Annotated in this window: 86 protein-coding genes (1 of these 86 running past the window's edge); 46 read left to right on the top strand and 40 right to left on the bottom strand. The window is 60.9% G+C overall.

Translation table 11 applies throughout. From position 1 onward, the window contains the following. From betT to QD208_RS08345, 3 genes are all read left to right on the top strand, one after another. Positions 1-1728, top strand: partial view of a choline BCCT transporter BetT gene (betT, locus tag QD208_RS08355; RefSeq protein ID WP_153635745.1) — the 3' portion only. Its footprint begins 300 nt before the window's first position; the window shows 1728 of its 2028 coding nt (coding positions 301-2028); its start codon lies off the left edge, out of view; the stop codon is at positions 1726-1728. A 480-nt stretch (positions 1729-2208) separates the two neighbouring features. Next, positions 2209-3942 (top strand): BCCT family transporter, encoded by a 1734-nt coding sequence (locus QD208_RS08350; RefSeq protein ID WP_215824398.1) that lies wholly within the window; start codon positions 2209-2211, stop codon positions 3940-3942. Between the two features lie 486 nt (positions 3943-4428). Continuing rightward, the gene (locus QD208_RS08345) at positions 4429-6231 is read left to right on the top strand and encodes an AMP-binding protein (protein WP_276315235.1); all 1803 of its coding nucleotides are present in this window, start codon (positions 4429-4431) and stop codon (positions 6229-6231) included. A gap of 141 nt (positions 6232-6372) precedes the next feature. Here QD208_RS08345 and QD208_RS08340 read toward each other — a convergent pair whose 3' ends face one another. Next, positions 6373-7629, bottom strand: coding sequence for a dicarboxylate/amino acid:cation symporter (locus QD208_RS08340; protein ID WP_054556697.1), 1257 nt, complete (start codon positions 7627-7629; stop codon positions 6373-6375). Between the two features lie 633 nt (positions 7630-8262). On the opposite strand from QD208_RS08340, the gene QD208_RS08335 reads away from it, so the two are divergent. From QD208_RS08335 to QD208_RS08315, 5 genes are all read left to right on the top strand, one after another. Then, positions 8263-9573, top strand: a complete 1311-nt coding sequence (locus tag QD208_RS08335; protein ID WP_153636860.1) for a thiamine pyrophosphate-dependent dehydrogenase E1 component subunit alpha — start codon at positions 8263-8265, stop codon at positions 9571-9573. Between the two features lie 149 nt (positions 9574-9722). Next, positions 9723-10691 (top strand): alpha-ketoacid dehydrogenase subunit beta, encoded by a 969-nt coding sequence (locus tag QD208_RS08330; RefSeq protein WP_043333588.1) that lies wholly within the window; start codon positions 9723-9725, stop codon positions 10689-10691. Positions 10692-10712: 21 nt separating this feature from the next. Beyond that, a complete protein-coding gene (locus QD208_RS08325; protein WP_279836498.1) occupies positions 10713-12539 on the top strand; it encodes a 2-oxo acid dehydrogenase subunit E2 in 1827 nt (608 codons plus the stop codon). Positions 12540-12581: 42 nt separating this feature from the next. Next, on the top strand, positions 12582-14471 hold the full coding sequence (locus QD208_RS08320) for a protein kinase (protein ID WP_279836497.1): 1890 nt from the start codon (positions 12582-12584) through the stop codon (positions 14469-14471). Between the two features lie 157 nt (positions 14472-14628). After that, positions 14629-15117: a hypothetical protein gene (locus tag QD208_RS08315; RefSeq protein WP_153635749.1), complete on the top strand. Its 489-nt coding sequence runs from the start codon at positions 14629-14631 to the stop codon at positions 15115-15117. Between the two features lie 153 nt (positions 15118-15270). On the opposite strand, the gene QD208_RS08310 is transcribed toward QD208_RS08315, so the two are convergent. Next, positions 15271-16680: an aspartate ammonia-lyase gene (locus QD208_RS08310; protein WP_242007809.1), complete on the bottom strand. Its 1410-nt coding sequence runs from the start codon at positions 16678-16680 to the stop codon at positions 15271-15273. A gap of 321 nt (positions 16681-17001) precedes the next feature. Here QD208_RS08310 and QD208_RS08305 point away from each other — a divergent pair, with 321 nt between their 5' ends. Beyond that, positions 17002-17934 (top strand): LysR substrate-binding domain-containing protein, encoded by a 933-nt coding sequence (locus QD208_RS08305; protein ID WP_054556694.1) that lies wholly within the window; start codon positions 17002-17004, stop codon positions 17932-17934. A gap of 148 nt (positions 17935-18082) precedes the next feature. Here QD208_RS08305 and QD208_RS08300 read toward each other — a convergent pair whose 3' ends face one another. The 3 genes from QD208_RS08300 to QD208_RS08290 form a co-directional block, all read right to left on the bottom strand. Further along, positions 18083-19237 carry a bifunctional nicotinamide-nucleotide adenylyltransferase/Nudix hydroxylase gene (locus tag QD208_RS08300; RefSeq protein WP_107334817.1) on the bottom strand — a complete coding sequence of 385 codons (1155 nt, stop codon included), beginning with the start codon at positions 19235-19237 and terminating at the stop codon, positions 18083-18085. Between the two features lie 391 nt (positions 19238-19628). Beyond that, positions 19629-20582, bottom strand: a complete 954-nt coding sequence (locus QD208_RS08295) for a nucleoside hydrolase (RefSeq protein ID WP_131432025.1) — start codon at positions 20580-20582, stop codon at positions 19629-19631. A 135-nt stretch (positions 20583-20717) separates the two neighbouring features. Next, positions 20718-21638, bottom strand: coding sequence for a ribokinase (locus QD208_RS08290; RefSeq protein ID WP_153635751.1), 921 nt, complete (start codon positions 21636-21638; stop codon positions 20718-20720). A 170-nt stretch (positions 21639-21808) separates the two neighbouring features. Between QD208_RS08290 and QD208_RS08285 the strand changes: the two genes are divergently transcribed. Further along, a complete protein-coding gene (locus QD208_RS08285) occupies positions 21809-23725 on the top strand; it encodes a cache domain-containing protein (RefSeq protein WP_153635752.1) in 1917 nt (638 codons plus the stop codon). A 137-nt stretch (positions 23726-23862) separates the two neighbouring features. On the opposite strand, the gene QD208_RS08280 is transcribed toward QD208_RS08285, so the two are convergent. Continuing rightward, on the bottom strand, positions 23863-24915 hold the full coding sequence (locus tag QD208_RS08280; RefSeq protein WP_153635753.1) for a D-2-hydroxyacid dehydrogenase: 1053 nt from the start codon (positions 24913-24915) through the stop codon (positions 23863-23865). A gap of 319 nt (positions 24916-25234) precedes the next feature. Here QD208_RS08280 and QD208_RS08275 point away from each other — a divergent pair, with 319 nt between their 5' ends. From QD208_RS08275 to QD208_RS08215, 13 genes are all read left to right on the top strand, one after another. Further along, positions 25235-25459, top strand: coding sequence for a zinc ribbon domain-containing protein (locus tag QD208_RS08275; RefSeq protein WP_043333602.1), 225 nt, complete (start codon positions 25235-25237; stop codon positions 25457-25459). Positions 25460-25606: 147 nt separating this feature from the next. Continuing rightward, entirely contained in the window at positions 25607-27394 is a 1788-nt protein-coding gene (gene aspS / locus QD208_RS08270) for an aspartate--tRNA ligase (RefSeq protein WP_043333603.1), read from the top strand. Positions 27395-27674: 280 nt separating this feature from the next. Then, complete coding sequence (ruvC, locus tag QD208_RS08265) at positions 27675-28253, top strand: crossover junction endodeoxyribonuclease RuvC (RefSeq protein ID WP_043333606.1); 579 nt, start codon at positions 27675-27677, stop codon at positions 28251-28253. 312 nt (positions 28254-28565) lie between these two features. Then, complete coding sequence (ruvA, locus tag QD208_RS08260) at positions 28566-29180, top strand: Holliday junction branch migration protein RuvA (RefSeq protein WP_043333607.1); 615 nt, start codon at positions 28566-28568, stop codon at positions 29178-29180. Between the two features lie 240 nt (positions 29181-29420). Further along, entirely contained in the window at positions 29421-30464 is a 1044-nt protein-coding gene (gene ruvB, locus QD208_RS08255) for a Holliday junction branch migration DNA helicase RuvB (protein WP_043333609.1), read from the top strand. Further along, on the top strand, positions 30461-30895 hold the full coding sequence (gene ybgC / locus QD208_RS08250) for a tol-pal system-associated acyl-CoA thioesterase (protein ID WP_279836496.1): 435 nt from the start codon (positions 30461-30463) through the stop codon (positions 30893-30895). The genes ruvB and ybgC overlap by 4 nt, the downstream gene beginning before the upstream one ends. A 135-nt stretch (positions 30896-31030) precedes the next feature. Next, entirely contained in the window at positions 31031-31708 is a 678-nt protein-coding gene (tolQ, locus tag QD208_RS08245) for a protein TolQ (protein WP_107336548.1), read from the top strand. A 14-nt stretch (positions 31709-31722) separates the two neighbouring features. Then, positions 31723-32169: a protein TolR gene (gene tolR, locus QD208_RS08240; RefSeq protein ID WP_054556687.1), complete on the top strand. Its 447-nt coding sequence runs from the start codon at positions 31723-31725 to the stop codon at positions 32167-32169. A 3-nt stretch (positions 32170-32172) separates the two neighbouring features. Continuing rightward, complete coding sequence (gene tolA, locus QD208_RS08235; protein WP_153635755.1) at positions 32173-33372, top strand: cell envelope integrity protein TolA; 1200 nt, start codon at positions 32173-32175, stop codon at positions 33370-33372. Further along, positions 33369-34661, top strand: coding sequence for a Tol-Pal system beta propeller repeat protein TolB (gene tolB, locus QD208_RS08230; protein WP_107334808.1), 1293 nt, complete (start codon positions 33369-33371; stop codon positions 34659-34661). The genes tolA and tolB overlap by 4 nt, the downstream gene beginning before the upstream one ends. A 70-nt stretch (positions 34662-34731) precedes the next feature. Further along, on the top strand, positions 34732-35241 hold the full coding sequence (gene pal, locus QD208_RS08225; RefSeq protein ID WP_153635756.1) for a peptidoglycan-associated lipoprotein Pal: 510 nt from the start codon (positions 34732-34734) through the stop codon (positions 35239-35241). A 138-nt stretch (positions 35242-35379) separates the two neighbouring features. Next, a complete protein-coding gene (gene ybgF, locus QD208_RS08220) occupies positions 35380-36165 on the top strand; it encodes a tol-pal system protein YbgF (protein WP_107334807.1) in 786 nt (261 codons plus the stop codon). A 214-nt stretch (positions 36166-36379) separates the two neighbouring features. After that, complete coding sequence (locus tag QD208_RS08215; RefSeq protein WP_054556682.1) at positions 36380-37144, top strand: YciK family oxidoreductase; 765 nt, start codon at positions 36380-36382, stop codon at positions 37142-37144. Between the two features lie 230 nt (positions 37145-37374). Here QD208_RS08215 and QD208_RS08210 read toward each other — a convergent pair whose 3' ends face one another. Then, on the bottom strand, positions 37375-38055 hold the full coding sequence (locus QD208_RS08210; RefSeq protein WP_153636861.1) for an HAD-IA family hydrolase: 681 nt from the start codon (positions 38053-38055) through the stop codon (positions 37375-37377). Between the two features lie 2 nt (positions 38056-38057). Further along, on the bottom strand, positions 38058-38774 hold the full coding sequence (gene ubiG / locus QD208_RS08205; protein ID WP_054556732.1) for a bifunctional 2-polyprenyl-6-hydroxyphenol methylase/3-demethylubiquinol 3-O-methyltransferase UbiG: 717 nt from the start codon (positions 38772-38774) through the stop codon (positions 38058-38060). Between the two features lie 270 nt (positions 38775-39044). On the opposite strand from ubiG, the gene mtnA reads away from it, so the two are divergent. From mtnA to QD208_RS08190, 3 genes are all read left to right on the top strand, one after another. After that, entirely contained in the window at positions 39045-40217 is a 1173-nt protein-coding gene (gene mtnA, locus QD208_RS08200) for an S-methyl-5-thioribose-1-phosphate isomerase (protein WP_279836495.1), read from the top strand. 185 nt (positions 40218-40402) lie between these two features. Further along, on the top strand, positions 40403-41287 hold the full coding sequence (galU, locus tag QD208_RS08195; RefSeq protein ID WP_054556681.1) for a UTP--glucose-1-phosphate uridylyltransferase GalU: 885 nt from the start codon (positions 40403-40405) through the stop codon (positions 41285-41287). A gap of 3 nt (positions 41288-41290) precedes the next feature. Next, positions 41291-42577: a nucleotide sugar dehydrogenase gene (locus tag QD208_RS08190; protein ID WP_107334805.1), complete on the top strand. Its 1287-nt coding sequence runs from the start codon at positions 41291-41293 to the stop codon at positions 42575-42577. A gap of 191 nt (positions 42578-42768) precedes the next feature. On the opposite strand, the gene QD208_RS08185 is transcribed toward QD208_RS08190, so the two are convergent. Both QD208_RS08185 and QD208_RS08180 read right to left on the bottom strand, forming a co-directional pair. Next, positions 42769-43896 (bottom strand): alcohol dehydrogenase family protein, encoded by a 1128-nt coding sequence (locus QD208_RS08185; RefSeq protein ID WP_279836493.1) that lies wholly within the window; start codon positions 43894-43896, stop codon positions 42769-42771. 425 nt (positions 43897-44321) lie between these two features. Then, positions 44322-44906, bottom strand: coding sequence for a Fe-Mn family superoxide dismutase (locus QD208_RS08180; RefSeq protein WP_043334256.1), 585 nt, complete (start codon positions 44904-44906; stop codon positions 44322-44324). 654 nt (positions 44907-45560) lie between these two features. Here QD208_RS08180 and QD208_RS08175 point away from each other — a divergent pair. From QD208_RS08175 to QD208_RS08165, 3 genes are all read left to right on the top strand, one after another. Then, positions 45561-46754: a hypothetical protein gene (locus QD208_RS08175; RefSeq protein WP_279836492.1), complete on the top strand. Its 1194-nt coding sequence runs from the start codon at positions 45561-45563 to the stop codon at positions 46752-46754. 154 nt (positions 46755-46908) lie between these two features. Next, positions 46909-49005 (top strand): autotransporter assembly complex protein TamA, encoded by a 2097-nt coding sequence (locus tag QD208_RS08170; protein ID WP_279836491.1) that lies wholly within the window; start codon positions 46909-46911, stop codon positions 49003-49005. Between the two features lie 92 nt (positions 49006-49097). Beyond that, entirely contained in the window at positions 49098-53285 is a 4188-nt protein-coding gene (locus QD208_RS08165; protein ID WP_279836490.1) for a translocation/assembly module TamB, read from the top strand. 149 nt (positions 53286-53434) lie between these two features. Here the strand turns inward: QD208_RS08165 and QD208_RS08160 are convergent, their stop codons facing one another. Beyond that, the gene (locus QD208_RS08160; protein ID WP_279836489.1) at positions 53435-53911 is read right to left on the bottom strand and encodes a YchJ family metal-binding protein; all 477 of its coding nucleotides are present in this window, start codon (positions 53909-53911) and stop codon (positions 53435-53437) included. Positions 53912-53960: 49 nt separating this feature from the next. On the opposite strand from QD208_RS08160, the gene msrA reads away from it, so the two are divergent. Next, complete coding sequence (gene msrA, locus QD208_RS08155; RefSeq protein WP_131432038.1) at positions 53961-54599, top strand: peptide-methionine (S)-S-oxide reductase MsrA; 639 nt, start codon at positions 53961-53963, stop codon at positions 54597-54599. A 190-nt stretch (positions 54600-54789) separates the two neighbouring features. On the opposite strand, the gene QD208_RS08150 is transcribed toward msrA, so the two are convergent. The 10 genes from QD208_RS08150 to can all read right to left on the bottom strand — a co-directional run bounded on the left by QD208_RS08150 (position 54790) and on the right by can (position 68183). Next, positions 54790-55959, bottom strand: a complete 1170-nt coding sequence (locus QD208_RS08150) for a dicarboxylate/amino acid:cation symporter (protein ID WP_043334254.1) — start codon at positions 55957-55959, stop codon at positions 54790-54792. 351 nt (positions 55960-56310) lie between these two features. Further along, entirely contained in the window at positions 56311-57369 is a 1059-nt protein-coding gene (locus QD208_RS08145) for a hydrolase (RefSeq protein WP_279836488.1), read from the bottom strand. A 348-nt stretch (positions 57370-57717) separates the two neighbouring features. Next, entirely contained in the window at positions 57718-59082 is a 1365-nt protein-coding gene (pepQ, locus tag QD208_RS08140; RefSeq protein ID WP_279836487.1) for a Xaa-Pro dipeptidase, read from the bottom strand. A gap of 133 nt (positions 59083-59215) precedes the next feature. Then, positions 59216-60127 (bottom strand): LysR family transcriptional regulator, encoded by a 912-nt coding sequence (locus QD208_RS08135; RefSeq protein ID WP_107334801.1) that lies wholly within the window; start codon positions 60125-60127, stop codon positions 59216-59218. Positions 60128-60479: 352 nt separating this feature from the next. Further along, the gene (locus tag QD208_RS08130) at positions 60480-61559 is read right to left on the bottom strand and encodes an oligopeptide/dipeptide ABC transporter ATP-binding protein (protein WP_279836486.1); all 1080 of its coding nucleotides are present in this window, start codon (positions 61557-61559) and stop codon (positions 60480-60482) included. After that, a complete protein-coding gene (locus tag QD208_RS08125) occupies positions 61556-62608 on the bottom strand; it encodes an ABC transporter ATP-binding protein (protein WP_082388765.1) in 1053 nt (350 codons plus the stop codon). The genes QD208_RS08130 and QD208_RS08125 overlap by 4 nt, the downstream gene beginning before the upstream one ends. Before the next feature lie 20 nt (positions 62609-62628). Continuing rightward, a complete protein-coding gene (locus QD208_RS08120; protein WP_052384673.1) occupies positions 62629-63612 on the bottom strand; it encodes an ABC transporter permease in 984 nt (327 codons plus the stop codon). Further along, the gene (locus QD208_RS08115; RefSeq protein ID WP_054556671.1) at positions 63609-64655 is read right to left on the bottom strand and encodes an ABC transporter permease; all 1047 of its coding nucleotides are present in this window, start codon (positions 64653-64655) and stop codon (positions 63609-63611) included. The genes QD208_RS08120 and QD208_RS08115 overlap by 4 nt, the downstream gene beginning before the upstream one ends. Before the next feature lie 319 nt (positions 64656-64974). Beyond that, positions 64975-66570 (bottom strand): ABC transporter substrate-binding protein, encoded by a 1596-nt coding sequence (locus QD208_RS08110; protein ID WP_279836485.1) that lies wholly within the window; start codon positions 66568-66570, stop codon positions 64975-64977. Between the two features lie 959 nt (positions 66571-67529). Continuing rightward, the gene (gene can / locus QD208_RS08105) at positions 67530-68183 is read right to left on the bottom strand and encodes a carbonate dehydratase (RefSeq protein ID WP_043334249.1); all 654 of its coding nucleotides are present in this window, start codon (positions 68181-68183) and stop codon (positions 67530-67532) included. Between the two features lie 399 nt (positions 68184-68582). On the opposite strand from can, the gene gorA reads away from it, so the two are divergent. The 4 genes from gorA to QD208_RS08085 all read left to right on the top strand — a co-directional run bounded on the left by gorA (position 68583) and on the right by QD208_RS08085 (position 76372). Further along, positions 68583-69971 carry a glutathione-disulfide reductase gene (gorA, locus tag QD208_RS08100; protein ID WP_279836484.1) on the top strand — a complete coding sequence of 463 codons (1389 nt, stop codon included), beginning with the start codon at positions 68583-68585 and terminating at the stop codon, positions 69969-69971. A gap of 555 nt (positions 69972-70526) precedes the next feature. Then, on the top strand, positions 70527-71516 hold the full coding sequence (locus QD208_RS08095) for a TAXI family TRAP transporter solute-binding subunit (protein ID WP_054556669.1): 990 nt from the start codon (positions 70527-70529) through the stop codon (positions 71514-71516). Between the two features lie 513 nt (positions 71517-72029). Further along, positions 72030-74612 carry a TRAP transporter permease gene (locus QD208_RS08090; protein ID WP_279836483.1) on the top strand — a complete coding sequence of 861 codons (2583 nt, stop codon included), beginning with the start codon at positions 72030-72032 and terminating at the stop codon, positions 74610-74612. A gap of 353 nt (positions 74613-74965) precedes the next feature. Next, positions 74966-76372 (top strand): PhoH family protein, encoded by a 1407-nt coding sequence (locus QD208_RS08085; RefSeq protein WP_279836482.1) that lies wholly within the window; start codon positions 74966-74968, stop codon positions 76370-76372. A 189-nt stretch (positions 76373-76561) separates the two neighbouring features. Here the strand turns inward: QD208_RS08085 and QD208_RS08080 are convergent, their stop codons facing one another. Further along, the gene (locus tag QD208_RS08080) at positions 76562-77527 is read right to left on the bottom strand and encodes a DNA-binding protein (RefSeq protein ID WP_279836481.1); all 966 of its coding nucleotides are present in this window, start codon (positions 77525-77527) and stop codon (positions 76562-76564) included. Between the two features lie 481 nt (positions 77528-78008). On the opposite strand from QD208_RS08080, the gene QD208_RS08075 reads away from it, so the two are divergent. Together QD208_RS08075 and QD208_RS08070 are read left to right on the top strand one after the other, a co-directional pair. Beyond that, positions 78009-79271 (top strand): site-specific integrase, encoded by a 1263-nt coding sequence (locus QD208_RS08075; protein WP_279836480.1) that lies wholly within the window; start codon positions 78009-78011, stop codon positions 79269-79271. Positions 79272-79383: 112 nt separating this feature from the next. Further along, the gene (locus tag QD208_RS08070; protein WP_054556665.1) at positions 79384-79815 is read left to right on the top strand and encodes a SufE family protein; all 432 of its coding nucleotides are present in this window, start codon (positions 79384-79386) and stop codon (positions 79813-79815) included. Positions 79816-80039: 224 nt separating this feature from the next. On the opposite strand, the gene QD208_RS08065 is transcribed toward QD208_RS08070, so the two are convergent. The 9 genes from QD208_RS08065 to QD208_RS08025 all read right to left on the bottom strand — a co-directional run bounded on the left by QD208_RS08065 (position 80040) and on the right by QD208_RS08025 (position 87227). Beyond that, positions 80040-80774: an RES family NAD+ phosphorylase gene (locus tag QD208_RS08065; protein WP_279836479.1), complete on the bottom strand. Its 735-nt coding sequence runs from the start codon at positions 80772-80774 to the stop codon at positions 80040-80042. After that, positions 80771-81172 carry an MbcA/ParS/Xre antitoxin family protein gene (locus tag QD208_RS08060; protein WP_052384668.1) on the bottom strand — a complete coding sequence of 134 codons (402 nt, stop codon included), beginning with the start codon at positions 81170-81172 and terminating at the stop codon, positions 80771-80773. Before QD208_RS08060 ends, QD208_RS08065 begins: the two co-directional genes overlap by 4 nt. A gap of 149 nt (positions 81173-81321) precedes the next feature. Then, positions 81322-81603: a membrane protein insertion efficiency factor YidD gene (gene yidD, locus QD208_RS08055; protein ID WP_279836478.1), complete on the bottom strand. Its 282-nt coding sequence runs from the start codon at positions 81601-81603 to the stop codon at positions 81322-81324. Between the two features lie 37 nt (positions 81604-81640). Further along, positions 81641-82087, bottom strand: a complete 447-nt coding sequence (hisI, locus tag QD208_RS08050; protein WP_248378275.1) for a phosphoribosyl-AMP cyclohydrolase — start codon at positions 82085-82087, stop codon at positions 81641-81643. Positions 82088-82183: 96 nt separating this feature from the next. Further along, on the bottom strand, positions 82184-83008 hold the full coding sequence (locus tag QD208_RS08045; protein ID WP_043334239.1) for a metal ABC transporter permease: 825 nt from the start codon (positions 83006-83008) through the stop codon (positions 82184-82186). A gap of 78 nt (positions 83009-83086) precedes the next feature. Continuing rightward, complete coding sequence (locus tag QD208_RS08040; RefSeq protein ID WP_082388762.1) at positions 83087-83917, bottom strand: metal ABC transporter ATP-binding protein; 831 nt, start codon at positions 83915-83917, stop codon at positions 83087-83089. Positions 83918-84029: 112 nt separating this feature from the next. Further along, a complete protein-coding gene (locus QD208_RS08035) occupies positions 84030-85286 on the bottom strand; it encodes a zinc ABC transporter substrate-binding protein (protein WP_279836477.1) in 1257 nt (418 codons plus the stop codon). Between the two features lie 76 nt (positions 85287-85362). Continuing rightward, the gene (locus tag QD208_RS08030) at positions 85363-86700 is read right to left on the bottom strand and encodes a dihydroorotase (RefSeq protein ID WP_107334788.1); all 1338 of its coding nucleotides are present in this window, start codon (positions 86698-86700) and stop codon (positions 85363-85365) included. A gap of 59 nt (positions 86701-86759) precedes the next feature. Further along, complete coding sequence (locus QD208_RS08025; protein ID WP_043334236.1) at positions 86760-87227, bottom strand: transcriptional repressor; 468 nt, start codon at positions 87225-87227, stop codon at positions 86760-86762. 283 nt (positions 87228-87510) lie between these two features. Between QD208_RS08025 and QD208_RS08020 the strand changes: the two genes are divergently transcribed. After that, positions 87511-88224, top strand: coding sequence for a DUF1826 domain-containing protein (locus QD208_RS08020; protein ID WP_279836476.1), 714 nt, complete (start codon positions 87511-87513; stop codon positions 88222-88224). Between the two features lie 157 nt (positions 88225-88381). On the opposite strand, the gene QD208_RS08015 is transcribed toward QD208_RS08020, so the two are convergent. The 3 genes from QD208_RS08015 to QD208_RS08005 form a co-directional block, all read right to left on the bottom strand. Next, a complete protein-coding gene (locus tag QD208_RS08015; RefSeq protein ID WP_043334235.1) occupies positions 88382-89398 on the bottom strand; it encodes an alpha-L-glutamate ligase-like protein in 1017 nt (338 codons plus the stop codon). Between the two features lies 1 nt (position 89399). Next, positions 89400-90962 (bottom strand): inactive transglutaminase family protein, encoded by a 1563-nt coding sequence (locus tag QD208_RS08010; RefSeq protein WP_043334234.1) that lies wholly within the window; start codon positions 90960-90962, stop codon positions 89400-89402. 102 nt (positions 90963-91064) lie between these two features. Further along, positions 91065-91895, bottom strand: a complete 831-nt coding sequence (locus QD208_RS08005) for an ATP-dependent zinc protease (RefSeq protein WP_043334233.1) — start codon at positions 91893-91895, stop codon at positions 91065-91067. 1243 nt (positions 91896-93138) lie between these two features. Here QD208_RS08005 and QD208_RS08000 point away from each other — a divergent pair. Beyond that, the gene (locus QD208_RS08000) at positions 93139-93657 is read left to right on the top strand and encodes a DUF3833 domain-containing protein (RefSeq protein ID WP_245163020.1); all 519 of its coding nucleotides are present in this window, start codon (positions 93139-93141) and stop codon (positions 93655-93657) included. Positions 93658-93731: 74 nt separating this feature from the next. Here QD208_RS08000 and QD208_RS07995 read toward each other — a convergent pair whose 3' ends face one another. The 6 genes from QD208_RS07995 to nfuA all read right to left on the bottom strand — a co-directional run bounded on the left by QD208_RS07995 (position 93732) and on the right by nfuA (position 101617). Next, complete coding sequence (locus QD208_RS07995; RefSeq protein WP_052384664.1) at positions 93732-95627, bottom strand: sensor domain-containing phosphodiesterase; 1896 nt, start codon at positions 95625-95627, stop codon at positions 93732-93734. 276 nt (positions 95628-95903) lie between these two features. Then, positions 95904-96296, bottom strand: a complete 393-nt coding sequence (locus QD208_RS07990; protein WP_043334232.1) for an ectoine synthase — start codon at positions 96294-96296, stop codon at positions 95904-95906. A 160-nt stretch (positions 96297-96456) separates the two neighbouring features. Further along, positions 96457-97722, bottom strand: a complete 1266-nt coding sequence (gene ectB, locus QD208_RS07985) for a diaminobutyrate--2-oxoglutarate transaminase (protein ID WP_043334231.1) — start codon at positions 97720-97722, stop codon at positions 96457-96459. 265 nt (positions 97723-97987) lie between these two features. Further along, the gene (gene ectA, locus QD208_RS07980; protein ID WP_240548557.1) at positions 97988-98551 is read right to left on the bottom strand and encodes a diaminobutyrate acetyltransferase; all 564 of its coding nucleotides are present in this window, start codon (positions 98549-98551) and stop codon (positions 97988-97990) included. Between the two features lie 343 nt (positions 98552-98894). Then, positions 98895-100694, bottom strand: coding sequence for a sensor domain-containing diguanylate cyclase (locus tag QD208_RS07975; protein ID WP_052384662.1), 1800 nt, complete (start codon positions 100692-100694; stop codon positions 98895-98897). Between the two features lie 332 nt (positions 100695-101026). Next, entirely contained in the window at positions 101027-101617 is a 591-nt protein-coding gene (nfuA, locus tag QD208_RS07970; RefSeq protein ID WP_043334230.1) for a Fe-S biogenesis protein NfuA, read from the bottom strand. A 376-nt stretch (positions 101618-101993) separates the two neighbouring features. On the opposite strand from nfuA, the gene metH reads away from it, so the two are divergent. The 8 genes from metH to QD208_RS07930 all read left to right on the top strand — a co-directional run bounded on the left by metH (position 101994) and on the right by QD208_RS07930 (position 115160). Beyond that, a complete protein-coding gene (gene metH / locus QD208_RS07965) occupies positions 101994-105719 on the top strand; it encodes a methionine synthase (protein WP_279836475.1) in 3726 nt (1241 codons plus the stop codon). 332 nt (positions 105720-106051) lie between these two features. After that, positions 106052-107380: an MATE family efflux transporter gene (locus QD208_RS07960; protein WP_043337289.1), complete on the top strand. Its 1329-nt coding sequence runs from the start codon at positions 106052-106054 to the stop codon at positions 107378-107380. Positions 107381-107616: 236 nt separating this feature from the next. Beyond that, on the top strand, positions 107617-108918 hold the full coding sequence (locus QD208_RS07955; protein ID WP_084589665.1) for an ABC transporter substrate-binding protein: 1302 nt from the start codon (positions 107617-107619) through the stop codon (positions 108916-108918). 98 nt (positions 108919-109016) lie between these two features. After that, positions 109017-110249 (top strand): ABC transporter substrate-binding protein, encoded by a 1233-nt coding sequence (locus tag QD208_RS07950; protein WP_043337292.1) that lies wholly within the window; start codon positions 109017-109019, stop codon positions 110247-110249. Then, entirely contained in the window at positions 110242-112218 is a 1977-nt protein-coding gene (locus QD208_RS07945; RefSeq protein ID WP_279836474.1) for an EAL domain-containing protein, read from the top strand. Before QD208_RS07950 ends, QD208_RS07945 begins: the two co-directional genes overlap by 8 nt. A 20-nt stretch (positions 112219-112238) precedes the next feature. Beyond that, entirely contained in the window at positions 112239-112667 is a 429-nt protein-coding gene (locus QD208_RS07940; RefSeq protein ID WP_279836473.1) for an EAL domain-containing protein, read from the top strand. Positions 112668-112963: 296 nt separating this feature from the next. After that, on the top strand, positions 112964-114616 hold the full coding sequence (locus QD208_RS07935; RefSeq protein ID WP_043337362.1) for a nitrite/sulfite reductase: 1653 nt from the start codon (positions 112964-112966) through the stop codon (positions 114614-114616). Then, positions 114609-115160 carry a DUF934 domain-containing protein gene (locus QD208_RS07930; RefSeq protein ID WP_084589671.1) on the top strand — a complete coding sequence of 184 codons (552 nt, stop codon included), beginning with the start codon at positions 114609-114611 and terminating at the stop codon, positions 115158-115160. Before QD208_RS07935 ends, QD208_RS07930 begins: the two co-directional genes overlap by 8 nt. Positions 115161-115343 lie beyond the last annotated feature (183 nt).

Here is a 115343-nt window from a genome sequence, read left to right as displayed (position 1 = left end):
CCGGACTACAGCAACGTCACCTGGTTCGCGATGCTGTTCTCGGCGGGCATGGGCATCGGTCTGATGTTCTTCGGCGTGGCCGAGCCGGTGATGCACTTCCTCAACCCGCCGACAGGCACCCCGGAGCAGGTCGAGACCGCACGTGAAGCGATGAAGCTGACCTTCTTCCACTGGGGGCTGCATGCCTGGTCGATCTACGCCATCGTCGCGCTGATTCTGGCCTACTTCAGCTATCGCCATGACCTGCCGCTGACGCTGCGCAGTGCCTTGTATCCTCTGATCGGCAAGCGCATCTACGGTCCGATCGGCCATGCGGTGGACATCTTCGCCATCGTCGGCACTGTCTGTGGTGTCGCCACCACGCTGGGCTACGGTGTGGCACAGGTCAATGCCGGGCTCTCGCACCTGACCGGCATGCCGAACAACGACTGGACCCAGGTCGCGATCATCGTCGTGATCACCGGCCTTGCCACCATCTCGGTCGTGACCGGCCTGGACAAGGGCATCCGTATCCTGTCCGAGATCAACCTCGGCCTCGCCGTGGTGCTGTTGCTGTTCGTGCTGCTGCTCGGCCCGACCGCCTTCCTGCTCAAGGCCTTCGTCCAGAATTCCGGCTTCTACATGGCCGATATCGTCGGCAAGACCTTCGAACTCTACGCCTACGAACCCAATGACTGGATCGGTGGCTGGACGCTGCTCTACTGGGGTTGGTGGATGTCCTGGTCTCCGTTCGTCGGCATGTTCATCGCGCGTGTCTCGCGTGGCCGTACCATCCGGGAATTCGTGATCGGCGTGCTGTTCGTGCCGGCCGGTTTCACCCTGCTGTGGATGACCATCTTCGGCAACACCGCCATCTCGATGATTCTGGAGCAGAACGTCACGGCGCTGGTCGATACCGTCAACGACAACTATTCGCTGGCCCTGTTCACCTTCCTCGAGCAGCTGCCGCTGTCGTCCATCACCTCGGTGATCGCGCTGGTGATGGTCATCGTGTTCTTCGTCACCTCGGCGGATTCCGGCTCGATGGTGGTCGACATGCTGGCCTCCGGTGGTCGTGAAGACACCCCGATCTGGCAGCGTATCTACTGGGCCTTCGCGGTGGGTCTTTTGGCCATCGTGCTGATGCTGGCCGGTGGGCTGGGGGCGCTGCAGACCGCCACCATCGCCACCGCCTTGCCGTTCGGCATGATTCTGCTGGCCGCGATCTTCGGCTTGCTGCGTCAGCTCAATCTCGAGTCCGTCAAGCGCCGCTCGCTGTCGGTGAACACCGCAGCCGCGACGCCGATGGGCGAGAAGGGCAACTGGCGCAAGCGTGCCCAGCACCTGATGAGCTTCCCGACGCGCGCCATGGTACGTGGCTTCCTGCGCGGCACTGTCGCGGAAGGCATGCAGGAGCTGGCCGAAGAGCTGCGTAGCCAGGGACTGGAAGTCGACGTCACCATCAGCCGTGATCGCGTCTACTTCAATGCACGCCATGGTGAGGAAGATGACTTCATCTACGGCGTGCGCATTCGCTCTCACCTGCGTCCGGACCTCAATCTGGATCAGGAAGACGAGGGGGATGAAGAGGACTACTGTCGTGCCGAGGTCTTCCTCAAGGAAGGCGGTCAGTCCTATGACCTGATGGGCTACAGCAAGGACCAGGTCATCAATGATCTGCTCGAGCAGTACGAGCGTCATATGCACTACCTGCACCAGCTGCGTCTGAGCCAGTCCGTCGGTCAATGATCCGAGCGGGCAGTCAGTGACGCTTCACGCGTCGCCATGACGCAAGAGCCCCTTGTGGAGAGATCCGCCGGGGGCTTTTGTCTGTCTGGATGAGGTTCCCTGAAGGATGCGGCCTGGATAGGACCTCTGTCGAAAGACGCCAGAATGTGAGGCCTCTTTTTCTCGGCTCGGGCATTAGCGCTGCTTATCCAGACGGCGTCGAGATCTTATTGGTCTCGCAAGCGGGGGGCCTATAGCATGGACTCTCCCCACAAAGTCGCATATCGGCTGGGGTCAGATGACATGCCGTGGCGTTGTCGTCTGCCAAGGTTCCCGCCCATGTCTGGCCGAAGGTGAACGCGATCTGCCCGCAATGTCCCCATGACGACTGAGGTTCCTTGAGCCCCGGCATCCGCAGTCATGAACAACGATACCGCTGTCACGAACGACGATAGCGGCATCATGAAAAATGATAATAAAAACCCGTCACGAGGTAGAAACATGTTGAAAGGAAAGGAACTGGATGCACTCATCGAGCAGCGAGGTGTCCTGAAGGGACTCAACTCGACGCTCGGTATCACCGCGATCACCATGACCGTGTTCTTCATTCTCTATGCGATTCTGTTGGGCAAGACGGCCAGCGATCAGTTTCTGGGCATCAAGGCCTGGATAGAGAGCACCCTGGGCTGGTACTACGTGCTGGTGATGTTCTCGACCTTCGTGGTCTGTCTTTACGTGATGTGTTCGCGTGTCGGCAAGATTCGGCTGGGGCGTGACGATGAGCGTCCCGAGTTCAGCAATTTTGCCTGGTTCTCGATGCTGTTCGGCTGCGGGACCGGCGCGGGCATGCTGTTCTTCTCGATGTCCGAGCCCATGATCCATTTCGCGAGTGACTGGAGCGGCGGCAATCCGTTTCTGAGTGCTGACGTCAAGGCGGCCGTTGCCGCCTTCTTCGAGGCCAAGCAGGCCGCCCTGGCGAGTGGTCTCATGCCGGGGGACGAAGGCTTCCCGGTGCCTGACAGCCGCGTCGCGGAAGCGGCCGCCGGGGGCATCAAGCTCACCGTCTTCCACTGGGGCACGATCGCCTGGGCCATGTATGCCATCGTCGGGCTGTCACTGGCTTATTTCGCCTTCCGCAAGGGCCTGCCGCTCTCGATGCGCTCGGCCCTCTATCCGCTGATCGGCAACCGGATCTACGGGCCCATCGGGCACACCGTCGATATCCTGACCGTGTTCGGTACCATTTTCGGCATCGCCACCACGCTCGGTCTGGGCGTCGAGCAGATCGGCTCCGGCCTGATGTCACTGGGCCTCATCGAAGAGAAGTCGCGCATGGTGACCGTGGTCTCCATCGTGTTGATCAGCGTCATCGCTACCCTGTCAGCGACCAGCGGCGTTGCACGCGGCATCAAGCTGCTTTCCACCTTTAATACCTGGGTCTGCCTCGGCATCCTGGCCTACTTCCTGCTGGTGAGCGACGCCAACTATCTGATTGCGAGCTCCATCACCGCGCTCGGGGATTACCTCACCGATGGCGTCTCGATGACACTGTGGACGGCGCGCACGCCGGACGAGCAAGTGTGGCAGGGCGGTTGGACCATCTTCTACTGGGGCTGGTGGATCGCCTGGGCCGGTTTCGTCGGCATGTTCATTGCCCGCATCTCGCGCGGCCGGACCATCCGTGAATTCATTCTCGGGGTGATGGTCATCCCTTCCATCGTGGCGCTGGTCTGGTTCGGCGTCATCGGCTCGGCGGGGATCTATCAGTCCCTGTACGGGGCCGACATGGGCATCTACACGGCTGCGGTCACCAACTGGGACTACGCCGGCACCCTCTACCACTCGTTCGAGGTGCTCACTCCCGGCATCGCCGCGACCGTGGCCAAGGTGGCCGCGCTGGTCGTGGTGATCATCTTCTTCGTCACGTCTGCGGATTCCGGCACCCTGGTGCTGGGACGCCTGCTGGCCTTCGGTCGTCGCCCCCCGGTTCAGCAACGCATCATCTGGGGCATGATGCTGGGCGCCGTGACCTTGATCCTGCTGTTGCTGGGGGGCGATCAGGCGCTCAAGTCCCTGCAGGCGGCCTCGATCGCCGGCGCCTTGCCGTTCACCTTCGTGCTGATCGCCATGATGATCGGACTGTTGAAATCGCTGCGCGAGGATGGCGAATCGATGATCGAGAACGAGGAGCATATCCGCAAGATGATCGAGAACGAGGTCCGCGACCTCTCCTGAGTTGCCGTTTGCCAGATGTATGCGCCTGACGCATGCGTTCGGTGTGCAAGACATGAGGCCTCTGCCCCCCGGCAGGGGCCTCGTTGTTTCTCGCTTTCGGCTCAGGGCTGTTTCCCTTCTTGGGCTCAGGGCTGTTTCCCTTCTTGGGCTCAGGGCTGTTTCCCTGCTCCAGAGCAGGCCTGCGCATGTCACCAAGGTCGCAAGGTAATATCAAACGTACGTATGTTCCAATGCTGACAGGTCCATCGATTTCGCCAACGGCGCGCAGCATCGGTTTGCGGCTATGCTGTCGACAGTGAAGGGCCCACAGGCTGATACCCACCCGACGGAGTCCCGACAGCGCCTCACCACGCATCTCACCACGATGTCTTACGACCTAGTCTCACGACGACGTCTTGCAACGAGGTCTTACAACGACGTCTACAACAACAAGGTAGCGGGGGCAGTGATGCCGAGCGCCCCACGTACTGATCAAGGAGCAACGCCATGCATGATCCCCTAGCGGCTCGACCCGATGAGTCAGGCAAGTCCACTACCGATACCACTGCCGATTCCACTACAGAACCTTCCCACGTGGCAGATGCCTCGCCCGACGCTTCGCGAGCACAGCCAACGGCAGGCGACATGAGTGGCATGTCGTGCCTGCGGTCTTCTCAGGAGGTGGATTTCAGCGGCTACGACTCCCTGATGGACATGCTGGAGAAGGCCTGCTCGGCGCATGGCGAGCGTCCTGCCTTTACCTGCATGGACCGCACCATGACGTTTGCGGAGCTGGATGCCACCAGTCGTCAGCTGGCGGATTGGTTCCAGCATGAAACTGACCTCAAGCTGGGCGATCGGGTCGCCATCCAGCTGCCCAATACGCTGATGTTTCCGGTGGTGGCCTTCGCCGTGCTGCGTGCAGGCCTGGTGCTGGTGAATACCAATCCGTTGTATACCGAACGTGAGATGGAGCATCAGTTCAATGACTCCGGCGCGCGGGCGTTGGTGGTGCTGGCCAACATGGCGGACAAGGTCGAACGCGTGCGGGAGCGCACTGGTCTCGAGTACGTGCTGGTCTGTGAGCTGGGCGACATGCACCCGGCCTTCAAGCGGCTGTTGATCAACACCGTGGTCAAGCACGTCAAGAAACTGGTGCCGAGCTATCATCTGCCCGACGCCATTTCGCTGCGCACGGCCATCTCGCAGGGCAAGTCCGAGCGCTGGGAACGGCCGACACTGGCACTCGATGATGTCGCTGTGCTGCAGTACACCGGCGGCACCACCGGGGTCGCCAAGGGCGCGATGCTGACTCACCGCAACCTGCTCGCCAACATGCTGCAAGGCAAGATGGCCCTCACGCAGGGCTTGAATCCCGGCCATGAGACGCTGGTGGCGCCGCTGCCGCTCTATCACATCTACGCCTTCACCATTCATCTGGCCTGCATGCTCAGTGAAGGCAATCACACCCTGCTGATTCCCAATCCGCGCGATATCCCGGGCTTCGTCAAGACGCTGCAAAAGCACGACTTCACGATGTTCGTCGGTCTCAATACGCTGTTCGTGGCGCTGTGCAACAACCCCGGCTTCCAGGCACTGGACTTCTCGAAGCTCAAGATCACCACCTCAGGGGGCGTGGCGCTGACGCGCAAGGCGGCAGAAGAGTGGAAGCGGGTCACCGGCAGCGATATCTCCGAGGGCTACGGCATGACCGAGACCTCGCCGATCGTGTCGTTCAACCCGCTGGATGCCATTCAGCTCGGCACCATCGGTCGGCCGATGCCTTCCACCGAGGTGCGCCTATATGACGATGAAGGCGCGCTGGTCGCGATGGGGGAGCCGGGCGAGCTGTGCGTGAAGGGGCCGCAGGTGATGAAGGGCTACTGGCAGCGTGAGCAGGCGACCAAGGACAGCTTCACTGCCGATGGCTTCCTGCGCACCGGTGATATCGCGGTCTTCCAGGACGATGGCTATATGCGCATCGTCGATCGCAAGAAGGACATGATCATCGTTTCCGGCTTCAACGTGTATCCCAATGAGGTCGAGGACGTCATCGTGCGTCACCCGGACGTGCTCGAGGCGGCCGCCGTCTCGGTGGTGGATGAGCGCAGTGGTGAGGCGATCAAGCTGTATGTCGTGCTCAAGGATGGCGCAGAGCTCGAGGCGGATGCGCTGCGAGACTGGTCGCGCAAGGAACTGGCCAGCTACAAGGTGCCGCGTCAGGTGGTCTTCATCGACGAGCTGCCCAAGACCAACGTCGGCAAGGTGCTCAGACGTGAGCTGCGCGACTCGCCGCCGGAATCTGCCTGACCTTGCCTTTGTGCTCTCCCCGTTGGTGACAGCCTGAAATACGGAGCCTATACACAGCCCTTGAAACACGAACGCCCCGCTCAATGAGCGGGGCGTTCGTGTTTCAAGGCAAGGCGCTGGCGAGAAGGCCTGCGCCTGGCGTCAGGCGTCCTTCTTGGGCTGGGTCGCGTTGTAGACCTCGAGGTCCAGCTCGTTCTCGGACTTGCCGACCAGGGTGGTGACCATCAGGTCGCCCGCGACATTCACGGTGGTACGCGCCATGTCGAGGATACGGTCGATACCGGCGATCACCGCGATGGCTTCCAGCGGCAGGCCTACCTGGCTCAGCACGATGGAGAGCATGATCAGGCCGGCGCCCGGCACACCGGCGGTGCCGATGGAGGCCAGCGTACCGGTCAGCACGATCATGCCGTAATCCATCATCGACAGCTCGATGCCGGTCATCTGGGCGATGAACAGTGCCACCACGCCCTGATAGATGGCGGTGCCATCCATGTTGATGGTCGCGCCGACCGGCAGCACGAAGCCGGAGACACCTTCCGAGACGCCGAGGTTCTTCTGGGCGCAGCGAATGGAGATCGGCAGGGTGCCGGAGCTTGAAGCCGAGGAGAAGGCCACGACCAGTGCATCGACGATACCGCGCAGATAGCGCACCGGGTTCAGCTTGCCCAGCGTCGCCAGCAGGCCGGAGTAGACCACCAGCACGTGCACGATGCTCGCCAGATAGGCCACGCCGATCACCTTGGCCAGCGGCAGCAGCACATCCAGGCCGTAGTTGCCGGAGACATGCGCCATCAGACCGAAGACACCGAACGGCGCGAAGGCCATCACGAACTCGGTCAGCTTGTACATCACTTCGGCGAAGCTATCGAAGACGCGCACGACCGGCTCGCCCTTGTCGCCGATCATGATCAGCGAGATGCCGATCCCGATGGCGAAGACGATGATCTGCATGATGTTGCCGTTGGCCAGCGCATCGATCGGGTTGCTCGGCACCAGGTCGACCAGAATCTGCACCAGTGAGGGCGCATCCTTGGTTTCCATCGCCTTGTCGAAGTTGAACTCGAAGCCGGCACCTGGCTGGAAGATGCTGGAGGCCAGCATGCCGATGGCGATCGCGAAGGCGGTCGTCAGCAGGTAGAGGGCGATGGTCTTGCCGCCTATGCGGCCCATCTTCTGCGGGTCACGCATCGAGGTGATACCGACCACCAGGGTGCTGAAGACCAGCGGCACGATCAGCATCTTGATCGCATTGATGAAGATATCGCCCAGCGGCTTGAACATGCTGGCGCTTTCTCCCATCAGGGCACCAGCGAGTACCCCCAGGGCGAGGCCGCCCAGGATCTTCTGCCACAACGGCAAACGGCGCCACAGGTTAGGGCGGGAGGAATCACTCATGGAACTGTCCTTAGGTGTCTAGCGATGATCATCGCTGATGATGCTCAGGGCGCGCCCGAGTCTGTCGTCTCGATGCCTTGTCACGATTGCGCACTGCATTAAGCACTTTTTTGGTGCGGGAAGATTAACAGTCAGCCTTCACTCACCCTCTGCACCTTTAGTCGCAAAAAAGCGTTCTTACAGGCGAATTCAGCTTTCCATGCCGAACGCGCATGAGCCCATGCCGCAAAAGGTTCCACCAAAGAAGTAGTTGTCAGGCAGGCATATCGTCTGTCTTTGCGTTACCTTGACGTTAACGTTAACTGTTGGGCCGCCAGAGCGACTTTCCACTAGTCTGATGGTAGGCACTGTTGTCATCGTCGAATCGACAGCTTCCGGTTCGGCAGCTTGTGGTTCGACATTCATGAAGGTACGCCATTGCCTGCCCGGCCTCACGAGGGCTGGGTAATCCCTCAAACGCCTGATCGGTAAGAGAGGACGCTGAGCATGTCCGATACAACAACACGCGGACCCGTATCCCCGGGGACCGCGCCGCCCGATGGCTCACAGCCAGAGCTCAATGACTTGACCGCCATGCCGACGGCAGACCAGATCGCGCCGCAGGGGCCGACGGTGCTGCATCACCTGGCCTTCATGACCGGCGATGAACTCTGCATCCCGATCTTCAAGCGCCTGCGTCAGGACGGCACCCTTTATCCCGTCGATGTGCCACAGGGGCAGAGTGACGATACCCGGGGAGGCCAGTCGCAGGACAGTTCACCTATCGACCGCGACACGGCGCTCAAGATCTACCGGACGATGCTGTTCACCCGGGTGCTGGATGAGCGCATGCTGGCCGCCCAGCGCCAGGGGCGCTTGAGCTTCTACATGCAATGCACCGGCGAGGAAGCCACGGTGATCGGCAGTGCGGCGGCGCTTCAAGACGATGACATGATCATGGCGCAATACCGTGAGCAGGGGGCGCTGGCCTGGCGCGGCTTCAGCTGCGACGAATTCATGAACCAGATGTTCGGCAACGAGCGCGACTACGGCAAGGGCCGTCAGATGCCGATCCACTATGGGTCGCGTGACCTGCACTACATGACCATCTCCTCGCCGCTGGCGACCCAGATTCCCCAGGCGACCGGCTATGCCTACGGCCAGAAGCTGGCGGGCAAGGGGCAGTGCACCATCACCATCTTCGGTGAAGGGGCCGCCTCCGAGGGCGATTTCCATGCCGCCCTCAACATGGCCTCCGTGCATCGGGTGCCGTGCATCTTCCTGTGTCGCAACAATGGCTATGCCATTTCCACCCCGTCATGCGAGCAATTCGCTGCCGATGGCATCGCGCCACGCGCCTTCGGCTATCACATGCAGAGCATCCGGGTGGATGGCAATGACGTGATCGCCGTCTACGAAGCCACCCTGGCGGCGCGCAAGATCGCGGTCGAGACGAATCAGCCGGTATTGATCGAGGCGATGACCTATCGTCTGGCAGCGCACTCCTCCTCGGATGACCCCTCCGGGTATCGCAGCAAGAAGGAGGAGGCCATCTGGCGTGACAAGGACCCCATCCTGCGCATGCGCAACTGGCTGGAAGCGCAAGGCTGGTGGAGCGAGGAGGAGGAAAAGGCCACTGGCGATCAACTGCGTCGCGAAGTGCTTGAGTCCATGAAGCGTGCCGAGAAACTGGCGCCACCGGCGCTGGACACGCTGATCAGCGATGTCTACGACACGCCGACGCCGTTGCTCACGCAGCAGCTGGAAGACGTGAAACAGCATATTCGCAAGTATCCGCATGCCTATCCCAAGGGCGCCGCCAGCATGGGATTCACTGCGCAGGAGCTGGATGACAGCCGCAAGGCGTATCAGGCACGTCAGCAGCGCATGCAGAGCCATCAGCCTGTTGAGAACCATCAGCCGGTAGAGAGCCATCAGCCTGTGGATGGAGACCAGACATCATGAGCGAGCAGATGAGTGAGCAGCCGTTGGAGAAAACACCAGTGACAGACTCAGCGACAAGCGACTCAGCTGCGGTGGGTTCAGCGGCGAAAGAAGCGTCTGCCGCGCCTGGCAGCAAGGATGCAGCAGCCTCGGCCTCGGGCAAGAAACAGATGAACATGCTGCAGGCGATCAACAATGCGTTGGATATCGCCATGGCCGCCAATCCCCGTGTGGTGCTGTTCGGGGAGGACGTCGGGGTATTCGGTGGTGTCTTCCGGGCCACCAGCCACCTGCAGGACAAATACGGTCGAGAGCGCTGCTTCAATACGCCACTCACCGAGCAGGGCATCATCGGGTTCGCCAACGGGCTGGCGGCACAGGGCTCGACGCCGGTGGCCGAGATCCAGTTCGCCGACTACATCTTCCCCGCCTTTGACCAGATCGTGAACGAGGCGGCCAAGTTCCGCTATCGCTCCGGTGATCTGTTCGATGTCGGCGGCCTGACGATTCGCACGCCCTATGGTGGCGGCATCGCAGGCGGGCTCTATCACTCCCAGTCGCCCGAGGCCTATTTCGCGCATACCCCGGGCCTCAAGATCGTGATGCCACGCAATCCCCACCAGGCCAAGGGGCTCTTGCTGGCGGCGATTCGCGACCCCAACCCGGTGCTTTTCATGGAGCCAAAGCGGCTCTATCGCGCCTCGGTGGGCGAGGTGCCAGAAGCCGATTACGAACTTCCCCTGGGCGTGGCCGACGTCATTCGTGAAGGCCGCGATATCACGTTGCTCGGCTGGGGCGCACAGATGGAGGTCATCGAGAAGGCCGCCGCGCTCGCCGAGCAGGATGGCATCGACTGCGAGATCATTGACCTGCGCAGCATTCTGCCCTGGGACATCGAGACGGTGTGTGACTCGGTGCTCAAGACGGGACGTCTGGTGGTCAGTCATGAAGCGCCGCTGACGGGAGGCTTTGCCAGCGAGATTGCCGCCACCGTGCAGGAGCGTTGCTTTTTGTATCTCGAGGCGCCGATCCGACGCGTCACTGGCCTTGATACGCCGTTCCCGCTGGTGCTCGAGAAGGAGCATCTGCCGGACGAGCTCAAGATCTACGAGGCCATCAAGCAAAGCTTGAATTACTGATGACAGGGAGTGATGCGCGCCATGAATGATTTCATCCTGCCCGATATCGGCGAAGGCATCGTCGAGTGCGAGCTGGTCAAGTGGTTGATCAAGGAAGGCGACGTGATCGAGGAAGATCAGCCGGTGGCCGAGGTCATGACAGACAAGGCGTTGGTGGAAATCCCCGCGCCCCACGCCGGTACCGTGGTCAAGCTTTACTGTCAGGAAGGCGAGATTGCCCGTGTCCATGCGCCGCTGTTTGCGGTGGATGATGGCAGTGACAGTGATGGTGACAAGACCGTACACGGCGAGCGTGAGGATGATCACGCCGGCGATGTCATGACGGTTGCAGCGCCTGCTCGCTCGACGGCACAGACTCAGTCAGCTGCCAGCCAGGCGACCAGCAGTCAGTCGGATGTCGCTGCGTCAGCTTCTGCTCTGTCAGCCAGCGATGAGGCAGCTGCCACACCGACAGCCGCGGCCCTTGAGCGGCGCTCGCGTGATTTTATCCTGCCGGATATCGGCGAAGGCATCGTCGAATGTGAGGTGGTCACCTGGCACGTCGCGGAAGGTGACACGGTGGAAGAAGACCAGACGATCGTCGATGTGATGACCGACAAGGCACTGGTCGAGATCACCGCCTCGGAGCCCGGGCGTATCGTGCGCTTCCATTATGCCCAGGGCGAAAATGCCCGAGTGCATACGCCGCTGTATGCCTATGTCCCTGATGAGGAGGCAGAGGCTGAGAGCGCTGAGAGCACTGAGAGCACTGAGAGCGACGTCACCGCACCTGAACACAAGCAGGTTCAGCCAGAGCGTCTGTCAGAGAACCGCCAGAAGGGCGACGACAAGAGCGACAAAAAGAGTAAGCAAGACGGGCGTCACGAGGAGAGCCGGCCTCGCATACCCGCGACCCCTGCCGTGCGCCGTCTATTGCGCGAGCATCAGCTCGATATCCAGGCCATTGCAGGCTCGGGGCGTAATGGCCGGGTGCTGAAGGAAGATGTGCTGGCATATCTCAAGCAATCCGAGGCTCGCGAGATTGACGTGACACCTGATGACTCTCACAAGGTCGGCGCGGCCGCCGAGACCGACAAGGCAGCTGCCGAAGCGTGTGCTGTGGCCAGTGACGTGGCCAGTGACGAGGAGAGGTCGTCACGCCTTGAGTCGAAAGCGGTACCGCTCAAGGGTGTCGCGGCGGTAATGGCCAAGCGTATGGTGCAGGCCAGCACCCAGATCCCGCATTTCCATTATGGCGATGAGCTCGATATCACCGACCTGCTGGTGTTGCGGTCACGCCTCAAGGTACGCGTCGAGCAGCAGGGCATTCGCCTGACCCTGATGCCGTTCATCATGAAGGCCATGGCGCTGGCGGTCATCGAGGAGCCGATTCTCAATGCGCGTCTCAGTGAGGATGAGAGCGAGATTCTCTATCAGGGCGCCTGCAACATCGGCATGGCGGTGGACAGTGCCAGCGGGCTGATGGTGCCGAACGTGAAGGGCGTCGAACGTCTGAGCATTCTCGAGATCGCGCGTGAGGTCGGGCGGCTGACCGAAGCTGCGCGCAGCGGGCGCGTTGCCCAGGCAGACCTCAAGGGCGGCACCTTGTCGATCTCCAATATCGGTGCGTTGGGAGGCACCTACGCCGCGCCGATCATCAACCAGCCGGAGGTCGCCATCGTCGCGCTGGGGCGCACTCAGCGTCTGCCGCGCTTCGATGGCGAGGGCAATGTCTGTGCGCGTGACATCATGACCATCACCTGGGCGGGGGATCATCGCATCATCGATGGCGGGACCATCGCTCGCTTCAGCAATCTGTGGAAGCACTATCTCGAGCACCCTGACGAAATGCTGCTGTCGCTGTCATGAGGCACTGTCTGATCCAGGGGCCCCAGCTAGAGAGCATCCTGCATGAGTGATGCGCGCGCCCACGAGCGCTTGCAACAGTTCTATATCCCGGAAGAGCAGTCGATCTATCTGCTCTCGCATCATGATGCCAAGAAGCTCAAGGATTGGGTGGCGCTGTGCATTGCCCAGCTTGAGGGGCTTGGCTACCGGGATATCCATCTGGTCGGCAAGGGCGCCTACGGTTTCGTGTTCGCGGGCTGGCGCCTGGGCGAAGACCGGCGCACGCGTGAAGAGCACGTCTTCAAGTTCACGCGGGTGACCCTGCCCCAGGCACTGCAGGACCGCCTGGAGGAAGAGGCCTACATGCTCGACCAGGTCGCTCACCCGCTGATTCCGCGTCTGGTCAGCTATCAGCGGGTACGGCGGCAGTCGATTCTGGTCATGCAGCGCGCGCCGGGTATCAATCTGGAGGAGTATTCACTTCGTCACGGGCGCATGTCGCCGCGTCTGGTGGTCAAGATCGCCAGTCAGCTGGCCGACATTCTCAAGTCGCTGCGTGGGGCATCGACGGGAGCGGATACGCCACCGGTCGTGCATGGCGACATCAAGCCGTCGAATCTGGTCTTCGATGTCGAGCGGGAACAGGTGGCATTGATCGACTGGGGCAGTTCGGTGTTCGCTCAGCTCGATGAGCATCAGCAGTTCATCACCACCAACGTGATGCAGCTGATGTCGGACAACCTGCAACAGACCAATGCGCGTCTGGGCGATGTCTATTTCATCGGCGAGGAGCAGCTCAATGGTGCGCTGTCCTCGCCGCGCTTCGATGAGCAGGGCGTGGCCGCCACACTCTATGCGCTGGCCTCAGGTCAGTCGTGTCGCTTTGGCGCGCGCGCCATTCCGGCGGTGTCGCTGGGGTTGCCCCGTGAATTCGCGCGTCTGCTCGATGGCATGCTGGCGGGTGACCCGCAGCTGCGCATGCAGGCCGGCGACTACTTCCTGCGCGAGATGGGCAGGATCGCACGGCTGGTGATGCCGGAATTGCCTCTCGAGCCGCCACAGTCTCTGCTGCCGGTCTGGGTGAGGCCGGCAACGCGCGAGATCGACACGGTCGTCTATACCTCGCGCAAATCCTTCCTGCGTGAGGCCTTCGAGGCGGACGAGACCGGCGAACATGCTGGCAACGCTCTGGACGCCGTCAATGATGTCCAGCTGGATCGTTACTACAAGAACTTCATGCAAGGCATGGGCGGCACCGAAAAAGCCTTCCTGGCCGCGGTCAGTCGTCTGGGCAAATACCCGATCGTCGGCGGTCTGGCGATTCGCTGGGAGCCACAGGGCATCTTCGTGGATACTGCGCTGCACCTGCATGACCCTGCCTTGAAGGCCGCCTTCGTCGTCGCGATCAACAACATGGTCGCTCTGGCCCGTGCCATCTATCGCCAGGGCGTGTTCAAGGCGTGTCTGTTCAATGCTCGCGATACCCTGCACCTGGAGCGGGAAGACCCGGAGGCCGCCTTCGTCTTTGCGCCGCCGGCAGACGGGGAGGCCAGACCTCGCTTGAGCTATGAGGTCAGTGCGGTGCCGGAGCTTGAGGATGACTCGCGCGTGCACTCCTACTTCGAGGACGGCCCGGACCCTGAGGAACTGCTGGTGCTGCCAGAGAAGATATTGAAGGCACTGGAGTCACTCAATGCCATCCATCACACCGGCATGCTGATCTTCGAAGCCCTGCCTCACCATCTCAAGATTCACAGTTACTACCGGCTTCTGGACCCCTCGCGCGAGCAGGAATTCGCGCGTTTGCTGGCGGAGATTCTCGATGCTGTGCCTCTGATCTCCGGGCTGGGGATCTCCGGCTTCATGAAGATGCCCTACAAGAACACCAAGCATTTCGATCATATCGAGGCGCAACCCGAACGCTTCTATCCACGGGATCCGCGCGCGGTGTGAAAAGGAGTTTCCTTGGATGGCAGTCGCATGGTGATGCCGATTTATATAACCGTGATTATCGTGATTCGTGTTAGTGTCACGTCGCGTGATCATTGCTGATCTTGCTGAACTCAATAATCAGATCGATAAAAATCGATAACCTACAGGGAACGTACTCATGTCTCGACCTCTCGCCCGGAAATTGCGTCAAGCCTCAGGTGGTCTGGCTATTCTGGCGCTGCTGGCAGGATGTAGCGCGCATACGACGATCAGCAGCCCGTCAGAGACGGCGCGAATCAACTTGAAAGATGTCTCCAGAGATCAGTCTACCGTTCAAGAAACGCTACCCACTACCAGCTTCGGAAATTACGAGTTTGAAGTAGTGGATGACAACAATATGCCCATGTATGGCATTCTGCCGCTGAAGTTCAATGGCGGTTATCTGGCGCTAGATATCCTGTTCTTTGCCCCCGCCGCATTCTTCAATCTGCGTGAAGTCCACCCTTACTATGAAATCGACCATGACGAGGGAGTCGTGCGTTATCGTGATGAGAAGGGCGGAGAATGGACGACCTATACACCCACATCGGAAGAAGCTGAGCGTGCACGCAAATACTTTGCCGCGCATCGTGATGATGTAATCTCGCAGTCCAGCGCACAGCAGTAAGCGTGATGCCCGAAGTCGGTAAAGTCGTCTGACTCATGGCCTTGATACGACAGCGCCGCACCAGAGGCTTTCTGGTGCGGCGCTGTCGCATGTGACAAGAGGTTGATGCGGCAAGAGGTTAATACGGCAAGCGAGCAGACTCTCGCTGAAGGGTCAGTCCTTCATCTGACGCGGGCGCGTCATGGCCTGCGGGGATAGCAGTGCCTCAAGGCGCGCTTCGTCCAGCAGGCCTTCCTCACGTACCAGTTCCAGCACGCTGCGACCGCTGACCAGGGCTTCCTTGGCGATGCGGGTGGCGTTGTCATAGCCGATATACGGGTTGAGCGCGGTGATCAGGCCGATGGAGTTGTTGACCAGCTCGGCGCAGCGATCGCGATTGGCGGTGATGCCGATCACGCAGCGATTCTTGAGCATGGTCATGGCACGGCTCAGCTGGCGGATGGAGTCGAGCAGCTTGTAGGCGATCAGCGGCTCCATCACGTTGAGCTGCAGCTGGCCGGCTTCCGCCGCCATGGTCAGCGCGGTGTCGTTGCCGATGACATCGAAGGCGACTTGATTGACGGCTTCCGGAATCACCGGGTTGACCTTGCCCGGCATGATCGAGCTGCCCGGCTGCTGAGGCGGCAGGTTGATCTCGTTGAAGCCGGTGCGCGGGCCTGAGGACAGCAGGCGCAGGTCGTTGCATATCTTGGACAGCTTGACCGCCAGGCGCTTGAGCATGCCGTGGAAGAGCACGAAGGCGCCCATGTCGCTGGTGGCCTCGACCAGGTCCGACGCCGGGCGGAAGTCGATGCCGGAACGACGCGCCAGAGCCTCGATCGCCAGTGCGCTGTAGCGCGGGTCAGCATTGATGCCGGTACCGATCGCGGTTCCGCCCAGATTGACCTCCTTGAGCAACTCATTGAGGTTGGCGATGCGCTCGACGTCTTCACGCAGGGTGTTGGCGAAGGCGCGGAATTCCTGGCCCAGCGTCATCGGCACCGCGTCCTGCAGCTGAGTGCGGCCCATCTTGACCACGTCATCGAATTCCAGCGCCTTGCTGGCGAAGGCATTGGCCAGTTCGCTCAGCGCGTCCACCAGTACCGAGTGGCTGCGCAGCAGGCCGACACGGATGGCGGTCGGGTAGGCGTCGTTGGTGGACTGCGCCATGTTGACGTGATTGTTGGGGTGCAGCTGCTGGTAATCGCCTTTCTCGTAGCCGAGGAATTCCAGGCCCAGATTGGCGATCACTTCGTTGGCATTCATGTTGGTCGAGGTGCCGGCGCCGCCCTGGATCATGTCGACCACGAACTGATCGTGATGATCGCCATTCATCAGACGCGCACAGGCGTGCTGGATGGCATCATGCTCGCGTGTCTCGAGATAGCCCAGCGCATGGTTGGCTTCGGCGGCGGCGGCCTTGACCAGCGCGAGCCCTTCGACGAGACGCGGGAAGTGCGACAGCGGCACGCCGGAGAGGTGGAAGTTGTTCAGCGCGCGCTGGGTCTGCACACCGTAGTAGGCATCAGCCGGCACCGGCTCGCGCCCGAGGAGATCCTTTTCAAGTCGGAAGCCGTTGGCCAGTGCCTCACGCTCGGCATGGCTCAGGTCGGCCGGCGTGGAAGTTGCCGGGGTGGCATTGGCGGCGATGGGGGTTTCCGAGAGATGGTTCACTTGGGCGGAACTCCTGGCTGAAGTACACTGTGGCGCTTGAATGGCGGCTAGGTGGACAAGGGTAACCAGCGCAGCCCCTCGGCGGCCAATGCCATTCAACGCTGCCGTATACGTCAAACGCATAAGACGAAGGTGGTGGTGCGCCGCGACGCACCATTCTCCATGACAAGACCCTGCATGACCGGCCAGGCAAGCCTCGCTTGGGCATGTTCGACATTTTTGGGAGTTCGGGTGAACCTGGAAACTAAGTGGTTGGAAGATTTCGTTGCGCTGTCCAATACCCGCAGCTTCTCCACCTCGGCTCGCCTGCGACACGTTACCCAGCCTGCGTTCAGTCGCCGCATCCGTGCGCTTGAACAGGCCGTGGGCACTACGCTGGTCGACCGCTCGACGACCCCGGTCAGTCTGACGCCGGAGGGCCAGCTGTTCCTGGTCACCGCGCGCAACCTGACAGAGCAACTGTCAGAGTGTCTCGCCCACCTGCGCGGGCTGGGCATGGCCAACGAGACCCTGGATATCGCGGCCGCACATTCGCTGGCGCTGGCCTTCTTTCCCAAGTGGATCTCGCGTCTCCAGCAGGGCCTGGGGGAGTTGCCGACACGCCTGTCCGCGATGAATGTCGGCGACGCCATTCACTCGCTGCGCGAAGGCAACTGCGACTTGATGCTCGCCTATTACGACCCTTACGCCAGCATGCAGCTGGACGCCGAGGCCTTCCCGTCCTTCTCGGTCGCCAAGGTCAACATGCTGCCGGTGTGCGTGCCGCTGGAGAATGGCGAGCCACGCTTCCCGCTGACCGGGCAGAGCGAGACCAGCCAGGATGCGATTCCCTTGCTGTCCTATACCCAGGGGGCGTTTCTGGGCCGCAGCGTGAAGATGCTTTTGAAGAATGATCCGCTGCGCCTGCGCCTGCGCACCGTCTATGAGATGGCGATGGCCGAGGGCCTCAAGGGCATGGCCCTGCAGGGCGTCGGCATGGCGTGGATTCCGGATTTCTGCATCCGCGATGAGCTGGAAAGCGGCAAGCTGGTGCGCGCGGGCAACGAGGCGTGGGATATTCCGCTGGAGATTCGTCTCTATCGGTGTTCGCTGGTCCACAAGCCCGGCATCGACAAGCTGTGGAAGCAGCTGATGAATCTGCCGCGAGATTTCCTCGAAGCCTGAGCCTGAGAGTTGCAGGCGAAGACAAAGTCAAAGGCGAAGACAAAAGAAAGCCAGGTGTCTTCTGACGAAAACGGCAGCCCCTTGGGCTGCCGTTTTCGTTGTGCTGATACAGGGAAGTGTGCGCGCCTGCATGGGCCGTTCCGGGTAGTCAGAAACTGCTTTGGCCTGCATGCAGGCCGAGGAAATTCTGAATGATGAAGAAGTGGTCCTCGAAGAGGGTGTCGGGCTCCAGATCCGCCAGCGCGACCCAGCGTGCCTGCTCCTCGTTCTCGCCGCCGCCGCTTCTGAGCTTGGGTAGCTGCTGCTCCGGGCGCAGGGCGAAGTAGAAGGCCTCTGCCAGGGTGCGTCCGCGCCAGCTGCGATGCGGCGCGTCAAACAGACGCTGTCCGCGCAGAGAGCCACGCAGAACAGGTTCCGGCACCTTGAGGCGCACACGTTCCTTGAGCTCACGCAGGCAGGCATCCAGCAGGCGCTCCTGGGGTTGCACGAAGCCGCCAGGCAGAGCGTAAAGCCCCTTGCCGGGTGCCGCGCGACGTGTGGTGAGCAGAACATGGCCGGACTGCACCACCACGGCGTTGACCGTAATGAACAGTGGCGGGTAGGGCGCATCGCTCCAGGCGGCGCGATATTGCTCCAGCAGGCGACGCTCCTCGACCAGCCCTTGCCACGCGGTCTCATCCAGGAAGCCATGCAGGTGCTGAGCCACCGGCGGTGGCAGCAGCTCCAGTCCTTCGTTGTCCAGCCAATCCTCGGCGCGGGCACGCTCGGTGAAGATGACCTCACGAATACGGCTGGCCTCCATCCCCTCGCGCAGCGGCACCGCTACCGACTCCCACTGCGGGAAGAGGCTCAGGTAGTAGCTTGACTGGCTGTTGCTGTCACGCCGATTGGCACCGATCAGCGCGATTCTCGGCATCCGGTTGGCCTGCGGACGCGCGATATCGCGTACCTTGCGCTGCACATCACGCACCCAGACATCGTCGTTGTAGAGGGCGTCCAGCAACGGCACGATCTCCAGGCGCGCATTGTCGGCATCGTCAAAGCAGCTGCGGATCATGCGCGTGCGTTCAGAGAAGGTGAACGGGTTGCGCAGTGAACGTGCCTGCCAGGCAGAACCGACCAGCACGATGACCTGCCGCGCGAGGCGCAGGGCCTCTTCCATCACGGCAACATGGCCATGGTGCATGGGCTGGAAGCGACCGATGAAGACCAGGCAGTCGTACTGGGTGTCGGCGATCGCGGGAGAATCCTGAGTGCGAAGCGTTGCAGCGGGTGCAGAGGGCAACGTTGTCGTCGAAGGCATGATGAGCTCCGTGGCAGGCAGGATGGGGCGGCGTATGAGGCGCTTGCCCAGTGATATTCCGCTAGCGTATCAGATTATGTGCATGCGCCGAACGGCTCGCCATTCACTCTCGTCTGGCAAGGGTTATTCAAAACTTTATCCCGTTATCTTGATGAAAGAGACTCCATAACTCAGCAACTTCTCGGTCTTCGGGGCCATGGGGAGGCCGTTGTGGTAAAGGAGAGACACCAAAGAGGAGAAGAGGGAAGGAGGAAGGAGGAAGGAAAGGGGGAAGTGAACAAGCGCGAATGCGCAAACCGAGACAACGCCTGCCAGCAATGACTCTGACGGGCGTTGTCTCGGTTTGTGGCAAGGCCGATGGCAGGCCCAGGCGGGCCTGCCGAGCGTCGGATCAGGACGCCTTGGCGGTCAGCACGTCGGTGATCCACTCGACGACCTTGTCGCCCTGGGCATTGACGCAGACGTCGACCAGCGGCGTCTGGGACCACTGGTTGCCGAGGAATTCGCGACCCTCAGGGGCGAACAGCGTCTGACCTTCGGCCAGGCCTTCGACTTCGACATTCAGGTGGCCGCGCTCGGTGGTGAACAGCTCCGGCTTCATCAGCCAGGCGAGGGCGCAGCTGTCGTGCGGGCAGCAACCATCGATACCACGCGCTTCCTGATAGAAGGCCTTGTAGAACTGATAGCTGCCGGACAGCACTTCGCCGAGTGCGCCTTGCGCGACACGGATGCGCTCGACATGGGCCGGAGACAGCACGCAGCGGTGCGTCGCATCGAGACCGACCATGGTTAGCGGCCAGCCGGCGGTCAGCACCTTGGCGGCGGCATGCGGGTCATTGAAGATGTTGGCTTCGGCGACCGGTGAGACGTTGCCGCCTTCACGGATGGAACCGCCCATGATGACGACCTGCTTGACCTTGCTGATGATGCTCGGGTCCAGCTGCAGTGCGGTGGCCAGATTGCCCAGCGGGCCGACGGCGACGAGGGTGATCTCGCCCGGACGCGCATTGACCTGCTCGACGATGAACTGCGGTGCGCTGATGGACAGCGCCTTGCCCTTGGGCTCCGGGATCTCCATGTTGCCCAGGCCATTGGCGCCGTGGATGTGCGCCGGCGCCGGGAACTTGTCCTTGACCAGCGGCTGGGCAGCGCCCTGGGCGACCGGAATCTCCTGACCGGCCAGTTCGCCCAGCAGCAGGGCGTTGGAGGTGGCCGTCTCGATGGTGACGTTGCCGAAGGTGGTGGTCATGCCGAGGAATTCGATGTCCGGATGCGCCAGACAGATGGCAATCGCCTGGGCATCATCCACGCCCGGATCGGTATCAAAGATAATCGGTGTTTTCATGCTGACCTCGTGAAAGAAGTGACCTGCAATAGAGGGCGTTACGCCAACAGGGCGCCCATGAGGTGACACGGGCACGGCACGGGCCACATAGTGGTGCCCCGTGCAGGTAGCTCAGTTGTTCAGTTGCTCAGAAAGTCAGTTGCTCAGGACGTCGAGCGTCGGCCATTCGGCCAGGGCAGCGGCGACATCACTGGCCAGCGGAATGCTCGGTGCTGCGCCTTCGCGGCTCACGCACAGGGCAGAGGCGGTGCTGGCACGACGCAGGCTTTCCTCGATGCTCTGGCCTTCGATCTGGCTTGCCAGGTAATAGCCGATGAAGGTGTCGCCCGCCGCGGTGGTGTCCACGGCATTGACGCGGTGCGCCGGCAGCTGGATGCGCTGTTCCCCCAGCTGGTAGCAGACGCCTTCACTACCCAGGGTCATCACCACTTCGGTGTCAGGCAGGCGAATGTGCAGCGCGGCGAGCAGGGTGGCGACAGGTGCGCTTTCTTCCAGCTCGACCAGCTGTGCCGCTTCACCGCGATTGAGGAACAGCACCTGGCAGTGCTCCAGCGGCAGGCGCAGAACATCAGCACCCATCGGGGCCGGATTGAAGGCGATCTTCATGCCCTTGGCATGTGCCAGCTCGATGACCTTGCCCAGTGCGTTGCACTCATTTTGCAGCAGCAGCCAATCTCCCTGCGTCACGCCGGAGAACAGCGTCGCCAGATGCTCATCGGTGAAACCGTGGTTGGCACCCGGATGCAGAATGATGCTGTTCTCGGCGTGGTCGTCCACCTGGATGATGGCGTGGCCACTGGCGCTGGCGCTCAGCTCGACCTGCGAGGTGATGACACCGGCGCTTTCCAGCGGCTCAAGTGCCCAGCGATCACTGTTGCCAAGGCGGCCCCAGTGCGTGACGTCGCCTCCGGCGCGCGCAAGCGCGAGCGACTGGTTGGCACCCTTGCCACCCAGTACCTGACGGTAGGAGAGACTCGCCAGGGTTTCACCCGGTCGTACCAGGTGAGGTACCCGATAGACGTGATCGATATTGATAGAACCGTAGTTGTAAAGCATGCAGCCTCCTTGGGGTCGAGCATCCTAGCAAAGCCTTGGCCGCCTGTCCCCAGTCGTATCACCAAGGTCTGACCTTCAGGTCATGTTTAAGCGTTGAAGCTATTAGCCTCTTGGAACGCAAGAGAAAGTGCATACTTCCTGTCATCTCGCTGGATTCAGGATAGTCGCCCATGTCGGAGTCGAAGCAACCCGCCGTCACGATCAAGAAGTGGGTCTGGCGAGCGCTCTTCACCAGTACCATGATTCCGTTGCTGTTGGTCGAGACCGCCCTGGTGGCGGTGTATTTCGTATCCAATGACGAGATTCGTGATGCCAACCTCAATTACCTGCAATCCCAGTCGAGCAGCGAGCTCAATCTGGCGATGCTGCGGGAGGCCAAGTCACTCAGCCAGCAACTGGAGCATGTCCAGAACCTGTCGCGCGGGCTCGGTGCCCAGGCAGGCGAACTGGCCATGGGCGACGCCGGTACCGGGGTAGCGGCGCGCGAGGTTGCCCGTCACGCAAGCCTGCCCAGCGGTGTCTGGGCCAGTCAGCAGACGGCGGACAATCAGGGCAGCGGCTTCTATCCCGCCTTGCCAGGCCTCGAGCAGGACATCCCCATGGCGCTGCGCATGACGGCGGTCGACCCGATCATGCGCAGTGTCGTGTCCTCGCACTCGGCCGTGGTGCAGTCCTTCGTCACGATGGCCGACTGCTATGTCCGCCTCTTCCCCTATGTCGATCTGGCCTCGCTGGTGCCAGCCGACCACGACTGTCGTGATTTCTCCTTCTTCTATCTGGCCGCGCCAGAGGCAAATCCCTCCCGAAACACCATCTGGACCGACATCTACGAAGACCCGGCCGGCAATGGCTGGATGACGTCGGCCGTCAGTCCCTTCCATTCCGAGCAAGGCGAGTTTCTCGGCGTCGCCGGCGTCGACATGACCCTGGACGTGATCGTCAATCAGGTGCTGGCGATGGAGCTGCCTTGGCAAGGCTTCGCGATGCTGTTCGATGCCGAGGGGCGCTCACTCGCCGTCCCGCGGGCCGGTGAGCAGTTGTTGTCGCTGCTGCCGCTGGAGATTCCCGATGCCAATGACCTCCAGGAAGAGGATGTCATTCGGCCCGCCCAGCTGGAGCTGAAAGGTCATGACGTCTTCAAGAGACTCGCGCCCCGTATCCTGGAACAGCGGCGTGGCCTGGAGAGCGTCAATGTGGCAGGGGCACCCTACAAGGTGGCGTGGGAGCGCTTGCCGGGCCATGGCTGGATCATGTTGAGCATGGTCGAGGAGAGCGCCGTCTTCTTTCGTACCGCCGAGATCGGGCGCAACTTCCAGCTGGTCGGCATGGCGCTGGTCGGTGGCCTGATCCTGTTCTATTTCACCTTCTTCATTCTCATGAGCTGGCGCACGCACCACATCAGCCGTCGCCTTTCGGTGCCGCTGGCCGAGCTGCGTGAGCGTCTGCATCGCATCGGCATGGGCGCGGAAGTCGAGTCCGCGGGTGGCAGTGGCATCGTCGAGCTGGATGATGCCAACGCCACCGCCGAAGAGATGTACCAGCGGCTGCGCCAGACCCAGAAGGAATTGCAGTCCAGCGAGCGTCGCTTGCTGGATTCCCTCGAAGCCAGTGGCGATAGCCTGTGGGAAATGGACATTCCTGAGCGCATCGTCCAGATCCATCCCAATCTCTGGAAGATGCTCGGCGCTTCGGGCCACGAGCCGTTGGCGATGCGCGAAATGGACTTCGATCGCTTGATTCACCCGGAGGATCTTGAACAGGTACATGCGCTCAGACACAAGATCATCACCACCTATGGCGAAAGCTGTGAGTGCCAGTACCGGATGCGTGCGCCGCAGGAAGAGGACCTACAGCAGATCGAGGCGATGGGAATGAACGAGGCAGGCATGGCGGACGCCACAGGCAAGGCTGGCGACAAGCTTCTGCAACAGCGGGGCCTGAGCGCTGACGATGACGGTGAGCATGAGGACGGCGAGCGAGCGAGCGGCACCCGATGGGTATTGTTGAGCTCACGCGGTCGTGTGGTGTCGTGGGACGCTGAAGGCAACGCCCTCAAGGCGGCAGGCATGCATATCCGCATCCGCTGATGCCGGCCATTGACAAAAAAGCCCCCGACTCGGCGCATATGCCGGTTCGGGGGCTTTTTCGTGACGTGCCGATCACACCTGCCACTCGGTGTCAGTGGCTATCATCGCGAGGTTGAGGCCGCGAGGCTGTGGCCGTGTCAGGCGTGTTCGCTCAGGAATGTCTCGATATTGGCCAGACTGAGATCGAGCATGTTCTGGCGCGCCTCCTGACTGATCCAGGCATTGTGTGGCGTGACGATCAGGTTCAAGGGTGCACTCGCCGAATGATGCTGGCTTTCCAGGGCCGAGAGCAGCGAGTGGCCTTCACGTGGCGGCTCCTCCGGCAGGCTATCCACCGCCAGGCCGCCGAGTTGTCCGGTGGCCAGTGCCTCCAGCGCTGCGTCCTCGTCGATGATGCCCCCGCGGGCGCAATTGACCAGCAGTGCACCGGGCTTCATGGCGGCGAGCGCCTGCTCATCGATCAGATGCTGCGTCTCTGGGGTCAGCGGGCAGTGCAGGCTGATGGCGTCAGCCTGAGGCAGCAGGCTTTCCAGCGCGGGGCGTTCGGCGGTGGGGGCGGTGCCCGGACGAGCGGCAAAGGTCACGCGCATGCCGAACGCCTCGGCCAGCCTGCCCACCGCAGTGCCCAGCTCCCCCTTGCCGATGATGACCAGATGCTTGCCGGACAGCTGCACCACGGGGCGGCCCATCAGGCAGAAGGTCGCGCTGCGTTGCCACTTGCCCGCGGCGATGTCGGTCTGGTATTCCGGCAGGCGGCCTGCCAGTGCCAGCAGCAGCATCCAGGTGTGCTGCGCCACCGAATGAGTGCCATAGGCATTGACGTTCATGACCCGAATGCCGCGTGCTTCGGCGGCCGCCATGTCGATATTGTTGGTGCCGGTCGCCATCACCGCGATCAGCTTGAGGGTCGGCAGCTCATCCATGTGGTGCGCCTCGATGCGTACCTTGTTGACCAGCACGATGGAGGCACCGCTCAGTCGTGGCACCACTTCCTCGGGCGCGGTGGCGTCATGACAGACCAATCCTTCCAGACGGGCCTCGAGACGCGAGAAGTCCAGTCCGTCACCGACGGAGCCGGCATCTAGCATGACGGCCTGCGGGGCGCTGGTGGACGAGGCGGGCTCGCAGTGAGAGGAAGCGGGCGTGGAAGAATGAGAGGGAGACTGCGCAGTACGATCGTGATCGGACATAGGTGCCTCATGATGGCGTAGGAAGATAGACAGGAAGACAGAAAGGCTGGCCCGGAAATGACGAGTACGTAGCGTCTGGGCCGGTTTGTGCTTGGGTGTTGCCCCGCACGGGGCCGAGCACGCTATAATGTGCCCCTTTCGCTTTGACTTGAAAGCCGCTCAACTGGCCTTATTGTAGGCGTCTCTTGCTGGTGCTTGCGAAAGCTCTCATGTTGGGGCCGCAGGTGCGCTGAACGCAAGACGCGCCGCAAGGCATAACATTGTCATGGTTCACGGTGCTCAGACAGCCCCGTGACCAGTATTGTCAGGAAAGAAAACCATGCCGATCTATGAATACCACTGCAAGGCCTGTGGCCATCGGATGGACAAGTTGCAGAAGATCAGCGCTGCGCCACTGACGGAGTGCCCGGAATGCAAGACGGACCAGCTCGAGAAGCTGGTCTCCGCCGCCGGGTTCCGTCTGGCAGGCAGTGGCTGGTACGAGACGGATTTCAAGTCCGGCAGCAAGAAGAATCTGGCCGGTGGTAGCGACAGCACCGCCTGACACAGCTGGGATGGTGCGTCAGGCATCAGCGTGATGAGGGTCAAGGGCGCCCAGCGGGTACCCTTGACCCTCATCGCCAACGGCAGGCCCTCTGAGACAGATGCGCATCAGCGCGTCGATCATGAATTTGAGCAACAAGGAATCAACATGCGCAGCCACTATTGCGGCAAACTGAACGAGACCCTGATCGATCAGGATGTCACTCTGTGCGGGTGGGTGCACCGCCGTCGCGACCACGGTGGCGTCATCTTCCTCGACATGCGCGACCGTGATGGCATCGCCCAGATCGTCGTCGATCCGGACACCGTCGATGCCTTCGCCACTGCCGACAAGGCGCGCAGCGAGTTCGTGCTGCGTATCAAGGGCCGTATCCGTCTGCGCCCGGAAGGCACCCAGAACCCGAACATGCCGACAGGCATGATCGAAGTGCTGGCCAAGGACGTCGAAGTGCTCAACACCGCACAGACGCCGCCGTTCCAGCTCGACGACCACAACAAGGTCGGTGAGGAAGTTCGCCTCAAGTATCGTTATGTCGACCTGCGTCGTCCCGACATGATCGAGAAGCTGCGTCTGCGCTCGCGCATCACTCACAGCGTGCGCGCCCAGCTCGAAGCCCTGGGCTTCCTCGACATCGAAACCCCGATCCTGACACGTGCCACGCCGGAAGGCGCACGCGACTATCTGGTGCCGAGCCGCACCTACGCCGGCAGCTTCTTCGCACTGCCGCAGTCTCCGCAGCTGTTCAAGCAGCTGCTGATGGTCGCCGGTGTCGATCGTTACTACCAGATCGCCAAATGCTTCCGTGATGAAGACCTGCGTGCTGACCGTCAGCCGGAGTTCACCCAGATCGACCTCGAAGCCAGCTTCGTCGACGAGCAGGACATCATGGGCATGACCGAGACCATGATCCGTGGCCTCTACAAGGAAGTGCTCGATGTCGAGCTGGGCGACTTCCCGACCATGCCGTACTCCGAGGCCATCAGCCGCTTCGGTTCCGACAAGCCGGACCTGCGTATCCCGCTGGAACTGGTCGATGTCGATGACCTGATGAGCGGCGTGGACTTCAAGGTCTTCTCCGGTCCGGCCAAGGACGACAAGGGCCGTGTCGCCGCACTGCGTGTCCCGGGCGGTGCCAGCCTGTCACGCAAGGAAATCGACGCCTACACCAAGTTCGTCGGCATCTACGGTGCCAAGGGCCTGGCGTGGATCAAGGTCAACGAACGTGCCAAGGGCATCGAGGGTCTGCAGTCGCCGATCGTCAAGTTCATGGAAGACGTCGTGGATGAAGTGCTGGACCGCTGTGGCGCCGTCGATGGCGACATCGTGTTCTTCGGCGCTGACAAGGCCAACATCGTGGCCGAGGCCATCGGTGCGCTGCGCGTCAAGCTGGGTGAAGACCTCAACCTCTACACCCGCGAGTGGGCACCGCTGTGGGTCGTCGACTTCCCGATGTTCGAAGCCGATGCCAACGGCCGCCTGAGCGCGCTGCACCACCCGTTCACCGCGCCGTCCTGCACGCCGGAAGAGCTCAAGGCCAACCCGGAAGCGGCACTGTCTCGCGCCTACGACATGGTCATCAACGGCACCGAGCTGGGTGGCGGCTCCATCCGTATCCACGATCAGGCCATGCAGCGTACCGTGTTCGAAGTGCTGGGCATCGGTGAAGAAGAAGCGGAAGAGAAGTTCGGCTTCCTGCTCGACGCCCTGAAGTTCGGCGCGCCGCCCCATGGTGGTCTGGCCTTCGGTCTCGACCGTCTGGTGATGCTGATGACCGGCGCCAAGACCATTCGTGAAGTGATTGCCTTCCCGAAAACCCAGAGCGCCGGCTGCATGATGACCGACGCCCCGGGCGTGGTCAGCGGTGAGCAGCTCAAGGAGCTGAACATCCGTCTGCGTCAGAAGGTCAAGGTCGAGGACGAAAGCGGTCAGGCCTGATTCAGCGGCGCATGACCGAGAGAGTGACTGGTGGGGCCGTCTGGACTGATTCGATCAGACAAGGGCGGTCCCGCAGTGGCAGGTTTGTTCCTTTGGCCTGGTAGGCGAGGGGGCGAGCAAGCCCGACAAGGCGGTGCGAGACTGTTTGCTGGCGTTCACGTCAGGCAATGACAGTGTCGCACCGCCTTTTTTGTGGCATGGTGGCTGGTTATATACACAGTAAGAGCGATGGCGCGATGACGACAGCGAAGATGGAAGGTGTGAGAGACGAGGCGGCAGCATGATCATTCTTGGCATCGACCCGGGCTCACGTCTGACCGGGTATGGGGTATTGGATGTCTCTGCGGCCCAGCCTCGCTATGTGGACAGTGGCTGCATTCGCATGTCACAGGTCAGCCTGGATCAGCGCCTAGCGCAGATCTATGCCGGTATCAGCGAGGTGATCGCCCTGCATCGCCCCGCGGAATTCGCCATCGAGCAGGTCTTCATGTCCAAGAACGCCGATTCGGCGCTCAAGCTGGGCCAGGCGCGCGGGGCTGCCATCGTGTGTGCGGCCAATCACGGCTTGCCGGTGTTCGAATATGGGCCGCGGCAGATCAAGCAGGCCGTGACCGGTACCGGTGCCGCCGAGAAGTCACAGGTGCAGCATATGGTCACGCATACGCTCAAGCTCTCCGCCACGCCGCAGGCCGATGCCGCCGATGCGCTGGCCATTGCCCTGACGCATTGTTTCGCGCGTCGACGCCTGACGCCCGGCAATGATCAGCTGGAAGCCTTGGGGCTGGGGAATACCAGTCGACGCAAGGGAACCCGCGTGCGTCGTAGCAGCAGCTGGCGAGACTTCGAGCCCGACGCCTGACATGCCGTTGAGCGACAAATGCGGTATCGTGCTCAATTAATAGCGATTTTTCAGTCACTTGTAGAGTGTCTGCCGAGCCTGGCAGCAGTCGATTGCGTGATGCGCCAAGCCGCGTGGCATCAGGCTTCGTGCCATCACCCAAGATATGACTGTCAGAAAGATGCGACAAATTCGTCGTGACACTGGGACATGCCGCCTACGCTTCATCTTTGGTAGGCTTGCCCGCATTGTAACAATCCGTGCAGAGAATCGGGTCTGTGAGCAGCACGATCCCACCGAACACGTTCTCTGCCGAGCAAGGACAGCCGCAACATGATTGGACGCCTGACCGGGACATTGCTGGAAAAACAACCGCCGCAGCTGGTGCTTGACGTACAGGGTGTCGGTTATGAACTGGAAGCTTCGATGAACACCCTGTTGGGCTTGCCGGCCGTGGGCGAGCATTGCCAGCTTTACACCCACCTGGTGGTGCGCGAAGACGCGCAGTTGCTGTATGGCTTCGGCAAGGAGCCCGAGCGTCGTCTGTTCCGTGAATTGATCAAGATCTCCGGTGTCGGCCCGCGTCTGGCGCTGGCGATTCTGTCGGGAATGGAGCAGTCCGATTTCATTCGCTGTGTGCACGACGAAGACAGCCGGGCGCTGACACGACTGCCGGGCGTCGGCAAGAAGACGGCGGATCGCCTGATCATCGAGATGCGTGATCGCCTCAAGCATTGGACGCTGCCGGCGGATGATGGTCTGGATGAAATGGCGCGTGCCTCCCAGCCACAACCGCCGGTCACCCATCCTCTGGCGGATGCCGAAGCCGCGCTGGTGTCCCTGGGCTACAAGCCTGTCGAGGCGGCCAAGATGCTCTCCGGGCTCGAGACCGGCGCCTCCACGGAAGCGCTCATCAAGGCGGCGCTGGCGCGCAAGATGGCCAGCTGAAGCCCCGCCAGGGCAGCAAACATGCGCCCTATAGTTTCCGTGAAGGAAACGGCGCATCGTGATTGGATTTATTGACTAGGGGTTGGCAGGTTACTGGGGTAGAAAGTGCGCGCTTGAATGCAGATGCGCTAGATCGTTGCACCGCCCTGGCAAACCTTGCCACCTGCCACTGACGCACGTTCATGGCCCATGACCCGCGTCATGTGCGTGACCTGCGTCATCAGGAGTTGAGCAAGCATCATGATGGAGTCGGACCGACTGATCTCCGCGGCGACGCATGATCCGGAAGAGCGGATCGATCGCGCCAATCGGCCACGCACGCTGAGTGACTACATCGGACAGCCCATCGTCCGCGAGCAGATGGAAATCTTCATCAGTGCCGCACGAGGACGAGGCGATAGTCTGGATCACACCCTGGTCTTCGGCCCGCCCGGACTCGGCAAGACGACGCTGGCGCATATCATCGCCAGCGAGATGAGTGTCGATATCAAGTCGACCTCCGGGCCGGTGCTGGAACGGGCAGGGGACCTGGCAGCGATGCTGACCAACCTGCAGGAAGGCGATGTCCTGTTCATCGACGAGATTCACCGCCTGTCACCGGCCGTCGAGGAAGTGCTCTATCCGGCGATGGAAGATTATCAGCTCGACATCATGATCGGTGAAGGCCCCGCGGCCCGCTCGATCAAGCTTGAGCTGCCACGATTCACCCTGGTGGGCGCGACGACGCGCGCGGGGCTGCTGACGGCGCCGCTGCGCGATCGCTTCGGCATCGTCCAGCGCCTCGAGTTCTACGATATCGAGTCACTCACCGACATCGTGGCACGCAGTGCCAGGCTTTCCGGCATGGAAGTCGAGATGGAAGGGGCGCTTGAGATTGCGCGTCGTTCCCGCGGCACGCCGCGTATTGCCAATCGTCTACTGCGCCGAGTGCGTGACTTCGCCGAAGTGCGCTCGGATGGTCGCTTGACGCTGGAAGTGGCCGACAAGGCGCTCAACATGCTCAATGTCGACAGCCACGGCCTGGATCACATGGATCGTCGACTGCTGTTGGCGATGATCGAGAAGTTCGATGGCGGGCCCGTCGGGGTCGATTCACTGGCGGCGGCCATCGGGGAAGAGCGCGATACCATCGAGGATGTGCTGGAGCCCTATCTGATTCAGCAGGGTTTCATGATGCGCACGGCGCGTGGGCGTCTGGTCACACGCTCGGCCTATCTGCACTTCGGGATCACCCCGCGTGAAGAGCAGGCGCGCCTGGGACAGGAAGGAAATGACGCGTCATGACATCTGAAGGCGCAGGAAATACGTTGAAGGGTGAAGCTGCATGTTTTCACCATACTGTGCGCGTCTACATCGAGGATACTGATGCCGGTGGCATCGTCTACTACGTGAATTATCTGCGCTTCATGGAACGCGCGCGCAGTGAATGGTTGCGAGCGAAGGGCTTCACGCAGCAAGCCTTGCTTGAAAAAGGCATTCAGTTGGTAGTACACAGTGTAACAAATCTTTATCTTCGTCCTGCGCATCTGGATGACCTGCTGACCGTGACGGCAACGGCAGGCGCCTTGCGCGGTGCACGCTTGACGTTCACCCAGAAGGCGCTGCGCGGTGAGCAGATCTTGAGCGAAGCGGAAGTCGTGATCGCTTGCGTCGATGCCACGACGATGCGCCCCAGACGCTGGCCCGGGGAATTGCTTGCGGCTCTTGAGGTCTGAGATCACAAGGCGCAGTTGAGGCCGCTGCCAGCCAGGTGCCGAGACGCCAGGCTGATGAACAGATTATTTATCGTGTCACTGATTGACGGTGGCACAGACTGAACCAAGTAAAGAGGGATTTCCGTGGAAGATTCGATGTCGATCATTTCGCTGTTCGTGAACGCCAGTCTGGTCGTTCAGGCAGTCATGTTGCTGTTGCTGGCAGCTTCCATTGCATCCTGGGTGGTGATCTTTCAGCGCGGGATGGCATTGTCCCGTGCCAAGCAGGCTTACGCGGCCTTTGAAAAGCGCTTCTGGTCCGGGGTCGACCTCAATCACCTCTATCGTGAATTGCCGACGGATGAAGAATCCACCCCGGGCGCCTCTGGCGTCTTCCGTGCCGGCTTCCGCGAGTACAGCCGCCTCAAGCCCAAGTCCAGCAATGCCGATGCGGTAATGGATGGTGTGCAACGCAGCATGCGCGTCACGCTGTCACGTGAAGAAGAGCGCCTGAACGTTCATCTCCCGTTTCTGGCTACGGTCAGCTCCGTCAGCCCCTATGTCGGCCTGTTCGGTACCGTGTGGGGCATCATGGGCTCCTTCCAGGCACTGGGTACGGCTCAGCAGGCAACTCTGACCACCGTCGCCCCCTGGATTGCCGAAGCACTGGTCGCGACCGCCATGGGCCTGTTCGCGGCAATTCCGGCCGTCATCTTCTACAACCGTCTGGCCAGCCGTGCTGATCAGCTGCTGGGTCGCTATGAAGACTTCGCCGAAGAACTTCACTCCATTCTGCATCGTAATCTGCACGGTCGTGGCAGCAACGACGCTTGAAGGGAGGCGAGTCAATGAAAGGACCGTATAGCAGAGGCCACAAGCGCAAGCTGTCCTCCGAGATCAATGTGGTGCCCTTCATCGACGTCATGTTGGTGTTGCTGGTCATCTTCATGATCACCGCGCCGATGATGACGCAGGGGGTTCAGGTCGAATTGCCCAAGGTCACCTCCAAGCCGATCGACAATCCCGATGATGTGACGCCATTGATCGTCTCGCTGGATGATAGCGGCAATTACTACATCGACCTGGGGTCGGATGAAGACAAGCGCACGCCGGTGGCGCTGGACGAACTGGGCAGCAAGGTCGCGTCCATCGTGGCCGAGAAGCCCAAGACGCCCGTGCTGGTCAAGGGTGCCAAGACAGCGCCCTACGGCGATGTCATGGGGCTGATGAGCACGTTGCAGGGTGCCGGTGTCCCCAATGTCGGGCTGATTTCAGAACCACCGACCGAGGGCTGATGGATGAGTCAGCCAGAGATAGAACAGCGGGTCGGGTTGGGATTGCCTGTGGTGCTGGCCGTTGGCCTGCACCTGGGTATCCTGATTCTGACTCTGGTGAGTTGGCCAGAATCCGAACCGGAGAAGACCAACACCACCATCGTCAACGCAACACTGGTCAGTACCGAGACCACGACCAATCAGGCCCAGCAGGCGAAGTCCAGCAAGGCGCGTGATGCGGCCGAAGAATCCGATCAGCGCCAGAGCGCCAAGGAAGAGGCGGCCAGAGAGGCAGAGCTTGCAGCGGAACAGCAACGCAGCGCCGCCGAGGAAAAGGCGGCTGCCCAGAAGGCGCAACAGCAAAAGGCGGCTGAGCAGGCCAAGGCGGCGGAGCAGTTGAAGGCTGAGCAGGCGGCGGCCGAAAAGGCCAAGGCAGAAGCGGCCAGGCGTGCAGAGGAAGCCAAGGCGATTGCCCTTGATCGCAAGAAAGCCGAGGCGGAAAAGCAGGCCAAGGCCGATGCCTTGAAGAAGGCGGAAGCCGAGAAGGCTGCCAAGGCCAAGGCGGAAGCCGAAAAGGCCGCCAAGGACAAAGCCGCAGAAGAAGCGCGCAAGAAAGCCGAAGCGGAGAAGGCCGCCAAGGCCAAGGCAGACGCTGAAGCCAAGAAGGCGGAAGCCGAAAAGGCAGCCAAGGCCAAGGCAGCTGCGGAGAAGGCCGAGAAGGAAAAGGCGGCCAAGGCGGCAGCCGACAAGGCCGCCAAGGAGAAGGCAGCCAAGGCCAAGGCGGCGGAAGAAGCGCGCAAGAAAGCGGCCGCTGAAGCCGCACGTCAGAAGGCACTTGCCGAGAAAGCGGCGCAGGCCTCTGCCGGTTCGCTGGATAGCCTGATAGACAGTGAAAGCGACGCCATCAGTGGCGCCAAACAGGCCGCTCAGGCTGCCAACAGCTTCGAGAACCTGCTCAAGAAGTATGTCGGACAGAATTGGAATCGGCCCTCGGGCTCCGTTCCCGGTATGACGGTCACGCTGAGAGTGTCATTGTTGCCGACAGGCGAATTGGTAACGGCAGCGGTCAGCAAGAGCAGTGGTAACGCCGCCTTCGATCGCTCCGCGATTCAGGCGATCCAGAAAGCAGCACCGTTTACCGAGATGCAGGACCTGCCGGCTGGTGCCAAGAGCCAGTTCCGAAACTTCAACCTGTACTTCAATCCAGAGGACCTGGGCCGATGAGACGATTGACCGCATGGATGATGGCAGCCGCCTTGCTGGCAGTGACCAGCCTGGCAAGAGCTGATCTGACCATCGAGATCACCAAGGGGAATGACAGCGCCACACCTATCGCTGTCGTGCCGTTCGAGAATCTGACCGGGGGAAGTCTGCCGCAGGACCTCGCACGCATCATCTCCGATGACCTGGCGCGCAGTGGCCAGTTCGACCCGATCAAGCGCGACAATCTGATCGCGTTGCCGGGCACGACCCAGGACGTCTTCGTCAATGACTGGAAGCGCCTGGGGGCCAGTTACCTCGTGGTGGGTCAGGTAAAGACGGCCAGCAATGGTGGTTATAGCATCCAGTATGAGCTGATGGATGTGCTGGGCAACAAGCGCATGCTTGGCGAAGTCATCACCGGAAGCAATGGTGAACTGCGCGCGCGTGGCCATTATATGAGCGATGAAATATTTGAGGAAATCACTGGAATTCGCGGTGCTTTCTCTACAAAAATCGCATACATTACCGCCAATGGTGTTGGCGACAATATTCGTTTTGCCCTGTACGTGGCGGATTCAGATGGCCACAATAGTCAGGAGATTCTGGCGTCCGATGAGCCGATCATGTCACCGGCATGGTCGCCGGATGGCAAGAAGCTGGCCTATGTCAGTTTTGAAGCCGAACGTCCCGCTATCTATGTGCAGGAATTGGGCAGTGGTCGTCGTGCAAAACTGACAGGTTTCCGAGGCATCAATGGTGCCCCGGCCTGGTCGCCGGATGGACGTAAACTGGCAATGGCATTGTCAAAGGATGGCCAGCCGGAAATCTATGTGATGGATATTGCCAGCCGTCAGTTCCAGCGTCTGACCAACAATCCTGCGATCGATACCGAGCCGGATTGGTTGCCGGATGGCAGCGGTATGGTGTTCACCTCTGATCGTGCAGGCTCCCCACAGATCTATCGTCTTGATCTGTCCGGCGGTACGGAACGTGTGACATATACCGGTAATTACAACTCCCGCGGGCGCATCTCACCCGATGGAGAGAACCTGTTCATGATCAACCGCGCAGGCAACGGTTATCAGGTTGCCAAGCAAGATCTGAAGAGCGGTCGGGTTACCTCCCTGACCGATACTCAGTGGGATGAATCACCAAGTGTTGCGCCGAATGGCACTATGGTGATATATGCCACTCAGCAAGGAACCCGCGGGGTCCTGGGCCAGGTGTCGGCAGACGGAAGGGCACAATTCTCCCTGCCGTCAGCACAAGGCGACGTGCGTGAACCTGCGTGGTCGCCGTTCCTGAACTAAACCACTAGAATGCAACTGAGCCACCAAGAAAGGCTTGGCATTCGTACCCATTAGAGCAAGGAGTTTCACAATGCAGTTCACCCCGTATGCAAAAGGTCTGTTGGTTGCCCTGTCCCTGAGCGTCATGGCAGGTTGTTCCAGCAGCGGCGGCGCTCAGGACGGCGACATGGATTCAGCCAACAGCGGTGCGAACACTGCCGGCATGAACACTGGTGCCAACAGCAGCGCCAACCAGATGAGCAACGCCACCATGCCTGACGTGCGTACCATCTACTTCGCCTTCAACAAGGACACCATCCGTCCTGAGTTCGAAAGCGTCCTGATGGGTCACGCTCAGTACCTGAAAGCCAACACCAGCGCCAATGTCGTTCTGGAAGGCCACGCTGATGAGCGCGGTACTCGTGAATACAACCTGGGTCTGGGCGAGCGTCGTGCCAAGTCTGTCGCACGCTTCCTGACTGTCCAGGGCGTGTCTCCGTCACAGATCGAGATCGTCTCCTACGGTGAAGAGCGTCCGGCTGTCCAGGGCCACGGCGAGTCTTCCTACGCCAAGAATCGTCGTGTGGTCTTCGACTACTAAGTACGGTTCATCTCCGCGACTCTCCAATGAGGCGTGGAGACGCTAGAAACTTGTGTTGAGCTGGCCCGGGCAAGAGGCGTGTCCTTGAACCCCGGGCTTGCTTGCGCGATACCATGATGATTCGGCGGAGCCGACAGCATGAAACACAGCCTGAAAGGGTTGTTCGGTGCGGGAGCCTTGTTGCTCCCGTTGTCCGTTTTGGCCGCACCGACGGTCGAGGACCTCACTGGGCAATCAAACTCGCTCTATCAGCAGGCCAATACTCGTTTGAGTGGCGGCGGCACCCTGACCCTTCTCAATCAACTCGACGAACAGGCACAGGAAATTGCCCGACTTCGCGGCCGGATCGATGAGCTGGAATACCAGTTCAAGCGCCTGACCGAGATGTCGCAGCAACGCTACCTGGATCTGGAACAGCGGGTTTCTGGCGGCGCTTCCGCCGGGGAGAACGGTCAGGTTGTCGATTCACAGGCAGCAGCGGCAGTCACTGGCGGCGCAAGTGCCGGTGGTGCAGCCAGCACCAATGGCGCCAGCAATGCCGACAGCGGTGCAGCTGCCCAGAAGGATTACGAGAATGCCTTCGCCAAGGTGCAGTCTCGCGACTTCGATGGTGCCATTGTCGCCTTTGAAGCCTTCGTGGTGGACCATGGGGATTCTAACCTCGCCGCCAATGCCCATTACTGGCTGGGCGAGCTGTATTCGGCCAAGAACCAGCTGGATGCTTCTGCCCAGGCCTTCGACACCGTGATCAGCGAATTCTCGCAATCCAGCAAGGTGCCGGATGCGATGTACAAGCTGGGTCTGGTCAAGGCGCGTCAAGGCAAGGCGCAGGAAAGTCGCTCCTTGCTCGAGAAGCTGGTCCAGCAGTATCCGGACAGCAAGGCTGGCACCATGGCCAAGGACTTCCTGTCCTCCGGCGCCTGAGTGCCCGTGGCCATTGGCCACCTGTATTCCCCAAAGCCCGCGCTTGGTATTCTACCAGGTGCGGGCTTTGTGTTAAGTGGCGCTCGGCGTCTCATGCCATCGGCAGGCGTCCCGGGCACGCTTCATTCGATTCATGTGGCCGAGCGAGTATTGCCGGTGCGGATACAGTGACTCTCATCGGCGTTGACGACAGATCTCAGACAGGGATATCACCATGGCAGAGTGCAAGATCGACTATCAGGCCCCGGACGACATGCTGAAAGGGCGGATCATTCTGGTGACCGGGGCGGGGTCCGGCATTGGGCGTGAAGCGGCAGTCGAATATGCGCGTCATGGGGCGACGGTGATATTGCTGGGCAGAACCATTGCCAAGCTGGAAGAAGTCTACGACGAGATCGAGGCATTGGGGGCACCACAACCGGCCATCTATCCGCTCAACTTCGAAGGGGCATCGCTCAAGGATTATCAGCAGATGGCTGATACCCTGCACAGCGAGTTCGGTCGACTGGATGGCCTGCTGCACAACGCGAGCCTGCTGGGCAAGATCACTCCGTTCGAGCAGTATGATCCGGCGCTGTGGGAGCAGGTCATGCAGGTCAATATCAATGGCCCCATCTGGATGGTCCAGGCATTGCTGCCGTTGCTCAAGGCCTCGAAGGACGCCTCCGTCGTGCTGACAAGCTCCAGTGTCGGGCGCAAGGGGCGTGCCTTCTGGGGCGCCTACAGTGTCTCCAAGTTCGCTACGGAAGGCTTCTCGCAGATGCTGGCTCAGGAATTGGAGAATACCAGCCAGGTGCGCGTCAATACGCTCAATCCCGGTGGAACGCGGACCCCGATGCGCAAGTCGGCGTTCCCGGCCGAAGACCCGGATACCCTGCGTACGCCCGCCGACATCATGCCGACCTATCTGTGGTTGATGGGGCCGGACAGTCGTGGTCATACCGGCGAGATGTTCGACGCCCAGCCGCCGAAAGTCTGAGCCATAGTCGACTGTCATCTCCTCACTGGATGACGAGTGACGCCGCCAGGCGGGCCATTCGTCATACCCTGCAACAAGAACGCCGACGGCATTGGCCGTCGGCGTTCTTGTGTCTAGCTGTCTGTTTCTAGCGGCTTGTGTCTATCTTCTGATGTTCATCTGCGGATCATTCGCTCGTGGGGGGCTGGTTCGTGCGAGCTTCTTGTGAGCGCTACGTGCGTGTCGCTCGGTCAGCGCAGGTCCGCTGCTCGCAGCGCGGCATTGATGACTTCTTCCGAGGTGTCAAACCACACATCGGCAGGCCAGGCGTCCACATCGTCGCCCTCACGGACATAGCCGTAGCGCACCGCGACCGCCAGCATGCCCGCCGCGCGTGCCGCCTGCATGTCACGGTCGTGGTCCCCCAGATACCAGCATTCGGAGGCGTCGACACCGAGGCAACGTGCCGCCTCCCACAGAGGCTCTGGATGCGGCTTCTTGACCGGCAGGTCATCGGCACACAGCAGACAGCCGGGCGTGAGCTTGAGCGCGGCGATCAGCGGCTCGGCGAACTGACGGGGCTTGTTGGTCACGATGCCCCACGGCAGGCCTGCGCGCTGACAGATCTCGATCAGGGCGTCATAGCCCGGGAACAGCACGCTGTGCGCCGCGACATCGCGGGCATAGAATTCCAGCAGGCGAGTGCGCTCGCTGGCATGCTCAGGGTGATCGAGCTCATGGCCCAGGGCCAGCGTCACCAGAGCGCTGCCACCATGCGAGACTTCGGCGCGAATCACGTCGTAGTCCAGCGCCGGCAGGGTGTGATGCTGACGCAGCTCATTGGTGGCGCGCGCCAGGTCTGGCGCGGTGTCCACCAGGGTGCCATCGAGATCGAAGATCAAGGCGGCGGGACGAGGTAGCGCTGCCGGCAGGCTCACGCAAGCTCTTCCTCGGTCGGGCGACGCGTGTGCATCAGGTAGTTGACGGTCAGGTCGGAGGAATTCAGGCGATATTTGCGCGTCAGCGGGTTGTAGGTCATGCCGGTGGAGCCTTCCATCTTGAGGCCCGCATCGCGTGTCCAGCGACCCAGCTCGGCCGGACGGATGAACTTGCGATACTCGTGGGTGCCACGCGGCAGCATCTGCAGCACATATTCCGCGCCGAGAATCGCGAAGGCATACGCCTTGGGATTGCGGTTGATGGTCGAGAAGAACACCATGCCGCCGGGCTTGACCAGCCGTGCGCAGGCCGCGATCACCGAGGATGGGTCCGGCACGTGCTCGAGCATTTCCAGACAGGTGACGACGTCGAACTGACCGGCCATCTCTTCTGCGGCGGCTTCGGCGGTGGTCTGGCGGTAGTCCACCTCGACACCGGACTCCAGCTGATGCAGGCGGGCAACGGACAGCGGCGCCTCACCCATGTCGATGCCCGTCACCTGGGCGCCACGATGCGCCATGGCTTCGGAGAGAATGCCGCCGCCGCAGCCGACGTCGATCACGCGCTTGCCTGCCAGGCCAGCGTGGGTGTCGATATAGTCGACCCGCAACGGATTGATGTCATGCAGCGGCTTGAATTCACTGTCACGGTCCCACCAGCGACTGGCCAATGCCGAGAACTTGGCGATCTCGCTGGCATCGACATTGCCCAGATGGTCCTGGGGCTGGGCATCTTGCTGGGTGTCGTTATCGCTCATCTTTGCATCCTTACCGTTACGGAAGTGCTGTTCGGGAAGTGGCAGGCCTGTACAGGCACCTTACCCTCGGGCACGATTCCACCATTCTAATCCGACTGCCGTCGCGGGTCAGCGTCCAGCGAAAAAAACTCATCATGACGGGCACTTGCGTTACGATGGGGCGGGGCGTCGCGCCACGCGCGATGACCAGTCGTCATTATTGTCATGTAGCAACGGGGAGTGGTCATGAGCCTGGTTCCGATTCGCTGGGTAAGCCAGCAAGAGTGTGCGTCGCGGGAAGAAGACACGGCAGGCACCCCGCCCGAGGCCAGCGCTGACGTCTCTCCTGATATCACTAAGCCGGCGGTGAAGCTTGCGCTGCTCGACCAGCGTCTGCTGCCGGGTGAGACCCGCGAGGTGCTGCTCGAGGATGCACGCGGGGTCGCGACTGCCATTACCGACATGGTGGTCCGCGGTGCACCGGCCATCGGGATCGCCGCCGCCTATGGCGTGGCGCTAGAGGCTTTCGTCATCAACCGCGAGGGCGGCGACTGGCAGTCACGCCTGGCCAGTGCCTGTGATGTGCTGGCTGCCTCGCGCCCGACAGCGGTCAACCTGTTCTGGGCGCTGGATCGCATGCGCAAGGTGATTGCCGCACACGCCACTCAGTCGCAGGCCCCGTATGAGGCGTTGCTGAAGGAGGCCGTGCGCATTCATGAGCAGGATCTGGAGGACAATCTGCGTATGGCCGAGTTTGGTGCCCAGGTGATTGCGGCCTCCCTCGCGCAGGGCGAGACGCGGTGCGAGGTCATGACCCACTGCAATACCGGCGCGCTGGCCACCGGCGGCCACGGCACGGCGCTGGGCGTGATCCGTACCGCCTACGCCCAGGGCATTCTCGGCCGTGTGCATGTCAACGAAACGCGCCCCTGGTGGCAAGGCTCTCGCCTGACGGCGTGGGAGCTGGTGCAGGAGAGGATTCCCGCGCGTCTGGCCGTGGAAGGCGCAGCCTCGCTGATCATGCAGCAGGGTGCCCGGACGCCGGAAGGCGTGCGCTGGTTGATCGTCGGCGCGGACCGCATTGCGGCCAACGGCGACACGGCCAACAAGATCGGCACCTTCTCGCTGGCCGTTCAGGCGCGCGCCCATGGCATCAAGGTCATGGTGGTGGCCCCGCTGGCCACGTTCGATGGCAGCCTGGCCAGTGGCGCGGACATCCCCATCGAGACGCGCGACGCCGCCGAGCTGCGCGAGGCGGGCGGACGCCAGATCGCGCCGCAGGACATCGATGTCTTCAATCCGGTCTTTGATGTCACACCGCATGAGTATATTGATGCCATCGTCACCGAACATGGCGTGGTAGAGTCGCCCGATAGCGACAGTGTCGGTGCGCTGCTCGGGCGCGCCATGCGCCGCTGATGGCGTTTCGCAGGGTGGTAGCGCTCACCAAGCCTCGGATAGTGCAGGAATTTCGCACTCCTTGATCAAACTGGCATAATCTCTGCCTATGATGAAGGATGGTCGTTGATTGGCTTCGACGACAGTAACCCCGTGGAGGTCCTTCGACGGGCTTCACCACGACATAGACACAAGGAAGACGCTACATGATACGCAAGGCTGTTCTGCCTGTTGCCGGTCTCGGCACACGTTGCCTCCCGGCCTCCAAGGCCATCCCCAAGGAAATGATCACCATCGTCGACAAGCCGGTGATCCAATATGTGGTGGAAGAAGCGGTCGCAGCCGGTATCAAGGAAATCGTGCTGGTCACCCATTCCAGCAAGAATGCCATCGAGAACCACTTCGACAAGCACTTCGAGCTGGAAACCACCCTGGAAGCCAAGGGCAAGCTCGAGCTGCTCGAACAGCTGCGTAACATCATTCCGGATGACGTCAAGATCATCAGCGTGCGCCAGCCGGAGCCGCTGGGCCTGGGCCACGCCGTGCTGTGTGCCAAGCCGATCGTCGGTGATGAGCCGTTCATCGTCATGCTGCCGGACGTGCTGGTCGATGGCGAAGGACTCGAGAAGAATGACCTGGCGCGCATGATGGAGGCCTACGAAGCCACCAACGCCGCCCAGATCATGGTCGAGAATGTCCCGCAGGACATGGCCTACAAGTACGGTATCGTCGCGATCGACGGTGACACGCCGGAAGCCGGCAAGTCCGCCCTGATCAATGGCATGGTCGAAAAGCCGGCCCCGGGCACCGAGCCGTCGACCCTGGCGGTCATCGGCCGTTATCTGTTGCCGGGCCGTATCTTCGAGCTTCTGGAGAACACTCCGCCGGGCGCGGGTGGTGAGATCCAGCTGACAGATGCCATCGACACCCTGCGTGACGACAAGGCCGTCGCGGCCTACCGCATGGCCGGTGATACCTACGATTGCGGCCACCAGCTGGGCTATCTTGAAGCGACTCTTTCCTTTGCCAAGCGTCACCCGACCTTCGGTGAAGGCTTCCGCGAGCTGCTGACTCGCTACCAGGAGAAATAAGCCATGCAGGTGCTGGTGCACGGAAGCGAACTGGCGGCGGCAACGGCCAGCGCCGCTCTGGCGAGCGTGGGTCACCGTGTCTGGTGGTGGCCACATGAGGACATGGACTGGGCTGCCCTGGAACGCGTCGACTGGTTGAACAGTGAGCCAGGCCTGCGCGAACGTCTTGATCGCCATCGGGAGCGGGGCGATCTCACTCTCATCGAGGACCTCGAGTCACTGCGGCGCATCGATATCCACTGGATCGCCGTCTCGCCGGACCAGCGCGAAAGCGCACTGAGCCGTGTCGAGCAGCTGGTGGCGACCCTGGATGAGCCGCTGGTGCTGGTCAACAACTCGACTTTCCCGGTGGGCACGACCGAGCGTTTCGAGGCGTTGCTGCCGCGTGACGACCAGTACGCCGTCGCCTTGCCGGACATGCTGGAGGAGGGCCGTTCACTGGCCACCTTCGAGCGTCCGGCCCGCTGGTTGCTTGGGAGCGAAGCGGAACCTGCCACCCTGCGGGTGCAGGAGCTGCTGCGTGCCTTCAACCGGCGTGAAGATGTCTTCCAGATCATGCCGCGCCGCGCCGCCGAACTGACCAAGCTGGCCATCAACGGCATGCTCGCGACGCGTATCAGCTACATGAACGAAGTGGCGGGTCTGTCCGACTCCCTCGGCGTCGATGTGGAATATGTGCGTCAGGGCATGGGCGCCGACCCGCGTATCGGCTTCGGCTATCTCTATCCGGGCTGTGGATTCGGCGGCCCGAACTTCTCGCGTGATCTGATGCGTCTGGCCGATGTTCAGCATCAGACAGGGCGTGAATCGATGTTGCTCGAGCATGTGCTCGACATCAACGAGGCCAAGAAGGAGACGCTGTTCCGCAAGCTGTGGCAGCACTTCGATGGTGAATTGCGCGGTCGTACCGTGGCGATCTGGGGCGCGGCCTTCAAGCCGGGTACCGCGCGTATCGACCATGCGCCGGTCTTGACCTTGCTTGAGGCGCTGTGGGCCCAGGGCGTGCGCGTGCGCGTGCATGATCCCGCGGCCTTGTCGGCGCTGGGGGAGGCCTGTGGTGCGCATCCGTTGCTGGAGCTGGTCGATGGCAACATGTATGACGCCCTGGAGGGCGCTGATGCCCTGATGCTGGTCACCGAGTGGAAGTGCTACTGGAACCCGGACTGGCAGCGCCTGAAGCGTGAGCTGGGCGCGGGCCTGGTGCTCGATGGTCGCAACATCTTCGACCCGCGTTACGTGGCAAGTCAGGGACTGGTCTATCGCGGCATCGGCCGCCGTGCCAGCCCCTGACGGGCATCTCGGTGGGTCAGGCTGACGCACTCTGAAGCTGATGTTCTCTCAGACTGACGCACCTTCAGGCTGAGCCTTGCGTGCTCAGTATGCAAAAGCCCTCATCCGGGACCGGATGAGGGCTTTTTGTCGTGGGGCTCAGGTTTGAAACCTAGGCCGCCAGGCTTTTCATGATGACCGCCAAGCTGTCTTCAGGCCCAGGGCTCGAGCACGAACTTGCCCACGTGGCCCTTGCTCAGAAACTGCTGTTGCGCAGTGACGATCTCGGTCAACGGGAAGCTGGCCGCGATCAGCGGACGAATCTCGCCTTGCTCCACGTAGCGGATCAGATTGGGGAAGGTGGCTTCACACCAGGCAGTGGTGCCCAGCAGGCGCAGGTTCTTGAGGTACAGGTCGCGCAGGTCCAGCGTCACCATCGGGCCGGCGATGGCGCCGGTGGTCACCAGACGGCCGCCACGCGCGAGCAGTTTCATCATGACCGGGAAGTTGTCGCCCGCGACATTGTCGACCACCAGGTCGACGCTTTCGTGGCCCAGCAGCTCGAGCAGATCGGCCTTGCGGTCCAGAAGCTTGTCGGCGTCAAGTTCTGCCAGAGCCTCATGTTTGGCAACGCCTGCCACGGCAAACACCGTCGCGCCGCGGCGCTTGGCCAGCTGCAATGCAGCGGAACCGACCCCGCCCGAGGCGCCCAGGATCAGCACACGCTCGCCCGCCTTGAGCTCTGCCTGTTCGAGCATGTTTTCCGCCGTGCCATAGGCACAGGGCAGGGAGCCAAGCTCGACATCGCTCCAGTCACAATCCACCGCGAACACTTCACTGGCGCGCACGCTGACGAACTGCGCGAAGGCGCCGTCGAAATCCGAGCCCATCCATTCGTTTTCCAACGAGTCCCAGCCCTCGCTGCGCATGCAGGAGCGTACCAGCACGCGCTTGCCCAGCAGGCTGGCATCCGCATTCGGGCCCAATGCCACCACCTCGCCACAGCAATCCGTGCCCTGTATCAGGGGGAAGGGCGTCTCTCCCTTCCAGCCACCTTCCGGCGGTGCCGGCTTGTCGGTCGTCGCGTCTGCATCCGCGTTGTCATGCACGCTGCTGGCCTGTTGGGTCGCGGTAGTGATCGTGGAGGAATACCAGCCCAGACGCGTATTGATCTCGGTATTGTTCATGCCAGCCGCCAGCACCTTGATCAGCACCTCGCCTTCACCGGGTGCCGGCACCGGGCGCTGCTGCGTCTCGAGGCATTCATAACCCCCATGGCCGGTGGTCACGATCGCCAGCATGGAGTCGGGCAGAGAGGAGGTCGAGGTGTCAGTGGGCATCGGTATTCCCTTTTTTCAAAGTATGTATTTCGTGCAGTCAAAGAATGCATTTCAAGCAGTGTGTGCCAACCATGTCGTCGAATCCCTGTGAGCGATCAAGATGTACGCAACGAGGTAGAGCATACGTTCTACTTCTACATCATTAGATAGGGGCACCTCCGTCATTTGCAAGTCGACAGACGAGATTCTTCTCCAGGTGGTGCATACAGCGTAGCCAAGCCTTGCGTGTAGCAGGCTCGCGGCTGGGTGACGTTGTCTTGAACGAAAAAAACCCCGCCAGTTGGCGGGGTTTTCAGAGCAGGTCATCCAGGCGTCATATCAGGGTGACGTCGGATGCCTTGGCTCAACTGGAGTTCCGAGCGGTAAACGACTCGGCCTCCTGAGGCTAGCCAAGCTTGGTCTAGCCAAACTCAATCTGGAAAAGCTCAGGCTGCGAAGTTCTGTGCAGCGAATTCCCAGTTGATGATGTTCCAGATGCTTTCCAGGTACTTCGGACGCGCATTGCGGTAGTCGACGTAGTAGGCGTGTTCCCAGACGTCGACGGTCAGCAGCGGAGTCTGACCAGACTTGGCGATCGGGGTGTCAGCGTCGTCAGTGTTGACGATTTCCAGCTCGCCCTGGGCGTTCTTGACCAGCCAGGTCCAACCGGAACCGAAGTTGCCAGCGGCGGAAGTGTTGAAGGCTTCCTTGAAGTCAGCAACGGAGCCCCACTTGGCCACGATGGCGTCTGCCAGCGGGCCGGACGGCTCGCCACCACCATTCGGGGACAGGCAGTGCCAGTAGAAGGTGTGGTTCCACACCTGAGCTGCCTGGTTGAACAGACCACCCTGGGCGCTCTGGATGATCTCTTCGAGAGATTTTTCTGCGTCAGCAGTGCCTTCGACCATGCTGTTCAGCTTGGTGACGTAGGCTTGGTGATGCTTGCCGTAATGGTACTCAAGGGTCTCGGCAGAGATGGTCGGCTCGAGTGCGTTCTTTTCGTACGGCAGTGCTGGAAGTTCAAATGCCATGGGGATCAGCTCCTTTTCCTCACCAATTGGGTCGTACTCTGCCTTCGTGGGGCTTGGGGCTGAGTATTTCAATGCCTGACCTGCCATCGCGTGATGGAAGAGGGTCAGACAAGCACAGACTCAAGCTCCGCGACCAGCATCACTCCCGGCCCTGAAACTGGCCACCCGCTCAGGCAGCGGGCAAGGGCGAAAGTGCATGACTCGCCGTGCATCCTTCATGCCGTGGCTACGCGCATGAAATGTGCAATCAGCGTGAAAAACCTTGTGAATCCAGATAGCTACGAAGACAGAGGCTGCGCGTATCGCAGTGTCTGGCACTATAGCACCCAGACACCGACAGGCCAACGCTGGTGGGCACTGACCGCGGGATCCCCTCAAGCGTCTTGCAGGGCTCGCGTTCATTGCCAGGCTTTTGCCACATTCCTGCCACTCTGCCCTCGATGACGGGCCATGGCGGGAACCTGATGAGATGACCGAGGTCAGCTGTTAGACTCGATTTCCTGTACGTGAACCGTGACTTATCTTTTGCAGAACCTGCATGACTGTATTTTTATACAGCAAGGCGAAAAAGCGCACTTCCGGTCGTCTTGCGCCGCCTTGAAGATGCTGCGCTGAACCTTTCGCTGCTGATCGTTTGCCGGACCTGGAGCCAGAATGCGGCCGCACAACGCTGAACCGTCTCTCAATGACTCACCGGACGATGCGCTGGTCGCGCGTCCCGACGATGCGCTTGGCGTGCATCACACTCGTCCCCCCGTGCCCAGACGCTGGCCGACGTGGCTTTGCCTCCTCGCCCTGGGGGGCGTGGTGGGCTGGCAACAGTGGCAGCTGCATGACCTGCAGACCCTCGGGGGCGATCAACGCGATCAGCTCGGCGCGCGTGTCAGCCAGCTCGAACGTTCCGTGGCCCAGCTCGAGCAGCAGGGCGATGAGCGCCTGAGCGAACTGCGTGATGCACTGGGTGAGCAACTCAGCGCCCTGGACAGCCAGTTGAATGACACTGTCGTGCCGGCGCTGACCACCCTGCAGGAGGACAAGGCGTCCCTGTCCAGTGAGGCCGTCGCGCGCCTCGAGACACTGGAAGGCAAGGTGGCGAAGGACGCGGATGGCGCTCAAGAGCGTCTGACCGCCATGGACGAGGCGCTTGATCGTCTGGATGGTCGCGTCACGACGCTTGCGCAGACAGGTGACAATCACGCGACCCTGATCACGGCGCTGCAAGGCTCGATGGCGGCGCTGGAATCCCTCAGCCGTGATGGCCGTGCAGCGCTGGGCGCACGTCTGGATGCCCAGTCGGCCACGCTTGAGCACCTCGAGCCGCTGGTGGACAAGACCTCCAGCACCCTGGACACGCTGGCTTCCCGCATCGAGAGCTTGCAGAGCGATATTGAAAGCGAGGTTGAGAACAGCGCCGAGCAGTTGGCCTCGCTCGAGACTCGCCTCACGGCACTCAAGACGGACCTGGCCACGCAACAGACTCAGACGCGTGACTTGCAGCAATCGCAGCAGCAACTGGGCGAGACGCTGAAGGCACTGCCGGAGCCTGCAGCCGCCGCTGATGGCGATGAACTGGCCAGCAAGCTCAAGGGCCGTTTCGCGCCGCTTGACGAGCTGACAGCGCTTGAGAGCGCGCAACGCTCACTGGCCTCCCAGCTGGGTGAGCTGCGCCGTCAGCAGACAGCGCTCAGTGCCGGCCTGGAAGCCAGCTCACAGGGGGCGTCAGAGGACACGCGAGAGCAGTTGCGCTCGCTGGATGCCAGCCGCCGTCAGCTGAGTGGCCGTGTCGCGTCGCTGCTGGGCCAGGTATCTGAGCTTGAGCAGCGCGTCAGTCGACTGGAACGTCGCTGAGCCGGTGCCGCAGGGATACAAGTAACGACGATATGGCGTGGTCCGCCACTCTGGCGGGCCATGTGACACGCCCCGTGATGACCGAGCGCCGCACGACATGATGAATGGGAACGATGGACAGTGCTTTCCACCAGCACTCAACAAAGGACGAATCATGAGTGGCGACAACAAAGAGTCTGCTCGAGCGACCGGGACGCGCGGTTTGCCGCATCGCTATCTGACGCCGCTGATCGTGTGTGGCGGCCTGTGCTTCGCGCCGCAGGCGCTGGCGATCGATGCCGCCGTCAAGGGCGTCAAGGGCGCGACGGCGACCAATGTGGTCAACTTCCTGGCCGGGGTGACGCTTGAGGGCGATGCACCGGCCGAGCGCTATGAGGATGAGATCATCCGGCGCACCCAGGAAGCGCTGCAGGCCTTCGGTTACTACGATGCCCAGATCACGCTCAGCTATCCCGAGAAGGGGCTGTTGGGCGGCGATGATGTGGTCGTGACGGTGGATGCCGGTGAGCCGGTCACCATCGAGACGCTGGAGCTGCGACTCGATGGTGACGCCGCGCGCGACAAGGTCATGAAGAAGGTACTGGCCGACGCCGACCTCGAGGAAGGCGATGTGCTGCGTCACTCTCGCTATGACAGCCTCAAGTCGACTCTTACGTCGCTCAGCCTCGAGCGCGGCTATTTCGACACCTCCTTCTCCCAGCAGCGCATCGAGGTACGCCCCTGGCTGCACTCGGCACGCATCTATCTGGTCATGCAGAGCGGTCAGCGCTACCGCTTCGGTGATATCACCTACCTCAACAGTCAGATAGAGCTGGATCGCGTCAAGGCCATGCAGCCGTTCGAGACTGGCGATTATTACGAAGCCGGCAAGTTGACCCAGTTCAACCAGCGGCTGAGTGAAGCCGGCTGGTTCCGCTCGGCCGCGATCAAGCCACAGCTCAATCCGGGCGCCGAACTCAAGACCACCAGTCCCGACAGCGAGATCAAGACTCCCTATGCCGAGGCACAGGGCTATGAGGGGTCATGGCTTGCCGATGTCGAGAGGACTGAAATCGAGAGAGCTGAAGTTGAGGGTGCTGAGGGCGAGCAGACGGGGGATGAGAGCCGTCGCGCTGACGCGGCGTCCCGCTCGGACTCGACGGTCTCTGCTGCGCAGGCCACCGTGAATGCTGATGACGCTGACTCCGCTGTGGCTGGCACTACCGAAGCCGCCGGCAACGACACGCCGGTGCTGACGGGCGATGCGCTGGAGGCCGCGGTCAAGACGGCCAACGGCCCCATCATCCCCGTGGACATCAGCCTGATTCCCGCTGACCGTCACAAGTTCGAGACCGGTATCGGCTACGCGACGGATGTCGGGCCACGTCTGCAGTTCAGCTGGGAGATGCCGTGGGTCAATCGCTATGGCCATAGCCTGACCAACAGCCTGTTCCTATCCTCACCGGAACAGACCTTCGAGGGCGAATACCGCATGCCGCTCGAAGACCCGCTCAAGGATAGCTATGTCCTCGAGTACGGGATGTCGAACACCGACGATGAAGATACCGAGAGTCTCGAGACCACCGTGCGCTTCACCCGCGAGTGGAAGTTCGACAATGGCTGGACCCAGCGCGTGTTCTTCGGTTCCACCTATGAGGACTACACCCAGGCGGACGAATCCGGGGCCGTGCTGCTGCTGTATCCCGGTGTGAGCTGGAACCGCACCCGCACACGCCCCAAGACCTTCCCGATGTGGGGCGACCGCCAACAGCTGACCTTCGAGTACGGCGATCAGATGTGGGGTTCGGACGTGACCTTCCTGCGCTCTCAGTTCAACACCAACTGGATACGCTCCATCGGCGACAACCATCGTTTCGTGGCGCGCATGGGCGTCGGCCACGTCGATACCGACAACTTTGATGACATGCCGCCCTCGATGCGCTTCTTCACCGGGGGCGACAACAGTGTGCGTGGCTATTCCTACGAGACACTCGCCCCGGAAGATGATGACGGCGATCTCGAAGGCGGTAGCTCGTTGCTCACCAGCAGCCTGGAATACGATTACCGTCTGACGGGCGACTGGTGGGGCGCGACCTTCTACGACGCCGGTAACGCCTTCAATGGCTGGGACGCACTCGAGCTCAAGACGGCGGCCGGCATGGGGATTCGCTGGATCTCGCCGGTGGGGCCGATTCGTCTCGATATCGCCCATCCCTTCGATGACGATGACAACGATTACCGTATTCACTTCTCGATCGGGCCGGAATTCTGAGCGGGCCGCGTCTCTAAAACGAGTGTCGTGCGGATCAAGCGCCAGCAAAGGACCATCAGCTGAGCGGGTGAGCTGATAAAAAAGATATGGAGATGTTGGAATTGTCTAATCCCTATGTACGTCGGGGCGGCCTGGTCATCCGGTTGCTGATATGGCTGCTCGTGTTCCTGATCGGGCTGACGATGCTGCTGGTCGGGGGCGTGCTGTCCCCGTGGGGCACCGGGCTGGTGCTCGATCAGGCGCGCTCGCGTGGCTTCATCGATTATTCCCAGGCCTCCGGCTCACCGCTGGAAGCACTGTCGCTCAAGGACGTCTCGCTGGATCTGCCGGGGCTGGCCGTCAATGCCGATTCCCTGTCGCTGGCCTGGGGCGAGGACTGTCTGCTCAAGGGCAAGCTGTGTCTCGAGTCGCTGGAGTCCAGTGGTCTCGCGATCACCCTGAGCGAAAGCGGTGCCAGCACTGAGCCGGAAGCGGAGAGCGATGAGAGCCTCAACGTGCCCATCGTGGTGCCGATTCCCATCGAGGTGCGCAAGGTCGCCATTGATGACTTCGCCCTGGCGCTGGCGGATGGCAGTCGCGTCACCTTTGATCATTTCCATACCTCGGCTGCGCTGTCAGTGAGTACGCTGACGCTGGGCGAGACACGCCTGATCACCAGTCGTTTCATTCCGGCCGATGCCGCCGCGGCTCAAACGGCGTCAGATGCCGTCAGTCTCGAGGGAGTGAGCATCACGCCTGAGGCTCAGCAAGCGGCAAGTGCAGTGGTCAATGCTCAGGTCGTGGCGCCTCAAGCCGAGAGCGCCGCCAAGGCTACCTCGAACAAGGCCATCACGGATGAGACCGTCACGGATGACGCCGCAGAAGTGTCTGGCAAGACTGCCGCTGAAACCACGGATCAGCCAGCACAGGCCGGGCGCATCGCCTTGCCGGAAGTCTATATTCCGCTGACCATCGAGGTTCCCGATCTCGCCATTGAAGACTTTGCGCTCGAGGGGCCAAGCCCGTATGAGGTCAGTCGCCTGTCGCTGGCGCTCAAGGCGGAAGGACATGACATCACGCTCTCGCGTCTCGAGGTCGATTCCCGTGACGTGAACGCCGATCTCGTGGCGCAGGTTACCTTGAAGGACGAGTATCCCCTGAGCGCCACGCTCAATGCCGAGACCCTGATTGATCCCGTGCGTCATGAAAAGCTCCGCCTGACTCTGGAGGGCTCGCTGGCGGATCTTGAAGCCTCTCTCAAGGCCGACGGTCCGCTGGCCGCTGAGCTGGTGGCCAGCGCGGATGTACTGGACAACGATCTGCCCTTCGAGGCGCGCCTGAGCTCCGAGCGGATCACCTGGCCCTTTGCTGCCGTCGCTGATGCCTCTGATGACACCTCCGCTGATGCGCAGAAAGGCGCTCAGACAGCGACCCAAGCCAAGGATGGCAAGAATACGTCCGGCACCGCTGCCGCTGCCTCCTTCACGCCTGACTATAGCGTCGAGAATCTGGCACTGGTCGCCAAGGGCTCACTGTCGGGGTATACGACCACGCTGGACGCCATCATCGAGGGGCGTGACATTCCGCGCGCCACCTTGTCATTGGCAGGCGACGGCGATCTCGAGCATTACCGCTGGCAGCCGCTCAAGATCGCGCTCAAGCGTGGCTCCGCGACCACCCGTGGCGAGATTCACTGGCAGGAAGGTATCCAGGTCGCCGCCGAGCTGGCCCTCGACAAGCTGCATCCCGAAGACTTGCTGCCGGCCCCGACCGGGGGCGGTCAGAAAGCCGTGCGTGGTGAGCTGAGCGGCAATCTCGTGGCCAGCTTCAATCAACCGCAGCAAGGCCCGTGGGCCGTCGATGTCAGCAAGCTGGATATCCATGGCACCTTGCTCGAGCGTCCGCTCACGCTGACCGGCAAGCTTTCAGGCAATGCCGACATGCAGTGGGACGTCAACGCGCTGGAGCTGCGTCAGGGCCAGAACCGGCTGAGCGCCAATGGCAAGATTGCCAAGACCATCACTCTGGCGGCCAACATCGATTTCCCGGCGCTCTCGACCCTGATGCCGGATATCGCGGGTGAGCTCAAGGGCAAGATAGATGCCTCGGGCACGCTCGACAAGCCTCAGCTGGCGAGCAACTTCACCGCACGACGCCTGCAGATCGGTGAGAACCGTATCTCCGACTTGGCGCTATCGGCCGGGGTCGATGCCCGCAAGCGGGGCATTGATGACCCGGCACTGGATATCGCCCTGAATGCCGATGATGTCAGAGCTGGCGGACAGCAGATCGCGACGGTCGCGCTGACGCTGGGAGGCTTCCTGAGCGATCACACCCTGCAGTTCGATACCGAGATGGCCGGTGAGATGCCGCTTTCTCGTCTGGGGCTGACCCTCAAGGGTGGGCTCGACAAGGCGCGTGAGCATTATCGTGGTGCGCTGTCTCCGCTGACGGCGAATACCGACTTCGGGGATTTCAACTTCGACACACCGGCGAGCTTCGATGCCAATCTCGCCAAGGGCAGCGTGCTGGTGCAGCCGTTCTGCCTGAGTCGTGAACAGGGCGGCCAGATCTGTGTCGCCGAGCCCTTGAGCGCGGGTAACGACGGTCAGGCCGTGGTGACTCTCGAGGGGATTCCGCTGGACATGGCCCAGAGCGCCATGCCGGAGAGCTGGACCATCGGCGGGGCCACGGGCGGCAAGATCACGGCAAGCTGGAAGCAGGGTGGCCAACGCTGGAATGCTGACGCGGAGCTGGCGGGCAAGTTGACGCTGGCCGGCGAAGACGCCGACGGCAATGCCTGGTCACTGCCCGAGACCACCCTGCAACTGGCGCTGGAGGCCACACCCGACAAGGCCGATCTCGATACCCAGATTCGCCTCGACAGCGCTGGCGGTATCGGTCTCACCGTGTCGGTCCTCGACCCGGCGGGCGCAGGCCAGCTGGATGGCTCGCTGGCCATCCGCGACATCGACCTCTCGCCGTATCGTCCGCTGGTGGCGGGCATGACTCAGCTGGAAGGCAAGCTGGCGGGTGACGTCGAGGTCGGCGGCAACCTGAGCCTGCCGTCGTTGACCGGCCCGATCGCGCTGACCGGCGTCAAGGTCCAGGGCGAAGGCCTGCCGGTGTCGCTGTCGGATGCCCAGTTCACCGTCGACTTCGATGGCAACAGTGCCGATATCGATGGCTATCTGGTGGGCAATGATGCGCGCTGGGGCATCGATGGCGAGGCGGCCTGGCCGACGCTTGAGGACTGGACGGCGTCATTGAACCTCGACGGCGCGAGGAATCCGCTCGAGCTGCATATCGCGGGGATCGGCCGCATGCGTGTCGCGCCGGATCTCGAGATCAATGCCAGCCCCACACTGCTCAAGCTGCGGGGTGACGTCAGGGTGCCGTGGACACGCATCGAAGTGGACCAGGTGCCGCCGTCTGCCGTGTCACCCTCCAGTGATACCATCATCATCGAGCGTCCCAGTGATGAGGACACCTCCAACCCGGCCGAGCTTGCCGATGGCAGCGATACCGCTAAGGCGCTCAACGAGGCCGGCATGGCGCTGGATGTGCGCATCGGCATCCATATCGGGCCGGATGCACGCCTGGAGGCGATGGGGCTCAAGACCAAGCTCAGAGGCGATCTCGATGTGCGTCAGTCCAAGGGCGGCGTGCAGGTCTTCGGTGAGGTCAATCTGGTCGACGGGACCTACAAGAGCTTCGGGCAGGACCTGCAGATCAGCAAGGGACAGGTATTGCTGGCCGGACCGCCCTCGAGCCCGCGTCTGAATATCGAAGCGATCCGTGATCCTGACAACACCGAGGACGACGTGACCGCAGGGGTGCGTGTGACGGGACTTGCCTCGTCACCCAGCGTCGAGATCTTCTCGGACCCGTCGATGGATGAGTCCTCGGCACTGAGTTATCTGCTGCGCGGTGAAGGCCTGGACAGCGACACCAGCAGTGACAGTGCGGTCACGTCCGCCTTGATCGGCATGTCACTGGCGCAAAGTGGCCAGGTGGTCGGCCAGATTGGGGAAACCTTCGGCGTGCGCGATCTGAGTCTGGACAGCTCCGGCAGCGGGGATGACAGCCAGGTGGTGGTCAGCGGCTATATCGCCCCGGACCTGAAGCTCAGCTACGGCGTCGGGCTGTTCTCGCCGATCGCGGAGCTGACACTGCGCTACAAGCTGTTCCGCAACCTGTATGCCGAAGCGGTGTCCGGCACGGCGCAGGCCGTGGATCTGCTCTACAGCTTCTCGCTGGGTCGCAGCGAGCTGGCGCCCAGAGTCGGCAAGGACAGATGACACGTCAGGCCCATTGAGTGTCACAGGTTCAGCCCCAATCGACAGGCTCGGTGGGGGCTGTCTTGTTATGGAGGGGGCGTTTCAGAGGTGCTCGTTTCGCTTATGCTTGAGAGATCAAGCTCACGCGCGACAGCACAAGACGTTGACGGTCACGCAGTGCAGCAACGCTTGATCTTCTTGCCGCTGCCACAGGGACACAGGCTGTTGCGCCCCGGCGTCAGGGTCTGCCACTCGGCATCACCGTCGACATAACGCCAGTGATGGCCATCGTGATGAAAGCGGCTAAGTTCCTGCAATTGTTGGAACTTTCCCTGCTCGAAGAAGGTGGCATGAAAGCGTACCATGCCGGTATCGGCGTCTTGTCCGCTGTCCAGAATCTCCAATGCCAGCCACTGCGGGCCAGCACCTTCGAGATCGGCGCGTGCCGGGCAATGGGCCGGGTCCCAGCTGTCGATCAGGAAGTCACTCAGCGACAGACAGAAGGCACTATAGCGGGCGCGCATCAATTGCTCGGGGCGTTCGGCGAGGGTGATGTCAGCATGAATCGGCTGACAGCAATCGATGTAGCGTCGCGCCTTTGCGCTGTTGGGCTGGCAGGGGCAGATCTTGGGGGGCAGAGATGACATCATTGAACCTATACACGATTGCACGACGCGACACAGGAGAGAGTCCGCCATGTGGATAACGGAAGATAAGCAGACCATTCCTTCAGCGCAGGACAGCTTGCCAGGGCGCAGTGAAGCGGTTCGCATCAGCGGCGTTCATCACGTCAATGGCCGCTCGATTGTACCGCCGTTCGACAGTGAGTGTGAGGAGATCGTGCTGGGGCTGGGTTGCTTCTGGGGAGCCGAGCGCCTCTTCTGGCAGCTGCCGGGCGTCAAGGTGACGGCGGTCGGTTATGCCGGCGGCCATACGCCGAATCCTAGCTATGAAGAGACCTGCACCGGCAAGACAGGCCACACCGAGGTCGTACGCGTGATCTTTGACCCGACGGTGATCGGCCTGCCGGAGATCCTGCGGGCCAGCTTCGAGGCCCATGACCCGACCCAGGGCATGCGTCAGGGCAATGACATCGGCAACCAGTACCGCAGCGCGATCTATTACACCCGCGAAGACCAGCGCGCCATCGTCGAGAAGAGCATGGCCGACTACCAGCAGGCGCTGGACCAGTCCGGTCTCGGCCGTATCACCACCGAGGTCGCACCGCTGCGCGAGTTCTACTACGCCGAGGAATATCACCAGCAGTATCTGGCCAAGAATCCGGGCGGCTACTGCGGCCTGAAAGGCACGGGAATCAGCTGCCCCATCGGTTGAAAGCCTCGGCAGTCATGACAGGCAGGGCATGCCGTCATGAGACGAGAGATTGCCGCTGAGAGACACGAAAGCCTCATGGTCGCCGCGCAGTTCACGGCCGCCATGAGGCTTTGTTCTGTCTGGAGCAGCTTTCGGTCAGAAACAGCTTTTGTCAGAAACCGCTGTCGGTCAGATGTGGCGAGGCACAGTGTCAGCGGTAGCGCTGTCGGTCCTGCTCGGCTTCTGCAAAGCGATCGATCCACTGCACCAGGGCGCCATCGCCGGTGACGTTGCACGCCGTGCCGAAGCTGTCCTGCGCCAGGTAGAGCGCCATCATCAGGCCGACGGCGGCGGCATCGAAGCCCAGCAGGCTCTGCAATACGCCCACCGAGGTCATCGCGGCCCCGCCGGGCGAGCCGGGCGCGGCAATGATGGTCACGCCCAGCGCGGCGATGAACGGCAACAGGGTGGTGAGCTCGGGCGTTGCCAATGAGGGAGTGACCAGCATCACGCCAATGGCGCACACGGTCAGCGTGATGGCACTGCCGCACATGTGGATGGTGGCCAGCAACGGCACCGCAAAGCTCGCCACGGACGGCGAGATGTGATTGAGGTGCATCTGGCGCACGGTGACCGGAATCGTGGCCGCGGAAGACATGGTCCCGGCCGCAGTGAAGTAGGCGGGCAGCATGTGGGCCAGCGCCTTCATGGGCGAGCGACCGGTGCTGGTGCCGCTGGTGACGTAGAGCACGCTCAGCCACAGCCAGTGCAGGGTCAGCGCCAGCAGCAGAATCATGCCGAAGCTCTTGAGGGTATTGGCCACCGTGCCGGCGATCGTCATCTCGCAGAACAGGCCGGCGATATAGAACGGCAGGGCAGGAATCAACGCCTTGGCGATGAAGCGCTCGACGATATCACGGCCACCGTCAGCCAGCTGGCGCATGCCGTCATGCTCGGTGGCGGAAATGCCGATGCCGAACAGGAAGGCCGTCACCAGGGCGGTGCTGATATCGGTCAGCGGCGGAATATCCAGCGTGAAGTAGGGACTCAAGTGCTTGATGGCATGACTGACCGGCAGCTGGTCCTGTTGCACGATATGCGGCACGACCTCCAGCCCGACGATGCCTGCCAACAGTCCTGCCAGCGTCGTCGAGGCATAGGCCAGCACGATGGTCAGGGTCAGCAGACGGCCCGAGGAGCGCTCAAGACGTGCGATCCCGCTCATGATGAAGAACAGGATGATCAGCGGAATGGCGTATTCCAGCAGCTCACCGAACAGTACCTTGAAGGTCAGCAGGGCGCGGATCAGGGATTCGGGAGCCCATTGTCCCAGCAGTATGCCAGCCACGATGCCGAGCACCAGGCGAAAAATCAGGTTCATTATCAGGCCAGTAGAGTCTTGAACGTAGGATGGGCGCGCAGTCTACCATTCTCCCTGAATCGTGACAGTGATCCGTGTCACCCTTCACACCATACATCCTGTATACCGTTATCATTTTTAATGCTCTAAATTTAGCAATCCCCAACAACGTATACTGTAGTAGTCCGAGCTCAGGGCTTCCCACCGGATCTGAGGGTGGGAAGGTGAGCAAGGGTGGGAGAGACGGAAAGAGCCGAGGAAAGCCGAAGACAAGAAAGCCAGGGAGGGGAAAGCGTGTTGGCGTCTGAATGGCGGACAATGCCGCCAGTTCGATGCACGACAGTTCAATGCAGCCGGTTCAATACAGACAGCTCAGTGCGCTTCGCTCTGCACCTCGGCCTGCGCTTGCGGCTTGGGCAGCCCGCTCCAGGCATCCAGCTGCTGACTGACACGGCGAGCCAACCAGGAGCTCAGTCGCCCACGGCGCCACTCGACGAAGCCGACATGCCCACCGCGCTCACTGAGCTCGATACGCACGGCCTCGGAGGGTTGGTGGAAGCGTGCGAACAGATCGCGTGGCATGAAGGGGTCATCCAGCGATTGCAGTATCAGCGTCGGCAGTTCGATCTCGCTCAGCAGACGGCCCGCCGAGGAGCGCGTGTAGTAATCACTCGCCGAGGTGAAGCCATGCAGGGGCGCGGTGACTTCGTTGTCATAGGCCCAGAAACTGTTCAGCTGCGTCAGCTGATGCGCTCCGATCGAGATGGGTAGCGGGCCATTGGCAAGCTTCGCCGCCACCTTGGCCTTCAAGCCCTTGAGCAGATGGCGCTGATAGAGGCGCGAGAAGCCCTGGTTGAGCACGTCCGCGCTGGCTGCCAGGTCCAGCGGGGCGCTGATGGCGATCGCGCCGGCCAGATCCAGACCATCACCGCCTTGCTCCGCCACCAGCTTGAGCAGCATGTTGGCGCCCAGCGATACGCCACAGGCGACCTTGATGGCGTGCGGATAGCGTCGCCCCAGCTCGCCGAGCACCCAATAGGCGTCAGCGGTATCTCCGCTGTGATAGGCGCGTGGCAGGCGGTTGGGAGATTGCCCGCAGCCACGGAAATGCATCATCACCGGTCGCCAGCCCATCCGGGCGGCTGCATTGAGCAGCTCACGGGCGTAGGGCGAGCTCAAGTCACCCTCAAGGCCATGAAACAGCACGAACAGGGGCGCATCGTCGCTCAGGGGCGTCGTACGCTCACGCTTTTCATGACCGTCGCTGATGACCCAGGCGAGCTCGACGAAGTCACCATCGGGAAGATTGAGAATCTCGGTGCGTCGACTCAGGGGCGCGCGGGGCAGAAATCGGGGCAACAAGGTCTGGACATGGCGATTGCGCAGGCCAAGGGCAGGGCGAAACTCTGACGTGAAGATGGAGTGCGGCATGTGAGGTAGCTCCAGTGGCAGGCCAGGGCGATGACGTTGGGGGTCGGGTGAAGGACATGCCCTTGATGGCGGTGGCCTGCAGCAAGATCTGACAGGAATTTCTGCACGGATATCGTTGGCATCATTTCACTTGGCGACGCCAATCGCTAGTCGCAGTGCAGCATACGCATCGACGCCAATGGCGATAGCTCGGCCCTGGATCACATTATTGGCTTGGTGCTCGAATACGCCGCCCCGGGATACGCGACAAAAAGCCGCCATCGGCACAGGGCCCATGGCGGCTTGAATCAGGCGTGTGACAGCAAGCGTCACAGCGAAAAGACCCAGACATTGTTGTGACAGGCCTAATTACAGGCCAGTCGCCGGGCTGCGCGTCAGATTGAGGGCGCCGTCTGCAGTGATGACCAGATTGTCCTCGATACGCACACCACCATGCGGTGCCAGCGCCTCGACCAGCTTCCAGTCGATATGCTCACCGCGTGCATCGTTGCGCAGCGGCTCCAGCAGCATGGGAATGATGTAGCAGCCCGGTTCGATGGTGATGGCCATGCCGGTCTCGAGCACACGCGTAAGGCGCAGCATCGGGTGCCCTTGCGGCGGCTGACGGATGTCGCCGGTGGTGTGATCAGGAATGCGACCCGCCACATCATGGACTTGCAGTCCCAGCAGGTGCCCGAGGCCATGCGGGCAGAAGGCTGCCGTGATGCCTTGTGCGACCTGTTCCTCGGCGGGCAGGGACACCACGCCCAGTTCTCGCAGCAGTTCACCCAGCTCGCGATGCATCTCGAGGTGCAGGTCGACGTAGTCCACCCCGGGCGCGAGCCTTGCGATCAGACGCTTCTGCAGCGCCTCCACGCCCTCGATCAGCGCGCGATAGAGCGGCAGCGCATCATCGCCCGCCCAGCTGCGCGTGATGTCAGAGGCATAGCCGTGCACGCTGGCGCCGGCATCCACCAGCAGGCTGTGACGGGCGGCGGGGGTCTGCAAAGCATAATGCTGGTAATGCAAAACCGCGGCATGCGCGTTGAGACCGACGATGTTGCCGTAAGGCACATCCGATTCCCGTTGGCGCGACGCGCCAAGATAGGCCAGCTGGATATCGAGCTCCGCGCCGCCCTCCATGAAAGTGCGCCGGGCAGCCAGATGGCCACGCGCGGCGCGCAGGCTGGCTTCTTTAAGACAGGCGATCTCGAATTCGCTCTTGCAGACGCGTCCCTCGTCGAGCTGGCGCACCAGGCCGACCGGGTTGGGCAGTGCCTCAAGTTCGCTGACCACCTGCGGCTGAAGCTCGGCGATCTCGCCCAGCAGCGCCACGCGGCCCTCGGGACGCTGTGGCAGTGTCGGCTTGCGCAGATGGACGATCTCGAACTGCTCGGCCCAGGGCGCAGTGTCCGGCGTCGGCAGACTAGGTGACAGATGCCAGAAGTCATCGGGGGCATAGAGGTAAAGTGTCGGGCGCTCGCTCGGGCGAATCACCAGCCAGCTATCGCTGAGACCCGCCATCGGCACCCAGTGCAGGAAATGGGCATGGGATTTGAAGCTGGCATCCTGATCGTCGGCGAAATGCCGCTTCGGTTTGCCACTGTGCAGCACGATGGCGTCCAGATCATGCTGCTGCATGGCAACTTCGTAGCCGGATTGCAGCGCCGCCAGATGCGCACGATGTGCCGGGGCGTGGGTGATAGTCGGGTCGTTGAGCTGGCTGTCAGACATCATGTTTCCTTGAAAACGGTCGGCACGCCTGACCTGGAGGAGTGAACGTCAATGGCGTGAGGTGATGGAGAATGTAGGAATGAAGGGTAAAGCGCCGCTGAGTCGGCGCCGTCGACCCTCCTGCCCGGGTGACTCACGAGAAATGGGCTTCCAGCTGGTGCCAGAGTTCACTGACACTGTCGTGGCGCGGCACGCGCGGGCGATACAGGCGGATATGAAGACTCAGGTCCCAGCGCGGGTCACCGGCACGTACCAGCTTGCCGCTGGCGATTTCCTCTGCGGCCAGGCGCTGCGGCAACCAGCCGATGCCATAGCCCTGCAACACCAGCGCCTTGATGTTGGCCGCCTGGATATTCTCGTTCATGGTGACCAGATGCGCCTGAATCGGGACCTGAGCGAGATGCGCCATCAGCGAGGTGGCGATGACGGCGCGCGGATGCGGGCTGATGAACGGCAGCGGATTGCGCCGCGTGCCCGGCAACTGATGGCGGGGGTTACCATCCGCGCCGGGCGCGCACAGCGGAATGAAGGTTTCTTCGCCGACTACCAGGTATTGGTAACTGTCCAGCTCAAAGCCCAGGTCCACACGTGCCTGGGGCCAATAGCACAGCGCCAGATCACATTCGCCGCGATCCAGCCCGTGGAAGTAGTCGGCCGCCAGCCAGCCGGTGGCGCGCAGATAGGGCAGCACCTGTTCACGCAGCTGAAGCTGATCAAGCCAATCAGGCAGGAAGTGGGACACCAGAGACTGCGGTGCCCCCAGCGATATCTTGCTGGCTTGCTGCTGGGCCATGTCCTGCAGGCGTTCGCGTGTGATGCGCACGCGCTCGGTGATCTGCTCGCACAGCTGGAGAAACTCGTCTCCGGCGGGAGTCAGCGACAGCGGCAGGGTCTGACGATTGATCAAGGTGGTGCCCATCTCCTCTTCCAGCAACTTGATGCGGCGGGAAAAGGTGGGCTGAGAGACATTCTGTGCATCGGCCGCCCGCGAGAAATGTCGGGTCTGAGCCAGAACGATGAAATCTTCGAGCCAGCGAATTTCCATGTAATCGGAGTGCCTCGTCGGCCTGGGAACAGGCCATGTCAGGAGGTCGGGCGCACATCTCTTCGGACGTGTCACACCAGAGTATCTCGGGGATGCGTCATCGGGGCCCGGTGCCACGCTGAATCTTCTTCTAAGCATCGTGGGCAATGGCGCCAATTGACCTGTTGGTCAGTAGCGGATGTGCGAAATCTTGCCCACACAAAACGCGAGATGCAATCGTCAATGAGCGCAAGACGCAAGGTTGCCGATGACAATGGCAACCTTGCGCGGTCTTTCCTTGCTTGGGGCCGGAAACGCAATGATCGATGGCGCCCATCACATCGCCGTCATCACTTTCGTCACTGCCATCACTTCAGTCGATGCGGCCTTCTTCCACGGCGTGGCAGGCGACCTGGCCAGTTTCCGTGGCGATCAGGTGCGGAATCTCCGTACGGCAACGCTGATTGGCATGCGGACAACGGCCATGGAAGACACAACCCGAAGGCAGATTGACCGGCGTCGGCACCTCGCCCTCGAGGCGAATGTGGTTGGGCTTGTCATCGTGCAGACGCGGGATCGCCGACATCAACGCCTGGGTGTAGGGGTGACGCGGGCGGGCGAACAGTGAACGGGTGTCCGCCAGCTCGCACAGCGTGCCCAGATACATCACCGCGACGCGGGTGCCGAAGTGCTCGACCACGGCCAGGTCGTGGGTGATGAACAGATACGTCAGGTTGCGTTGCTCCTGCGCCTCCATCATCAGGTTGAGCACCTGCGCCTGGATCGACACGTCCAGCGCCGAGATCGGCTCATCGGCGACGATGAATTCCGGGTCCACCGCCAGCGCGCGGGCGATCGAGATACGCTGACGCTGACCGCCGGAGAATTCGTGGGCGAAACGCTTGCCCCAGTCCGGGTCGATGCCCACTGAGCGCATCACCTCCTCGATCTTGTCGCGCACCTCGCCATCCTTGAGCGTCGGCTGATGGAAGCGCAGCGGCTCCTCCAGCGTCTGCTGGATGGTCATGCGCGGATTCAGCGACGCATAGGGATTCTGGAAGATCATCTGCATGCGACGGCGGAAGGGCAGCAGGTCCCGCGGGGCCATATCGTCGATGCGGGTGCCGTCAAAACGGACCTCGCCACCACTGGGCTTGAGAAGCCCCATCACGGTGCGCGCGACCGTCGACTTGCCACAGCCGGATTCCCCGACCACGCACAGCGCCTCACCGCGTTTGACGTCCAGCGTGACGCCATTGATCGCGTGCACGTATTCCTGCTTGCGACGCAGGCGGCCCTTCTCGAAGGTCAGCTGCTCGAGAAAGTCACCGGACAACGAGAAGCGTTTCTCGAGATCACGAATTTCCACCAGGGTTTCGCCAAGCTCGGCGCTATCTACACGGGTGGAGGCCTGGGAGGAGGACTGAGCGTCCTTCAGAATTGCCGCGCTCATGCGTTCACCTCCGTGCGGTGGCTGTCAGTGGGAGTGGCGCCATTGCCGTTGGCATCGGTGATGATCGGGGTCCAGCGCTCGCCGGCCACCATGGCATCGACCATATGACAGGCCACCTTGCAGTTGCCGGAATGGGCAAAGGCCGGCACCTTCTCGAGGCAGATATTCGCCGCGAAGTCACAGCGCGGATTGAAGGCGCAACCGGCCGGAATCTTGGTCAGGGTCGGCATCGAGCCACGAATCTGGTTCAGACGGCTGCCCGGAGTGGCCATCTGGGGCAGGGCGTTGATCAGCCCCTGGGTGTAGGGGTGCTGCGCATCATTGATGATCTCGCGGGTCGGCCCCTGTTCGATGACGCGCCCGGCATACATCACCAGGGTGCGCTGGGTGACCTGGCTGACCACGCCCAGGTCGTGGGTGATCAGGATCAGCCCGACGTTGTGCTTCTCGCACAGCAGCAGCAACAGCTCCATGATCTCGGCCTGGATGGTCACATCCAGCGCGGTGGTCGGCTCATCGGCGACGATGATGTCCGGGTCCAGCAGCAGCGCGATGGCGATGATGATGCGCTGACGCATGCCGCCGGACAGCTCATGGGGGTACTGATCCAGGCGCTTTTCCGGTGAGGGAATGAAGACCTGATTGAGCTTGTGCAGGGCGATGGCGCGCGCATCCTTGCGGGAGATGCGGCGGTGCGCCTTCAGGCACTCGATCATCTGCTCGCCGATGGTCAGCACCGGATTGAGCGTCATCATCGGGTCCTGGAAGATCATCGAGATGCGGTTGCCGCGAATCGACTGCATCGCCTTGGGCTTGAGGGTGTTGAGCACTTCGCCATCGAATTTGATCTCGCCGCCGGCGATGTAGCCGGGCTTGGCGATCAGATTCAGGATGGTGAAGGCCGCGACCGACTTGCCGGCCCCCGATTCACCGACGATCCCCAGGCGCTCACCGCGTTCCAGGGTGAAACTGACGTCGCGCAGGGCGCGCACCTCACCGCCTCGCATGGCGAAGCGGACGTCGAGGTTGTTGACTTCAAGTAGTGCCATTGTCTTGACTCCTCTCGGCTTCAGCCCTTGTAGAGACGCGGGTTCATGACATCACGCAGCCAGTCGCCCAGCAGGTTGATGACCAGGACCAGCACGATCAGCACGCCACCGGGGATCAGCGTGATCCACCAGCTGCCTGACTGCAGGTAGTCGAAGCCGGACTTGATCAGTGACCCCAGCGACGGCTGGGTCTCCGGCATGCCGAGACCGAGGAAGGACAGCGCCGCCTCCGAGATGATCGCGTTGGCGATCTGCACCGTGGAGATGACGAAGATCGGCGACAGGGTGTTGGGCAGGATGTGACGGAACATGATGCGACGGGAGCGGAAGCCCATTACCCGCGCGGCATCGACGTATTCCTTGTTCTTCTCCGCCAGCACCGAGGCGCGGACGGTACGCGCATACTGCGGCCATTCCGCCAGCCCGATGATCAGGATCAACAGGATCAGCGCGTAATCCGAGAAGGCGGCGCCGCCGAAGGTCGCCTTGATGATGGCGCCCACCACGATGGCCACCATCAGGGTCGAGAACGACAGCTGGATATCGGCCATGCGCATCAGGAAGGCATCGATACGCCCGCCCAGATAGCCCGCCAGCAGCCCGAAGGTCACGCCGAGCAATGCCTGCAGGATGACCGCGCCGAAGCCGATCAACAGCGACACGCGCGTGCCGTAGAGAATGGTGGAGAGCAGATCACGCCCCTGAGCATCGGTGCCCAGCAGGAAGGCCGGATCACCGCCCGCCATCCACGCCGGCGGCAGCTCCGAGTTCATGATGTCGATACTGGCCAGGTCATAGGGATCAGCCGGGGCAATCCACGGCGCGAGGAAGGCCCCGAGCACCATGGCGATGAACACCAGCAGACAGGCCTGAGCCATCCAGTCGCGCTTGAAGCTGTAGACCAGGTAGGACTCGCGGAATCGCTGCCAACGGCCGGGGACCACGATGGAGCTGGTCTTCGGGGTGACGGGCGCGTTGCTCGATTGGGTATTGGATTGGCTCATGCCGGTTTCCCCGCAAGCTTGACGGTGGGGTTGACCAGTCCGTAGATCAGATCGACGAGGGTGTTGGTGATCACGAAGATCACGCCGACCATCATCAGATAGGCCACGATCAGCGGGATGTCGGAGCGGGTGATGGCCTCGAGGAACATCAGGCCCATGCCCGGCCACTGGAAGACGGTCTCGGTCAGGATGGTGTAGGCGACCATGGTACCGATCTGCACGCCGCCGACGGTGATCACCGGCAGCATGGTGTTCTTCAGTGCGTGCAGGAAGTAGATACGCTTGAGGCCGATACCCTTGGCGCGTGCGAACTTGATGTAGTCCGACTGCAGCACTTCCATCATCTCGGCACGAATCAGGCGAATGAACAGCGGCAGCATGATCGAGGCCAGCGAGATGGCCGGCAGCACCAGGTGCCAGAGGCCGTCGGCGGTGAAGAAGCCGCTCGACCAGGTGCCCGCGACGTGTACCAGCTCACCACGTCCGTAGGAGGGCATGCCGCCATCGGTGGACAGCATGCCGTTGAGGACACTGCCCCAGGTGGTGTCGCTGGGGAACCAATCCACTGTCACGCCGATCGCGAACAGCTGGATCAACACGATGGCGGTCAGGAAGACCGGCACCGAGATACCGATGATCGAGGTGCCCATGAACAGGCGTGACAGCCAGTTGCGCGGGCGAATCGCCGCGAACACGCCGATGGGCGCCGAGAGCAGGATGATGATCAGGCTCGAGGCCATCACCAGTTCCAGCGTGGCGGGCAGGTGCTTGAGAATCACCTCGGTCGCCGGCTGCTTGTAGAAATACGAGTTGCCGAGATCGCCCTGCAGGGCATTGCCGGCAAAACGCAGATATTGGGTGATGAAGGGGTCGTTGAGGCCCATTTCATCGCGCATGACTTCACGCTGGGCTTCCGACACGGCTTGGCCGGTCATCTCGCGCAGCGGGTCGCCCAGGTTGTCCTGGATGGCGAAGCTGATGATGCTGATCACGAACATGACCAGTACGGCGTGCATCAGGCGTTTGATCAGAAAGGCAATCATGGATCGCCACCTTCCTCGTGAACATCACGGTCTCGCGCGCGTCGGCCCTATCCATGCTGGCCGATCACGCTGGGTGTCAGGTATCCCGCTCGTCGCTGGCCTGCCATCGGGCACAGGCTCCCCAACCCATCACCGACAGGCGATGGCGAGGAAAACGACAGGCGGGGGTAAGTCGTCGCGTTCAGGTCAGCAGGGCAACCAGAGAGTTCGCTTAGGCTATCTCCGGTTGCCTGACTTGCCTGTCGCGAGGGGTGCGTGGCCAGGAACATGGCGCTGAACGATGCAAGGCGGTTCAGTGCCTGTCACTCATGGCGTGGGATCACTCCTGGTCGATGACCAGATCCCCCAGGTACGGGAAGTTCATCACGTTCAGCACCGGCTCGATGTTGACGCCATCACGCGCGCCCCAGGCCAGGTTCTGCCAGTGCAGCGGCACGAAACCGGCATCGTCGTAGACGGCTTTCTCGGCGGCCTGCAGCATCTTGGCGCGCTTCTCGGTGTCAGTCTCCAGGTTGGCCTCGGTGACCATCTTGTCGACATCCGGATTGCAGTAGTTGCCGGAGTTGTACTGACCAACACCGCTGTCGGCATCCGGGCAGAAGGTCAGGAATTCGAAGAAGTTGGCACTGTCTTCGGTGTCCGAGTGCCAGCCGATCATCATCATGTCGGCGGCACGCGCATCATATTCCGGCCAGTACTGGGCCTTGGGCAGGGTCTTCAGATCCACCGTGATGTTGATCCTGGCCAGCATCGAGGCCACGGCCTGGGCGATCTTGGCGTCGTTCACATAGCGGTTGTTGGGCGCCATCATGCTGATCTCGAAGCCATCCTCGTACCCGGCTTCCTTCATCAGCTCCTTGGCCTTGGCCACGTCATAACGCGGGGTCAGCTCGGGGTTGTGGCCCTGATAGCCATCCGGCGACATCTGGGCGGCGGGGGTCGCGAAGCCTTTCATCAGCTTCTGGGCGATGCCTTCCTGATTGATGGCGTAGTTGACGGCCTGACGGACGCGCTTGTCCTTGAAGGCTTCGACACGCTCCTGGTTCATCTGGAAGGTGATGATGCGGGTGCCGCCCATCTCGACCAGGTGCACGCCATCCTGCTTGCGAATGCGTTCCAGATCGGTCGGCGGTACCGGCGCGATGAAGTCCATGTCACCCGACAGCAGTGCCGCGACACGCGTGGCGTTTTCCTTGATCGGCGTCAGCACGATGTCATCGACGTTACCCGGTGACTCGGTATCCCAGTAATCCTCGAAGCGCTCGAAACTGATCTTCACGCCCTGCTGACGGTCCGCGACCTTGTAGGGGCCAGTGCCGGACTCGTTGCGTGAGGCGAAGGTGTTGGCCGCCTTGGCGATCTCATCCTTGGCCTTGCCGTCTTCGGTCTCGCCGGAATAGAACTCACTGTCCATCGGGAAGATGTAGGTGGCGGCATTCAGCACCAGCGGGAACGGCTTGTCAGTCACCAGATCCACGGTGTAGTCATCGACGGCCTTGACGTCGGTGAAGGGTGCGAAGATGGCCTTGAAGTCGGCACTCTTCTTGAGGCGCTCGATGGTCCAGACCACATCCTTGGCAGAGAAGTCATTGCCGGAGTGGAACTTGACGCCTTCGCGCAGATGGAAGCGCATGGTGTTGTCATCGACACGCTCCCAGCTCTTGGCCAGGCGGCCATCGAAGCCGAGGTCCTTGTTCCAGCGAATCAGCGGGTCGTAGACCATGTGCGACAGCTGCAGGGTGCCGCCGGAGAGCTGCTCGTGGATATCGAGGGTCACGGGGTCAGCGTCGTAGGCCATGCGCAGGGTGACGTCTTCGGCCATTGCCGGAGCCGCCATGGCCAATGTCGCGCTGCCGATCAGCGCACACAGGGTCTTCTTGGGCAAGAAAGACTGGAGGGCATTCTGACGGGTCATGAGCATCCCTTTGCTTGTGTAGTTTGATTGTTGTTGTGGCGATCCTGCGCGGCTGTCGAGACAGACACGCAGGATGCGTTCTAACAGTAGAGAGTCACTTGGTCGCGGGACAATCGAAATGTTGAGTAGCCGGATGCAGGTGGTGAATAGCCTTTTCCTGACCACGCAACGTCATCCAGGCTGGTGCAGGGCGCGAGATCGATGAAGCGACGCCCCGGATGTCACACGGCGTCGCCATTAGTCACCTCAATAACGCTGCGAGCTACGCGCACTTCCTCTCAGGGCAATACGGAGCGATTCAGCACTGCCATATGCTGGGCAAGCCACCGTGACACTGGACTGTCTCGCTCACGCTGCAAGCCCTCATGACAAGAAAATACCAATAGAATCAATCACCTGATACAGATGCAATAATCGAGGCCTTGCAAGTTTTTGGAACGCGGTGTGGCGGTTGTGTGTATCAGTTCCGCCAGCCGACAGCGCCTGATTGAGAGACATTGCGTACGCTGAATACCGCCAATCCGACTTCACGCCACCTGGCGATAAACAGACACCATCAGCGGCAGAAAAGCCGACAGGATAGGCGGTGATTTTCCAATGCGTGCAGTCTCTGCACTTGATTGGTGCGCATGGCGCTCTGCGACCAAAGTTGCGCCTCAGAGGCCCTCCACGAAGGCCTGCAAGGTCGATACTGCGCAGTAAAATTCCCGAACGCTGCGCTGAAAACACGTGAAAGACTTTTCCAGCGCCGGTGACTGCCAGGCCTGATTCCATTCGATAGACGCCAAGGCAGTCGATGCAGGAAAGCACTGACAGAGGGAGTAAAGGCGCTGGAGGGTCGGTCTTGATAAGAGGGAGGCCTGAAACGCGACGCGCCTCCCGGGTGGGAGGCGCGTTGGAGGGCACTGATGTTGCTACCGGCATTCTGCAGCACCGGCAGCTGGATCAGGTCGGCCTGATCAGTCCTGCTGCGGCAAAGGCTCGATGCGGTCCACACGATACAGCTGCGGCACCTGTGACAGGTTGCTGATGGTGCAATCGAGGTTGTTCACTCGACCATCGGACAGGCCGTAGACCCAACCGTGCACTTCCAGCTTCTGACCGCGCTCCCAGGCGCGCTGCAGGATCTTGGTTCTGGCCAGGTTCTGCACCTGAGAGCGGACATTGAGTTCACACATGCGGTCGACCTGCTCATCCAGCGGCAGGTCCTTGAGCTCGTCATAGTGCAGGTTGTAGAGCTCACGCAGGGTGTGCAGCCAGTAGTCGACCATGCCATTGTCACCGCCGGTGATCGAGGCACGCACGCCACCACAACCGTAATGGCCGACGATCATGATGTGTTCGACCTTCAGGACATCGACAGCGTACTGGATCACCGACAACGCGTTCATGTCGTTGTAGTGGATCAGGTTGGCGACATTACGATGAACGAAGACTTCGCCGGGCGGCAGGTCGATGATCTGGTTGGCCGGTACGCGGGAATCCGAGCAGCCGATCCACAGAAAGTCAGGATTCTGCTGGTCCGAGAGGCGCTTGAAGAACTCAGGGTCGCGCTCGGTCATGGATTCAGCCCAGACCTTGTTTTGCTCAAGCAGCTTTTCGATATTGCTCATGGCAGGGAGACCACTTTTTCAAATGACGGGGGCAGGGGACGGTTGTCGCACAGGGGCGTTGGCCGTGGTGCCTCTCGGGCGCAAAGCCTCTTGGCTCAGACCTATGAGGCAGGCATTCACGGCAGCGTCAGGCAAGACGTCAGAGCGCTAAGGTTACGAGCGACAGTGTTACGAGCAAGAATGTTACGCGCCCGCGGAGCGCTTCGCCAATGACGGTGCAAGCCCCTGTGCCAGCACGTTGTAACTTTTGTCTAACATGCTTGTTGGACATATTTACCGTGTCAGAGGCCACAGGGTCAACCTGAAGGCCGATACGCGGGTAACCGCGCCCAGCGACACGGGACTCCCGAGGCCGCGCGAGTCCTGATACCATGTGGCCAATTCATCAAGGAGATTCCCGTGACCGATCAGACCCATCAGCCTGCGACAGGCCAGTTTGACTTCGACCTGTTCGTCATTGGTGCCGGCTCCGGCGGCGTTCGCGCTGCCCGGACCGCCGCCGCGACCGGCGCCCGCGTTGCCGTGGCAGAAGACCGCTACCTCGGCGGTACCTGTGTCAATGTCGGTTGCGTGCCCAAGAAGCTCTACTCCTACGCTGCCCACTACCATGATTCCTTCAAGGACAGCGCCGGCTTCGGTTGGGATCTGGGCGACGCCCCGCGCTTTGACTGGGCGACCCTGCGCGATCGCAAGACCGCCGAGATCTCTCGTCTGAACGGCATCTATCGCAATCTGCTCAACAATTCCGGCGCCACGCTGATCGAAGGCCGTGCCAGCATCGCCGATGCCAACACCGTCGTCGTCAATGGCGAGCGTCACACCGCGGCCAAGATCCTGGTCGCCACCGGTGGCTGGCCGTTCCTGCCGGACTTCCCGGGTCGTGAACATGCGCTGGATTCCAACCGCATCTTCGATCTGGAAAGCTTCCCGAAGCGCTTCTTCGTCATCGGTGGGGGCTATATCGCCGTCGAGTTCGCCAGCATCTTCAATGGTCTGGGTGCCGAGACGCACCTGAGCTATCGCGGCGACCTGTTCCTGCGCGGCTTCGACAACGAAGTGCGCGAGTTCACGCGTGACGAGATGACCAAGAAGGGCGTCAACCTGCACTTCAACACCACGGTCGAGTCCATCGACAAGCAGGGCGACGTCTACAGCGTGCGCCTGAGCGATGGCCAGGTACTGGAAGTGGATTGCATCCTCGCCGCCACCGGTCGCAAGCCGAACATCGAAGGCCTGGGGCTGGAGAATGTCGATGTGGCGCTGAATGTCGATGGCACCGTACGCGTCAACGAGCGCTTCGAGACCACCACCCCGTCCATCCTCGCGCTGGGCGACATCATCGGCGGTCCGGAACTGACGCCGGTGGCGCTTGAAGAAGCCATGCACCTGGTGCGTGCGCACTTCGGCGACGGCGTCGTGGGTGGTCTGGACTACGACAGCATCGCGACAGCGGTATTCTGTCATCCGAACATCGGTACCGTCGGCCTCAGCGAGGAAGCGGCGCGCGAGAAGTTCGACAGCATCCGCGTCTACACCGCTGACTTCCGTCCGCTCAAGCACACCCTGTCCGGCAGCGATGAGCGCAGCCTGATGAAGCTGATCGTCGATGACGCCAGCGACAAGGTCGTCGGCGTGCACATGGTCGGTGATGAAGCGGGTGAGATCATGCAGGGCATCGGTATCGCCGTGCGTGCCGGCCTGACTAAGGCCGACTTCGACCTGACCGTGGGCATTCACCCGACGGCAGCGGAAGAGTTCGTCACCATGCGCAGTGTCACGCGCACCTGACAAGCCAGTCGCGAAGACGGCTCGTCGAAATGACTGAGCTTCGAAAAGACTGAACGTCGAAACAGAACGTCGAAATAGAATGTCGAAATAGAATGTCGAAAACAGAACGCCCCACGGCCTTGCCGTGGGGCGTTTTTGCATGCGTCTTCTGCGTGTTCCCAGGCGCAAATCAACTGCGAAAGGGGAGTCATGGTTACTGAGTAACGGTGCAGGTTACACAGTCACCAGCAGCGACTATCTGAATCCGCGCTGAAAGTTGCACGCAATGAGGAAGTGGCATTCCTCGTCTGGCGAGGGACAAGTCGTTGTCTGCGCAGTTCACTGCCAACACCTACACCTTTCGTAGCATAAAGCATGACAAGCTGGTACTCGCGCACTTCAGCTATGCTAGTCTCAGTGCAGCGTTATGCACCTCAAATTACTGAAATATCAGCCATGTGGCAGTGGATAAGCCTGAAAATCGGCCTGTTTCACACGCGATACAAGCAAGGGTCTGGCCGGTATCGAGGTGCGTGACGGCAAGACCAATAACAAGCCAGCAAAGGGAGTTTCAACATGACCATGATCAAGAAGTCGCTGACAGCGGCGGTCGCGACCGCAGGTCTTGGCCTGATGGGGATCTCCGGAGGCGCCAGCGCCGCCGAGCAGACCTTCGTAACCATCGGCACCGGCGGTGTAACAGGCGTTTACTATCCGGCTGGTGGTGCAATCTGCCGCTTGGTCAACCGTGGCAAGGCCGAACACGGCATTCGCTGCAGCGTCGAGTCCACGGGCGGTTCCGGCTACAACCTGAACAGCATCCGTACCGGCGAGCTGGACATGGGCGTTGCCCAGTCTGACGCGCATTACAATGCTTATGAAGGCAAGGGCGATTTCGAAGACTTCGGCCCGAACAAGGACCTGCGTTCACTGTTCTCCCTGCACCCGGAACCGTTCACCGTCGTCGCCCGCAAGGACAGCGGCGTGACCGAGTTCGACCAGCTGGAAGGCAAGCGCATGAACATCGGCAACCCGGGTTCCGGTCAGCGCTCGACCATCGACACTCTGCTGTCCTCGCAGGACAAGGACACCAGCGTGTATTCCGTGGCCTCCGAGCTCAAGGCCTCCGAGATGTCTTCCGCACTGTGTGACAACAAGATCGACGGTTACGTCTACGTCGTGGGTCACCCGTCCGGTTCCATCAAGGAAGCGACCACCACCTGTGACGCCAACATCGTCAATGTCACCGGCGACGCCGTCACCAAGCTGGTCGAAGAGAAGCCTTACTTCTCCGTCGCGACCATCCCGGGTGGCATGTACCGCGGCAACGATGACGACGTGACCACCTTCGGTGTCCGCGCCACCATCGTCTCCAGTGCCGAAGTCGAAGACCGCGTCGCCTACGAAGTGGTCAAGGCCGTGTTCGACAACTTCGATCAGTTCCAGCGCCTGCACCCGGCGTTCCAGGTCCTGAAGAAGGAAGAGATGGTCAATGCTTCCCTGACGGCGCCGCTGCACGATGGCGCCAAGCAGTACTACAAGGAAGCTGGCCTGCTGAGCGAGTGATATGCCCTGCGCGCCTCGCCTGCGAGGCGCCGTGCATGAACGCTCACCCTGTGCTCATGGAGCCGAGCACAGGGAGCACAGGGAATTCCCGGAGACCGCACTCGTTGCGGTCTCCGTGCTTGTGGAAAGTCTGCATTCCTGGGCGGCCACTCAGGTCGTGCAGGAAAAGGTCGAGCAGGAAAGGGCCGAGCAGGGAAAGCGCAGCAGAGACACCCGCCGTCATTGCGCAATCAGGACTTGCCTGCGAGTGGCAAGTGGCGTGACGGCAGCCGCAGCATGGACAAGCGTGACCAGGCAAGGTCTCACGCTCGTCACGAGCCTAGCTCACTGCCCGTTCAGGACATCGTTCAGGAAATTTACGCCCTGATCGGGTGAATCAATGGAAACATCTGTCAGGCCGGACATACTGAAGACGTAACCAGCTTGATAAGCATGTGGTTGAGCAGGGCCTTCTGGTCGAGCAAGAAGGTGACCTGTCAGCCATCGCCTGACTCGCGTACCGGATCACAAAAAATGACCAAAACCCAAACTGCAGCAACGTCTCAGGCGCCAGACGCCGAGACGCATCATGATGCTGAAGTCCTCGAGATGCTGGAGTCGGAAACCGGCGGCCGTCATCCCGTGGGCTTCGTGGGCCGCCACTTCATGTGGCTGATTCCACTGGCATGGTCGTTGTTTCAGCTTTACCACGCCTCGCCGCTGTCACTGCTCAATTCCGACACCGCGCGCGCCGTGCATCTCTGTTTTGCCATCTCGCTGGCCTTCGTGGCGTACCCGGCCTACAAGGGTGCTCCGGCCAACCGCATTCCCCTCTATGACTGGGCTCTGGCGATCTTCGCCGTGGCGGGTGTCGCCTATGTGCTGATCTTCAGTGATGAACTGGCACGTCGCGCTGGCGCCTATACCACCGTGGACCTGGTGTTCTCGGGAATCGGCCTGGTCCTGCTGCTGGAAGCCACGCGTCGCGCACTCGGGCCGCCCCTTGCGGTCGTCGCCAGCGTCTTTCTGCTCTACAGCCTGTTCGGCGCCTACATGCCCGATGTCATCGCGCATGCCGGGGCCAGCCTCAACAAGCTGCTCGGCCACCAGTGGCTGACCACGGAAGGGGTGTTCGGGGTCGCGCTCGGCGTTTCCACCGACTTCGTGTTCCTGTTCGTGCTGTTCGGTGCCTTGCTGGAACGTGCTGGCGCCGGCAACTATTTCATCCGCATGGCCTTCTCCATGCTCGGCCACATGCGGGGCGGACCGGCCAAGGCCGCCGTCGTCGCCTCTGGCCTGTCCGGCATCATCTCCGGCTCCTCCATTGCCAACGTCGTCACCACCGGCACCTTCACCATCCCGCTGATGAAGAAGGTCGGATTCCCGGCCACCAAGGCGGGCGCCGTGGAAGTGGCCGCGTCCACCAATGGCCAGCTGACGCCGCCGATCATGGGCGCCGCGGCCTTCCTGATGGTCGAATACGTCGGCATTCCTTACCTTGACGTCATCAAGCATGCCTTGCTGCCGGCATTGATCTCCTACATCGCCCTGATCTACATCGTGCACCTGGAAGCGTGCAAGGCCGGCATGGAAGGCCTCAAGCGCACCCAGAAGACCAGCATGATCGCGACCTTGCTGACCTTCCTGACCGTCTTCATCGGCATGGGGATACTCACGCTGGTCGTCTACTACGGCATCGGCTGGATCAAGACCCTGGCGGGGGATGGCGCGGTCTGGATCGTGCTGCCGCTGCTGCTGGCTTCCTATGTGGCACTGATCGCCTATTCGGCACGCTTCCCGGAACTTGGCGATGGCGACATCGATGAACTGCCGCCGGTCGGCCCAACCGTCAAGGTCGGCCTCTACTTCCTGCTGCCGGTCGTGGTGTTGGTGTGGTGCCTGACCGTCGAACGCATGTCACCGGGACTGTCGGCCTTCTGGGCCGTGCTGTTCATGATCTTCATCACCGTGACCCAACGTCCGCTGGTGGCCATCTTCCGCAAGAAAGGCAATGTCGGCGGCGCCGCACAACGCGGTGGCGAAGACCTCTTCCATGGCCTGGTGATCGGCGCCAAGAACATGATCGGCATCGGTGTGGCGACCGCGGCGGCAGGTATCGTCGTGGGTACCGTGACCCTGACCGGGCTGGGTCTGAAGATGACCGCCTTCGTCGAGTTCATCTCGGCCGGCAACCTGATGCTGATCCTGCTCTTCACCGCCGTTATCAGCCTGATTCTGGGCATGGGCCTGCCGACGACCGCCAACTACATCGTCGTCTCGACGCTGATGGCACCGGTCATCGTCAATCTGGGAGCGGAAAACGGCCTGATCGTGCCGCTGATCGCTGTACACCTATTCGTGTTCTACTTCGGGATATTGGCGGATGACACGCCACCGGTGGGGCTAGCCGCCTTCGCGGCGGCCGCGATCGCCAAGGCAGACCCGATCAAGACCGGTATCCAGGGTTTCACCTACGATATCCGCACCGCAATCCTGCCGTTCATGTTCATCTTCAATACCAACCTATTGCTGATGAACATCGACAGCTACTGGCATCTGGCGATCACGGTGGCCTCGGCCGTCGCGGCGATGTTGGTCTTCGCGGCGGCGACGCAAGGCTACTGGCTGACGCGCACGCGCTGGTACGAGACCATCGGTCTGCTGCTGATCACCTTCACGCTGTTCCGTCCGGGCTACTGGTGGGACATGATCTATCCGCCGACCACCATGGCCGCGCCGCAGCAGATCGAGACGCTGATCGCCGAAGCGCCGGTGGACAGCAAGCTGCCGATTCACGTCTCGGGCATCAACCTGGATGGCGACGAGGTCTCCAAGACCGTGTTGCTGCCGGTTTCTGATGCCGAGAGTGGCGAAGCCCGCCTGACCGATGTCGGCCTGACGCTGGATATCAGCGACGAGCAGGTACTGGTCAGCATGATCGAGTACGGCAGCGTGGCACAGCAGGCCGGCATCGATTTCGACTTCACCATCGATGGCATCCAGCAGACGGCTGAGCGTCCGCCGAAGGAAATCGCCATGCTGCCGGCACTGGCATTGCTGTGGCTGATCGGCTTCCTGCAGGTACGTCGACGTCGTCAGCAGCCCACCGCTGTCTGACGCCGACGCGCTATTCGCTCGACAAGGTAGCGCTTGAGCACTAACCCTCACGACCGATGCCGTGAGGGGATAAACAAAAGCCGCCCCCGAGATGCTCGGTGGGCGGCTTTTTCATGCCTGCGGCGCTGACTTTGCGTGCGGCGCGGCTAGCTCTCTCTGCCACAGGCGTTGCTCAGCATGATGCTGTCAGGCACAAGGCAAGAGGGCATTTCATGAGGGAGCGACAGTATGCGCCTGCCTTGCGTGACCTGTCTGCAAGGCTAGCGTGAAATATGAACGCGTTTTTGCAACACGATCGACATATTCATCATGCTAGCTTCTAGGGGCACACTCCAACGGAAGGCATGTCGCCAATGGTAAGAGTCGAGAAGCAGTCCCGTCGTCTGTACGTCCTCGATACCAACGTGCTGATCCACGACCCCTCAGCCCTGTTCCAATTTGACGAGCATGATGTCGTCATCCCCATGACGGTGCTGGAGGAGCTGGACAAGCACAAGAATGGCAACAAGGAGATTGCCCATACCGCCCGCCAGATCAGCCGCACGCTGTCCGATCTCACCGCGGATGTCACACCTCAGGAAATCCTGCGTGGAATTCCGCTCCCGCCTTCCATGAATGGCGCGGGCAACCTTCACTTCCTCTCCGGCCATGTCGATCAGAGCGACGCCTGTGCCGACAATCGCATTCTCGCCGAGACTCGCAGTCTATCTGCACGCTGTCAGGACGCCTCGGTCATCCTGGTGACCAAGGACATCAATCTACGCATTAAGGCCGCCGCCCTGGGCATGGCAGTGGAAGACTATCTGACGGATCGTGCCTTCACCGACAGCGACGCCATGATCGAGGGCGTCAAGCTCTTCCATGAGGCCGGTCACGACGGTCAGGGCGTCTGGGACGGCATGCAGGTCGATGTCACCGTCACGCGCGAGCACCATCGCACCTTCTATGAACTGTCAGGCCAGATGCCCAAGGACTGGTACCCGGGCATGTTGATCGCGGATTGCGATGGGGATGACGGCGCCAGCTTCGAGGCCATCGTGCGCGAGCTGGAGCACGACTACGCACGCCTGGAAGTGCTGCAGAACTATCGCAACGAGCGCAGCGCTTGGGGGGTGAATGCCCATGACAGTCGCCAGAACTTCGCCCTCAACCTGCTGATGGACGACAGCGTCGACATGGTGTCGATCGCGGGCAGTGCAGGCACCGGCAAGACCTACATGACGCTAGCTGCCGCGTTCGAGCAGACGCTGGAGAAGAAGCGTTTCGAGCGCATCATCTTCACCCGCGCGCCGATCGCGATGGGCGAAGAGATCGGCTTTCTGCCCGGCACCGAGGAAGAGAAGATGTCGCCGTGGATGGGGGCCTTCCACGACAACATGGACAACCTGCTGCGCAAGGAGGGAGAGGGCACTAGCGCCTGGAACGAGGAGGCCACGCGCGCTTGGATCGGCAATCGCGTCCAGATTCGCTCCCCGTCCTTCATGCGCGGCCGCACGCTGAGCGACACCTTCCTGATCATCGATGAAGCCCAGAACCTGACACCCAAGCAGCTCAAGGGCCTGCTGACACGGGCGGGCGCCAACACCAAGGTGGTACTGCTGGGCAATGTGGGCCAGATAGACACTCCCTACCTGACTGCCAACACCTGTGGTCTTGCGGTGGCAGTGCAGCGCTTCAGCTCGTGGCCGCATGCCAGTCACGTGACACTCAAGTGCGTCGAGCGCTCACGCTTGGCGCTGGTCGCAGAAGAGCTGCTGTGAGGTGTTCGCCACCACTTTCGACAACCTGATATTCATCGATTGATATTCCCATAACGACACTGACGGCTCTAATATCTCAACAGCACTGACAAAAAACGCCGCCCTGATGGGCGGCGTTTTCGTGTGCATTACGTCACGTCAGTCATGGAGATTACACCGCAAGTGCGGGGCGATCACTCGACAAGGCTTTCAGCATACGAAGGGCGGCAAGGGTGCAAAGGCCAGCCGCTCCTTGAGCAGCTTTTTCTCATGCGTCAGCTGCCCCAGCTGGGCCTCCAGGCGTGAGTATTCCGCCGAGGAGTGCTCCAACTGCGCACGCATGTCCTTTAGCTCCGTCTCGCGCTGCTGGCGAGCCGAGGTCTCCTCAAAGCGGCGACGTTCTTCTTCCTGCAGCTGCTTGCGTTGCTCGGCTGCCTGGGCATCGAGACGCTCGACGCGCTTCTCGAGCTGCTCCTGACGACGTCGATGCTGCTTGTCGAGCTCGCTCTTCTCGAGGCGTGCATCATCCAGCATCTTCATCAGGCGCGTTTCACTGGCTTCATGACGCGCCTCTTCCTGCGCGAGGCGTTCCTTCCACTCGCTTTCCTGCGCCTGAATCGCCTGCTGATGGCGCTCATGGTCGACTTCGCGCGTGCGCTCCATGGCCGCGATGTCTTCCTGGGCCAGGATCAGACGCTTTTCGAGCTTGTCCTGCAGCTGCTGCCAATGTTCCTGCTCATTGGTCAGCGTCGCCAAGGCCTGCACGCGCTCTTCAAGGCGCGCCTGCACCTGGGCCAATTGCTCGGACAGGGCACTGAGACGCTGTTCGGCATCTTCCGCGCGGCGCTGTGCCTGCGCTTCAGCCTCACGCGCCTCGACGATCTGCTTGTCCGCTTCCTGGCGATAGTGCACCAGGCTTTCATTGGCCAGTGACTGCGCTTCCTTCCAAACCGTGGCCAGGGTCTCGGTGAGACTGTCAGGCATGGCCTGGCTCAGCGGCTCATCACGCTTCTCGGCGCGCCGTTGGCGCCAGTCACGCAGGTGGTCGCTGATAGTGGTGAAGCTGCCGGTCCCCAGCACTTCACGAATCTTCTGCACGCTCGGGGCCTCGCCCCGTGCCATCAGTGACTCGATGGCTCGTTGTACATCCTCGTACTGGACGCCAGTGCGCGCCATGGGAATCTCCGTCCGTAGTCCGTCATTGATACGTCTGCTGCTTGACCGCCATTACGCCATGAAGCGCGGCCAACTACCACTCTCCAGTACGCACTCTCGTACACATAAAGGCAGCGGATGGGGCACGCCATCTGGCGAGAGCAACACCTTGGCTGCCGCTCGCCTTCTTCTGCCGCCAGCCTAGTGCCATTTTAGCGATGTTTTCTGACAAAATAAAGATAATTACATATTACGTAATACGTAATTTACGATACAGGCAGGTCAATAAATTCATGATTACGCGCCTTATCTTGAATTATCGTGGCCGTAACGTCACAATCAGCCCCGAGGACAGGGCGTGCCTGGTCAGAACAGGGAAGCGAAGGACAGAGCAGGAAAGGGCAGACAAGAGAAGGACAGGGGCGCCACAGAGCGGCGCACGCCTCATATGACGCCCCATACGGGCGATATACAGCCGAGAGGCAGCAATTGGAGTTGGTCGGTGGAAGAAAGCACGCATGACGGCATCACGGCGCTGGTCGGGCATCTGGAGGGTGAGCTATCCAGAGTGCAGCGGCATGCCCAGCTGACGGCCGCTGATGATCGCTCACTGATTCGCGCCCGCACGGATGTCGAAGCCGTGGCCGCCTGGCTCAACGAGTATCGCCACAGTGCTCAGACGCTGCGTGCCTATCGCAAGGAAGCGGAGCGCCTGCTGCTATGGCTCAAGGCCGAGGAAGAGCAGGGCAGAGAATCCGCCCTGGCCAGCCTGGATCGCGAACGACTCGAGCACTTCGAGGCGTTTCTGGCCGACCCTCAGCCTGCAGAGGTCTGGATCGGCAGCGTGCGCGCCCGCAAGCACCCGCAGTGGCGACCCTTTCGCGGCCCGCTGGCCCCCGCCAGCCGCCGCCAGAGCCTGGTGATCCTGCAGGGCATGTATGCCTGGCTGATCGAGGCCGGCTACCTGTCACGCAATCCGTTCCGCCTGATGCGCGACAAGCGCCGTATGGACAACCGCACGCTGCGCATCGAACGCTATCTCGAGCGCCCGCTATGGGACTGGCTGTGGGGGCGTATCGAAGCGCATTGCGAGGAGCTGACACCGCTCGGTGCTTCACCTGAGGACGGGGTGCCCCGCGAGCGCTTCGTGGCCGAGCGCCAGCGCTTTCTGTTCGCGTTCGCCTATCTGATGGCGCCCCGCATCGCGGAGATGGCCGCCGCGAGGATGGGCGATATCGTCAAGCGGGAAGGCCAGTGGTGGTGGCGCGTGATAGGCAAGGGCGCCAAGCTCGCCGAGATTCCATTGCCGCCGCCGATGCTCGAGGCGCTGGTTCGCTGGCGTCGCCTGCGCGGGCTCAGTGATCTGCCGCAGGCACTGCCCGCCGACGAGTCGCTGCCGCTGCTGGCGCGCCTGGATGGCACGACAGCGCTCGGCGACAACCAGCTCTACCGCTTGATCAAGCAGACTTTTGCCCAGGCTGCCGCTGACATGCGCCAGCGAATCCAGAGCCCCGGCGACGCCAGCGAGCTGATGGCACGCACCCTTGATCAGGCAAGCCCGCACTGGCTGCGCCACACCGCGATCACCCATCAGGCACAGGCCGGGGTAGAGCTGCGCTTTCTGTCGCGCTCCGCCAGACACTCGCGACTGGATACGACATCGCGCTACCTGCACGCCGAGGACAGCGAGTGGCAGCAGCAGATGGCCAGACATTCGCTGGCGACGCCAGGCCATCCGCCTGAGGCGCCAGAATACGACCCATGAGCGTTGTCACACACGCTCAGGCCCCAAGGCGCCGTGCGTCCGGCGAGGTCAGGCGTTATCATGGAAACAGCGTATCTTCAGACACTTTGCAGTGACATCATCGGGAGTCAGCATGAGCGACGCGCAACAAGCGCAGGCGGAACTGGTCGAGGAATTCAGCTTCTTCGACAACTGGATGGACCGCTATCAGTACATCATCGACATGGGCAAGGCGCTGCCGGAATACCCGGAAGCACTGAAAGGTCCTGAGACCAAGATCGACGGCTGCCAGTCCAACGTCTGGATTCATCCTGAAGTGCGTGGCGAAGGCAGCGAGCAGCGCCTGCATTTCCAGGCGACCTCGGACGCCGCCATCGTGGCAGGCCTGATCGCCGTGGTACTGCGCATCTACAACGACCGGACGCCGCAGGAAATCGTCGCCACCCAGCCGACCTTCCTCAACGAGCTCGGCCTCGACAAGCACCTGTCGCCTACGCGCTCCAACGGCCTGCATGCGATGCTCAAGCGTATCTACGGTGTGGCCGAGCTGCACGCCAACGCCTGAGGCCTGGCGCTTTAGCTCTGATGCTTCAGGTCTTGTGCTTCAGGTCTGATGCTTAAGGTCTGGGCCAACACGAGTAACGCAAGACGCCCGCCATTCCAGTCTCGAGATTTCGAGCGGAATGGCGGGCGTCTTTTTTTGTGTCTTTCTAAAGAATTTCTCAGGGCTTTCTCACCCAGGGCGTTCTCAGGGTAATTTCAGACTGTTCAGCAGGGCGCTGCACGCTCTCAGCGATGCTCGCGCACTTCCAGCACATGCGTCATGGCCTGATGCTGACCATCCCAGACATAGCGCAGGTGCGGCCCCTGTATGGGGATGCTGACCGCCGGCGGACGCAGGATAGCCGCGCACTCGGCGCTTGCATCCACCTGGGCGTGACGCACGCTGGGGTAGAGCAGGCCGAAGCTGCCAGCCTCTCGCAGCCTGGCGGCAAAGGCCTGGCCGGCTGGGTAGCTGGCCATGTCTGGCTGGCAGAGGGCGTCATGGCCCTCGCGGATGTCATGCAGTGGCTGCGTCACGCGATTGATGTAGCTGCGCATGGTCATTTCCTGACTGGGCTGCGCGGTATCGGCCAGAAAGCGCGCCATGTGGAAGCGGGTCTCGCTGATCGCGGTATCCAGCGTACTGGCGCAGTAATAGACCCCGAAACTGCCATCGGTGAAGCGCGAGGCACGCCCGATGTGCGTGAAGGCCGCCATCACCGGCGTGGAACCCGGCCCGCTGATACGGTCTTGCGGTGCGACGCGACTCAGCTCGCCGGCTTCTTCGCGCAGACGATCATTGGTGAGCGCCTCGATGGCAAACGCCATCTCCAGCTCATCAGGCTCGAGAATATCCTCGAATACCGAAATGGGCGGGAAGGCGCTGGAGATCACGCGCCAGGCGTTCTGCCAGTCCGGCAGCGTCAGCGCGGGCAGGGCGGAGTCATCGACATGCTTGCCTTCGCTCGTCCATTCGCTCATCCACGCACTCCGTCGAGATAACGGCGAGTATCGGCCAGCGAGACCACCTGACCGGCCAGCATGTAGTCCAGCGCACTCTGGCCATTGAAGGGCGCCGCACGGTTGGGACGACGTACCCATTCATGGGCCATCTCGGGCGTATTGCTGAACAGGATGCGCAGGGCCTTGTGAATCCCCATCACGTAGGAGATACGCTCCAGGGTGTCGTTGGGCAGGCGCACTTCCGGCAGCTTGCGATACTTGTGATAGGTAGTGGTACCGATGCCCCCCAACAGCACGCGCTGATCCGCCGCGCTGCACTGCCACTTCTCCATGATGTTGAAGAAGGACTTGAGGGCGACACGGCCCGCACTGGGGCTGGTCGGGGACACACGATCGAGGGCGGCTGCGGTGGACATGACATTCTCCTGCTGACTGACGATGGCGTCACAGCTGACGCCATACACATGTGAATGATAACACAGAAACACTTCACATACGTACATCCAGCCGCAAGACTCCGCCGCTCGCAGGGCACTCGACCCAGCCACTCGCAAAGCGTATGCCCTCAAGACCTGGGCGCGTCGTCCTGATCATGCGCATCGCAGCAGCTGGCAGACGAGGCGTGACCCTTGCGCGGTGGCACGGGGTCCACGCCTCCCGGCCCGCCCAGCGGGTGGCAGCGTGACAGACGCCTGGCCGTGAGCCAACACCCCTTGAGGGGCCCATGCACCTTGATGGCCTCCAGTCCGTAACTGGAGCAGGAAGGATAGAAGCGACAGCGCGGCCCCAGCAGCGGGCTGAGCACCAGCTGATAGCCGCGCAGCAAGCCGGTCAGCAGGCGCGTCATGACCGACGTCACGCCGCGCCTGAGGGAGTGGCGACGTTCAGGCGTTGCCATACAGGGTGTTCGGGTCAATGATCGGTGCATCGGTAATCTCGGCACCTTCAGCATCCAGGCGCCAGTAGAAGCAGCTCTTGCGCCCGGTATGGCAGGCAGGGCCTGTCTGATCGACCTTGACCAGCAGGGTATCGCCATCGCAGTCCAGATGCGTACTGACCAGCTTCTGCTGTTGGCCCGAGCTCTCGCCCTTGCGCCACAGCTTGCTGCGCGAGCGTGAGAAGTAGCACACGCGACCGGTGGAGAGCGTCTCGCGCAGGGCTTCGGCGTTCATCCACGCCATCATCAATACCTCGCCGCTGTCATGCTGTTGCGCGATGGCGGGAATCAGGCCGTCGCCATTCCAGGGCAAGGCGGCGATCAGTGCCTCCAGCGCGACCTTCTCGCCGACGTCGGCATTCTCCAGCGACTTGAGCAGTCCATCCTGTGCCATTGAGGGTGTTTCCTTGCAGAGTCCATATCGAAGCCCCTGTCAGCGTCATGTCACGCCGGCAGGGGCTCACGCAGTATCAGTATCACAAGCCGCGAATCAGCGACGCAGTCCGCCACGGGCGCTGCGCCAGATGAGCGACAGCAGGTAGGCGACACCGGCCACCAGCACGATGGTCGCGCCGGCCGGCAGGTCGAACTGCCATGAGAGCGCCAGCCCGCCGGTGGTGAAGGCCATGGCCGCCAGACTCGCGATCACGATCATCATGCCCAGTGAGCGCGCATGGTGGCCGGCAAGCGCGGCAGGTAGGGACAGCAAGGCCAGCACCATGATCAAGCCCACCGCCTGCAACAGCAGCACGACGGTGATCGCCACCATCACCAGCAGCAGCAGGTAGAGCGTCTTGACCGGCACGCCCCGCAGACGCGCGAACTCTTCATCGAAGATCACCGCGGTCAGCGGGCGATGCACCAGCAGCAACACCAGCGCCAGGCCTCCCACCATCCAGGCCAGGGTGCCGATGGCATCCGCAGGCACCAGCAGCAGGTTGCCGAACAGGTAGCTCATCAGGTCGACCTTGTAACCCGGGGTCTGACTGATGAACAGGATGCCGGTGGCCATGCCGATGGCCCACAGCGCACCGATGACGGTGTCTTCCTGATCAAAGCCCTTGAGACTGATGTAACCGATCAGCAAGGCGGCGAGAATGGCGCTGATGAAGGCGCCGACCAGCGGGCTTGCGCCCATGAAGTAGGCGATCCCCATGCCGGCAAGCACGGTATGGGCGATACCCCCGGCCAGATAACCGATGCGGCGTACCACGACATAGGGGCCGACCAGACCGGCCGCAAGACTGGCCAGCAGACCGGCGAAGAGGGCGTTCTGGAGAAAATCCTGGCTGCCCAGGGCGGTGATGAAATTCATGTAATGTAAGCCTAGAGCGCAGAGCGGGCGACGTGAAGGAAGTGAAACAGGCCAGACGGACAGTCACCGGCCGCGACATCAGTGATGGTGATGGATCATCTGGACGTTTTCACCATAGAGTCGCTCGATCGATTCAGCGGTGAGCGTCTCGGTGTCATGGACGATCATCTTGCGGTTGAGGCAGGCGACCCGATCGACGTAATCGCTGATGAAACCGAGATCGTGACTGATCACCACCACGCTCATGCGGTTGGCCAGGCGATTGAACAGCTCGAACAGAGAGCGCTCGCCGTCGCTGTCGACACTCGCGGTGGGCTCATCCAGCAGCAGCAACTGAGGCTCGGCCGCCAGGGCGCGAGCGATCAGCACACGTTGCAGCTGACCGCCGGAAAGGGCATCGATATGCCGACGGCGCAGATGACTGATACCGACTTCTTCCAGCACCGCACCGATCGCCTCACGGTCCGCGCGTGGCCAGGGGCCCCACTGACGACGACGCCCCTGGCGCCCCATCAGCACGACGTCTTCCACGCGGATGGGGAAGCGCTTCACGAAGTTGGCAAACTGTGGCACATAGCCGATATGGCGCGCGGCAGCCTTGGGCGTGCGCCCCAGCACCCGGACACAGCCAGCCGCCGGCTTGTGAAGACCGAGTATCAGCTTGAGCAGCGTGCTCTTGCCGCCACCGTTGGGCCCGATCAGTCCCACGATCTCGCGCGCGCCGACCTGAAAGTCGACATCGTCGAGAATGACCTGCTCGCCATACCGGAAGGTCACGCCGCGAATATCAATGGCATCCGGTGCATCTGCCGGCACCGGGCGAAAGACCGGACCGACACTGCGCCCGGTGGCTGACGCCTCCGGATGGCTGTCCGTGCGCGGGCGCGCGACGGAGATGGGGCTGACCATGACGTAAGGTACCTCGTTGCAACGCAGACGGGCGCATGAGCGCCCGTCTGACTTTTCGATGGGGCAGGGCATTGTGCAAGATCAGGCGATATGCGCAATACCCGGCCGGCAATTACTGGCTGTCAGTCAACTCGAAACCCGCCTTCAGCGCTTCGGTGGCGTGCTTCAGGTTGTCGAGATAGTCCTCTGCCAGCGGGTCCAGCACGGCCACTTCGGCCTCCAGGGAGCTGGCGATCCGCTTGGCCGCCGTCTGGGAGAACTGCCCCGAGACGAAGATGGTGCCGATGTTCTCATCCTTGGCACGCGTGATCAGCGTGGCCATCTCGCGTGGCGTGGGCTCACGGCCACTGACTTCAATGGCATGCTGCTCGAGCGAGTAGCGGTCCGCGAAGTAGCCGAAGCTGGGATGGAAGATCAGGAAATTGCGGCCTTTGTAGGGGGCCAGCGTCTGAGCGATCTGCGCATCCAGCTCGCTCAGGGTCTTGAGCAGGCGCTGCTCATTGGCATCGATCTCGCTGGCATGCTGTGGCAGGCGGGCCTCGAGCACCTCGGCGGCACGCTCGACGACGGTCTGCATGCGCTGCGGGTCCAGCCAGAGGTGAGGGTCGGCTTCGCCGAGGTCCTCATCCTCGTCATGCTGGGCACCATGCTCCTGATGATCAGCGTGCTCATCGTGGTGCTCGTCGTGATGTTCTTCGTGACCTTCATGCTCATCATGACGTTCTTCATGGGCCTCATGATCAGCATGCTCGTCGTGATGTTCTTCATGACCTTCGTGCTCGCCGTGATGCTCGTCGTGTTCATCATGGTCGGCATGGTCGGCATGATCGTCGTGCTCATCATCGTGATGCGCGCCGTGATGCTCATCATGCTCTTGCTCATGAGCATGCGCTTCATCATGACCGTGGTCATGGGCCTCACCACTGCCGAAGTGGCGTGTATTGAGACCTTCTTCCAGATGCACGACCTGCATCTCGGCGTTGTTCTTCACCAGGCGCGGCAACCACACCTGCTCGAAGGGCACGCCGATGGCGAGATAGAGCGGGACCGTCGACAGCTCGGCCACCTGGCGCGGGGTCGGGTCGTAGGCGTGCGGGCTGTCGCCCGGCTTGACCAGCGTGGTGATCTCGACATGCTCACCGGCCAGCTGATCGACCATCCACGCGATGGGCGGCACGCTGACGGCCACATGCAGAGGGGCGCTGTCCTGGGCGTGGGCGGCAGGCGTCGCGAACGCGGCAAGCGCGCCCAGCACACTCAGCGGCAGGGCACGTGCAGCCCGCGGACCCAGCGTGCGCTGGACCCGGGACAGCAGCTTTTCACACAACACTTGGCGAGACACCAGGGGAGAGCCCGCATGCATACTCATGACACCACTTCCTTTGCTAGTGATCACGGCATGATGCGGGCAGGGCGTGCCGAGAACCGGCACGCCAGGACCGCCATCAGCCGCGGTTGAACGAGAGTCGCTGGCCGTTGGCCACCGGATTGACGGTCTTGCCGTCATAGGCTTTCACGCCATTGACGAAGGTCGCATCGATACGTGCCTTGAAGGTCACGCCATCGAAGGGGCTCCAGCCACACTTGTAGAGCACGTTGTCACGCGTGACGCTGGTCTCGCCATTGAGGTCGACCAGCACCAGGTCAGCGAAGGCCCCTTCACGGATGTAGCCGCGATCGACGATGGAGAAGCGATCCGCCACGTTGTGGCTGGTCTTCTGCACCAGAGTCGCCAGGTCGTAGATGCCGTCCTGTACCTGGTCGAGCAGTGACAGCAGGGCATGCTGCACCAGCGGCAGGCCGGAAGGCGCCTTGAAGTACGGGTTCTGCTTCTCTTCCCAGGTATGCGGCGCGTGATCGGTGGCGATGATGTCGATACGGCCATCCATCACGGCAGCGCGCAGGGCGGCACGGTCTTCGGCGGTCTTCACTGCCGGGTTGCACTTGATCAGGCTGCCACGGGTGTCGTAATCGGCGTCGCTGAACCACAGGTGGTGCGCGCAGACTTCGGCGGTGATCTGCTTGCCCTTCATCGGGCCGGCCTTGAACAGCGCCATTTCCTCGGCGGTGGTCAGGTGCAGGACATGCAGCTGGGTACCGTTGCGGGTCGCCAGATCGATCGCCAGACGCGAGCTCTTGATGCAGGCTTCGCGCGAGCGGATCAGGCCGTGTTCGGAGAAGGGCACGTCTTCCCCGAAACGCTCACGCCAGCGCGCCTCGTTCTCGAGAATCATCGGCGTGTCTTCGCAATGCGTGACGATGGGCGTCGGCGCATGCTTGAAGATGCCTTCGAGAATCTCCGGATCATCGACCAGCATGTTGCCGGTAGAGGCGCCCATGAAGATCTTGATGCCGCAGGTCTGGTTCGGATCCAGCGTCTTGATCGCTTCCAGGTTGTCGTTGCTGGCACCCAGATAGAAGGCGTGGTTGGCATGGGCACGGCCGGCCGCCACGGCAAACTTGGCTTCCAGTGCATCGCTGTCCAGGGTCGCCGGCTTGACGTTGGGCATGTCGAAGAAGGTGGTGATCCCCCCGGCCACGGCAGCGGCTGACTCGGTGGCGATGTTGCCCTTGGCGGTCAGGCCCGGCTCACGGAAGTGCACCTGATCATCGATCATGCCCGGCAGCAGATGGCGGCCGGCGGCATCAATCACTTCACGTGCATCGAGGTGAGACAGGTCGCTGCCGATGGCGTGAATACGCCCGTCCTTGATGCCCACATCCTGAGTGGAAATGGTGCCTTCATTGACGACTTGCGCCTGTGAGATGCGGATGTCCAGCATGTGACGTCCTCCGTGGGAAGCAAATGTTATATCGTATCAAAAGCGCTCGCAAGCGCCGTTCACTGAGCGTTTTCTGCCATGGCAGCTGCTTGAGAGGTGCAATCCTGGCAACGCCCCTCGAGTTCGATGGTCTGGCGTTCGATCGAGAAACCATGGCGATCGGCGCTGGCGACTAGCCGGGTGCCGAGATCGTCATCATGCATTTCCTCGACACGACCGCAGCCGCGGCAGATCAACAGCTGAAAGCCGTGCTGATGTTCCGGGCAGTGGCAGGCAAGGTAGGCATTGAGTGATTCGATGCGATGGACGAGGCCCTGTTCGAGCAAGAAGTCCAGTGCACGATAGATCGTGGGAGGGCGGGCAGCGCCATGTTCCTTGGCGAGCTGATCCAGCAGGTCATACGCCTTGAGTGCGCCATGACTGGTCGCGATCATTTCCAGTACACGTCGCCGAATCGGCGTAAATCGCACACCGCGCGCCAGACATTGACGTTCGGCCTGGTCGATCAGCGAAAGTGGCTCTGGCATGAAGAATCCTGAGTGTCGTGAATCCCGGATGTCAAAAGGCGTCAAGCGCGATGAGGGCAAGTGCATCAGCGCGCAGCCTGAATGACCAGATGCTTATTCTAGGGCAAATGGGCCATGACGGGCCACCGGCAAAGGCATCGGGGCTGCGTGAGTCACTCAAAGGCAACGCACGGCGCGGAGCCGACATGAAAGCGTGGACAAGAAACAAATATGTTATAACATAACAATTATCGCTTTCTGGTCGCGGTGATAGACCCGCGACCATCCCTGACAGGAGGAATTCATGGCCCAGTTCGAGGCTCTGCACCCACCCCTTCGCACACGGCCCGAGACACGCCTGGCAGCCAGTTCGTCACCTTCGACCCTCGCGTCGGCGCCAAGGCCCGCGGCCCATTGGCATATCGGTCACGAGGCACATGACCTGGGAGCCATCTTCGACCCCGACATCAGTCTGGCCGTGATGCAACGCCGCATCGATGCGGCATTGAAGATGGCGGTCAAGGCTCAATCTTCGGGCGCCTACCCGCTGCGCATGCGCTGGCGCGGCCCGATCAGTGATCTGCGTGAGGCGCTGGAGCGCTACCTTCCGGCACCGGATGCCGGGGCAGCGCTGATAGAGGATATCCGTGTGCTGGGTGAGGCCATGGGCGAGCTCTTCGAGGTCAAGGATATCGGCATGCGACTGGAGATGACCCAGAGCGCCATGTGCCCGCGCTTTCATGTCGATCGCATCCCGGTCAGATTGGTGACGACCTACGATGGCCCGGGCACCCAGTGGCTGCCGGAACATGCCGCCGACAGACTGGCGCTGGGCCACGGCCAGCCCGGCCATCAGGACATCTGCCTGGCCCCCGGCGAGATACATGAGCTGCGCCCGGGCAGCCTGGCATTGCTCAAGGGCGAGTGCTGGCCGGGCAACGAAGGGCGAGGGCTGATCCATCGCTCACCGGTGGTGCCCAATGGCAGTCGCCTGATGTTGAGCATGGACCCCGGCTGAGCCGAGGCTTCGCTTGCGACTCACCAAACAGAAACACCCCGCCAAGGCGGGGTGTTTCTGTCTTTCCAGACGCTGGAGCAGTCGATCAACCAAGGCATCGGTCAGCAGCCCCGTCGCTCGGCAGAACCGTCACACGGCAGGCCCGGGGAGCCAGACATCAGTCCGCGATGGGCGCCATGCCGACATTGGCGACATCTTCCTTGCTGCGCGAGAAGTGCTTGCGCGCAAAGGCGACACGCTCGGCGACCGGCACACCGTCGGGCTGACGCTCGATCAGCTCGAGCCGCTTGCGCAGGCCCTCGCCATTGGCCATCTGGATGGCCAGCCCCGGTCGGGCGTTGAGCTCCAGCAGCATCGGGCCATGGCGACGATCCAGCACCATGTCGGTGCCCAGATACCCCAGTCCCGTCATCTCGTAACAACCGGCAGCCAGCTCGAGCAGGGTGTCCCACTGTGGCACCTTGAGCGAGAAGATATCGTGCCCGGTATCGGGGTGCGCGAACTGCGGGCGATCGTACTGCACGCCGCGCACCGCCCAGCCACTGCCGATATCCAGCCCGACACCGACCGCGCCCTGGTGCAGGTTGGCCTTGCCATCCGAGGCTGCCGTCGACAGGCGCATCATCGCCATCACGGGATAGCCCTTGAAGACGATGACACGAATGTCCGGCACACCCTCATAGGTGAACTCGGCGAAGGCCTGATCGAAGGAGATCAAGCCTTCGACCAGCGCCACGTCCGGTGAGCCGCCCAGCGAATAGAGCCCTGACAGGATGTTGGAAACATGACGCTCCATGTCGGCACGCGTGATGCGCGCGCCGCTGGGCTTCACATACTCTTCGCCATCGTGGTGCTCGATGACGAGGATCCCCTTGCCGCCTGAGCCCTTGGCCGGCTTGATCACGAAGCCTGCGTGATCGCGCACCATGTCGACGACGCGCTCGACCTCGAACTGACTGGCGACCTTGCCGATCATCTCCGGCGAGGCCAGGCCGTACTTCTGACACAACAGCTTGGTCTGCAGCTTGTCATCGACCAGCGGATAGAGGCGGCGGTCGTTGTATTTCGAGATATACCCGATGTTGCGGCGATTCATGCCGACAACCCCCCGGGCGCGCAAGGCGCCCGGCGTGGTCCAGTTGCGCGACCAGCGATTCAGCCATGACGAGAGCATCTCAATCCTCCGTCAGCGGCTTGAAGCGGCGCAATTCCAGCAGACGATAGCCGGTGTAGTTGCCGAGCAGCAGGATGAAGGCCATCAGCACCAGTTGCAGACCGAGGAAGTTGAAGGTCAGGTGACGCACCCACGGATTGTTCATCGCCAGATAGGCCAGCACGGCGGTCAGAAGGCTGCCGCCACCTTGCTTGAGCACTTCCTTGGGACCTTCCTCTTCCCACAGGATCGACATGCGCTCGACGGTCCACGACAGGATGATCATCGGGAAGAAGGTGATGGTCAGGCCGGCGTTCAGACCAAAGCGATAGGCGAGTACCGAGAAGATGGAGATGATCGCGATCACCGTGATGATCACCACCGAGACCCTCGCCACCAACAGCAGATTGAGCCGCGACAGGTAACTGCGGATCACCAGGCCCGTCGCGACGATCAGCAGGAAGCCGATCAAGCCGGTCACCAGACTTGTCTGGATGAAGGCGAGGGCGATCAATACCGGCATGAAGGTACCGGAGGTCTTGAGACCGACCAGTACACGCAGCAGCACCACGACCAGTGCGCCGATCGGGATCAGCAGGATGGTCTTGAACAGCGCCTGCTCTTCCAGCGGCAGGGAGTGGATCGAGAAGTTGAGCAGCTCGTCATTGGCCAGCTTGTTGCGCACCGCGACGGCCGCCGGCTCGTTGTGCCGGATCATCGAGAAGCTGACACGGGAATTCACGCCGCCTTCGACTTCCAGCATCGGCGCGCCACGACCTTCCCACAGCAGCAGGTTGTCCGGCTCACCTTGCTTGCCGGTTTCCGGGTTGATCAGCACCCAGTCGGTGTTGATGTCTTCAGCGTCGGCGGCCTCGACATCCACCGCCTCGTTGCCTTGCGGCGTTTCAGCGAAGACCTGCAACCAGGATGAGACCGTCTGGCGCCGACGACCGTCTTCCAGACTCAAGCCGCTGACCAGACGCGCACTGACACCGGCCTCATTGAGCAGGCGCAGCATCAACTCGGGACGCTCGAACTGGGTCAGCAGCAGGCGCGCATTCTCGCCCTGACGCTGATTGTCGAACTGCTTGATCAACTCACGTGCGAAGGTGAACGAATCGGCACTGCGCTCACGGGCCTGATCGATGACCTGGGCCGCGGCGGTATCATAGGGACGCTCCCAGGAGACTTCCTGAGGGGCCGGCAGGCGCTTGATGGCCGCAGGCGTCGCATTGTCGGACTCCAGCATGGTCACGGTGTAATACAGCAGCTGCGAGCCTGCCGCTTCACGGATCGACCATTCGGCACGACGGCCCGGCAGGTCATCCAGATAGGACAGCCCGAAGCCCGAGGACGCCGTGTTCTCGGTCAGAACGCTGTAGCCTTTCTGGTTTTCCGGCAGCGCCAGCGACGCCTTGACCGGACCGCCAGTGGCCGTGAAGGCCACCTGGGCTTCGATATCCCACACTTTCTGCTGTGCACCGGGCACCCAGGGCACATCAAACGAAATATGGCGATAGGCGGTCAGGCCCACACCGATCAGCATCAACAGGCCGACCAGAAGATAGAAAGCAAAACGCGACATGGGAGTCCTTGAAATGTCTGGAGCAGTCATGATGGCTCGGTGGAGCACCGAGCCATGTCAGGCAGCGAAGCCGGGCAGAGGAGACAGGAGGGCGCTTGCCACTCAGTCGCGGTTGCCTTCGTTCGGGTCCTCATCCTTGGCCGCTTCGTTACTGGGTGCACTACCCGGGTACTCCGGACGTGCATTGATGAAGGTACGGCTGACGTCCACCGCAGCGATGTCCATCATGAAGCGACGGCCCAGCAATACCGGATAGGTGAGATCACGACGATCATTGAGGGTGAACTCGACCTTCTGCTTGATGTCACCCAGTGTCATCAGCAGGCTGACGACGGGACGCTCTTCGCGGCCGGAGGCCTGGATGATGGTCACCGTGCGGCTGACCTGGGCTTCGACCCACTTGTCACGGTCGCCCGCCACGAAATACTTGCCGTCATCCCGCAGCGCCAGCTTGAACTTGACCCACTTGGCGCCGTCGCGCTCGAATTCGGTGATATCACGCGCCGACAGCGACGAGGTATTGGCACCGGTATCGATGCGTGCCTTGAAGTAGCTGCTGATGGTCGGGAAGCCGACCCACTCGACGCGCCCAAGCAGGGTCTTGTCGAGGATGGGGTTGTCGGTCACGGCCTTGCAGGCTTCCACGGCCTGCGGCTGTGCGGGCTGTTCCATCTCGGCATGGATCTGGCGCAGTTGACTGCCGACTTCTCGCACGTCACGACGCAGAGAGCGGCTCAGCGCCTGCTGGTCGGCCAGTTGCTGCTGTTGGACGTTGCATTGGCCTGCCAGCTGCTCCTGCAGGGCATCGATGCGCTGTGAAAAGGCATCTGGCGTCAATACCGGTTTCTGCGGTTGCGGTTGTGCCGGGACGCAGCCGGCCATGACGACGACACTGGTCAAGGTAACAGGCAATAGCAGCTTGCGGATCAGCATAGGGGAGAAGGTTCCTGTTCAGCCTTGCTGCCGCTCTACAACCTGTGTGAACGGCAGACATAATTCTTGTCCATCGTCAGTCAGCACACTGATCCGACGATGCCTGGATATTCCCTTGTATAGCTTGGGCGTTCTAGCACCGAAGCGTTACTGGGGGCGATCATACGTAGCCCGAATGGTGACTGTCCATGTTTCAGCACCTGACGCCGAGCCATTTCCTGCGATTCACCAACGTAGCGATCACTTTCTGTCGCCAGTCGAGGACAGACCACACAAGGTCCCACCAGGCGTGGGTCAGGGCCGCTGTCAGCCGGCTGGAGATATAACGCCAGCTTGGCTTGCGTCGCCTTCAGGTGACGAAAACCTTGATGGAATCCAGCCTCCGGACAGGAGCAGCCTTCGCGGCAGTTTGCACAGCCAGACCTCACTGTTTGCGCATTGTTCAGGATGTCAGCGCATCACAAGCGCGGGATCACAGCATGGCAACGACACGATCTCGGATGAGAGCCCGCCGCCGAAGCGAGTCAGACTGTCGCCAAACTGATCAAATGCAGGTCACTCAGCAAAAGATAGGCGGGAACGCCGACTGACTCCATCGGCTGACTTAATCAACTGACTTTAATGACAAGCAGAAACTGAGGTTCACAAGCAGGCATGCAGATGCTGACATTCGCGCGGAGGAGGTCAGGTGCCTGGCATTCGACGCTCAAGCATCTACGTACACAGCCCGGATGTACAAAGCACCGAGGTACACAGCTTGAGCACGCTCACGAACTACTGCATTTAACATAATATATATTATACGAATCGTAGGGTTTCCGAGTTGCATCAGTGATCCTGGACGCCCGTAGAGTCAGTTCCTTTGGCCCATCAGGTCAGGTCAATCAGGTCGAGTCGTCGGGCCAAGTCCAGCGAGTTGAACTTGTCGGCTTGCATCAGCAACGGCCAGTTTCACGATCCAAGTGCCAAACAGTCCGTTTGCCTAAGAGCGCGAACAAACTTATCCTTGATATAATTCATGCACAAGTGTTGTAGGATAATTCGGGTCAAATGTGACCCACACCGCACACCTTGTCACTCAACCCTGCCACGCGCCGTGATTACTCACGGTCTGCGCGAACCGGAGTCAGCGATGCCCTCCTTCCCGTCCTGCTCATCAGCTAGCGCTGGATTCATGCACAACGGCATTCGACGCCTTCGGCGCATCAGCGGCCGCGTAGCCGTGTTGATCATGGCGGCGGGTTTGTCAGCCTGTAGCGGGCCTCAGATAGAGGATTACGCGGGCAGCGGCCCTGAGCTGCGCATCGATGACTACTTCCTGGGCCACACACGTGGCTGGGGCATGGTGCAGGATTACAGTGGAGAGGTGACGCGGCGGTTCGTGGTCGATGTCATCGGCAGCATGCAAGGCAACCAGCTGATTCTGGAGGAAGACTTCGTCTATGCCGATGGCGAGACACAACACCGCCGCTGGACCTTTACCCCGGCGGGTGATCGCCAATGGACTGGTCGAGCGGCGGATGTGAAGGGCGAAGCGACAGCGACGACCCGCGGTAATGCCTTGCGCATGAACTACGTGCTCCAGGTACCGATCGACGACAGTACCTGGGAGTTCAGCATGGATGACTGGATGTACCTGCAACCGGATGGCCGCATCCTGAACCGGACCTCGATGCGCAAACTGGGACTCGAAGCCGCCAATATCACCCTGGCTTTCCAGCGTTGTCCCTGTGACTCACCACCGGCCCCCGATCCGAAATGACAACTCTCGCGCGGCAATGACGTGAGCCCATGATGGCTTCAGTCCTTGATAAGCGCCAGTCGCTGGCCTAGCCACTATGTGTCGGAGGAGTTATCAGCATGCAGCTCAATAGAGCTTTCCACCCTAGCCTTCCATTTACCGTAATCCTCATCTGGCGCCATCGGCTCTCCGAAAGCGTATCCCTGCAATTGATCAAAGCCCAGATCTATCATGGTCTGGCGCTGGCGTAAGTGTTCGATGCCAACCGCCACGGCGGAGATCTCCAACGCATGCAGGGCCGCCGTCCAGGCTTTCAACAGGCGCGCCTGACGCGGATCAGTCTGCAACAGGCTGATCCAGCGCGGATGTAGTTTCACGCTGGTGATGGGCAGCATGCTCAACAGCCGCAGGCTGTCATGCTCAGGGCCGAAACGGTCGACACAGAAGCTAATGCCGTCATTGGCCAGCGATTTCATTGCCAGGGTTAATGGCTCAGGTGTCGCGACGAAACTTTCGACTCCGCTGACATCAAGGCGAATGCAATCGCCTTTGAGCCTGTAGAGACGCAATACGCGTCGCAAGGCATCCATATAGTCCGTTTCCATCAGGCGCGACGCCGTGATGTTGATAGATAGCGGCAGCAAGCTTTTACTGTCTGTTCTTGTCGCCTGCCAATGACTCAACAACGCACAACTTCTGCGCAGCACCCAAATGTCGAGCTCTTCACCAAGCCCGGCGTGACTTGCAATGCGCAACATCTGGTGGGGGGTAATCCAACGATCCTTGTCCTGCCAGCGCAACAGTACTTCCTGTCCACTGAGGCTTTGACGTTCAGCCGCGACGATAGGTTGCAAGTGGATACATAACTCATTGTCACGCAGCGCTTGGGCAAAGCGGTTGTTCAATTCCAGACGCAGTTTCAGGTTGTCGGTCAGATCTGCGATCTGCACGCCCTTCTCTTTCGGTGCCCATTCACTGGCACAGACAAGCTCTTCTTCCACGACGCCGACAAGCTCTGCTGCTGACATACCGTCGCTGAAAAACGTGCCCGCACCAATCAGTAGCTCAGGCCGATTGTTGGCGGCAAGATGCAGTAGCCAAGGCTGCTCCACGAAGCGATACCAGCGCATGCCATGAAGCGCCTGGTCACGCGGCAGCAGAATCATCAAGGTATCGTGACTGATGCGTCCCTTGAGCACGTCATCGTCATCGAAATTTTCATTGAGCTGGTGGGATAGTGATTGCAGCACCCCTTCATAGAACTCGACACCCTTCTGCTTCCGAAGTCTTTCGGCATTCTGCAGCTTGACCAGAATGACCTGCAACGCTCCTTGGCTGGCAGGCCCCTCCTGCCAGGATGTCATTCTCTGAAGGTAGCGACGACGCAGACTGTAGCCCGTGATCGGATCGATATTGGCCTGCAAGGTGGCACGTGCGCGCTCTGCCAACAGCGCATCACGCTGGATGAGCTCGTTCTCGACCAACAGTGCACAGCGCTCCAGCCGCTCCAGTTGAGCCGTATCCAGTTGACGGGGCTTGTGGTCGATCAGGCACAGAGTGCCCAGCGGCAGGCCGCTGCTGTCGCGCAGCACGGCGCCCGCGTAGAAACAGACATGCGGTGGCCCCGTCACCAGGGCGTTATCAAAGAAGCGCTCATCCTGACGCGCATCATTGATGACCAGAAAGCGTTCTTCATGCAGCGCGTGAGCACAGAAGGCGAGATCCCTGTCGGTCTGCCGTGCATCCAGCCCGCAATGGGCCTTGAACCACTGGCGGTCTTCGTCCACCAGCGACACGAGGCAGATGGGCACATCAAAGATGTCGGCGACCAGGCGTGTCAGATCGTCATACCGCTTTTCATGATCACTATCCAATACATGCAGAGAATGCAGGCTATTGAGACGCTCTTCTTCACGTGGATGCGGTGCCGCCGGCCTGAAGCCGGGCCGGCCTCCTGGCGCAAGGGTCGTCTTTGGGGTGGAATCTGCCATGGCCTACTGCCTCGTTGGAATTTCCAGGAGATATAACCGCATGTTCGTACTTGAGCATACTCGTCTCGACTGTTGACTGGCAGAGCTGGTAATCGCTGTACCGCTAACGATAATTGAGCGTGGAAATCCCTACGTGAATCACTGTGCGGCAACCTCACGGTGCGGTTACTCACCACCACAACGCAGAAAGCCCCGCAGCAAGGCTACGGGGCTTTCTGGATGACATATGTGCCTTCGAGGTCAGGCGCTTCGCGCCTCACTCACGATATGACAGGATCAGGCTTCGGCAGGTGCATAGGAGCCATCTTCACGATGGACTTCCTTGCCGGTCAGGCCCGGGGTGAACACGCAAGCCAAGTGCATGGTCTTGGTGGCTCGCAGCAGGTGATCATCGTGCTCGTTGAGGATATAGATGTCGCCCGGCTTGATCGGCCAGATCTTGCCATCAGCCAAGGTTTCGACCTCACCCTCACCTTCCATGCAATACACCACTTCATAGTGATGCTTGTAATGGATGTGGGTCTCGGTGCCTTCAAAGATGCGAGTGATATGGAACGAACACTTGCCACCATCTTCATCGAGCAGCAGACGCGTGCTATCCCAGTTGCCATTCTCCGCCTTGACCAGACGATCGGTACTGCGGGCTTCTTCGAGATTGCGAACGATCATGTGTTTTCCTCACTAGGCTGCCTGACATCGACAGCTGACAGATGGCGATTACCGTAACGAAGGGATGACCTGGGTGGGCAATCGGTGGGGATGGCAAGCCAAGGGGCTCACCAACGACCCGCGGGGCACCGATGACCGGGCGCCCCGCGGGAAGACAACGTTACTTGGACAGCACTGCGGCAGCGTTTTCCTCGATGATATCGAGGGCTTCCAGCAGGTCTTCGTCGCGGATGGTCAGCGGGCAGAGGCACTTGACGACCTGGCCAGAGTGACCACTGGTCTCGATGATCAAGCCCTGCTCGAAGCAGCGTGAGGTGATGGCATCGGCCAGCTCACCGTCACGGACATCGATACCACGCATCAGGCCACGGCCCTTCTCGTGCGCTTCGAAGCCGTTTTCGCGGGCCTTGGCGGCAATCTTCTGAAAGCGGTCTTCTACGATACGACCCTTGCGCTGGATATCGCGCTCGAACTTGTCATCGCTCCAGAAGTGGCGCAGCGCGGCGGCGCCGGTCACGAAGGCCAGGGCGTGGCCACGGAAGGTGCCGTTGTACTGGCTCGGCTTCCACTGGTCCAGCTCGGGACGCATCATCACCATCGCGAACGGCACACCTGAGGCAGACAGCGACTTCGAGTTGCAAACGATGTCCGGCACGATGTTGGCGTGCTCGAAGCTGAAGAACTTGCCGGTACGACCACAACCCGCCTGGATATCATCGACTATCAGTAGGATCTTGTGCTCCTTGCACAAGGCATCCAAGCGCTGGAGCCATTCAATGGAGGCCGGGTTGATACCGCCCTCACCCTGCACGGTCTCGACCAGCACTGCTGCCGGGCGATCCAGGCCGCTGGAGGAATCCTTGAGCAGCTTGTCGAGGTAGGCAACGGTGTCGATGCCCTCACCCATGTAGCCATCGTAGGGCACGAATTGCGCACCCTGCGCGGGCAGACCCGCCGCGTCACGGAACTTGGCGTTACCGGTGGTGGCCAGGGCACCCATGGTCACACCATGGAAACCGTTGGTGAACGACACGATGTTGTGACGGCCGGAAACCTTGCGCGCCAGACGAATGGCAGCTTCAACCGCGTTGGTGCCGGTCGGCCCCGGGAAGTGGACCTTATAGTCCAGGCCACGCGGCTTGAGGATCACTTCCTCCAGCGCTTCGAGGAAATCGCGCTTAGCGGAAGTCCACATATCGAGGCCGTGGATGATGCCATCATTGCTGATGTAATCGACCAGTGCCTTCTTGAGTACCGGATGGTTATGCCCGTAGTTGAGCACACCGGCACCGGCGAGGAAATCGATGTAGCGCTTGCCGTCCTCGGTGAACAGGTGGGCATTCTGCGCCTTGGTGAAAACGGTCGGGAAAGAACGCGAATAAGTGCGTACCTCGGATTCCATCTGTTCGAGAATCTGCGTATTCATGCTGTCACCTCCCTGGTGATGGATGGCCGAGTACTGAGATGGCCATACCAGAATGTAAAGACGATCCAACGAATGACACTGACCCTATCTCACTCACACATGGGGCCAGCAGGAGATGTCACAACCTTCCTGTCGTGAACATCTGCCGGACGGGGCGTGATTCTTCTCGACGACCGACACAAGAATCATGACGGCGCCCCGTCCAGGACTTCTAGCGACTTGCTACCCGCCCTTGCTGCACAAGAGCATTGAGCGCATCGAGCACTTAGATATCACTCGGCAGGAACGGGCCGATGCGCACCAGATTTTCGGCAAGGTGCACGCCACCCAGCTGGTCAGAAGAGAAGTACTCTCGCGAGTGCAGCGGCACCTGCCAGCGTTCGGCGAGGCGAGTGAACAATGCCCAGGACGCCTCGTTATCCGGCGTGATGGTTGTCTCGAGATGACGCACGTGCGCCATTTCGGGACGCTTCATCACGGCTTCGATCAAGCGGCGTGCAAGGCCAGTACCACGCGCCTTCTCACCGACGGCGATCTGCCACAGGAAGAAGGTCTGCGGGGCGTCGTTGCGGGTGTAACCGGAAACGAAGCCGACGACCTCACCTTCCTCATCTGTCGCGATGGCGCAGCTGTCACGGAATTGCGTGGCCAGCAAAACGTACGAATACCCTGAATTGAGGTCCAGCGGCGGGCAGGCCTTGACCAGCTCATAGATGCCCCAACCATCATCGGTCGTCGGCTGACGAATGAACAACGGCGCGCTGGCGCGGTTGATCACGGCATCGTGGGTGTGGTGGGCCAGGCCCTGAATCGTGGAAGTCATTGTCATGGTTTTCATAAAATATTTCGCAGTTGGCGAATTCGCTATAAACCATAACAAACCGTTATGGATGTCGCAAACCATAAATTATTCTCGTAAAGCGTATGGATAACGTAGAATTATCCCAAGCCCTGTATCGGTGAGCGTGCAAGCTGGGGCCAATACCGAGCAACACTCGCCCTTGCCCCCGACGCTGGTTTATCTCCACTAGACGCAAGACGGCGCCCCGAGGGGCGCCGTCTTGTTGGCTGCGTGTGCGGCATCTGACCTTGCTTTCGTTGAAGCTGCCGCTGAGGCGGCTTCTGCTCTAGTGCTTGAGTCTAGCTAGTGCTTGAGAGCCCCGGGGCTTCCGTCACTGCTGTTTCTGCCCCTCACGCTTCTTGCTTGCGATCGCGACAATCTGGCCCAGCTCATCATGTCGACTGAACTGCACCGCGCAATTGCGGCCTTCGTGTTTGGCGGCATAGAGCGCCATGTCGGCATTGTGTGATAGCTGTTCACGGTCGCTGCCATGCTGAGGGGCGATGGCAATCCCGATGCTGCAGCCCACTTCCAACTTGTGCTCTTCATACAGGAAAGGCTTGCCCAGACTGTCGATGATGCGCTGGGCCAGCTGGGCGAGTTCCCCGTGGCGCCCCAGATTCGCCTGGATGTCGGCATTGTGGACCAGCACCACGAACTCATCGCCTCCCAGACGCGCGACGAAATCGCCCTTGCGCACCACCTGATTGAGTCGCTCCGCGATCACCTTGAGCGCCACATCCCCGGCGGCATGCCCGTGGGTATCATTGATGGGTTTGAACTTGTCGATGTCCAGCATCAGACACGCCAGCTGCCCACCTTCGTCACTGACGCTCTCAAGGCAATGCTCGACCCGCTCATAGAAATGCTGCCGATTGGGCAGTCCCGTCAGAGAGTCATGCATCGCCAGTTGTGTGATGCGCTTCTTGTAGTTGTTACTCTCGATGATGTTGTACTTGAACTTCTGCAGCGCCCGCGCCATCTGGCCCACTTCATTGGTGTGCTGGGTGCTGTCGATCACCACGCTGACATCGTCATTGGCCAGGGTATTCATGGTCTGGGTCAGACGACGTATCGGCACCAGCACATAACGCCCGAACAGCCACATCGAAATGCCGATCAGTACCACGATCATCGCCAGCGCCAGGCCATTGACCACTGGGGCGAGCGTGGCCAGCAGCTTGAGCGTCTTGCCGACCGCGGCAGAGGTGGCCCCGATCCGCATGCGGGTTTCATGATCCAGCACCGCCAGTGCGTCAAGCGCCTGTGCCTCATTGACCCTGACCTGCTGATCGATCTCACGCGGCGAAAGCTCTGCCTGCTCGTCATGCAACTGGCTGACCTTGTTCAAGCGATCACTGTAGGACTGGATGACATCGGCAATATCGCGAATGGCACGCTGCTCGGCAGTATTCATGCCCATCTCACGATATGCCGCCAGTGTTGCTCGCAGCGACTCGAGGTCCTGCGCCGCCTGTTGGCCATAGATGGCATCACTGCGCAGTACGTAATTCTTGAAGTGGTGGATCATCTCGCCATAGCCAAGATCACGTCGCAGGTTGGCCACCAGTCGCGCCTTACCCATGCCGTCCTCAAGCGGGTTGTCATTTTCACGTAGCTCACCGACGGAGATACGACGCAAGGTATCTAGCCCCGAGACAGCCTGGAAATCGTCAATCTTTACCACCTTGTCGATATCGGTACTCGAACGCCCCTGCTCGATCATCTCGCGTATTCTGGGAATCATCTGCTCATAGCGACTGATGGTGGCACGCAGACCCGCCAACGCCATTTCCTCTCCTTGTGATAACCCGAGGTTTTGATAGCGGTTAAGAGCACTACGTGCGGCCCCAATCTCGCTTTGTATCTCAACGATCAAGTCAAGGTCCTGACGCAATACAAGATTCTTGAAATCATGCACCATGCCGCCATAGCCTAGGGCCTTGGTCAGCTGACCCTCCAGGCGCGGTTTGTCAGAGCGCGCCTGCTGATATTCCTGCCAGTCGCGCTGCAGGTCGGTCACGTTACTGGTAATGAATGCCAACACGACCAACAACACCAGCCCCGCCAAGGCAGAGAGCACACAGATGATGATGTTGATGGTGCGAAAGCGCATGTTGGCCAGACTCATGAAGGCTATCTCTTGACGATGGAAGGAAACGTTCGACGAAAAACTCGTCACGCCGGACAGCCAATGGGCGCGGCCAGCATGATAAATATACTGCCACGATACCAGATAACTCTAATACTTTACTCAGCGGCTTAACCGAGCCTCCCTCCATACGCCGGATGCCCTGGCCATATGCCCCAAACTCGCATCAGGTCGCCTCAAACTGTGAAAGGCTAACGTCGCGCCCATAAAAAAATCTCCCACCGAAAATCGATGGGAGATTGCGTTTCTGGCCTGTACTTGGTTCGTCTCTGGCCTCGGCCCTAGTCACGGGTCTGAAGCCAGGCCCGACCTTAGCTGTAGTAGGCGTTGGTCGTATCGGTGTGATCGGTGACGTCACGCACACCGGTTAATTCCGGGATACGCTCCATCAGCGTCTTCTCGACACCATCCTTCAGCGTCAGATCGACGGCGGAACAACCCTGGCAACCGCCACCGAACTGCAGCACGGCGACCTGCTCTTCGGTCAGCTGCACCAGCTTGATCTCGCCACCGTGAGCCGCCAGACCCGGGTTGATCTCGCTGTAGAGCAGGTAGTTGATGCGGTCTTCCAGCGGGCTGTCCGCGTTGACCTTGGGCATCTTGGCATTCGGCGCTTTGATGGTCAGCTGACCGCCCATGCGATCAGCATTGAAGTCGACGGTCGCCTCTTCCAGGAACGGTACGCTGTGCGTGTCGAGATAGACCTTCAGCTTCGGCAGATCCAGGATCTCATCCGTCGGCTCTTCTTCGCCCGGACGGCAGTAGGCGAGACAGGTCTCGGCATACGGCGTGCCCGGCTGGGTGATGAAGATACGTACGCCGATGCCCTCGACGCTCTGCTTCTCGAGCAGCTCGGCAAGATACTCCTGGGCGCTATCGGTAATCTGGATGCTCTCACTCATGGCGCAGAGACTCTCTTGATGTCAGGTGACTAATGGCTCCATGTTAAGGAAAACCTGCTGCACTCGCAATCCTGAGCAAATCACTCGGGTTTGATCCCCCGCGCGCGACTACTCCTTGGCGGGCACTCCTGACTGACTCATGTTGCGCATGAATCATGCTCATCGTGACGATTCTGCAGTCTGATACGATAGCCCCATCTGGCCAGGCAGGGATTTCGTGAGCGGATCCCTCGCCAGCGCCTCTCAATAGCAATGAGTTCGCGCCTGCGGCGTGTGCCTTTCTCGGCAAAGTACTGGCCTGGCAAAGTGCTGGCTTGGCAGAGAAAGTTGCACGCCCGGGATACAACGCGACAGGTCACGCACGCTGGAGTCCGTCATGGCGCAAGCCCAATTTCCTGTTCCTTATTCTCTGCCACTGCCCGACGCGCTGAGCCAGGCGCTGCAGGAACGTATCCTGATCCTCGATGGCGGCATGGGCACCATGTTGCAGAGCTACGGGCTGGAGGAGGAAGACTTCCGTGGCGAGCGCTTCGCCGACTGGCCCAGCGACATCAAGGGCAACAACGACCTGCTGGCGCTGACCCGACCGGACATCGTCGAGGCGATCCACCGCGCCTACTTCGAGGCCGGCGCCGACATCGTCGAGACCAACACCTTCAATGCCACTCAGCTGTCGCAGTCCGATTACGGCATGCAGGCACTGGTCCACGAGATCAATCTCGAATCGGCACGCCTGGCGCGCAAGACGGCGGACGCCGTGGCCGCCGAGACCGGCATCCCGCGCTTCGTCGCCGGGGTGCTTGGCCCGACCAGCCGCACCTGCTCCATCTCGCCGGACGTGAATGACCCCGCCAAGCGTAACGTCACCTTCGATAGCCTGCGCGACAACTACCGCGAAGCCGCATTGGCACTCTTCGAGGGCGGCGCGGACCTGATCCTGATCGAGACCATTTTCGACACCTTGAATGCCAAGGCGGCGATCTACGCCCTTGAGGAGCTGTTCGACCAAGGCCATCCGCGCCTGCCGGTGATGATTTCCGGCACCATCACCGATGCCTCGGGACGCACACTATCCGGCCAGACCACTGAAGCCTTCTGGAATTCGGTACGTCATGCCCGCCCACTGAGCGTCGGCCTCAACTGTGCCCTAGGCGCCGAGGAGCTACGCCCCTATCTACGCGAGTTGTCCGAGAAGGCCGATACCTTCATTTCCGCGCATCCCAATGCCGGCCTGCCCAATGAATTCGGCGAATACGACCAGACGCCCGATGAGATGGCCGAGATCATCGGGTCCTTCGCTGCGGCAGGTCTGCTCAACATCATCGGTGGATGCTGTGGCTCCACCCCGCAGCACATCCAAGCGGTCAAGCGCGTGGTGGCCCAGTACCCGCCACGCAAGGTACCCAACATCGCGCCGGCCTGCCGCCTGTCGGGGCTTGAGCCCTTCAACATCCAGCCGAACTCCCTGTTCGTCAATGTCGGTGAGCGCACCAACGTCACCGGCTCCGCGCGCTTCCGCCGCCTGATCAAGGAGGAGGACTACACCACCGCGCTGGAAGTCGCCCTCGAACAGGTCGAGAACGGCGCCCAGGTCATCGACGTCAACATGGATGAAGGCATGCTGGAGTCACAGGAGGCCATGGTGCGCTTCCTGAACCTGATCGCCTCCGAGCCGGACATCTCGCGCGTGCCGATCATGGTCGACTCCTCGAAGTGGGACATCATCGAGGCGGGGCTCAAATGCATCCAGGGCAAGGCGGTGGTCAACTCCATCTCGCTCAAGGAAGGCGAGGAAAGCTTCCGGCAGCAGGCGCAGATCTGTCGCCGTCACGGCGCCGCTGTGGTGGTCATGGCCTTTGATGATGTCGGCCAGGCCGATACCTATCAGCGCAAGATCGAGATCTGCGAGCGCGCCTACCGGATGCTGGTCGATGACATCGGCTTCCCGGCCGAGGACATCATCTTCGACCCCAACATCTTCGCCATCGCCACCGGCATTGAGGAGCACAACAACTACGGGGTCGACTTCATCGAGGCCACGCGCTGGATTCATGACAACCTGCCCCACGCGATGATTTCGGGTGGCGTCTCCAACGTGTCCTTCTCGTTCCGTGGCAACAATCCGGTCCGCGAAGCGATCCACTCGGTATTCCTCTATCACGCCATCCAGGCGGGCCTGAGCATGGGCATCGTCAACGCCGGCCAGCTGGCGCTCTACGATGACCTGCCCGAAGAGCTGCGTGACGCCGTCGAGGACGTGGTACTCAACCGCCGCGGTGACAGCACCGAGCGTCTGCTCGACATCGCCGACAAGTACAAGGGCGATGGCAGCAGCGGCGAGAAAAAAGAAGACCTCGAATGGCGCAGCTGGTCGGTCAACAAGCGCATCGAGCACGCGCTGGTCAAGGGCATCACCGTCCATATTGAGGAAGATACCGAAGAGGCACGCCTGCAGGCTACCCGACCCATCGAGGTCATTGAAGGGCCGTTGATGGACGGCATGAATGTGGTCGGCGACCTGTTCGGCGCGGGCAAGATGTTCCTGCCCCAGGTGGTGAAGTCGGCGCGCGTCATGAAGCAGGCGGTCGCGCACCTGATCCCCTTCATCGAGGCCGAGAAGAGCGGCGAGACCCAGGCCAAGGGCAAGATCGTCATGGCAACCGTCAAGGGCGATGTCCACGACATCGGCAAGAACATCGTCGGCGTGGTGCTTCAGTGCAACAACTATGAGGTGATCGACCTGGGCGTGATGGTGCCGGCGGAGAAGATCCTGCAGACCGCCATCGACGAGAAGGCCGACATCATCGGGCTTTCCGGGCTGATCACGCCGTCGCTGGACGAGATGGTCAATGTCGCCAGGGAGATGCAGCGCCGTGGATTTGAATTGCCGCTGCTGATCGGTGGTGCGACTACGTCCAAGGCACACACCGCAGTCAAGATCGAACCGCAGTATGAGCAGCCGGTCATCTATGTCACCGACGCCTCGCGCGCGGTGGGCGTGGCCTCGCGGCTGCTGTCGCCGGAACTCAAGGCAGCCTATGTCGATCAGATTCGCACCGAGTACGCCGTGGTACGCGAGCGCAACGCCAAGCGCCGCCCCAAGGCCGCGGATCTCGACTACCGCGAGGCGCGCAAGCGCCGTTTCCAGCCCGATTGGGAGCATTACACCCCGCCGGCCCCCAGCTTCACCGGCCTCAAGGTCTTCGATGACTACGATCTGAATGAACTGGTCGAGCGCATCGACTGGACGCCCTTCTTCATGAGCTGGCAGCTGGCGGGCAAGTACCCGAAGATTCTGCAGGATGAGACGGTCGGGGAAGCGGCGCGTTCGCTGTTTGCCGATGCCAAGGTGATGCTGCGCAAGCTGATCGATGACAAGGTGCTGTTGGCGCGGGGCGTGATCGGCTTCTGGCCGGCCAACTGTGTTGACGACGACATTCTGGAAGTCTACGCCGATGAGACACGCACCCAGGTCGTCGAGCGCCTCCATCACATCCGTCAGCAGATGACCAAGAATCGTGATGGCATCTGTCACAGTCTCGCTGACTTCATCGCCCCGCGTGACAGCGGCAAGCCGGACTGGGTCGGTGGCTTCGCCGTGACTACGGGGCATGGCGCGGACGAACTGGCCAGGGAGTACGAGGCGGCTGGCGATGATTACAACGCCATCATGGTCAAGGCGCTGGCGGACCGTCTCGCCGAAGCCTTTGCCGAGCGCCTGCACGAGCGCGTGCGCAAGGAGTTCTGGGGCTACGATAGCCAGGAAGTGCTCGACAATGAGGCATTGATCGCCGAGAAGTATCGCGGCATTCGCCCGGCGCCCGGCTATCCGGCCTGCCCTGACCACACCGAGAAGGCCACGCTGTTCCGTATGCTCGAACCGGAAAAGCATGCCGGCATGGTGTTGACCGAGAGCTTTGCCATGTGGCCGGCGGCCGCCGTCTCTGGCTGGTACTTCGCGCACCCGGAGTCGAAGTACTTCTCCACCGGCAAGATCACCCGTGATCAGGTGCAGTCCCTGGCGAGCCGCAAGGCAATGGAGCTTGGCGAGATGGAACGCTGGCTGTCGCCGGTGCTGAGCTACGATCCCGACGCCGATTGATCCCCTCCATCAGCCGCACCGCCGATTGATGCAGCCAACGTCAGCTTTACGCGCCTCACCTCTCAGGAGATGGGGCGCGTTGTCGTCTGAGAAGCGATGTCTTCATTTGCCGAGCGCGCTATTATGGCGTTCTTCCTTGTCTGCTGTCGTGAGTCGCCCGTGCTGCTGTTGTCACTGCTTTGTTTATCACTCTCCTCTTTGTCTCTGCTCGGTTTATCGCTGTTCTGCTTATCGCAGCCCAGTTCACTGATTCCCCGTTTGTCAGCCGCATTCGAGGCTTGTGTCTCTTCCTGCTCTTCTCACTTTTCCGACTCCCTGCGTGGGAGCGTCTGATGCTGGGGGATCTTGCGCGCAACACGCGAATACTGAAACTGGCGCTGCCGATCATTGGGGCGATGCTGTCGCAGAGTCTGCTCAATCTGATCGACGCGGCATTGGTCGGCAGTCTGGGCGAAACGGCGCTGGCGGGCGTGGGGATCGGTGGCTATGCCATGTTCATGGTCACGGCGCTGATCTTCGGGCTGTCCTCCGCCGTCCAGGCACAGACCTCGCGGCGCTTGGGCGAAGAAGTCCCTGAGCGTTGTGGCGAAGGCCTGAATGCCGGCCTGGTGCTGGCGTTGTCGATCGGCATCCCCGTCACCCTCGCCTGCCATCACTGGACTGAGCCGCTGCTGTCGTTGATCAATGACCAGCCCGGTGTGCATGAAACGGCCTCCTCGTATTTCCAATGGCGTGTGCTGGGGCTGATACCGGTCGCAATGGCGTTCTGTTTCCGAGGCTTCTGGAATGGCCTGCAGCGCACCGGCATCTATCTGCGCATCATGTTGATAACCCAGGCGGTCAATGTCGTGCTCAGCATCATCCTGATCCACGGTCTGTTCGGCGCCCCTCAGATGGGCGCGGATGGCGCCGGGGCCGGTACGACACTGTCCCTGCTAGTCGCATTGGCACTGTGGGTCAAGGCGACGCTGGGCGAGCGCAGTCTGCACGGCGTCCTACACGCCTGGCCGCCAATGACACATTACCTGACGCTGCTCAAGCTAGCGGTGCCCCACTCCTTTCAGCAGCTATGGTTCGCGGCGGGCTACGCAATGCTGTTTTGGATACTCGGTCAGATCGATGCGGCCAGCGTAGCGGTCGGCCATGTGCTGGTGAATCTCTCCCTGCTGCTGATATTGCCCGGGGTCGGACTAGGGCTGGCCGCCATGAGTCTAGTAGGCCAGGCCCTGGGCAGCGACGAGCATGAAGAGGCCCATCGCTGGGGGTGGGACACCGTGCGTGTGGCACTGCCGTGTTTGTTACTGCTGGGCTTGCCGCTGTGGGTCGCGCCTGAAAGTGTGCTCGGGCTTTTTCTGCATCGTCCGCAATTGATTGAACTTGGCGTGCTACCGTTGCAGATGACCGCCGCCATGATCGTGCTCGACTGCACCGCCATCGTGCTGGCCCAGGCACTGCTGGGCGCCGGCGCCCATCGCACCGTGATGCTTGCCACCTTGAGCCTGCAGTGGCTGTTGTTTTTGCCCGCGGCTTGGTGGTGGGGCGTCCATCAGGAAGGCGGCCTTGTCGCCATTTGGGCGATTCAGCTCGCTTATCGACTGCTCAACTCGTTTGTCTTCGGCCTTATCTGGCAACGCAGGTCGTGGCAGACACTGCGCCTTTGAAGCCTTCAAGAGCCACCTCAGTTCTTGACTGACGCTTATACCTTGAATGCACCTCACCAGCGGCCCTTAATGCCTCTCTTTTTTCAGATCATTACGTATATTGCTAATAAATGAATATACGTTTCTTGATCGTTGAATGCCGATAAGTGACAGCCTTCAAAATGGGGCAGCAATTGCGATCTGAATATCGTACCCTGACTGTATTGTAAAAAAATGTAACAAAAAGAGGAGAGGTAATGGCCACTTTAACCATCAGCACCAGATGGCAGCAGCAAGGGTCGCGACAACTGTTAACCCTATTTTGCTGTTTGGCCATAAGCGGAGTAGTTGATGCCTATCCTATTAAAAGTTCACTTGCTCTCAATGACAACACTCCCCACCCACCTATCGCTGATACACAAACAGCAGATTTATCTAATTTTTCTATCAACTCAGGTAACCCGATTAACGTGGATGGCACAGAGGCAATGAAGGCCCAAGACTCACTTGCCGTAACCTTCGTCAATCCCGGGCTTCGGGGAGAACGTTTCTGGGATATGGTGACAGACACCATGCAGGCAGCTGCCCACGACCTGAACATCACCTTGAAAGTTGTTTATGCAAAGCGCAACCCATTTCTTCTCAAGAAGCTTGCTCTTCAAGCTTTAGAGGACCCAACCCCCCCTGATTATTTAGTGCTGGTCAATGAAGAGCAGGCTGCATCCGAGCTGCTTAAGACCTCGGATAGCTATCGCACGCGTGTTGTAATGCTGTTGAATGGCCTCACTCGCGAACAGGAACAGGTACATGGAAGCCCTGGGACTATCCATCCTGCGTGGATTGGTAGTGTCATCCCTGATAACTATACTGCTGGCAAGCGTATGGCTAACCAGCTAATCAAAGAAGCTCGACAGGTATCCCCCACGGGGCAACTGCGTGGACTCGCTCTAATCGGCGATACGCTGACCCCGGCCTCGATTGCACGTAACAGCGGTATGCTGGCCGGCTTTGCACAAGACGAGGCCTTTCAGTTAGATCGCATCATCGAGGCGCGCTGGAATACTCAGGATGCCCAACACCTTACTGGGAAATATCTCAAGTGGACCAACCATTCTAACGGCCAAAATGATCTGGTCTGGGCTGCGAACGATGCCATGGCCGAGGGCGCAATCCTTGCAATCGAATCTGCTGGGCTCACGCCAGGCAAGGACGTATTGGTGGCGGGCCTTAACTGGTCGCCGGAGGGCATCAGCATGGTATCAGACCGGCGCTTGCTGTTAACAGACGGCGGGCATTTCATGGCAGGTGCGTGGTCAATGGTGATGGTGAGGGATCATGCCACTATCGAGGGATGGGTCCCCAGAACCGTCAACTTCCCGATGAGCGCCATCACCCATGACAATGTAGAGCTTTACGGCCCCCTTCTGAAAACCCCTGACTGGAGAAGCGCAGATTTCAAAGCTTTTGGATTACAAGAATCCCAGGGCGTCTATGACTTTGACCCGATGACGGTATTGATACAGATGATTGGGCAGCAAGAAGATGATATTGCCCAATAACAGTGGTCCCCCTCAATGAGGATGATCACTGATAGGTCGCAGAGCGATTTTATTGCCGCCACTAGTCTTCGCTACGATGCTGGAATTAAGGGACCATCATGAGACTGACACACCTACTCTCCCCGCAACGTTGCCTCAAAATGACTAGGGTGGGCATCGTAACCACGATGTTATGTTCTCCTTTGCTAGCTCATCAGGCTGGGGCGCTGAACGCCATTCCCTTCAAGCCCATCAAACATGTAGTGTTCCTGAACCCTGGTCATGCTACAGAAACTTTTTGGGCACAGATGATCAAGGCGGCTTCTGTCACAGCTGCCTCGCTGGGGATGAAATTGGAAGTTGTCAGTGCCAATCGCAATACCGACGAGTTTTTGCGTCTGGGCACACAGGTAATGATGCGCCAGCCCCCTCCCGACCTGCTGATCACCACCAATAATCACGGCCTTGCAATGCCAATACTGGCCACCAGTGACACCACTGGAGTACCAGTCATGATTGTGCTCAACAGCCTGTCACCTCAGCAACACAAGGCCGAGGGCAAGCCCCTTGGCCGCCATGCCTATTGGCTGGGAAGTGTCTCGCCTGATCATCAGCAAGGTGGTCATGACACCATGCAGGCACTTAGAGAACGATATAACAAAGTGCATGGCAAATCTGAGGGCGCTGTTATTGCCCTTGTGGGGGGGCAACACGACGAAGCGTCTCACCTGAGGCTGCGCGGGATGCAAGATGCCCTGCGCAATGCCCCCTACCTGTACGTGGATAGAACATACCAAGCCAATTGGAACTATGAGGATGCATTCGAGGTAGTGGACCGCTATGTAAAGCGTCAGCAAAGCAGCTTGCCACTGCGGATCATCTGGGCTGCCAGTGACATGATGGCGATTGCAGCGATCGACGCGCTGAAGCTCAATGACTTGCGCCCAGGTGAGGATGTACTTGTCGCTGGCATGGGCTGGACGCGCGAAGGGCTTGATCATCTACGTACCGGTGAAATGGAGGCAAGTGCGGGAGGTGACGCCTTGGCGACTGCATGGTCACTGGTGTTGCTGGCAGCTGTCCAGCAAGGGGTGATCACACCTGAATCGCTCGGCACCCGCTACTACACCATGGGCCTGGCAACGAGTGCTGACCCCGGTTCTTATCTCGACGAGATCTCGATGGAAGTACTAGCGCTCAAGCCGATGGGGTGGTTAGTAGAGATGGTGGCGACCCTGCCAGACAGCGCCGCACCTTTCCTACCGTCAGCGCCACACCAAGCCTCCACCGCCGATACGCTGGGCCATGAGCCTCTGGCTCCTGCCACCGAGGGAGAACTGCGTGATGAATGATGATTCGAAGCTCGCAAGGACTCTCGATACGGCGGCCAATAGTAATAGCGAGCGTGCGTCACCGCTCAGATGGCGAATACTTCGGATACTTGCCCCGCTAGTGTTCGCCATATGTGCCATCAGTGGAATTGCGAGCTACCACCTTTATGCCAGTAAAGCCGTTGAGCACATGCAAGATGATCAACGAGAGATGATGGACATCGTGGCTCTGACGCTGCCCGACGCCATATGGAACTTTGACGATGAAAGAGTCCAAGCTTACCTTGAGGCTCTTAGCCATCAGGATAGCGTCCATGCCGTGCGCTACTTCAATCAGGAAGGTGAACTCGTCGAAGAGATTGTAAAGGAAGGGACAGCATTGGAACCTGCCACGCTTTCGAAGAACCTTATTTACCAGAATTCGCTGGTCAAGCAAGCTGTTGGCAAGCTTGAGCTGCAGAGCACCAATGCCACGTTACTCGCCGCACGCTATCAAGGCGGAGCTGTACTATTCGCGATTGCTCTTATTATCATTCTATTGACTCTGCTGACGCTTTCTTGGCAATTAAAGCGCTATGTGGCGATCCCTTTGAACGTAGCGATAGATCATATGGGCCAGTTGGAGGGCCAGCATGACACCTTCCATCGAATCCCTTTAACCCGATCATGCGAGATTAATAGGGTTATCGTGCAGTTGAACAAGCTGGGAGAGCGACTTTTCAATATGATGGAAGCTCTACGCAAAAATGAAGAACGCTATCAGCACTTCTATCGAGATACTCCTGCATTACTACTGGTTATCGACTCTAAGGGCACTGTACAAGATGCCAGTGAGAAAATGCTGGAGGTGACCGGATGGGCACGTGAACATCTTGTCGGCATGTGCTTCCGTACTCTCTTCAGCAGCCAGAATGGCAATCACATCCATCGCATCAGCAAGGCCTTGCGACTGGGCAATGCCTGCAACGGTCTGGTGATGACCTTGAGCTGCCAACACCAGGAAGACCGTCAGGTACAGCTAGTCATTCCGGCCTCCAAAGGCAGTCAGTCCAAGGGCACAATGATACTACTGACTGACATCACCGAACTGACCAAGACCCAGCAACGTCTGATGGAGCATCAGCTGATTGACCCCTTGACGCAGTTACCCAACCGACTATCGCTCAATCAGCATGTACAGCAGTTGATCGCACGCGATGCTGTCTTTGGCTTGCTGCTAGTCAATATCGATCGATTCCATAGCATCAATCACCACCTGGGGCCGATAGATGGTGACCTGCTGTTGAAGGAGGTTAGCGCACGATTGAAAGAATGTGGCCCGGCCTGGATCGGACGTATTGGTGGTGATGAATTCGTCATGACCTGTGATATCAATGACTTGCGTAAAATTGCACACCAAATTAAAACCGCCTTCTGCACCCCACTACTCAAGGCTGGCGAACCCATCGACCTCAGTCTGAGCATGGCGGGCCTAGAGGCCCAAGCAAATGATGAGAGCCCCAGTCGTCTGATGCGTCTGCTGGAACTCACTATGGTGAATATCAAACATGATGGGGGCAATCAATACCGTACCTGTGTCCGCGATAGCGCGCTGGAAGATGGGGAACCGTTACTCCTGAAAGAGCGCATGATTCGTGAAGCCTTGACCATGGGCTGGTTCCGCCTTTATCTACAGCCCATCTTCCGAGCGGCCAGCCCGGACCTGGATACCCCGGAAATGCTGGGCGCCGAGGGCCTGATCCGCCTTGAACATCCTGAACTAGGCATGGTGCCCCCCAATGAATTCATTCCGGCGGCAGAAAAGACCGGACAGATCGTCGAGATCGGCAACTGGGTGTTGGAAGAGGCTGCCGTCATTCTGTGTGAATGGCGACGGCTCGGGATCGAGGAACACTATCTATCCATCAATGCCTCCGTCCTCCAGTTCAGAGATCAAGGCATGCTGAACCAACGCTCGAGCGCTACCCGATACGCCCCTCACAGCTTGTGATCGAGGTCACCGAGAACCTGATGCTCGACGGTAAAGACAGCCTGCACTATCAACTTCAGGCCATACGTAAATTAGGCGTCAACCTTTCACTGGATGATTTCGGGACAGGCTTCTCATGCCTCTCCTATCTGCATAAACTGCCTTTTGGCATTTTGAAGATCGATCGCTCCTTCGTCATGAATGTCGAGACCAGTCATCGCGACAGGGAGCTGGCGCGGGTCATCGTCGCGATGGGCCAATCACTCGGCATGCAAGTCGTTGTCGAGGGGGTCGAGGAGCGGGGGCAAGCCGAGTTCTTCAAGGACTTGGGCGTCCACGCCTTTCAGGGCTTTCTCTTCGGCCGCCCGATGCCGCAGCAGGCCTTCGAGGCGCGCTTTCACTCCAATGCTGATGAGCGCGTCAATCTGCTGAAACCTGTCAGGAGCGCACCAGGCAAAGGTCATGGCTAGGGCTGATGTCGTCTGACAGATGCCGTCTTTTCTGCGCAAGCCCGGTATGTGTCAGGCCCTCGCCTGTCGTGAAACCCAAGGTGGCATGACCAGACACCCACCCTCAGGCGTCTGGTCTTTTCTTTTTCGCTGCTGGTAGGCAAACTCGACGCGCCCTTCTTAATAACGCTATCATCGAAAACTATGAGGATTTATTCTTTTAAAGAATAAAGAATAGAGGGTATGGTGGCTTCAGCATCAACAAGATTCGCATCAGTAGACGATCAGCTGATGCCCGACCGCAGGACACCCCTGACATGTATCGCTATGACACCTACGACCAGACACTGGTCGACGAGCGGGTAGCTCAGTTCAAGGATCAGATGGATCGCTATCTGGCGGGCCGTCTGGGAGATGAAGAATTCCGCCCTCTGCGCCTGCAGAACGGCCTCTACATCCAGCGTCATGCCCCGATGCTGCGTATCGCCATACCCTACGGCATGTTGAGCGCTGTTCAGCTGCGCGCCATGGCGGCCATCAGCCGTCGTTATGACCGATCCTATGGACACTTCACCACCCGCCAGAATCTGCAGCTGAACTGGCCGAAGCTGGAAGATGTCCCGGCGATTCTCGCCGAACTGGCTCAGGTGGAGATGCATGCGATCCAGACCAGTGGCAACTGTATCCGCAATACCACGACTGACCAGTTCGCCGGTATCGCGGAAGATGAGACCGTCGATCCACGCCCATGGTGTGAGCTAATACGTCAGTGGTCCACGCTTCACCCGGAATTTGCCTATCTTCCGCGCAAGTTCAAGATTGCCGTCACCGGCGCCAGCGCCGACCGTGCTGCCATCCAGGTTCACGATATCGGCATTCGTCTCAACCGCGCCGACGATGGCAGCGTCAAGGCCACCATCCTGGCGGGCGGCGGTCTCGGCCGTACGCCAATGGTCGGCGACATCGTGCGCGAAGACCTCGACTGGCAGCACCTGCTGACCTATCTAGACGCCATCGTGCGTGTCTACAACCAGTGGGGCCGTCGCGACAACAAGTACAAGGCGCGCATCAAGATCCTGGTCAAGGCACTGGGAATCGAGGAATTCCGTCGTCGCGTCGAGGAAGAATGGGCACACATCAAGGATGGATCGGAAACCCTGACCGACTCCGCCGTCACCAAGGCGACCAGCTACTTCCCCGAGCCTGAGCGCCGTGAAGTCAGCGCCGAGGCCATCGAGGCTTATGAGACATTGCGCCGCGAGAACCGTGCCTTCGCACGTTTCGTGACCAACAACGTCGTCGGCCACAAGGTGCCGGGCTACAAGGCCGTCACCCTGTCGCTAAAGCGTCGTGAACTGGCCCCGGGTGACGTCACTGCCGACCAGATGGACGCAGTGGCTGATCTAGCGGAGCAATATGGTTTCGGTGAACTGCGCGTGACGCACGAGCAGAATCTGGTGCTGTCTGACGTGCCGGTCGATGAACTCGAGACACTCTGGAAGGCGTTGGAAGAACTTGGCATGGCCAACCCGACCGTGGGCACGCTGGCGGACATGATCTGCTGCCCGGGTGGCGATTTCTGCTCGCTGGCCAATGCCAAGTCGATTCCCATCGCTCAGGCACTGCAGGACCGCTTCGAAGACCTCGACTTCCTGTACGACCTCGGCCCGCTGGACCTGAATATCTCGGGCTGCATGAACGCCTGTGGCCATCACCACGTCGGCAACATCGGCATCCTCGGTGTCGACAAGAAAGGCCAGGAGTTCTACCAGGTCTCGCTGGGCGGACGCAGCGACGACAACGCCACGCTCGGCAAGATCCTCGGCCCATCCTTCAATGCCGAAGACATGCCGAACGTCATCGACAAGGTGCTGCAGGTGTACGTCGAGCAGCGTCTGGAAGATGAAGTCTTCGTCGATACCTACCACCGCATCGGCATGAAGCCGTTCAAGGAGCGGGTCTATGCCTGAGGTGACTGCAGAAATGACATCAGCACGCGAATTGACCGATCAGCGCCAGGGTGGCGTCATCCGTCAGAACCAGCTGGTGAGCGAAGATGCCTGGCAGGTCGTGCGTCTGGATGAAGACGGCAATCTGCCGAGCTATCAGCAACCCGCCCTACTGCCGCTGGCGGAATGGCAGGCGCTGGTCGCCGCCGGCGAAGGCGCTGATCATCTGGCGCCCTGGCTTGCCAGTGATACCGAGCTCACGCCGGAACTGGGCAAGGCGCTGATGGACGCACCGCTGCTGGCGGTCGACTTCCCGAACTTCAATGATGGCCGCGGTTACACCATCGCCCGCCTGATGCGTGAGCGCTTCGCCTACCAGGGTGAGATTCGTGCCATCGGCGACGTTCTGGTGGATCAACTCCACTACATGAGCCGGTGCGGCATCAGTGCCTTTGCCCTGCGTGACGATCAGTACGTGGAAGATGCCTTGCATGCACTGAGCTCGTTCAGCGTCAGCTACCAGTCCGGTGTCGACCAGAAGACGCCGCTATTCGCGCGTCGTTGATCGCCCGCTCTTGATCACTCACTGTTTCTGCCTGCGAACAGACGTGGGAGAGAAGGCAAACGCACCCGAGTGAGCCAAGCAAAAGCCCCCGTCCAGGATGGTCTCCTGGGCGGGGGCTTTTTTCATGCCTGTGTCCCGTCCTGAATATAGTTGACACGTTCTGACCTATCTTTAGGGAGAGCG

It is taken from the genome of Cobetia sp. 29-18-1 (assembly GCF_029846405.1).
Taxonomy (GTDB): Bacteria; Pseudomonadota; Gammaproteobacteria; order Pseudomonadales; family Halomonadaceae; genus Cobetia; species Cobetia amphilecti.
Note: the sequence above shows the minus strand (reverse complement) of the source record. Positions and strands in the feature narration are given on the sequence as shown.

Coding starts and splice junctions, on each gene's coding strand:
- QD208_RS08350 (WP_215824398.1), top strand. CDS start 2,209: ATGTTGAAAGGAAAGGAACTGGATGCACTCATCGAGCAGCGAGGTGTC.
- QD208_RS08345 (WP_276315235.1), top strand. CDS start 4,429: ATGCATGATCCCCTAGCGGCTCGACCCGATGAGTCAGGCAAGTCCACT.
- QD208_RS08340 (WP_054556697.1), bottom strand. CDS start 7,629: ATGAGTGATTCCTCCCGCCCTAACCTGTGGCGCCGTTTGCCGTTGTGG.
- QD208_RS08335 (WP_153636860.1), top strand. CDS start 8,263: ATGACCGGCGATGAACTCTGCATCCCGATCTTCAAGCGCCTGCGTCAG.
- QD208_RS08330 (WP_043333588.1), top strand. CDS start 9,723: ATGAACATGCTGCAGGCGATCAACAATGCGTTGGATATCGCCATGGCC.
- QD208_RS08325 (WP_279836498.1), top strand. CDS start 10,713: ATGAATGATTTCATCCTGCCCGATATCGGCGAAGGCATCGTCGAGTGC.
- QD208_RS08320 (WP_279836497.1), top strand. CDS start 12,582: ATGAGTGATGCGCGCGCCCACGAGCGCTTGCAACAGTTCTATATCCCG.
- QD208_RS08315 (WP_153635749.1), top strand. CDS start 14,629: ATGTCTCGACCTCTCGCCCGGAAATTGCGTCAAGCCTCAGGTGGTCTG.
- QD208_RS08300 (WP_107334817.1), bottom strand. CDS start 19,237: ATGCCTTCGACGACAACGTTGCCCTCTGCACCCGCTGCAACGCTTCGC.
- QD208_RS08295 (WP_131432025.1), bottom strand. CDS start 20,582: ATGAAAACACCGATTATCTTTGATACCGATCCGGGCGTGGATGATGCC.
- QD208_RS08290 (WP_153635751.1), bottom strand. CDS start 21,638: ATGCTTTACAACTACGGTTCTATCAATATCGATCACGTCTATCGGGTA.
- QD208_RS08285 (WP_153635752.1), top strand. CDS start 21,809: ATGTCGGAGTCGAAGCAACCCGCCGTCACGATCAAGAAGTGGGTCTGG.
- QD208_RS08280 (WP_153635753.1), bottom strand. CDS start 24,915: ATGTCCGATCACGATCGTACTGCGCAGTCTCCCTCTCATTCTTCCACG.
- QD208_RS08275 (WP_043333602.1), top strand. CDS start 25,235: ATGCCGATCTATGAATACCACTGCAAGGCCTGTGGCCATCGGATGGAC.
- aspS (WP_043333603.1), top strand. CDS start 25,607: ATGCGCAGCCACTATTGCGGCAAACTGAACGAGACCCTGATCGATCAG.
- ruvC (WP_043333606.1), top strand. CDS start 27,675: ATGATCATTCTTGGCATCGACCCGGGCTCACGTCTGACCGGGTATGGG.
- ruvA (WP_043333607.1), top strand. CDS start 28,566: ATGATTGGACGCCTGACCGGGACATTGCTGGAAAAACAACCGCCGCAG.
- ruvB (WP_043333609.1), top strand. CDS start 29,421: ATGATGGAGTCGGACCGACTGATCTCCGCGGCGACGCATGATCCGGAA.
- ybgC (WP_279836496.1), top strand. CDS start 30,461: ATGACATCTGAAGGCGCAGGAAATACGTTGAAGGGTGAAGCTGCATGT.
- tolQ (WP_107336548.1), top strand. CDS start 31,031: ATGTCGATCATTTCGCTGTTCGTGAACGCCAGTCTGGTCGTTCAGGCA.
- tolR (WP_054556687.1), top strand. CDS start 31,723: ATGAAAGGACCGTATAGCAGAGGCCACAAGCGCAAGCTGTCCTCCGAG.
- tolA (WP_153635755.1), top strand. CDS start 32,173: ATGAGTCAGCCAGAGATAGAACAGCGGGTCGGGTTGGGATTGCCTGTG.
- tolB (WP_107334808.1), top strand. CDS start 33,369: ATGAGACGATTGACCGCATGGATGATGGCAGCCGCCTTGCTGGCAGTG.
- pal (WP_153635756.1), top strand. CDS start 34,732: ATGCAGTTCACCCCGTATGCAAAAGGTCTGTTGGTTGCCCTGTCCCTG.
- ybgF (WP_107334807.1), top strand. CDS start 35,380: ATGAAACACAGCCTGAAAGGGTTGTTCGGTGCGGGAGCCTTGTTGCTC.
- QD208_RS08215 (WP_054556682.1), top strand. CDS start 36,380: ATGGCAGAGTGCAAGATCGACTATCAGGCCCCGGACGACATGCTGAAA.
- mtnA (WP_279836495.1), top strand. CDS start 39,045: ATGAGCCTGGTTCCGATTCGCTGGGTAAGCCAGCAAGAGTGTGCGTCG.
- galU (WP_054556681.1), top strand. CDS start 40,403: ATGATACGCAAGGCTGTTCTGCCTGTTGCCGGTCTCGGCACACGTTGC.
- QD208_RS08190 (WP_107334805.1), top strand. CDS start 41,291: ATGCAGGTGCTGGTGCACGGAAGCGAACTGGCGGCGGCAACGGCCAGC.
- QD208_RS08185 (WP_279836493.1), bottom strand. CDS start 43,896: ATGCCCACTGACACCTCGACCTCCTCTCTGCCCGACTCCATGCTGGCG.
- QD208_RS08180 (WP_043334256.1), bottom strand. CDS start 44,906: ATGGCATTTGAACTTCCAGCACTGCCGTACGAAAAGAACGCACTCGAG.
- QD208_RS08175 (WP_279836492.1), top strand. CDS start 45,561: ATGCGGCCGCACAACGCTGAACCGTCTCTCAATGACTCACCGGACGAT.
- QD208_RS08170 (WP_279836491.1), top strand. CDS start 46,909: ATGAGTGGCGACAACAAAGAGTCTGCTCGAGCGACCGGGACGCGCGGT.
- QD208_RS08165 (WP_279836490.1), top strand. CDS start 49,098: ATGTTGGAATTGTCTAATCCCTATGTACGTCGGGGCGGCCTGGTCATC.
- QD208_RS08160 (WP_279836489.1), bottom strand. CDS start 53,911: ATGTCATCTCTGCCCCCCAAGATCTGCCCCTGCCAGCCCAACAGCGCA.
- msrA (WP_131432038.1), top strand. CDS start 53,961: ATGTGGATAACGGAAGATAAGCAGACCATTCCTTCAGCGCAGGACAGC.
- QD208_RS08150 (WP_043334254.1), bottom strand. CDS start 55,959: ATGAACCTGATTTTTCGCCTGGTGCTCGGCATCGTGGCTGGCATACTG.
- QD208_RS08145 (WP_279836488.1), bottom strand. CDS start 57,369: ATGCCGCACTCCATCTTCACGTCAGAGTTTCGCCCTGCCCTTGGCCTG.
- pepQ (WP_279836487.1), bottom strand. CDS start 59,082: ATGTCTGACAGCCAGCTCAACGACCCGACTATCACCCACGCCCCGGCA.
- QD208_RS08135 (WP_107334801.1), bottom strand. CDS start 60,127: ATGGAAATTCGCTGGCTCGAAGATTTCATCGTTCTGGCTCAGACCCGA.
- QD208_RS08130 (WP_279836486.1), bottom strand. CDS start 61,559: ATGAGCGCGGCAATTCTGAAGGACGCTCAGTCCTCCTCCCAGGCCTCC.
- QD208_RS08125 (WP_082388765.1), bottom strand. CDS start 62,608: ATGGCACTACTTGAAGTCAACAACCTCGACGTCCGCTTCGCCATGCGA.
- QD208_RS08120 (WP_052384673.1), bottom strand. CDS start 63,612: ATGAGCCAATCCAATACCCAATCGAGCAACGCGCCCGTCACCCCGAAG.
- QD208_RS08115 (WP_054556671.1), bottom strand. CDS start 64,655: ATGATTGCCTTTCTGATCAAACGCCTGATGCACGCCGTACTGGTCATG.
- QD208_RS08110 (WP_279836485.1), bottom strand. CDS start 66,570: ATGACCCGTCAGAATGCCCTCCAGTCTTTCTTGCCCAAGAAGACCCTG.
- can (WP_043334249.1), bottom strand. CDS start 68,183: ATGAGCAATATCGAAAAGCTGCTTGAGCAAAACAAGGTCTGGGCTGAA.
- QD208_RS08095 (WP_054556669.1), top strand. CDS start 70,527: ATGACCATGATCAAGAAGTCGCTGACAGCGGCGGTCGCGACCGCAGGT.
- QD208_RS08090 (WP_279836483.1), top strand. CDS start 72,030: ATGACCAAAACCCAAACTGCAGCAACGTCTCAGGCGCCAGACGCCGAG.
- QD208_RS08085 (WP_279836482.1), top strand. CDS start 74,966: ATGGTAAGAGTCGAGAAGCAGTCCCGTCGTCTGTACGTCCTCGATACC.
- QD208_RS08080 (WP_279836481.1), bottom strand. CDS start 77,527: ATGGCGCGCACTGGCGTCCAGTACGAGGATGTACAACGAGCCATCGAG.
- QD208_RS08070 (WP_054556665.1), top strand. CDS start 79,384: ATGAGCGACGCGCAACAAGCGCAGGCGGAACTGGTCGAGGAATTCAGC.
- QD208_RS08065 (WP_279836479.1), bottom strand. CDS start 80,774: ATGAGCGAATGGACGAGCGAAGGCAAGCATGTCGATGACTCCGCCCTG.
- QD208_RS08060 (WP_052384668.1), bottom strand. CDS start 81,172: ATGTCCACCGCAGCCGCCCTCGATCGTGTGTCCCCGACCAGCCCCAGT.
- yidD (WP_279836478.1), bottom strand. CDS start 81,603: ATGACGCGCCTGCTGACCGGCTTGCTGCGCGGCTATCAGCTGGTGCTC.
- hisI (WP_248378275.1), bottom strand. CDS start 82,087: ATGGCACAGGATGGACTGCTCAAGTCGCTGGAGAATGCCGACGTCGGC.
- QD208_RS08045 (WP_043334239.1), bottom strand. CDS start 83,008: ATGAATTTCATCACCGCCCTGGGCAGCCAGGATTTTCTCCAGAACGCC.
- QD208_RS08040 (WP_082388762.1), bottom strand. CDS start 83,917: ATGGTCAGCCCCATCTCCGTCGCGCGCCCGCGCACGGACAGCCATCCG.
- QD208_RS08035 (WP_279836477.1), bottom strand. CDS start 85,286: ATGAGTATGCATGCGGGCTCTCCCCTGGTGTCTCGCCAAGTGTTGTGT.
- QD208_RS08030 (WP_107334788.1), bottom strand. CDS start 86,700: ATGCTGGACATCCGCATCTCACAGGCGCAAGTCGTCAATGAAGGCACC.
- QD208_RS08025 (WP_043334236.1), bottom strand. CDS start 87,227: ATGCCAGAGCCACTTTCGCTGATCGACCAGGCCGAACGTCAATGTCTG.
- QD208_RS08020 (WP_279836476.1), top strand. CDS start 87,511: ATGGCCCAGTTCGAGGCTCTGCACCCACCCCTTCGCACACGGCCCGAG.
- QD208_RS08015 (WP_043334235.1), bottom strand. CDS start 89,398: ATGCTCTCGTCATGGCTGAATCGCTGGTCGCGCAACTGGACCACGCCG.
- QD208_RS08010 (WP_043334234.1), bottom strand. CDS start 90,962: ATGTCGCGTTTTGCTTTCTATCTTCTGGTCGGCCTGTTGATGCTGATC.
- QD208_RS08005 (WP_043334233.1), bottom strand. CDS start 91,895: ATGCTGATCCGCAAGCTGCTATTGCCTGTTACCTTGACCAGTGTCGTC.
- QD208_RS07995 (WP_052384664.1), bottom strand. CDS start 95,627: ATGGCAGATTCCACCCCAAAGACGACCCTTGCGCCAGGAGGCCGGCCC.
- QD208_RS07990 (WP_043334232.1), bottom strand. CDS start 96,296: ATGATCGTTCGCAATCTCGAAGAAGCCCGCAGTACCGATCGTCTGGTC.
- ectB (WP_043334231.1), bottom strand. CDS start 97,722: ATGAATACGCAGATTCTCGAACAGATGGAATCCGAGGTACGCACTTAT.
- ectA (WP_240548557.1), bottom strand. CDS start 98,551: ATGACAATGACTTCCACGATTCAGGGCCTGGCCCACCACACCCACGAT.
- QD208_RS07975 (WP_052384662.1), bottom strand. CDS start 100,694: ATGAGTCTGGCCAACATGCGCTTTCGCACCATCAACATCATCATCTGT.
- nfuA (WP_043334230.1), bottom strand. CDS start 101,617: ATGAGTGAGAGCATCCAGATTACCGATAGCGCCCAGGAGTATCTTGCC.
- metH (WP_279836475.1), top strand. CDS start 101,994: ATGGCGCAAGCCCAATTTCCTGTTCCTTATTCTCTGCCACTGCCCGAC.
- QD208_RS07960 (WP_043337289.1), top strand. CDS start 106,052: ATGCTGGGGGATCTTGCGCGCAACACGCGAATACTGAAACTGGCGCTG.
- QD208_RS07955 (WP_084589665.1), top strand. CDS start 107,617: ATGGCCACTTTAACCATCAGCACCAGATGGCAGCAGCAAGGGTCGCGA.
- QD208_RS07950 (WP_043337292.1), top strand. CDS start 109,017: ATGAGACTGACACACCTACTCTCCCCGCAACGTTGCCTCAAAATGACT.
- QD208_RS07945 (WP_279836474.1), top strand. CDS start 110,242: ATGAATGATGATTCGAAGCTCGCAAGGACTCTCGATACGGCGGCCAAT.
- QD208_RS07940 (WP_279836473.1), top strand. CDS start 112,239: ATGCTCGACGGTAAAGACAGCCTGCACTATCAACTTCAGGCCATACGT.
- QD208_RS07935 (WP_043337362.1), top strand. CDS start 112,964: ATGTATCGCTATGACACCTACGACCAGACACTGGTCGACGAGCGGGTA.
- QD208_RS07930 (WP_084589671.1), top strand. CDS start 114,609: ATGCCTGAGGTGACTGCAGAAATGACATCAGCACGCGAATTGACCGAT.